The 107977-nt window shown below is 64.9% G+C and carries 100 protein-coding genes and 1 pseudogene (1 of these 101 running past the window's edge); 85 read left to right on the plus strand and 16 right to left on the minus strand.

Annotated features, from left to right (window positions below; translation table 11 throughout):
- The 6 genes from AC07RV_RS30215 to AC07RV_RS30240 form a co-directional block, all read left to right on the plus strand.
- On the plus strand, positions 1 to 194 hold the end of the coding sequence (locus AC07RV_RS30215; protein WP_093352100.1) for a winged helix-turn-helix transcriptional regulator. The gene continues 571 nt to the left of window position 1, outside the view; the window shows 194 of its 765 coding nt (coding positions 572-765); the start codon falls outside the window, past its left edge; it ends in the stop codon at positions 192 to 194.
- 150 nt (positions 195 to 344) lie between these two features.
- Entirely contained in the window at positions 345 to 1118 is a 774-nt protein-coding gene (locus tag AC07RV_RS30220) for a response regulator transcription factor (protein ID WP_296783139.1), read from the plus strand.
- A gap of 119 nt (positions 1119 to 1237) precedes the next feature.
- On the plus strand, positions 1238 to 1771 hold the full coding sequence (locus tag AC07RV_RS30225) for a fimbrial protein (protein WP_296783135.1): 534 nt from the start codon (positions 1238 to 1240) through the stop codon (positions 1769 to 1771).
- A gap of 123 nt (positions 1772 to 1894) precedes the next feature.
- On the plus strand, positions 1895 to 2722 hold the full coding sequence (locus AC07RV_RS30230) for a fimbrial biogenesis chaperone (protein ID WP_296783132.1): 828 nt from the start codon (positions 1895 to 1897) through the stop codon (positions 2720 to 2722).
- A 10-nt stretch (positions 2723 to 2732) separates the two neighbouring features.
- Positions 2733 to 5294, plus strand: a complete 2562-nt coding sequence (locus AC07RV_RS30235; protein WP_444813656.1) for a fimbria/pilus outer membrane usher protein — start codon at positions 2733 to 2735, stop codon at positions 5292 to 5294.
- Complete coding sequence (locus AC07RV_RS30240) at positions 5291 to 6298, plus strand: fimbrial protein (protein WP_296783126.1); 1008 nt, start codon at positions 5291 to 5293, stop codon at positions 6296 to 6298. Before AC07RV_RS30235 ends, AC07RV_RS30240 begins: the two co-directional genes overlap by 4 nt.
- 28 nt (positions 6299 to 6326) lie before the next feature.
- On the opposite strand, the gene AC07RV_RS30245 is transcribed toward AC07RV_RS30240, so the two are convergent.
- Positions 6327 to 7928, minus strand: coding sequence for a phospholipase D-like domain-containing protein (locus AC07RV_RS30245; RefSeq protein WP_296783121.1), 1602 nt, complete (start codon positions 7926 to 7928; stop codon positions 6327 to 6329).
- A 212-nt stretch (positions 7929 to 8140) separates the two neighbouring features.
- On the opposite strand from AC07RV_RS30245, the gene AC07RV_RS30250 reads away from it, so the two are divergent.
- The 4 genes from AC07RV_RS30250 (at position 8141) to AC07RV_RS30265 (ending at position 13933) form a co-directional block, all read left to right on the plus strand.
- Entirely contained in the window at positions 8141 to 10252 is a 2112-nt protein-coding gene (locus tag AC07RV_RS30250) for a TonB-dependent siderophore receptor (protein WP_296783117.1), read from the plus strand.
- Between the two features lie 52 nt (positions 10253 to 10304).
- The gene (locus AC07RV_RS30255) at positions 10305 to 11495 is read left to right on the plus strand and encodes a PepSY-associated TM helix domain-containing protein (RefSeq protein ID WP_296783235.1); all 1191 of its coding nucleotides are present in this window, start codon (positions 10305 to 10307) and stop codon (positions 11493 to 11495) included.
- Positions 11496 to 11499: 4 nt separating this feature from the next.
- On the plus strand, positions 11500 to 11709 hold the full coding sequence (locus AC07RV_RS30260; protein WP_296783115.1) for a hypothetical protein: 210 nt from the start codon (positions 11500 to 11502) through the stop codon (positions 11707 to 11709).
- Between the two features lie 85 nt (positions 11710 to 11794).
- Complete coding sequence (locus AC07RV_RS30265; protein WP_296783112.1) at positions 11795 to 13933, plus strand: TonB-dependent receptor domain-containing protein; 2139 nt, start codon at positions 11795 to 11797, stop codon at positions 13931 to 13933.
- Positions 13934 to 13996: 63 nt separating this feature from the next.
- On the opposite strand, the gene AC07RV_RS30270 is transcribed toward AC07RV_RS30265, so the two are convergent.
- Genes AC07RV_RS30270 through AC07RV_RS30280 form a run of 3 tightly spaced genes read right to left on the minus strand, consistent with a single transcriptional unit; the run spans position 13997 to position 16733 of the window.
- Positions 13997 to 14872 carry an ABC transporter permease gene (locus tag AC07RV_RS30270; RefSeq protein WP_093352075.1) on the minus strand — a complete coding sequence of 292 codons (876 nt, stop codon included), beginning with the start codon at positions 14870 to 14872 and terminating at the stop codon, positions 13997 to 13999.
- A gap of 29 nt (positions 14873 to 14901) precedes the next feature.
- The gene (locus tag AC07RV_RS30275) at positions 14902 to 15720 is read right to left on the minus strand and encodes an ABC transporter ATP-binding protein (RefSeq protein ID WP_296783107.1); all 819 of its coding nucleotides are present in this window, start codon (positions 15718 to 15720) and stop codon (positions 14902 to 14904) included.
- 2 nt (positions 15721 to 15722) lie between these two features.
- The gene (locus AC07RV_RS30280) at positions 15723 to 16733 is read right to left on the minus strand and encodes an ABC transporter substrate-binding protein (protein WP_296783104.1); all 1011 of its coding nucleotides are present in this window, start codon (positions 16731 to 16733) and stop codon (positions 15723 to 15725) included.
- A 161-nt stretch (positions 16734 to 16894) separates the two neighbouring features.
- On the opposite strand from AC07RV_RS30280, the gene AC07RV_RS30285 reads away from it, so the two are divergent.
- On the plus strand, positions 16895 to 17569 hold the full coding sequence (locus AC07RV_RS30285) for a response regulator transcription factor (RefSeq protein ID WP_057596005.1): 675 nt from the start codon (positions 16895 to 16897) through the stop codon (positions 17567 to 17569).
- Complete coding sequence (locus tag AC07RV_RS30290) at positions 17566 to 19002, plus strand: sensor histidine kinase (protein ID WP_296783100.1); 1437 nt, start codon at positions 17566 to 17568, stop codon at positions 19000 to 19002. Before AC07RV_RS30285 ends, AC07RV_RS30290 begins: the two co-directional genes overlap by 4 nt.
- A gap of 3 nt (positions 19003 to 19005) precedes the next feature.
- On the opposite strand, the gene metK is transcribed toward AC07RV_RS30290, so the two are convergent.
- Positions 19006 to 20187, minus strand: a complete 1182-nt coding sequence (gene metK / locus AC07RV_RS30295; RefSeq protein WP_093352062.1) for a methionine adenosyltransferase — start codon at positions 20185 to 20187, stop codon at positions 19006 to 19008.
- A 221-nt stretch (positions 20188 to 20408) separates the two neighbouring features.
- Here metK and AC07RV_RS30300 point away from each other — a divergent pair, with 221 nt between their 5' ends.
- Both AC07RV_RS30300 and AC07RV_RS30305 read left to right on the plus strand, forming a co-directional pair.
- The gene (locus AC07RV_RS30300; RefSeq protein WP_296783094.1) at positions 20409 to 21305 is read left to right on the plus strand and encodes a lysophospholipid acyltransferase family protein; all 897 of its coding nucleotides are present in this window, start codon (positions 20409 to 20411) and stop codon (positions 21303 to 21305) included.
- On the plus strand, positions 21302 to 22186 hold the full coding sequence (locus AC07RV_RS30305; RefSeq protein ID WP_296783089.1) for an LpxL/LpxP family acyltransferase: 885 nt from the start codon (positions 21302 to 21304) through the stop codon (positions 22184 to 22186). The genes AC07RV_RS30300 and AC07RV_RS30305 overlap by 4 nt, the downstream gene beginning before the upstream one ends.
- On the opposite strand, the gene AC07RV_RS30310 is transcribed toward AC07RV_RS30305, so the two are convergent.
- Together AC07RV_RS30310 and yihA are read right to left on the minus strand one after the other, a co-directional pair.
- The gene (locus AC07RV_RS30310; RefSeq protein ID WP_296783086.1) at positions 22176 to 23084 is read right to left on the minus strand and encodes an alpha/beta fold hydrolase; all 909 of its coding nucleotides are present in this window, start codon (positions 23082 to 23084) and stop codon (positions 22176 to 22178) included. The two genes, AC07RV_RS30305 and AC07RV_RS30310, sit on opposite strands and share 11 nt — an antisense overlap.
- Positions 23085 to 23161: 77 nt before the next feature.
- Positions 23162 to 23920, minus strand: coding sequence for a ribosome biogenesis GTP-binding protein YihA/YsxC (gene yihA, locus AC07RV_RS30315; RefSeq protein WP_093352050.1), 759 nt, complete (start codon positions 23918 to 23920; stop codon positions 23162 to 23164).
- A 71-nt stretch (positions 23921 to 23991) separates the two neighbouring features.
- Here yihA and AC07RV_RS30320 point away from each other — a divergent pair, with 71 nt between their 5' ends.
- The 5 genes from AC07RV_RS30320 to msrQ all read left to right on the plus strand — a co-directional run bounded on the left by AC07RV_RS30320 (position 23992) and on the right by msrQ (position 30121).
- The gene (locus AC07RV_RS30320; RefSeq protein ID WP_261209774.1) at positions 23992 to 24675 is read left to right on the plus strand and encodes a c-type cytochrome; all 684 of its coding nucleotides are present in this window, start codon (positions 23992 to 23994) and stop codon (positions 24673 to 24675) included.
- Between the two features lie 132 nt (positions 24676 to 24807).
- Entirely contained in the window at positions 24808 to 26982 is a 2175-nt protein-coding gene (locus AC07RV_RS30325; protein ID WP_296783082.1) for a cytochrome c biogenesis protein ResB, read from the plus strand.
- Positions 26979 to 28295 (plus strand): c-type cytochrome biogenesis protein CcsB, encoded by a 1317-nt coding sequence (gene ccsB, locus AC07RV_RS30330; protein ID WP_261209778.1) that lies wholly within the window; start codon positions 26979 to 26981, stop codon positions 28293 to 28295. Before AC07RV_RS30325 ends, ccsB begins: the two co-directional genes overlap by 4 nt.
- A 118-nt stretch (positions 28296 to 28413) precedes the next feature.
- Positions 28414 to 29424, plus strand: a complete 1011-nt coding sequence (gene msrP, locus AC07RV_RS30335; protein WP_261209780.1) for a protein-methionine-sulfoxide reductase catalytic subunit MsrP — start codon at positions 28414 to 28416, stop codon at positions 29422 to 29424.
- A 46-nt stretch (positions 29425 to 29470) separates the two neighbouring features.
- Positions 29471 to 30121, plus strand: a complete 651-nt coding sequence (msrQ, locus tag AC07RV_RS30340) for a protein-methionine-sulfoxide reductase heme-binding subunit MsrQ (RefSeq protein WP_296783079.1) — start codon at positions 29471 to 29473, stop codon at positions 30119 to 30121.
- A gap of 12 nt (positions 30122 to 30133) precedes the next feature.
- Here the strand turns inward: msrQ and lysA are convergent, their stop codons facing one another.
- Both lysA and lptM read right to left on the minus strand, forming a co-directional pair.
- On the minus strand, positions 30134 to 31417 hold the full coding sequence (gene lysA, locus AC07RV_RS30345; protein ID WP_296741181.1) for a diaminopimelate decarboxylase: 1284 nt from the start codon (positions 31415 to 31417) through the stop codon (positions 30134 to 30136).
- Positions 31414 to 31629, minus strand: coding sequence for an LPS translocon maturation chaperone LptM (gene lptM / locus AC07RV_RS30350; protein WP_366929015.1), 216 nt, complete (start codon positions 31627 to 31629; stop codon positions 31414 to 31416). The genes lysA and lptM overlap by 4 nt, the downstream gene beginning before the upstream one ends.
- Positions 31630 to 31692: 63 nt before the next feature.
- On the opposite strand from lptM, the gene cyaY reads away from it, so the two are divergent.
- Complete coding sequence (cyaY, locus tag AC07RV_RS30355; RefSeq protein ID WP_261209787.1) at positions 31693 to 32025, plus strand: iron donor protein CyaY; 333 nt, start codon at positions 31693 to 31695, stop codon at positions 32023 to 32025.
- Between the two features lie 16 nt (positions 32026 to 32041).
- Here cyaY and AC07RV_RS30360 read toward each other — a convergent pair whose 3' ends face one another.
- Complete coding sequence (locus AC07RV_RS30360) at positions 32042 to 34465, minus strand: penicillin-binding protein 1A (protein ID WP_261209789.1); 2424 nt, start codon at positions 34463 to 34465, stop codon at positions 32042 to 32044.
- Between the two features lie 238 nt (positions 34466 to 34703).
- Between AC07RV_RS30360 and AC07RV_RS30365 the strand changes: the two genes are divergently transcribed.
- From AC07RV_RS30365 to AC07RV_RS30415, 11 genes are all read left to right on the plus strand, one after another.
- The gene (locus AC07RV_RS30365; RefSeq protein WP_057596021.1) at positions 34704 to 35783 is read left to right on the plus strand and encodes a pilus assembly protein PilM; all 1080 of its coding nucleotides are present in this window, start codon (positions 34704 to 34706) and stop codon (positions 35781 to 35783) included.
- On the plus strand, positions 35780 to 36406 hold the full coding sequence (locus tag AC07RV_RS30370) for a PilN domain-containing protein (RefSeq protein WP_261209794.1): 627 nt from the start codon (positions 35780 to 35782) through the stop codon (positions 36404 to 36406). Before AC07RV_RS30365 ends, AC07RV_RS30370 begins: the two co-directional genes overlap by 4 nt.
- Positions 36407 to 36412: 6 nt before the next feature.
- A complete protein-coding gene (locus tag AC07RV_RS30375; protein ID WP_296783074.1) occupies positions 36413 to 37093 on the plus strand; it encodes a type IV pilus inner membrane component PilO in 681 nt (226 codons plus the stop codon).
- Positions 37090 to 37632 carry a pilus assembly protein PilP gene (locus tag AC07RV_RS30380; RefSeq protein WP_296783071.1) on the plus strand — a complete coding sequence of 181 codons (543 nt, stop codon included), beginning with the start codon at positions 37090 to 37092 and terminating at the stop codon, positions 37630 to 37632. Before AC07RV_RS30375 ends, AC07RV_RS30380 begins: the two co-directional genes overlap by 4 nt.
- Entirely contained in the window at positions 37629 to 39779 is a 2151-nt protein-coding gene (locus tag AC07RV_RS30385; RefSeq protein WP_296783231.1) for a type IV pilus secretin PilQ, read from the plus strand. Before AC07RV_RS30380 ends, AC07RV_RS30385 begins: the two co-directional genes overlap by 4 nt.
- 23 nt (positions 39780 to 39802) lie before the next feature.
- On the plus strand, positions 39803 to 40366 hold the full coding sequence (locus AC07RV_RS30390; protein ID WP_261209802.1) for a shikimate kinase: 564 nt from the start codon (positions 39803 to 39805) through the stop codon (positions 40364 to 40366).
- A gap of 94 nt (positions 40367 to 40460) precedes the next feature.
- Complete coding sequence (aroB, locus tag AC07RV_RS30395; RefSeq protein ID WP_296783065.1) at positions 40461 to 41582, plus strand: 3-dehydroquinate synthase; 1122 nt, start codon at positions 40461 to 40463, stop codon at positions 41580 to 41582.
- Positions 41583 to 41619: 37 nt separating this feature from the next.
- Positions 41620 to 42771, plus strand: coding sequence for a deoxyguanosinetriphosphate triphosphohydrolase (locus AC07RV_RS30400; protein WP_296783063.1), 1152 nt, complete (start codon positions 41620 to 41622; stop codon positions 42769 to 42771).
- Positions 42768 to 44033 carry an MFS transporter gene (locus tag AC07RV_RS30405; protein ID WP_296783060.1) on the plus strand — a complete coding sequence of 422 codons (1266 nt, stop codon included), beginning with the start codon at positions 42768 to 42770 and terminating at the stop codon, positions 44031 to 44033. The genes AC07RV_RS30400 and AC07RV_RS30405 overlap by 4 nt, the downstream gene beginning before the upstream one ends.
- On the plus strand, positions 44030 to 44605 hold the full coding sequence (locus AC07RV_RS30410) for a DUF1415 domain-containing protein (protein WP_296783056.1): 576 nt from the start codon (positions 44030 to 44032) through the stop codon (positions 44603 to 44605). The genes AC07RV_RS30405 and AC07RV_RS30410 overlap by 4 nt, the downstream gene beginning before the upstream one ends.
- 62 nt (positions 44606 to 44667) lie before the next feature.
- Positions 44668 to 45510 (plus strand): class I SAM-dependent methyltransferase, encoded by an 843-nt coding sequence (locus tag AC07RV_RS30415; protein WP_296783229.1) that lies wholly within the window; start codon positions 44668 to 44670, stop codon positions 45508 to 45510.
- A gap of 18 nt (positions 45511 to 45528) precedes the next feature.
- Here AC07RV_RS30415 and AC07RV_RS30420 read toward each other — a convergent pair whose 3' ends face one another.
- Entirely contained in the window at positions 45529 to 46236 is a 708-nt protein-coding gene (locus AC07RV_RS30420; RefSeq protein ID WP_296783053.1) for a DUF1266 domain-containing protein, read from the minus strand.
- Positions 46237 to 46320: 84 nt separating this feature from the next.
- On the opposite strand from AC07RV_RS30420, the gene AC07RV_RS30425 reads away from it, so the two are divergent.
- The 9 genes and pseudogenes from AC07RV_RS30425 to AC07RV_RS30465 all read left to right on the plus strand — a co-directional run.
- Positions 46321 to 47016 carry a transposase gene (locus tag AC07RV_RS30425; protein ID WP_261209812.1) on the plus strand — a complete coding sequence of 232 codons (696 nt, stop codon included), beginning with the start codon at positions 46321 to 46323 and terminating at the stop codon, positions 47014 to 47016.
- A 183-nt stretch (positions 47017 to 47199) separates the two neighbouring features.
- Positions 47200 to 51954 carry a glutamate synthase-related protein gene (locus AC07RV_RS30430; protein ID WP_296783047.1) on the plus strand — a complete coding sequence of 1585 codons (4755 nt, stop codon included), beginning with the start codon at positions 47200 to 47202 and terminating at the stop codon, positions 51952 to 51954.
- 39 nt (positions 51955 to 51993) lie between these two features.
- The gene (locus AC07RV_RS30435) at positions 51994 to 53472 is read left to right on the plus strand and encodes a glutamate synthase subunit beta (protein ID WP_296783044.1); all 1479 of its coding nucleotides are present in this window, start codon (positions 51994 to 51996) and stop codon (positions 53470 to 53472) included.
- 171 nt (positions 53473 to 53643) lie between these two features.
- Complete coding sequence (locus AC07RV_RS30440; protein ID WP_296783041.1) at positions 53644 to 54471, plus strand: ABC transporter ATP-binding protein; 828 nt, start codon at positions 53644 to 53646, stop codon at positions 54469 to 54471.
- Positions 54468 to 55250, plus strand: coding sequence for a lipid asymmetry maintenance ABC transporter permease subunit MlaE (gene mlaE, locus AC07RV_RS30445; RefSeq protein WP_296783038.1), 783 nt, complete (start codon positions 54468 to 54470; stop codon positions 55248 to 55250). The genes AC07RV_RS30440 and mlaE overlap by 4 nt, the downstream gene beginning before the upstream one ends.
- A 39-nt stretch (positions 55251 to 55289) precedes the next feature.
- Entirely contained in the window at positions 55290 to 55778 is a 489-nt protein-coding gene (mlaD, locus tag AC07RV_RS30450; protein WP_057596777.1) for an outer membrane lipid asymmetry maintenance protein MlaD, read from the plus strand.
- A 26-nt stretch (positions 55779 to 55804) separates the two neighbouring features.
- Positions 55805 to 56557, plus strand: coding sequence for an MlaA family lipoprotein (locus AC07RV_RS30455; protein WP_296783034.1), 753 nt, complete (start codon positions 55805 to 55807; stop codon positions 56555 to 56557).
- 194 nt (positions 56558 to 56751) lie between these two features.
- A complete protein-coding gene (locus tag AC07RV_RS30460; RefSeq protein WP_261209824.1) occupies positions 56752 to 57414 on the plus strand; it encodes an MlaC/ttg2D family ABC transporter substrate-binding protein in 663 nt (220 codons plus the stop codon).
- Positions 57415 to 57433: 19 nt separating this feature from the next.
- A pseudogene (locus tag AC07RV_RS30465) lies at positions 57434 to 57724 on the plus strand (STAS domain-containing protein); the annotation flags it as partial.
- A 15-nt stretch (positions 57725 to 57739) separates the two neighbouring features.
- Here AC07RV_RS30465 and AC07RV_RS30470 read toward each other — a convergent pair.
- Positions 57740 to 59320, minus strand: coding sequence for a serine hydrolase domain-containing protein (locus tag AC07RV_RS30470; protein WP_296783031.1), 1581 nt, complete (start codon positions 59318 to 59320; stop codon positions 57740 to 57742).
- Between the two features lie 159 nt (positions 59321 to 59479).
- Here AC07RV_RS30470 and AC07RV_RS30475 point away from each other — a divergent pair, with 159 nt between their 5' ends.
- From AC07RV_RS30475 to AC07RV_RS30535, 13 genes are all read left to right on the plus strand, one after another.
- Positions 59480 to 60427 (plus strand): ABC transporter ATP-binding protein, encoded by a 948-nt coding sequence (locus AC07RV_RS30475; RefSeq protein WP_057596772.1) that lies wholly within the window; start codon positions 59480 to 59482, stop codon positions 60425 to 60427.
- Positions 60424 to 61188 (plus strand): ABC transporter permease, encoded by a 765-nt coding sequence (locus AC07RV_RS30480; RefSeq protein ID WP_261209832.1) that lies wholly within the window; start codon positions 60424 to 60426, stop codon positions 61186 to 61188. Before AC07RV_RS30475 ends, AC07RV_RS30480 begins: the two co-directional genes overlap by 4 nt.
- Before the next feature lie 19 nt (positions 61189 to 61207).
- Positions 61208 to 61450 carry a BolA family protein gene (locus tag AC07RV_RS30485; protein ID WP_057596770.1) on the plus strand — a complete coding sequence of 81 codons (243 nt, stop codon included), beginning with the start codon at positions 61208 to 61210 and terminating at the stop codon, positions 61448 to 61450.
- Positions 61451 to 61496: 46 nt separating this feature from the next.
- Positions 61497 to 62780, plus strand: coding sequence for a UDP-N-acetylglucosamine 1-carboxyvinyltransferase (gene murA / locus AC07RV_RS30490; RefSeq protein WP_296741234.1), 1284 nt, complete (start codon positions 61497 to 61499; stop codon positions 62778 to 62780).
- On the plus strand, positions 62777 to 63418 hold the full coding sequence (gene hisG / locus AC07RV_RS30495; RefSeq protein WP_057596768.1) for an ATP phosphoribosyltransferase: 642 nt from the start codon (positions 62777 to 62779) through the stop codon (positions 63416 to 63418). Before murA ends, hisG begins: the two co-directional genes overlap by 4 nt.
- A 23-nt stretch (positions 63419 to 63441) precedes the next feature.
- Positions 63442 to 64812 carry a histidinol dehydrogenase gene (hisD, locus tag AC07RV_RS30500; protein WP_296783028.1) on the plus strand — a complete coding sequence of 457 codons (1371 nt, stop codon included), beginning with the start codon at positions 63442 to 63444 and terminating at the stop codon, positions 64810 to 64812.
- Between the two features lie 68 nt (positions 64813 to 64880).
- Positions 64881 to 65723 (plus strand): hypothetical protein, encoded by an 843-nt coding sequence (locus AC07RV_RS30505; RefSeq protein WP_296783025.1) that lies wholly within the window; start codon positions 64881 to 64883, stop codon positions 65721 to 65723.
- A gap of 8 nt (positions 65724 to 65731) precedes the next feature.
- On the plus strand, positions 65732 to 66091 hold the full coding sequence (locus AC07RV_RS30510) for a hypothetical protein (protein ID WP_057596766.1): 360 nt from the start codon (positions 65732 to 65734) through the stop codon (positions 66089 to 66091).
- A gap of 34 nt (positions 66092 to 66125) precedes the next feature.
- Positions 66126 to 67229: a histidinol-phosphate transaminase gene (gene hisC, locus AC07RV_RS30515; RefSeq protein WP_296783022.1), complete on the plus strand. Its 1104-nt coding sequence runs from the start codon at positions 66126 to 66128 to the stop codon at positions 67227 to 67229.
- Entirely contained in the window at positions 67226 to 67861 is a 636-nt protein-coding gene (gene hisB / locus AC07RV_RS30520; protein WP_296783020.1) for an imidazoleglycerol-phosphate dehydratase HisB, read from the plus strand. Before hisC ends, hisB begins: the two co-directional genes overlap by 4 nt.
- Before the next feature lie 51 nt (positions 67862 to 67912).
- Positions 67913 to 68578 (plus strand): imidazole glycerol phosphate synthase subunit HisH, encoded by a 666-nt coding sequence (gene hisH, locus AC07RV_RS30525; RefSeq protein WP_261209851.1) that lies wholly within the window; start codon positions 67913 to 67915, stop codon positions 68576 to 68578.
- A gap of 66 nt (positions 68579 to 68644) precedes the next feature.
- Positions 68645 to 69388: a 1-(5-phosphoribosyl)-5-[(5-phosphoribosylamino)methylideneamino]imidazole-4-carboxamide isomerase gene (gene hisA / locus AC07RV_RS30530; RefSeq protein WP_261209853.1), complete on the plus strand. Its 744-nt coding sequence runs from the start codon at positions 68645 to 68647 to the stop codon at positions 69386 to 69388.
- A 16-nt stretch (positions 69389 to 69404) separates the two neighbouring features.
- Positions 69405 to 70589: an AAA family ATPase gene (locus AC07RV_RS30535; protein WP_261209856.1), complete on the plus strand. Its 1185-nt coding sequence runs from the start codon at positions 69405 to 69407 to the stop codon at positions 70587 to 70589.
- Positions 70590 to 70601: 12 nt separating this feature from the next.
- Here the strand turns inward: AC07RV_RS30535 and AC07RV_RS30540 are convergent, their stop codons facing one another.
- The gene (locus tag AC07RV_RS30540) at positions 70602 to 71489 is read right to left on the minus strand and encodes an amino acid ABC transporter substrate-binding protein (protein WP_082322174.1); all 888 of its coding nucleotides are present in this window, start codon (positions 71487 to 71489) and stop codon (positions 70602 to 70604) included.
- A gap of 22 nt (positions 71490 to 71511) precedes the next feature.
- Positions 71512 to 72819 (minus strand): dicarboxylate/amino acid:cation symporter, encoded by a 1308-nt coding sequence (locus AC07RV_RS30545; RefSeq protein WP_057595260.1) that lies wholly within the window; start codon positions 72817 to 72819, stop codon positions 71512 to 71514.
- 181 nt (positions 72820 to 73000) lie between these two features.
- Between AC07RV_RS30545 and AC07RV_RS30550 the strand changes: the two genes are divergently transcribed.
- The 9 genes from AC07RV_RS30550 to tatC all read left to right on the plus strand — a co-directional run bounded on the left by AC07RV_RS30550 (position 73001) and on the right by tatC (position 77918).
- Positions 73001 to 73837, plus strand: coding sequence for a D-hexose-6-phosphate mutarotase (locus AC07RV_RS30550; protein WP_296783015.1), 837 nt, complete (start codon positions 73001 to 73003; stop codon positions 73835 to 73837).
- Positions 73838 to 73863: 26 nt separating this feature from the next.
- Positions 73864 to 74643: an imidazole glycerol phosphate synthase subunit HisF gene (gene hisF, locus AC07RV_RS30555; protein ID WP_093351941.1), complete on the plus strand. Its 780-nt coding sequence runs from the start codon at positions 73864 to 73866 to the stop codon at positions 74641 to 74643.
- A 40-nt stretch (positions 74644 to 74683) separates the two neighbouring features.
- Entirely contained in the window at positions 74684 to 75082 is a 399-nt protein-coding gene (gene hisI / locus AC07RV_RS30560; RefSeq protein ID WP_208513651.1) for a phosphoribosyl-AMP cyclohydrolase, read from the plus strand.
- Complete coding sequence (locus AC07RV_RS30565; protein ID WP_296783013.1) at positions 75079 to 75459, plus strand: phosphoribosyl-ATP diphosphatase; 381 nt, start codon at positions 75079 to 75081, stop codon at positions 75457 to 75459. Before hisI ends, AC07RV_RS30565 begins: the two co-directional genes overlap by 4 nt.
- A 47-nt stretch (positions 75460 to 75506) precedes the next feature.
- Positions 75507 to 75896, plus strand: coding sequence for a DUF4870 family protein (locus AC07RV_RS30570; RefSeq protein ID WP_296783012.1), 390 nt, complete (start codon positions 75507 to 75509; stop codon positions 75894 to 75896).
- Positions 75886 to 76245: a histidine triad nucleotide-binding protein gene (locus AC07RV_RS30575; RefSeq protein ID WP_093351930.1), complete on the plus strand. Its 360-nt coding sequence runs from the start codon at positions 75886 to 75888 to the stop codon at positions 76243 to 76245. The genes AC07RV_RS30570 and AC07RV_RS30575 overlap by 11 nt, the downstream gene beginning before the upstream one ends.
- Before the next feature lie 62 nt (positions 76246 to 76307).
- Positions 76308 to 76553 carry a Sec-independent protein translocase subunit TatA gene (tatA, locus tag AC07RV_RS30580; RefSeq protein WP_057595253.1) on the plus strand — a complete coding sequence of 82 codons (246 nt, stop codon included), beginning with the start codon at positions 76308 to 76310 and terminating at the stop codon, positions 76551 to 76553.
- Between the two features lie 12 nt (positions 76554 to 76565).
- The gene (gene tatB, locus AC07RV_RS30585; RefSeq protein WP_057595252.1) at positions 76566 to 77027 is read left to right on the plus strand and encodes a Sec-independent protein translocase protein TatB; all 462 of its coding nucleotides are present in this window, start codon (positions 76566 to 76568) and stop codon (positions 77025 to 77027) included.
- A gap of 81 nt (positions 77028 to 77108) precedes the next feature.
- Positions 77109 to 77918: a twin-arginine translocase subunit TatC gene (tatC, locus tag AC07RV_RS30590; protein WP_057595251.1), complete on the plus strand. Its 810-nt coding sequence runs from the start codon at positions 77109 to 77111 to the stop codon at positions 77916 to 77918.
- Between the two features lie 94 nt (positions 77919 to 78012).
- On the opposite strand, the gene AC07RV_RS30595 is transcribed toward tatC, so the two are convergent.
- Entirely contained in the window at positions 78013 to 79176 is a 1164-nt protein-coding gene (locus AC07RV_RS30595) for a S1C family serine protease (protein ID WP_057595250.1), read from the minus strand.
- Positions 79177 to 79484: 308 nt separating this feature from the next.
- Here AC07RV_RS30595 and AC07RV_RS30600 point away from each other — a divergent pair, with 308 nt between their 5' ends.
- The 3 genes from AC07RV_RS30600 to pdxA are packed head-to-tail and all read left to right on the plus strand — an operon-like array spanning position 79485 to position 82668.
- Positions 79485 to 80837: an MFS transporter gene (locus AC07RV_RS30600; protein WP_296783011.1), complete on the plus strand. Its 1353-nt coding sequence runs from the start codon at positions 79485 to 79487 to the stop codon at positions 80835 to 80837.
- Positions 80834 to 81607: a Nif3-like dinuclear metal center hexameric protein gene (locus AC07RV_RS30605; protein WP_296783010.1), complete on the plus strand. Its 774-nt coding sequence runs from the start codon at positions 80834 to 80836 to the stop codon at positions 81605 to 81607. The genes AC07RV_RS30600 and AC07RV_RS30605 overlap by 4 nt, the downstream gene beginning before the upstream one ends.
- Positions 81604 to 82668, plus strand: a complete 1065-nt coding sequence (pdxA, locus tag AC07RV_RS30610; protein WP_296783009.1) for a 4-hydroxythreonine-4-phosphate dehydrogenase PdxA — start codon at positions 81604 to 81606, stop codon at positions 82666 to 82668. Before AC07RV_RS30605 ends, pdxA begins: the two co-directional genes overlap by 4 nt.
- 34 nt (positions 82669 to 82702) lie before the next feature.
- Here pdxA and mscL read toward each other — a convergent pair whose 3' ends face one another.
- Positions 82703 to 83134 (minus strand): large conductance mechanosensitive channel protein MscL, encoded by a 432-nt coding sequence (mscL, locus tag AC07RV_RS30615; protein ID WP_208511627.1) that lies wholly within the window; start codon positions 83132 to 83134, stop codon positions 82703 to 82705.
- 824 nt (positions 83135 to 83958) lie between these two features.
- Here mscL and AC07RV_RS30620 point away from each other — a divergent pair.
- The 20 genes from AC07RV_RS30620 to AC07RV_RS30715 all read left to right on the plus strand — a co-directional run bounded on the left by AC07RV_RS30620 (position 83959) and on the right by AC07RV_RS30715 (position 107758).
- On the plus strand, positions 83959 to 85116 hold the full coding sequence (locus AC07RV_RS30620; RefSeq protein ID WP_296783008.1) for a polysaccharide biosynthesis/export family protein: 1158 nt from the start codon (positions 83959 to 83961) through the stop codon (positions 85114 to 85116).
- Between the two features lie 128 nt (positions 85117 to 85244).
- Complete coding sequence (locus AC07RV_RS30625) at positions 85245 to 86546, plus strand: nucleotide sugar dehydrogenase (protein ID WP_296783224.1); 1302 nt, start codon at positions 85245 to 85247, stop codon at positions 86544 to 86546.
- Between the two features lie 45 nt (positions 86547 to 86591).
- Positions 86592 to 87539, plus strand: coding sequence for a Gfo/Idh/MocA family protein (locus tag AC07RV_RS30630; RefSeq protein ID WP_296783007.1), 948 nt, complete (start codon positions 86592 to 86594; stop codon positions 87537 to 87539).
- 17 nt (positions 87540 to 87556) lie between these two features.
- Positions 87557 to 88147, plus strand: coding sequence for an acyltransferase (locus AC07RV_RS30635; protein ID WP_296783006.1), 591 nt, complete (start codon positions 87557 to 87559; stop codon positions 88145 to 88147).
- Positions 88144 to 89223, plus strand: coding sequence for a DegT/DnrJ/EryC1/StrS family aminotransferase (locus tag AC07RV_RS30640; RefSeq protein WP_296783005.1), 1080 nt, complete (start codon positions 88144 to 88146; stop codon positions 89221 to 89223). Before AC07RV_RS30635 ends, AC07RV_RS30640 begins: the two co-directional genes overlap by 4 nt.
- A 61-nt stretch (positions 89224 to 89284) precedes the next feature.
- Positions 89285 to 90625: a lipopolysaccharide biosynthesis protein gene (locus AC07RV_RS30645; RefSeq protein WP_492714784.1), complete on the plus strand. Its 1341-nt coding sequence runs from the start codon at positions 89285 to 89287 to the stop codon at positions 90623 to 90625.
- A gap of 133 nt (positions 90626 to 90758) precedes the next feature.
- The gene (locus tag AC07RV_RS30650; RefSeq protein WP_296783002.1) at positions 90759 to 92075 is read left to right on the plus strand and encodes a hypothetical protein; all 1317 of its coding nucleotides are present in this window, start codon (positions 90759 to 90761) and stop codon (positions 92073 to 92075) included.
- Positions 92076 to 92124: 49 nt separating this feature from the next.
- Positions 92125 to 93198 (plus strand): non-hydrolyzing UDP-N-acetylglucosamine 2-epimerase, encoded by a 1074-nt coding sequence (gene wecB, locus AC07RV_RS30655; protein WP_296783001.1) that lies wholly within the window; start codon positions 92125 to 92127, stop codon positions 93196 to 93198.
- 31 nt (positions 93199 to 93229) lie between these two features.
- Positions 93230 to 94327 (plus strand): glycosyltransferase family protein, encoded by a 1098-nt coding sequence (locus tag AC07RV_RS30660; protein ID WP_296783000.1) that lies wholly within the window; start codon positions 93230 to 93232, stop codon positions 94325 to 94327.
- Between the two features lie 79 nt (positions 94328 to 94406).
- Entirely contained in the window at positions 94407 to 95567 is a 1161-nt protein-coding gene (locus tag AC07RV_RS30665; protein ID WP_296782999.1) for a glycosyltransferase family 4 protein, read from the plus strand.
- Positions 95560 to 96603, plus strand: a complete 1044-nt coding sequence (locus AC07RV_RS30670; protein WP_296783222.1) for a polysaccharide biosynthesis protein — start codon at positions 95560 to 95562, stop codon at positions 96601 to 96603. Before AC07RV_RS30665 ends, AC07RV_RS30670 begins: the two co-directional genes overlap by 8 nt.
- A gap of 4 nt (positions 96604 to 96607) precedes the next feature.
- Positions 96608 to 97735 (plus strand): UDP-2-acetamido-2,6-beta-L-arabino-hexul-4-ose reductase, encoded by a 1128-nt coding sequence (gene wbjC, locus AC07RV_RS30675; RefSeq protein ID WP_296782998.1) that lies wholly within the window; start codon positions 96608 to 96610, stop codon positions 97733 to 97735.
- A 24-nt stretch (positions 97736 to 97759) separates the two neighbouring features.
- Positions 97760 to 98896 carry a non-hydrolyzing UDP-N-acetylglucosamine 2-epimerase gene (gene wecB / locus AC07RV_RS30680; RefSeq protein ID WP_296782997.1) on the plus strand — a complete coding sequence of 379 codons (1137 nt, stop codon included), beginning with the start codon at positions 97760 to 97762 and terminating at the stop codon, positions 98894 to 98896.
- Between the two features lie 3 nt (positions 98897 to 98899).
- Positions 98900 to 100135: a glycosyltransferase family 4 protein gene (locus tag AC07RV_RS30685; RefSeq protein WP_296782995.1), complete on the plus strand. Its 1236-nt coding sequence runs from the start codon at positions 98900 to 98902 to the stop codon at positions 100133 to 100135.
- Positions 100132 to 100737, plus strand: coding sequence for a sugar transferase (locus AC07RV_RS30690; protein ID WP_296782994.1), 606 nt, complete (start codon positions 100132 to 100134; stop codon positions 100735 to 100737). Before AC07RV_RS30685 ends, AC07RV_RS30690 begins: the two co-directional genes overlap by 4 nt.
- Positions 100734 to 101393 carry an acetyltransferase gene (locus AC07RV_RS30695; RefSeq protein ID WP_296782993.1) on the plus strand — a complete coding sequence of 220 codons (660 nt, stop codon included), beginning with the start codon at positions 100734 to 100736 and terminating at the stop codon, positions 101391 to 101393. Before AC07RV_RS30690 ends, AC07RV_RS30695 begins: the two co-directional genes overlap by 4 nt.
- Positions 101394 to 101398: 5 nt before the next feature.
- A complete protein-coding gene (locus AC07RV_RS30700) occupies positions 101399 to 102586 on the plus strand; it encodes a DegT/DnrJ/EryC1/StrS family aminotransferase (protein ID WP_296782992.1) in 1188 nt (395 codons plus the stop codon).
- Between the two features lie 271 nt (positions 102587 to 102857).
- The gene (locus tag AC07RV_RS30705; RefSeq protein WP_296782991.1) at positions 102858 to 103292 is read left to right on the plus strand and encodes a low molecular weight protein-tyrosine-phosphatase; all 435 of its coding nucleotides are present in this window, start codon (positions 102858 to 102860) and stop codon (positions 103290 to 103292) included.
- Positions 103289 to 105544, plus strand: a complete 2256-nt coding sequence (locus AC07RV_RS30710; RefSeq protein WP_296782990.1) for a polysaccharide biosynthesis tyrosine autokinase — start codon at positions 103289 to 103291, stop codon at positions 105542 to 105544. The genes AC07RV_RS30705 and AC07RV_RS30710 overlap by 4 nt, the downstream gene beginning before the upstream one ends.
- A 204-nt stretch (positions 105545 to 105748) precedes the next feature.
- Complete coding sequence (locus AC07RV_RS30715) at positions 105749 to 107758, plus strand: polysaccharide biosynthesis protein (protein ID WP_296782988.1); 2010 nt, start codon at positions 105749 to 105751, stop codon at positions 107756 to 107758.
- Positions 107759 to 107977 lie beyond the last annotated feature (219 nt).

Raw genomic sequence — 107977 nt, forward strand, 5'->3', positions numbered from 1 at the left:
GCCGCGCGGAGATCGAAGCGCAGCTCTTCGACCGGCCCGCCAGTCCCGGTTCGCGGGTGCTCGACGTGCACGTGACCCGCGTGCGAAGAAAGCTTTCGCTGGGGCCGGAGAAGGGGGTGAGGCTGTTGACGATCTATGGGGTCGGCTACCGCCTGGTGGCCCTGAATCCCCCCTCGGAAGCGCGGTCAGGGTGACGGTATTGGTGTTTTGCAGACGCAGGAGACAGTATGTTTTGGCAGGGTTCCATCTCTCGTGGCTTTCATGGCGGTCATGCGCGCGCGTTGTCGCGCAAAGCCGAAATGCCCCAGAGCGACGAATGGAGTGTTTCGAGGCACCGCATCGAGATGGACTCCGAAGAAGAGCGCTGCGCTGAGCAGCCATTGCAGATTGCGCTGCTGGGCGACGATACGGCACAGGCCGAGGCGCTCGCCAGCTTGCTCGTGGACCTCGGCTATTCGATTCGCACCATGGCGCTCGACGTTCATTCCGTCGAGAAGGACGACACGGGAAATGCCGGCCTGTTCGTCCTCGACCTGCACCGTTTCTCCGCCGAGAAGGCCTGCCTGTTGATCGAGCGTATCCGTGCGCGGGTCGGTGTCTTGCCTCCCGTTCTGCTTCTGAGCACGGAACTCCGTGAAGACGTCATCGCCACCCTGTATGCGGCCGGTGTCGACGATGTCCTGCCGAGGCCCGCGCATCGCTCCGTGTTCGCGGCGCGCATCCAGGCGCTGGCCCGGCGCGCCTATCCGCACCTCGAGCTCCCCAGCGATGTATTGCGCGTGGGTGTCTATGCCATCGACCTTCCCGCCCGTCATCTCTGCCTGTACGGCCAGCCGGTCAAGTTGTCGCGTCGGGAGTTCGATCTGGCGCTGTATCTGTTCCGCAATGTCGGCAAGCTCGTCACGCGAACCATGCTCGAAAAGGCCATCTGGGGCCGGGAACTCGGTATCGATTCCAAAACGCTCGACACGCATATCTACCGATTGCGCGTCAAGCTGAAATTGCAGCCTGAGAACGGGGCGCAATTGGCAAGCGTCTATGCGCAGGGATTCCGACTGGTGCGTGTCGTGACATCGAGTGGCGATCGATCGCAGTCCGAATTGCCAGTCATACCTTAGTTGCAATATTGAACAATTGTCAAAGTTCAATTTTTGACGTGTTTTTCCTGAATAGACTTCGCTCCGCCATCTCGGCACTGGTCTCTTAATCTATCAATCTAATTCCCTAGGAAATACAAATGAATCAATTCACGGTCGCAAAGATCGTCGCTGTCGCCGCGTTGGGTGTCGCCGCCCAGAGCGCTTTCGCGATCGATGGCACTGTCAACTTCAAAGGCAAGATCATCGAGGCGCCTTGCTCCATCGCTGGCGAGAGCAAGAACCAGAACGTGGAACTGGGCACCATTTCCACCGCCTACATGGCCACCGCGGACGGCACCAAGTCCACGCCGGTGCCCTTCGTGATCAAGCTGATGAACTGCGGCGAAACGGCCACCGGCGCCACGGTGACGTTCAGCGGACCGCCCCATGCCGACAACTCCGCGTATCTGGCCGTCGGCCTGGGCGAAACCGACCCGGCGGTCGGCGTCGGCATCGAAGTGCTCGACTCCGCCGGCAGCCAGATCGCGAACAACGCGGCGTCCGCCAACTACAGCCTGGGCAAGGGCGACTTCTCGCTGCAGTTCAAGGCTGGCTACGTGACGACCAAGAAGGACACCGTCAAGAGCGGTTCGGCCAACGCCGTCGCGAACTTCACGATCGCCTACAAGTAAATCCGGAACCCGTTCGGCGGCAGCCGGATGGGATGTTCCAACCGGATACGGCCCGCTCCTTCACGGGCCATTTTTCCCTCTTCTTCTTTCTTCTTCTTGGCGCCGGACCGGCTCGCCGCGCACATGAGGCGCGTCACGCTCCGCCTGGGCCGCGCATCGGGGAATTCCATGCTTTTCAAAAACGCGCTGCGCTCGGCAGGTGTCACATTGATGGTGGTCGGCTTGCTGGGTGCGCATATCGCGCCGGCCGATGCCGCCGTCATGCTCGGTGGTACCCGCGTCATCCTCCACGAGAAAGACCGCGAAGCATCGATCTCGATGAAGAACGAAAGCGGTTCGCCGTATGTCGTGCAAGCCTGGATCGATGCCGGCGAAGGCAAGAACAAGACACCTTTCCTGGTCACGCCGCCTCTTTCGCGGCTGGACCCCGGCGTGGAAAACATTCTGCGCGTACTGCGCACATCCAAGGATCTTCCCGCCGACCGCGAATCGGCGTTCTGGCTCAACGTGAAGGAGATTCCCGAGAAGGCGCAGGAAGACAACGTGCTGCAGATCGCGGTGCGCACGCGCATCAAGCTGTTCTATCGGCCCACGGCCCTGCGGGATAGCGATCCGGCGGCCGCCCGGAACCGGTTGAAGTGGGCCATCGTGGCGGGGCAGGACGGCAAGGGCGCCGCATTGAAGATCGTCAACCCGACGCCCTATCACGTCACCTTCACCTATCTCCATATCAATGGAAATCAGCAGGAGATCATTCCCGACATGTTGCCGCCGATGGAGGAGCGCATCTATCCGCTGAACAGCATCACGGAACCGCAGGCTGTTTCCGTGAAGTTCACCACGATCAACGACTTCGGAGGCCAGACCCCTCAGGAAAGCGTCCGCGTTCCCGCGGCGAACGAGCCCGTGGAACTCCAGCCTCAAGCCGCGGCAACCGACAAGCGGCCATGACGTCACGGAGATGAATGTCGTGAGTGCCTCCGTCCACCCTCGAAATGTTCGAAAGCACGCGCTTTCGGCCATTGCGCTCGCGCTCGTGACACACGCCGGCCATGCGCAGAAGCCGAAGGAAAGCATCTTCAACGAGAAATTCCTGACCATCAACGGCGATCAGGCGAACGCCGATCTTTCGATGTTCTCGTTCGGCAACCAGGTGATGCCCGGCGTCTACATGGTCGAAATCATCCGCAATGGCGCCCCGCTGAGCAAGGTGGAGGTCCGCTTCGATGCGGTGGAAGGCAAGCGCGATGCCGTGCCCTGCCTCACGGTGGACCTGCTGCGCAGCTCGGGCGTGAACGTGGAGGTCTTCTCCAGCCTGTCGACGCTGCCGCCCGAAAGCTGCGTCGACCTGAACGCCGCGGTGCCGGAGGCCACGGCCACCTACGACGCGGGCCAGCAGCGGCTGCTGCTGAGCATTCCCCAGGCGGCCCTGAAGCGCTCGGCTCGGGGCGCGGTCGAGCCGTCGAAATGGGACCATGGCATCAGTGCCGCCATGCTGGACTATCAGCTCAGCGTGTCGCGCAACCATGGATCGAACAGCCTCTCCTATCGAGGGCCGACCTCGACCGGCGCCTTCGGCGGCGAGAAGGTCGAGCGCAACACGTTCTACGCCTCGGTGCTGGGAGGGTTCAACCTCGGCGATTGGCGTTTTCGCCACCGCTCCAACTACGACCGCGGCTTCGATGCCAAAGGGCGCTGGCAGGCCGTCCAGACGTACGCGCAGCGCGATCTTCCTTCGATCGGCGGCCAGCTGCTGATCGGCGATGGCTTCACATCGGCCGAGCTGTTCGACGGCTTCCAGTTCCGAGGCGTGCAGGTGGCCTCGGACACCGCCATGCTGCCGGACAGCCTGCAAGGCTATGCGCCCACCATCCGGGGCGTGGCGCAGACCAATGCCCGCGTCACGGTGAAGCAGAACGGCTACATCATCTACAACACCTATGTCGCGCCCGGCCCGTTCGCGCTGGACGACCTGTACCCGACTTCATCGGGGGGTGACCTGGAGGTGACGATCACCGAGGCCGATGGTCGCGAGACGCGCTACATCCAGGCCTTCGCCGCCGTGCCCACGCTGCTGCGCGAAGGCACGTGGCGCTACAGCGCCACCGCGGGCCAGTTCCGCAGCGGTGACGAGCGCTACAGAGGCAACGCCGAGCGCCCCTATTTCGTCCAGGGCACGCTGGCGCGAGGCTTGCCGAAGGATTTCTCCGTCTATGGCGGCGCCACGCTGTCGCGCGGCTATCAGGCCGGGATGGTCGGCACGGGCAAGAACATGTATGGCTTCGGCGCGGTGTCACTGGACCTCACGCATGCGCGTACCGAGGGGCAGGGCGACCAGACCCTCAGCGGCCAGTCGCTGCGGGCCCTGTATTCCAAGACGATCGATGACACGGGCACCACGTTTCGCATGGCCGGCTACCGTTATTCGACGAGCGGCTTCCGGACCTTTTCCGAATCGGTCGAGATGCGCTATGCAGCGGAGAACCAGTTGCCCTTCTTCAATCGGCGCAGCGAGGTGCGGCTGGACCTGGCGCAGCCCTTGGGAGAGTGGGGCTCGTTCTACGCGTCGGCCCGGCAGCAGAGCTACTGGGGCAGCGACCGCAAGGACAAGCTCGTGCAGGTCGGCTATTCCGGCAGCTACGGGCGGGTGGGATACAACATCTTCTACAGCCAGGTCTCCAACCTCCGGGGACCGGCCAATCGCCAGGTCATGCTGACGCTGTCGATTCCGCTCGGATCGAACGTCAATGCGAGCTACGCCGTCTCGCGCAACAACCAGGGCCGTGTCACCCATCAGGCGGGGGTTTCCGGCAGCGCATGGGACGACTTCCGCCTGACCTACGGCCTGACGGTGGACCGCTCCAACGAGGACGGATCGAATGGCAGCGCGAACCTGAACTACAAGGGACGCAGCGGCCAGGTGAACCTGAGCCACAGCCAGGGCCAGGGCTATGGCCAGACCAATATCAGCGTGGCGGGCGGCCTGGTGGCGCATGGCGAAGGCGTGACCTTGTCGCAGCCCCTGGGCGAAACCATCGCGCTCGTGCGCGTTCCCAAGGCCTCGGGCGTGGGCATCGAGTCGCAGTCCGGCGTGAGCACCGACGGCTCGGGCCATGCCGTCGTGCCCAACCTCACGCCCTATAGAAACAACCGCCTTGCATTGCTGACGCAGGACCTGGACGACAAGGTCGAAGTCAAGCATGCCGCGCGCGAGGTCGTGCCCACGCGAGGCGCCGTGGTGCTGGCGCCGTACGAGACCTCGGTCGGCTATCGGCTGATGTTGACGCTGACCAATCCGCAAGGCCGGCCGCTCCCCTTCGGCGCGCGCATCGACAACGAGGCGGGGCAGGAAGTGGGCGTGGTCGGGCCCGAGGGCCAGGCCTACGTGACCGGCGCGGGTGAGACGGGCACCTTGAAAGTCATCTGGGGCGACCGTGCCGGCGCGCAATGTCAGGTCAGCTATCGCGTACCTGCTCAGGACGTTGCGGCGCCCATCCACGAAATGAAGGAGATCTGCCGATGAGCGCGCTTTATCGTTGCTTTCTCGGGTTCGGTGTTCTGGCGGGGTTGAGCATCGCGTCGGGCAGTGCGTTCGCGAACTGCGAATACAGCACCAACATGAACAAAGGCGCACGCACGTTCAATGTGTCAGGAACGACCACCGCATTGCGGACGGCAAAGGTCGGTGAGACCATTTTGAGCAGCAATGTCATCAAGTTTTCAAGCTATCCATTCTGGATTGGTCAGTGCAATAAAACGGCCGCGGGCGTTCGTGCCGTGCTTTCACCGCTTCGGGGCGCACTGGTGCCTGGACTGTCTCCCCCGACGTACTCGACCAATATCGACGGCATCGGCTACAGAGTGAAGATAGCGGGAAGCAATATCGATCTCAATGACACCTACACCGGAAATTGGCCGACCACTACGTCATCCGTTTATATCGGATGGACAGGAGTGATCATCGATTTGGTCAAGACGGCGCCAGTCGTCGGAAACGGGTTAATTGCTGCCGGCGAATATGCTCGTTTTCATACAAGGGGGGACTCTACGCAGCAGTGGTTCACCGCGAACATCGGCACCGTGAGGATCCTCGCGCCCACCTGCCAGATCACCACGGCGACGCAGAACCAGACGGTCTCGCTGGGGGATGTGCGAATGAATCGCTTCTCGGGCGTGGGCAGCACGGCGGCGGAAAAAACTTTCAATATCGGCGTGGCTTGCGATGTGTCGGAGCATCAGCAGGGCAATACCGTGTCTCTGATCCTCGAAGGGACGGCGGATCCGTCGGAAAAGCCTGGCGTGCTCCAGCTCTCTTCCGATGCCGACAAGGTCGCCGTCGGCGTGGGTATACAGATACTCGACGGCAAGACCAACACGCCGGTGAAATTCGGCGAGCCTGTCGCGATCGGCAATTCCGCGGCTGGCACGATCGATATGCCGTTCAAGGCGCGCTACTACCAGACGGCCAAGGACATCGTCCCCGGTCAGGCCGACGGCATGGTCACGTTGACGCTGGCCTACAAGTAAGCAGGGGCGGCCGGCTCGCGCGGCAACTTCACAGCTGATCCGTCGGCACGAACCACGAGAACAGCAGCAGCTGCAGCCGCGTCAGCATGCTCGAATCGGGCTCGCTGTCGAGCACCTCGTTGTTGACGTCCCCCGTGCCGATCCACTGCACGTTCTCGCCATCGGGCTTGAGCACGACGCGGTAGACGCCCTCGATGTCGTCGAGCTGATAGGCATAGAGCAGGGCCTGGGTCAGGTCGAAGCTGCGCACGCGCACGCCGAACTCGGTGTTGAGCAGGGCCGAGCGCGGGTCGAGGTTCATGGAGCCCAGCATCACCCATTCGCGGTCGATCAGCGCGAGCTTGGCATGCAGCCGGCCGCGCGCCTTCTTCAGCAGGTCGCGGAACTGGCCGCTGCGCTTGAGCTGCTGGGTGCTGACTTCGTAGAGCTCCACGCCGAGCTTGAGCATGTCGACGCGGTAGCGGTTGTAGTTGATGTTGACCAGCGGCTCGTCGCTGTCGGCCAGCGAGTTGGTGATCACGCTGACCTGCACGCCGCGCCGGCGGCCTTCGCGGATGCGTGCCATGCCTTCGTCGCCCGGGATGAAGTAGGGCGAGATCACGAGCACGCTCGAGCGCGCGGTGGCGGCCAGTTCGTGGAAGCGCTGCGCCACCGATTCGGTGGGGTGACGCATCACGCCCAGCGCCTTGTTCGGGCTGTCGGCGCTGGCGTGCGCATCGGCGCGCATCCATTGCAGGGTAGGGATGTTCAGCAGTTGCAGGCCCAGCGGCGGATCGCCGAGCACATCGCCGTCGCCCGGCGGATCGGGCCAGGGCGCGAAGCGCAACGAGGTGGCGGTTTCGAAATCGGCCTTCAACACGGCGGACGTGCGGTGGTTGATGGCCACGGTCTCGATCGGATAGACGACGTCGCTGTTCCAGTAGGTGTCGAAGACCGCGGCCGATTCGGCCACCACCGGGCCGGCCATCAGCAGTTCGAAGTCGATGAAGTTGGCGACTTCGCTGCGCAGGAAGTATTCGTCGGCGAGGTTGCGCCCGCCCGCGATGGCGATGGCGCCATCGGCCACGAACAGCTTGTTGTGCATGCGGTGGTTGAGCCGCCGGAAGTCGCCGAGGAACTCCATCCAGCGCGTGGCCGAGTGGTCGCGCGCATTCACGAAGGGGTTGAACAGCCGCACCGAGGCGTTCGACTCGGCCGCCAGGCCGAGCAGCAGCGGGTCCATGCCGGAGGTATAGAAGTCGTCGAGCAGGAGCCGCACGCGCACGCCGCGGCGCGCGGCATCGCGCAGTTCGCGCAGCAGCAGGCGGCCGGTCTTGTCGTTGCCGAGCTGGTAGGTCTGCACGTCGAGCGAGCTCTGCGCGCGGCGGATCAGTTCGAGCCGCGCATCGAGCGCGAACGAGGCCTCGATCAGCGGCCGCACGCTCGAGAGTCCATCGCGCGGCGCATCGAGATGGGCCGCGGCGCGGCCGAGCAGGGTGGCATTGGAGGCCGGGATGGCGAGCACCGGCGTGTCGGCGGCCCGCGGCGGCAGGCCGGCACAGCCCGCAAGCACGAAGGCGGTCGCCAGCGCGAGCAGCCATGCCGCGGCGCCGCGCAGGGCGAGGAACCGGGAGGCGAGGGTGGTGTGCATGACGGCGGACGCGCGAATGTTGCAGGGGCGGCGGACGAAGCTTGACGGGACTATCCCGCGCCTGGCGCGCGCCGATGCTAGCTGTGTTGCGCCGAAACCACGAGTCACAAGATAAAGCGGCACCCCTTGGACCCACCCGGATTTGGCGGAAATGTGAATTATTCCGTTTTAGAATGAGAATGGTTCTTAATATCTAGAGGAGTGGAGTCGGAATGGCGGTCTTGTTGACGCAGCGCAATGCCTTGGCGCTGATGGGGTGTCTGGCGATCTACGCGAACCAGCAGGTGCTGGCGCAAACGGCCGCCACGACGGCATTGCCCGAAATCCGGGTCGAGGCCCCGGCCGAAACGGCGACCACGCCGGTGAACGGCTACCGCGCGAGGAATGCGGCGACCGCCACCAAGACCGACACGCCGCTGGCCGAGACGCCGCAGTCGGTGACGGTGGTGACCCGCGACCAGATCCTGGACCAGGGCGCCACCAACCTGCAGGATGCGCTCACTTACGCGGCCGGCGTGCGCTCCGATGCCTACGGCCTGGACTCGCGCTCCGACAGCTTCCTGGTGCGCGGCAGCGATGCCTCGGTCTACCTCGACGGGCTGCAGCTCTTCTCCGCGGGCTGGTACACCGCGACCGCGCGGCCCGATCCCTACACGCTCGAGCGCCTCGAGGTGCTGCGCGGCCCGTCGGGCATGCTGTTCGGCGCCGGCACGGCCGGCGGCGTGATCAACATGGTCAGCAAGCGGCCGCAGACGCAGGCCGCGCGCGAAGTGGGCGTGCAGTTCGGCTCCTGGGGCCGCAAGCAGATCCAGGCCGACCTGACCGGCCCGCTGACGGCCGACGGCGACTGGTCGTACCGCCTGGTGGCGCTGCAGCGCAAGGCCGACACGCAGGTCGACTACGTGCCCGACGACCGCACGCTGGTCATGCCCTCGCTGACCTGGCGCCCGAGCGCCGCCACCTCGCTGACCCTGCAGGGCCTCTATCAGAAGGACAAGACCGGCAGCACCTCGCAGTTCCTGCCGTGGCAGGGCACGATCCTGCCGAACGTCAACGGCAAGCTGCCCGTGAGCCGCTTCATCGGCGAGCCCGGCGACGGCTACGACACCGAGCGCAAGACCTTCGGCTGGCTGTTCGAGCACCAGTTCAACGACCACTGGTCCTTCCGGCAGAACTTCCGGATGTCGCGCACCTACAACGACTCGCACTACCACTATGCGGACTTCTTCTCCATCCCCGGCGGCTGGGGCATGGACCCGATCGGCCAGCGCGTGATCGGCCGCATCAACGACAAGTCGCTGACCTGGACCCGCATGACGGGCATCGACAACCACGTCGAGGGCCACTTCGACACCGGCGCGCTGCGCCACACGCTGCTGGTGGGCGCCGAATATTCGCGCCAGCGCCAGGACAAGTACGAAGGCTCGGCCTACAGCGCCATCGACGCCTACACCCCGGTCTACGGCCTGGGCTACGTGCCGGTGACCGACCTGAGCTGGAAGCCCCGTACCACGCAGCGCAATGCCGGCGTGTACCTGCAGGACCAGATGAAGCTCGACAACTGGATCTTCGTCGCGGGCCTGCGCTACGACCGCAGCACGGCCGGCACCGAAGGCAGTGCCTCGGAGACCACCACCGCCACCTCGCGCCGGCTCGGCGTGATGTACACGCTGCCCTCGGGCTGGGCGCCCTACCTGAGCTACACCGAGTCGTTCACGCCGCAGGCCGGCACCGACGTCAACGGCCGGCTGTTCAAGCCGCTGCGCGGCGAGCAGGTCGAGGCCGGCGTCAAGTACCAGCCCGCAGGTTCGCCGACCAGCTTCACGGCCTCGGTCTTTTCGCTCAAGGAAAAGAACCGCACCGTCTCCGACAGCACCAACCCGAACTACGGCCGCCAGGTCGATTCGAGCAAGAACAAGGGCCTCGAGCTCGAGCTCAAGACCACGCTCGCGCGCGACCTCGACCTGATCGCCAACTACACCTACATCGAGGTCGATCCCAAGCTCACCGACACGCCGCGCAACCAGCTCTCGGTGTGGGGCAAGTACCGCTTTGCCGTCGGCGGCATCACGGGCTTCTCGGCCGGCGCCGGCGTGCGCTACATGAGCGGCTTCCGCGACATCGAAAGCACGGGCGCGGGCCCGCGCGTGCCGTCGGTCGCGCTGCTCGACCTGATGCTGGCCTACGAGTCGGACAAGTGGCGCTATGCGCTGAACATCAACAACGTGACCGACAAGATCTACTTCAGCACCTGTCTGGCCCGCGGCGACTGCTGGTACGGCACGCGCCGCAACGTGGTCGCCACCGCGACCTACAAGTTCTGAGGTTTTTCGAGCCGCCGCCACACCGAGCCTCGGGGACAATTCCGCCATGTCGATGAACAGCCGAAAGATCAAGACCTGGGCCTGGGTGCACAAGTGGAGCAGCCTCGTGTGCACGGTCTTCATGCTGCTGCTGTGCCTGACGGGATTGCCGCTGATCTTCCACCACGAGATCGGCCACCTGCTGGGCACCGAGGTCGAGGCGCCGAAGATGCCCGCGGGCACGCCGCGCGTGAGCCTCGACCGCGTGCTCGAGGTGGCGCGCGCGCAGCACCCCGACCGCGTGGTGCAGTTCGCCTCGCAGCCCGAGGACGACGACGGCCTGTGGTTCGTCACGCTCACGCCCACGCCCGCGCCCACCGACGACTTCAAGTCGGTCGCGGTCGATGCGCGCACCGGGGTCATCCTCGCGCAGCCGAAGTTCGACGAGGGCTTCATGTACGTGATGTTCAAGCTGCACGTCGACCTGTTCGCGGGCCTGCCGGGCAAGCTGTTCCTCGGCTTCATGGGCTTCCTGCTGCTGGTGGCGATCGTCTCGGGCGTGGTGCTGTATTCGCCGTTCATGCGCAAGCTCGACTTCGGCACGGTGCGCCGCGAGAAGCGGCCGCGCCTCAAGTGGCTCGACCTGCACAACCTGCTGGGCATCGTCACGCTGGTGTGGCTGTTCGTGGTCGGCGCCACCGGCATGATCAACACCTGGGCCGACCTGGTGATCAAGTACTGGCAGTACGACCAGCTCACCACGCTGCTGGCGCCCTACAAGAACGAGCCCGTGGTCGCCGTGAGCGAGCGCGGCTCGGTGCAGCGCTCCTACGAGGCGGCGATGCAGCAGGCGCCCGGCAACCGGCTGTCGTTCATCGCCTTCCCGGGCACCTCGTTCTCGAGCCCGCACCACACCACCTTCTTCCTGCAGGGCAAGGAGCCTTTCACCTCGAAGCTGCTGCAGCCGGTGCTGGTCGATGCGAAGACCGCGCAGGTCACGGCGGCGCCGAAGCTGCCCTGGTACCTCACGGCGCTGCTGGTGTCGCAGCCGCTGCACTTCGGCGACTACGGCGGCATGCCGATGCAGATCCTCTGGGCGCTGCTCGACATCGCGACCATCATCGTGCTGGGCAGCGGCCTGTACCTGTGGCTCAAGCGCGGGAACACCGTGCCCGCGGCGGCATCCAGGGCGGCCGCCGAACGTCCGCAGCGCGAGGAGGGCGGCGCACCGCAGGCCGATCCTGCGCCCGCATTGAAAGTCTGAGCCCATGACCGCAGCAAAGCATCCGCAGCACCACGGCTTCTGGCGTCTCTGGGGTTGGCCGATCGTCCTCGGCCTGCTCACGGCCTTCGGCCTGATCTCGGCGCTGTTCAGCGACGGCGGGCTCGGCGACGTCCTGGCCTGGATCACGCTCGGCATTCCGGTGGCGGTGGGCGCGTGGTACGGCTGGCGCCGTCCGCGCCCGGCCAGCGAGTAGCGCATCGCATCGGTGTGCGCATGGCGCGCGCCACGGTGAGAAACCCCGAGGCTCCGCGTCGGCGCGACACCGCAGAATCGGTGGCATGAAACCCGTTGCCGCCGCTGCCGTCGCCTGTCTCCTGCTCGATCTCTCCACGGCCTCGCGCGCACAGTCTGCGACCGAAACACCGTCGCCGTTCGCGGGCGCTTCGTTGCGCGAGATCACCGTCTCCACGCCGCGCGGCGAGGTCGCGCCCTTCAACGTGCCGGGCTCGGTCGATCGCGTCGACGGCGAGTCCATGCGCGACGGCCGCCTCGGCGTGAACCTGTCCGAGAGCCTGGGCGCGGTGCCCGGGCTGCAGGTGCAGAACCGGCTCAACTACGCGCAGGACCTGCAGCTGTCGATCCGCGGCTTCGGCGCGCGCTCGACCTTCGGCGTGCGCGGCGTGCGGCTCTACGTCGACGGCATTCCCGCCACCTTGCCCGACGGCCAGGGCCAGACCTCGAACATCGACATCGGCTCGCTCGACCGCATCGAGATCCTGCGCGGTCCGTTCTCGGCGCTCTATGGCAACTCCTCGGGCGGCGTGCTGCAGGCCTTCACCGCCTCGGGCGAGGGCCGGCCGAAGCTGTCCTACTCGGCGGCGGGAGGCAGCAACGGCACCTGGCGCCAGTCGCTGCAGGCCAGCGGTTCGCAGGGCGCCATCGACTACCTGCTCGGTGCCAGCCGCTTCCAGACCGACGGCTGGCGCGAGCACAGCGCCGCGCGGCGCGACATCGCCAACGGCAAGCTCGGCATCGCGCTCGACAACGGCGACCGGCTCACGCTGGTCGTCAACAGCGTGCGCATCGATGCGCAGGACCCGCTGGGCCTCACGGCCGACCAGTACGCGCTGGCGCCACGGCTCGCGCCGCTGGCCGTGCAGTACGACACCCGCAAGACCGTCGAGCAGACGCAGGCCGGGCTGCTCTACGAGCGCCGCCTGAGCCAGACGCAGCAACTGCGCCTGATGGTCTACGGCGGCGAGCGCAAGACCACGCAGTACCAGTCGATCCCGCCCTCGGCGCAGCAGAACCCGCTGCATGCGGGCGGCGTGATCGACCTCACGCGCCAGTACGGCGGCCTCGACCTGCGCTGGACCGGTGCCTTCACCCTGGCGGATCGTCCCTTCGAGCTGGTGGCGGGCCTGGGCTACGACAGCCTGCGCGAATGGCGGCGCGGCTACGAGAACTACCTCGGCAGCGGCGCGGCGCAGATCCTCGGCGTGCAGGGGCGGCTGCGGCGCTACGAGCGCAACGAGGTCTGGAACCTCGATCCCTATGCGCAGGCCAGCTGGCGCTTCGCCGAGCGCTGGACGCTCGAGGCCGGCCTGCGGCGCAGCAGCGTGCACTTCGATTCGGGCGACCGCTACATCGTCGGCAGCAACCGCGACGACAGCGGCAGCGCGCGCTATGCCAAGACCCTGCCCGTGGCCTCGCTGCGCTTCCAGGCCACACGCGACATCGCGCTCTACGGCTCCATCGGCCGCGGCTTCGAGACGCCGACGCTCAACGAGTTGTCGTACCGCGCGGGCGGCGCGAGCGGGCTCAACTTCGCGCTGCGACCCTCGGTCAACGACAGCCTCGAGCTCGGCGCCAAGGCGCGGCTCGGTGGCGGGCTGCTGACCGCGGCGCTGTTTCGCACCCGCACGCGCGACGAGATCGTGACCGACACCAACCTCGGCGGCCGCGCCACCTTCCAGAACGCGGGCCGCACGCGGCGCAACGGCTTCGAGCTGGCCTGGCAGCACGAGACCGAGAACCACTGGCGCACGCAACTGGCCTACACCTGGCTCGACGCCACCTACCGCGATGCCTTCTGCTCGCCCTCGCCGTGCGCGGCCGCCAACACGGTGGCCGCGGGCAACCGCATTCCGGGCATCGCGCGGCAGTCGCTGTTCGCCTCGTTGGGCTGGGTGCCGCCCGAAGGCTGGCGCGCGGGCGTGGAGATGCGCGCGCTGGGCCGCATCCAGGCCAACGACCTCAACAGCGCGAGCGCGCCCGGCTATGCGGTCGCGGCGGCCTATGCCGGCTACCTCAAGAAGTGGGAGCGCTGGGAGTTCAACGCCTTCGCGCGCGTGGACAACCTGTTCGACCGGCGCTATGCCGGCTCGGTCATCGTCAACGAAGGCAATGCGCGCTATTTCGAGCCCGCGCCGGGCCGCAACTGGACGGTGGGCATGAGCGGTTCGTACCGCTTCTGAGCCTGCGGGCCGCCATGAAAAACGGCGGGCACTGCCCGCCGTCGCGATGGATGGCCAAGCGCCTCAGAAGGCCGCGGGCCGCCATTTCAGCAGCCGCTTCTCGAGCGAGCTCAGCAGGAAGTCGGCCGCCAGCGCGACCACCGCGAGCACGATCATCGCCGCGAACACGCCGCTGGCATTGAAGGCGCCCTGCGCGGTCGAGATCAGGAGGCCGATGCCTTCCTTGGCGCCGAGGAACTCGCCGACCACCGCGCCGACCAGCGCGAAGCCGAAGCTCACGTGCAGGCTCGCGAGGATCCACGACATCGCCGACGGAATCACCACCGCCATCGTGAGCTGGCGCGGCGAGGCGCCGAGGATCTGCGCGTTCGCGATCATGTACTTGTCGGCCTCGCGCACGCCCTGGAAGGCATTGCCGAAGACCACGAAGAACACCATCACCACCGCGAGCGCCACCTTCGAGGCCATGCCCAGGCCGAGCGCGATCACGAAGATCGAGCCGAGCACCACGCGCGGGATCGAGTTGGCGATCTGGATGTAGAGGCTGAACACGTCCGACAGCAGCTTGTTGCGTCCGAGCACGATGCCGCAGATCACGCCGGCGATGGAGCCGATCAGGAAGCCGATCACCGTTTCCTCGAGCGTCACCGCGACCTGCATCCACAGCGACCCCTGGGCCGTGCCGTCGCGCATCCATTCCACGAGCTGGTCGTAGATCATGGTGGGCATCGAATAGAAGAAGGGGTCGATCCACTTCAGGCGCGCCGCGATCTCCCAGCCGCCGAGCGCGACCACCAGCACGACCAGCCGCAGCGCGATGATCATGCGGCGACGGCCGCGGATGGCCGCCTGCGCTATCTCGGATTCGCGCGCGAGCGCGGCGTCGCTGAGGGCCGAGGGAAGTTGCGCGGCGGCAGGTGTGTGGGTGGAGGAGCTCATGGCGGCGTGGGAGGGTGTGACAGCGTTGTTCATTGGATGACGACCTCTTCGCGCAGGTCGTCCCAGATGTGCTTGGACAGTTCGATGAACTGCGCGTCGTAGCGCACCTGCGCCATCACGCGCGGTCGCGGCAGGTCGATCTCGTAGACGCGCTTGAGCGTGGCGGGCCGCGCCGAGAGCACGAACACGCGGTCGGCCAGCGCGATCGCCTCCTCGAGGTCGTGGGTCACGAAGACCACGCTGCCGCCGTTGTTCGACCACAGCTGCAGCAGTTCGTCCTGCATCAGCGTGCGGGTCTGCATGTCGAGCGCGGAGAAGGGCTCGTCCATCAGCAGGATCTCGGGGTCGTTGATGAAGGTCTGGGCCAGCGCCACGCGCTTGCGCATGCCGCCCGAGAGCTGGTGCGGGTAGTGCTTGCCGAATTTGGCCAGGCCCACGCGGTGGATCCACTGTTGCGCGAGCTCCATCGCTTCCTTCTTCGGCTTGCCGCGGAAGATCGGGCCGGCCGCCACGTTGTCCTCCACGCTGCGCCACGGGAACACCGCGTCGGCCTGGAACACGAAGCCGATGCGCGGATCGACGCCGGTCACGGGCTGGCCCATCACGCGCACGTTGCCGACGGTGGGCTTGAGCAGCCCGGTGATCATGTTGAGCGTGGTCGACTTGCCGCAGCCCGTGGGCCCGACGATGGCGACGAACTCGCCGCGCGCCACCGACATGCTGAAGTTGCGCAGCGCGACCGTGGCGTTGCCGTCCTGCGAGATGAAGCGCAGCGACACGTCGTCGAAGTCGATCGCGGAGGTGGTCGCGACGTTGCCGCCGCCGGGAGAGGGAGTGCCGTGGCGCATGGTCATTTCGCCGCCGCGAGGTAGGCGTTGCTGTAGGTCTTCGACAGGTCGATGTTCTTGCTCTTCACGAGCGGCTTGTAGGTGGCCAGCACCTTGAGCACGGTCTCGGGGCCGCCCGCGGGCATCTTCGCGTCGGCCGTGAACATCGGCAGCGAGGCCTTGAGCGCCTGCACGTAGAGCGCCTTGTCGTTGCCGTAATAGTCGCGCGGCACCTTCTCGGCGATCTCCTCGGCGCTGTGCGACTGGATGTACTGCATGGTGCGCGCGAAGGCACGCGCCAGCTTGCCGGCCTCGGCCTTGTGCGACTCGGCCCAGGTGTTCTGCACGTAGAGGCTGGCGGCCGGATAGAGGCCGCCGAGCGCCTTCACCGTGTCGGCCTCGGTGCGCAGGTCGACCAGCACCTGCGCATCGCCGCTCTTGACCATCTGCGACACCGTGGGCTCGGTCGTCATGCCGGCCTGGATGCGGTCCTGCTTCATCGCGGCGATGAAGGTGTTGCCCGCGCCCACGGGCAGCAGCGAGTAGTCCTTCGAGGCCACGCCCGCGCGGTCGGCGAGGTAGCGCGTGAGGAAGTCGGTGGACGAGCCCAGGCCGGTCACGCCCAGGGTCTTGCCGCCCTTGGCGTCGGCCATGCTCTTGAAGCCGGCCGCGGCGGCCTTGGTGCTGACCAGCTCGACCTCGCCCGGCACCTTGCAGAAGACGGCGATCGCCTGGATCTCCTTGCCCTTGCTCTGCAGGTCGATGGTGTGGTCGTAGAAGCCGACCACGCCCTGCACGGCGCCGGCGATCAGCTGGTTCTCGGCGTCGACGCCCGCGGGCTGCGACTGCAGCTCGACGTTCAGGCCCTCGTCCTTGAAGTAGCCCAGCGCCTCGGTGAGCTTGGCCGGCAGGTAGATGATCTTGTTGATGCCGCCCACCATGATGGTGATGGGGGCGTCGCCGGCCTGGGCGAAAGGCGTGGCGAAGGCGGCGCAGAGGGCGGCGGCGAGCAGGGTGCGGCGGGTGGCGGACATGGGGTCGGGTGTCTCCGGTCGAGGTTGTTCGGTCGGGCCAGTCTAGGAATCGCCATCCTTCGGCCAGCTTTCAGCGCCGCGCGCGATTCCTCATGGTTATCCCTAGGCCCGTGCCCTGGCCGCCACCCTTCCTAGAATCCACGGCCACTCCCGCCGACCGCATGAAGCTGCTGCTGATCGAAGACAACCCGCAACTCGCGCACTGGCTTTCCAGCCTGCTGCGCGAACAGGACTTCGTGGTCGACCACGTCGCCAACGGCGAGGCCGCGGACCTGCAGCTGGCCCAGGCCGGCTACGACGTGGTGCTGCTCGACCTGAACATCCCGGGCCTGCCGGGCAAGGCCGTGCTGCGCCGGCTGCGCGAGCGCGGCGACACGGTGCCGGTGATCATCCTCACGGCCACCGCCTCGCTCGACCAGAAGGTGCTGTGCCTGGAGATCGGCGCCGACGACTACCTGGTGAAGCCCTTCGAGATCCGCGAGCTGGTGGCACGCATCAAGGTGCTGGTGCGCCGGCAGATGCCGGGCAAGGCCAACGACATCGCCTGCGGCGACCTGCGCTACGACCTGCGCACGCGTCAGTTCGCGCTGGCCGGCGAGGAGCTGGCGCTGCCGCCGCGCGAGCGCACGCTGCTCGAGACCCTGATGCTCAAGGCCGGCAGCACGGTGTCGAAGCAGGCGCTGATCGACGCCATCTTCGGCCTCGACGACGAGCCCAGCGCGGACGCGGTGGACATCTACATCCATCGCCTGCGCAAGAAGCTCGAGGCCAGCCAGGCCACCATCATCACGCTGCGCGGCGTGGGCTACCTGCTGCGCACGCGCCAGGAAGAATGAAGAAGCGCTCCAGCCTGCGCCTGCGCCTCGCGCTGTGGCTGCTGCTGCCGCTGTCGCTGTTCGTCGCGCTGTGCGGCTGGCTCAACTGGCGCAACGCCGCCGGCGTGGCCGACTACGTGCAGGACCATGACCTGCTGTCCTCGGCCAAGGTGCTGTCGGACCGGCTGATCTGGGAGGACGACGACGTGCAGGCCAGCGTGCCGCCGTCGGCGCTGAGCCTGTTCGTCTCGCCCGAGCACGACCGGGTTTTTCTCAGCGTGACGGGCGCCAACGGCGAGGTGCTGGCCGGCTCGGCCGACTTCCCGCTGCCCGCGCGGCGCAAGCCCGAGGGCGTCGACCGCGCCCAGTGGTACGACACGGAATTCGCGGGCCTGCCGCTGCGCGCGGTCGTCACCACGCGCTCGATGTACGAGGTCGGCGGCGCGCGCGACATCACCATCGCCGTCGGCAAGACCGAGCGCAGCCGCGACCACATGCTGCGCACGCTCTGGTGGCCGTCGATGGAGTACCTGCTGATCGCGCTGGCGCTGGCCATCGCGCTCGCCGTGGCGGCGTTGACGCTGGAGCTGCGGCCCATCGTGCGGTTGAGCCAGCAGCTCGCGCAGCGCGACCCGCTGCATCTGGACCTGGTGGTGGATCCCGGCGCGCTGCACTCCGAGCTGCGGCCGGTGGCCGACACCATCAACCGCTTCGTCGCGCAGCTGCGCGCGCACTCGGAGGCGCAGCGGCGCTTCATCGCCGACGCGGCGCACCAGCTGCGCACGCCGCTGGCGATGCAGGCCTCGCAGATCGAGTACGCGCGCTACACGCGCCAGCACCGCGGCGAGTGGGACACGCGCCGGGCCGACATGGACGCGATGTGGCTCGCGATGCAGACCAGCAACCGGCGGCTGGTCGACGTCACCAACAAGCTGCTGCTGCTCGCGCAGGCCGAGCATGGCGATGCGCACACGCGGCTCGAGCGGGTCGACCTGGCCGCGGTGGCGCTGCGTTGCGTCGAGCAGCTCGCGGCGCTGGCGGACCGGCGCCGCATCGACCTGGGGCTGGAGGCGTGGGGCACGGCCTTCGTGCGGGCGCAGCCGGCGCTGCTCGATGCGCTGGTCACGAACCTGCTCGACAACGCGCTGCGCTACACGCAGGAGGGCGGCCGGGTGACGCTAGGCGTGGGCGTAGACGAGGCCGCGGACGCGGTCGTGCTGAGCGTGGAGGACAACGGCCCCGGCATTCCCGCCGAGGCGCGCGAGCGCGTGTTCGAGCGCTTCTACCGGGTGGCGCAGGACAGCGAGGGAACGGGGCTGGGGCTGGCCATCGTGCGCGAGATCGCGCGGGCCTTCGATGCCGACGTGGACCTGGCAGCCAACCCGCGCGAGGCGAGCGGGCTGCTGGTCACGGTGCGTTTTTCGTCGGCTGGGCCGGCGGAAAACGCGGGGTAGGCCTCAGAGGCCGGCGGCTGCGCGCAGGGCCGCGGCCTGCGTGGTCGCTTCCCAGGTGAACTCGGGCTCCTCGCGGCCGAAGTGGCCGTAGGCGGCGGTCTTCTGGTAGATCGGGCGCAGCAGGTCGAGCATCTGGATGATGCCCTTCGGACGCAGGTCGAAGTGCTCGCGCACGAGCTCGGCGATCTTCTCGTCGGGGATCACGCCGGTGCCTTCGGTGTAGACCGTGATGTTCATCGGCTGGGCCACGCCGATGGCGTAGGCCACCTGGATCTGGCACTGGCGCGCCAGGCCGGCGGCCACGATGTTCTTCGCCACGTAGCGCGCGGCATAGGCGGCCGAGCGGTCGACCTTCGAGGGGTCCTTGCCCGAGAACGCGCCGCCGCCGTGCGGGCAGGCGCCGCCGTAGGTGTCGACGATGATCTTGCGGCCCGTGAGGCCGCAGTCGCCCTGCGGGCCGCCGATGACGAAGCGGCCGGTCGGGTTGATCAGGTAGCGCGTGTTCTGCAGCCATTCCTTGGGCAGCACGGGCTTGATGATCTCCTCGATGATGGCTTCGTTGAACGAGGCCTTCATCTTGGTCGGCGTCTCGCTCTGGTCGGGGCTGTGCTGGGTCGAGAGCACCACGGTGTCGATGCTGTGCGGCTTGCCGTCGACATAGCGCATCGTCACCTGGCTCTTGGCGTCGGGACGCAGGAAGGGCAGGCGGCCGTCCTTGCGCAGTTGCGCCTGGCGCTCGACCAGGCGGTGCGCGTAGTAGATCGGCGCGGGCATCAGCTCGGGCGTCTCGTCGCAGGCGTAGCCGAACATCAGGCCCTGGTCGCCGGCGCCGGTGTTCAGGTGGTCGTCCGATGCGTGGTCGACGCCCTGGGCGATGTCGTTGGACTGCTTGTCGTAGCAGACCATGACCGCGCAGCCCTTGTAGTCGATGCCGTAGTCGGTGTTGTCGTAGCCGATGCGCTTGATGGTGTCGCGCGCGACCTGGATGTAGTCGACGTGCGCGTTGGTCGTGATCTCGCCGGCGAGCACCACGAGGCCGGTGTTGGTCAGCGTCTCGGCGGCCACGCGGCTGCGCGGGTCCTGTTCGAAGATCGCATCCAGGATGGCGTCCGAGATCTGGTCGGCCACCTTGTCGGGGTGGCCTTCGGAGACGGATTCGGAAGTGAAGAGGAAGTCGTTCGCCATTTGTTCAAAGCTCCTTGAAGTGGTTTGGCGCGTTGCCAACTCTGCGGAGCCCTGGCGAACGCTTTAGCAGAATGCCGATGAGCCATCGGCGGGCACAATCGCCATGCGGCGCCCGTGCTTGTCGCCCTGCAAGTTGTTCCGTAACTCGGCGACAATTTCGATTCTATTCGAGCCGCGCCAAACCGTGCGCGCGCGTCCTTGACCCCATTCCCGACCTGTCCATGATCGCTCTCTTCCGATTGCTTGCCCGCGTACCGATGCCCGTGATGCATTGGTTCGGCGCCGGGCTCGGATGGCTGGTCTGGGCCCTGGCGCCCGACTACCGGAGGCGCTTCCGGGCCAATGCCCACAGCGCCGGCTTCGGCCCCGACGCCTACCGCCCGGCCATCGCCGCGGCCGGCAAGATGGCCTCCGAACTGCCCTGGCTCTGGCTGCGCCCCCATGGCGAGACGGTGCTGCCGCGCGTGCTGCGCTGGGAGGGCGTGGAAGCCTTCGAGGCCGCGCTGCAGGCGAAGAAGGGCGTGATCCTGGTCGCGCCCCACCTGGGCAGCTGGGAGATGTGCGGCCAGGCGATCGGCGAGCGTTTCCATGAACGCTATGGCCCGATCACCGCGCTGTTCCGTCCCGCGCGCAAGAAGTGGATGGCCGCGCTGATCGCCGCCGGCTCGCGCGACCGGCCCGGGCTGCAGACCCTGCCGACCAGCATCACCGGCGTGCGCGGCCTGATGCGCACGCTGCGCAACGGCGGCTACACCGGCATCCTGCCCGATCAGGTGCCGCCGCTGGGGCAGGGCGTGTGGGCGCCGTTCCTGGGCCGGCCCGCCTACACCATGAGCCTGCTGCCGCGGCTCGCGCAGCAGACCGGCGCGGCCTGCTTCCTCAGCGTCTGCGAACGGCTGCCGCGCGGCGCGGGCTACGTGATCCGCTTCGAGCCGATCGTGGGCACCGCGCTGACCGATCCCAAGGCCACGCTCGAGGACGCGGCCGCCGCGATGAACGAGGCCATCGGCCGGCTGATCCGCAGCCTGCCGGGCCAGTACGTGTGGGACTACGCGCGCTACAAGGAACCGCGCGGCGACGCGCCCGTGGTGGCCGAGGCCGGGGGGGCTGCACGATGAGTCTGGGTTCCCGTCTGGGCATCGGTTTCATGCGCGTGATCGCGCCGCTGCCGCTGCCGCTGGTGCGCGGCTTCGGCGCCTTCCTGGGCCGCGTGCTGCACACGATCGCGCTGCCGCGCCGGCGCGTGGTCGACACCAACCTCGCGGTCTGCTTCCCCGAGAAGTCCGAGGCCGAGCGGCGCGCGATTGCGAAGGAGAGCTTCGTCTACGTGGCGCAATCGTGGCTCGACCGCAGCTGGCTCTGGCATGCGCCCGAGAAGGTGGTGGCGAGCCGGCTGAAGATCGTGGGCGCGGCCGTGGAGATCCGCGAGATCGCCGAGGGCAGCGAGCCGATGATCCTGTTCGCGCCGCACTTCTACGGCCTCGACGCCGCGGCCACCGCGCTCACGATGCACACGGCGCGGCCTTCGGCCACCATCTACACGACCCAGCGCGACCCGATGGTCGATGCCTGGATCCGCGAGGGCCGCACGCGCTTCGGCGACGTGGCGGCGCTCAACCGGGTCGACGGCATCAAGCCGGTGCTCTCGGGGCTGCGCAAGGGCGGGCTGCTGTACCTGCTGCCCGACATGGACTTCGGCCGCGACCAGACCATCTTCGTGCCCTTCTATGGCGTGCAGGCGGCCACGGTGCCCTCGCTCTCGCGCTTCGCGCGGCTGGGCAAGGCGAAGGTGGTGCCGATCGTCGCGAAGCTCACGCGCGACGGCTACGAGATCGAGGTGCTCGAGACCTGGCGGAACTTCCCGACCGACGACGTCGAGGCCGACACCGCGCTGATGAACACGCGGCTGCAGGGCTACATCGATCCGATGCCGGCCCAGTACTACTGGGTGCACCGGCGCTTCAAGACGCGCCCCGAGGGAGATCCTCCTATTTATTGAGGAAGGCCTCGATCTCGCCCGCCACGAGCCGCGGCTGCTCGTGCACGATCCAGTGGGTGGCGTTCGGCACCTTCTTGACCACGAGATCGGGCACGTACTCGTCGAGCCCTTCGAGCAGGCCCGGCAACAGCGCGGCGTCGTCGAGCGCCCAGAACACGAAGGTCGGCACGTTGACCACCAGCCGCTCGCGCGGCAGCAGCGGGATGCCGTCGATGGTCTGGCCCGGCAGCGGCGGCTTCATCGGCGTCACACGGTAGAGGTTGCAGGCACCCGTGAGGCCCGCGCTCCAGACCTCGCGGTACTGCTGCTTCACTTCCTCGGTGAGCCAGCCGAAGCCATCGGGGCCGGCCTTCATCAGCAGGAAGAAGGGCCACATGCGCTTGAAGTCGTCGGCCGCGAGCAGGGCCTCGGCATCGGGCCGCGCGAGGAAGTTCATATAGGCGCTGGCCTGCTGCTGCGCCGCGCTGTTGCGCAGCTCGCGCGTGAAGGTGCCGGGGTGCGGCGAGTTGATGATCACCAGCTTGCCGACCTGCTGCGGGAACGCGTTGGCATAGCCCCAGCCGAAGGCGCCGCCCCAGTCGTGCGCAACCAGCGCGGCCATGGTGCCGTCCTTGCTCTCGGTGGCCACCAGTTGCTGGATGTCCTGGATCAGCAACTGCGCCTTGTACTCGGCCACCTCGGTGGGCGCGCTCGACTTCTCGAAGCCGCGCAGGTTGGGCGCCACGCAGCGGTAGCCGCCACGCGCGGGGTCGGCGAAGTAGGCGAGCAGTTCGTCCCAGATGAACGCGGCCTCGGGGAAGCCGTGCAGGAACACCATCAGCGGGCGGCCGGGCTCGCCGGCGGCGCGGCAGCTCAGGGTGATGCCGTTGGGCAGGCTGCGTTGGAAGGTCTCGATCATGCGTCTTGTCTCCTCTTGGTTGCTATCTTTTCGATAGTGAGTTCGGCAGATGGGACGGCCGCTGCAGCCGGTCGTGCTCAGGATTCCTCGGGCGGCTCCGCGGCGGGCCCGCCGGTGTCCTCGTCGGGCTGGGCCGAGGCATCCTCCGTGTGGACCCAGCGCGACAGCAGTTCGGCCGCCTCGCCCACGCCCTGTTTCTTCAGTGCCGAGAACAGTTTGACCTCGCCGCCGCCGGCCTGCAGTCGCACGATGGACAGCACCTTCGCGCCCTCGGAGCGCGTGAGCTTGTCGGACTTGGTCAGCAGCACCAGGAACTTGAGGCCCTGCTCGACGCGCGGGCGGATCACCTCGAGCAGGATCTCGTCGAGCTCGGTCAGGCCGTGGCGCGGATCGCACATCAGCACCACGCCGCGCAGGTTCTCGCGCGTCATCAGGTAGTTGCCCATCACGCGCTGCCAGCGCAGCTTGGCCTCGCGCGGCACGGCCGCGTAGCCGTAGCCGGGCAGGTCGGCGAGCACCGCGTCGTCGACCTTCTGCCGGCCGATGCCGAACAGGTTGATGTGCTGCGTGCGGCCCGGCGTCTTCGAGGCGAAGGCCAGCCGCGTCTGCTGCGTGAGCGTGTTGATGGCGGTGGACTTGCCGGCGTTGGAGCGGCCGACGAAGGCGATCTCGGGCAGGGCGAAGGGCGGCAGGTGCTCGAGCTGCGGGGCGCTGGTCAGGAAGTGCGCGGTGTGCAGCCAGCCCAGCGCGGCACGTTCGCGTTCGGCGGTCTCGGGGTCTTTGGCGGGGGCCGCGCGGGAAGGAAATGCGGTGCTCTTGCGCGACGGCGTGGTCATCAATGGGCTTTCGGAACGGGGCGCCATTGTAGAATCGCGGGGTTTTGCGCCAATAAATTCGAGCCCCCGATATGAAGTTGTTTGCCAATTTTCTGCTTGCGGCCCTCGTGGGGATCGCTGGTACCGCAGTCAGCACTGGTGCTTTTGCCGAGGAGACGGCAGCCGCACCGACCACACCGGTCAAGGCCAAGCCCGACCCGGCCAAGGGCGACACCATCTTCAATGCCACCCCGGCCAACAGCCAGAGCTGCGCCTCCTGCCACAACGCGGACGGCAACTCGGCGATCCCGGCCAACCCCAAGCTGGCGCAGCAGCACCCCGAATACATCCTCAAGCAGCTCGAGGACTTCAAGTCCGGCAAGCGCAAGAGCGCGATCATGAAGCCGCTGGCCTCGGCGCTGTCCGAGGAGGACATGCGCAACATCGCCTGGTTCGTCGGCTCCAAGAAGATCAAGCCCGGCTTCTCGAAGGACAAGGACACGATCGCGCTCGGCGAGCGGATCTACCGCGGCGGCATCGCCGACCGCCAGATCCCGGCCTGCGCCGGCTGCCACAGCCCGAACGGCGCCGGCATGCCCGCGCAGTACCCGCGCCTGGGCGGCCAGCACGCCGACTACACGGCGGCCCAGCTCACGGCCTTCCGCGGCGACGGCACCACGGTGCGTGCCAACAACGCCGTGATGACCGGCGTGGCCGCCAAGCTCAACGACCGCGAAATCAAGGCCGTGGCCGACTACATCGCCGGTCTGCGTTGATCCCGCACGCGCGAGCGTGAACTAACCGCCGACAACAACCCCAAAACAGGGCGGGCCGATCCAGCAGGATGGCCCGCCCTTTTGCGTTTCGCTTCTTCCGGACGCCTTTTCTTCTCTCTTCTCTAGCAACCGATGTCAGTTTCCACTCACGGCCTTCGCGTCCATCGCGGCCCGCAAGCGCTTCGCGCGGCGGTGGAACTGCTGTCGTCGATGCGCTTCGCGATCGCGCTGCTCACGATCATCTGCATCGCCTCGATCATCGGCACCGTGCTCAAGCAGCACGAGCCGATCAACAACTACATCAACCAGTTCGGGCCGTTCTGGGCCGAGGTGTTCCGCGCCGCGCGGCTCGACTCGATCTACAGCGCCTGGTGGTTCCTGCTGATCCTGCTGTTCCTGGTGATCAGCACCACGCTGTGCATCGTGCGCAACACGCCGCGCATCGTGGTCGAGCTGCGCACCTTCAAGGAAGACATCCGCACCCAGAGCCTCAAGGCCTTCGGCCAGCGCGCGCAGACGCAGCTCGGCGAAACGCCCGACATGGCGGCCAACCGCATCGGCCAGCTGCTCGTGAGCGGCGGCTGGAAGGTCAAGCTGCAGCAGCGCGAAGCCACGGGCGACGGCAAGACGCCGGCCGGCTGGATGGTCGCCGCGCGTGCCGGCGGCGCCCACAAGCTCGGCTACATCGCGGCGCACAGCGCGATCGTGCTGGTGTGCATCGGCGGCCTGCTCGACGGCGACCTGGTGGTGCGCGCGCAGACCTGGTTCAACGGCAAGAGCGTGTTCACCGGCGGCGGCATGATCGCCGACGTGCCGCCGCAGCACCGGCTATCGGCCAGCAACCCGACCTTCCGCGGCAACATCCTGGTGCCCGAGGGCGGGCAGGGCAGCGTGGCGATCCTCAACCAGGCCGACGGCGTGCTGCTGCAGGAGCTGCCGTTCTCGATCGAGCTCAAGAAATTCATCGTCGACTACTACTCGACCGGCATGCCCAAGCTGTTCGCGAGCGAGGTGGTGCTGCACGACCGCGAGACCGGCGAGCAGGTGCCCGCGCGCATCGAGGTCAACCACCCGGCCAGCTACAAGGGCGTGGAGATCTACCAGTCGAGCTTCGACGACGGCGGCTCGACGGTGAAGCTCAAGGCGGTGCCGATGGCGGCCGCGGCCAAGCCCTTCGAGGTCGAGGGCGTGATCGGCGGACCGAGCAGCGAGATCACCAACGGCAAGGAGAAGCTGACGCTGGAGTTCGCCGCGCTGCGCGTGATCAACGTCGAGAACTTCGCCGACGGCGGCGCCATGGGCAGCGGCGCCGACGTGCGCAAGGTCGACCTGCGCCACGACATCGAGTCGCGCCTGGGCGCGGCCAACAAGACCAACAAGCCCAAGGTGCTGCGCAACATCGGCCCGAGCATCGGCTACAAGCTGCGCGACGCGGCCGGCCAGGCGCGCGAGTACCAGAACTACATGGTGCCGGTCGACACCGGCGACGGCCAGCCGGTGTTCCTGCTGGGCATGCGCGAGAAGCCCGAGGAGCCGTTCCGCTACCTGCGCGTGCCGGCCGACGAGCAGGGCTCGATGGACAGCTTCGTGCGCATGCGCGCCGCGCTCGAGGACCCGGCCACGCGCGCGCGCGCCATCGAGCGCTACATCGCCAAGGCCAGCGATCCGAAGCGCCCCGAGATGGCCGACCAGCTGCGGGTGTCGGCCACGCGCGCGCTGGCGCTGTTCGCGGGCAGCGAGCCCGCGCGCGCCGATGCCGCTTCCGCGGGCGGCTGGCAGGCGATCGCCGAGTTCATGGAGAGCAACGTGCCCGAGGCCGAGCGCGAGCGCGCGGGCGCGGTGCTGGTGCGCATCCTCAACGACGTGCTGTACGAGGTGCTGAACCTCAGCCGCGAAGGCGCGGGCCTCGCGGCGCTGCCGGGCGACGAGAAGTCGCAGGCCTTCCTCACGCAGGCGGTGATCGCGCTGAGCGACGCCCACTTCTACCCGGCCCCGGTCGCGATGATGATGACCGACTTCACCCAGGTGCAGGCCAGCGTGTTCCAGGTGGCGCGCGCCCCTGGCAAGAACGTCGTCTATCTGGGCTGTCTGTTGCTGATCGTCGGGATTTTTGCCATGCTGTACGTGCGCGAGCGTCGGCTCTGGGTGTGGCTGACACCCGCCGGCGCCGCCGGAGACAACACCACCGAGACCGCCGCGACGATGGCGTTCTCGGTCAATCGCAAGACCATCGACAGCGATCGGGAGTTCGAGCACCTCAAGCACAAGCTGCTCGCCCTGAAGAAAGAAGAGCCAGCCTCACCATGAACACCACCACCCTCACGCTCAACGAAAGCTGGCTCTCGCGGCGCAACCTGTTCGACTGGGTGTTCGCGGCGCTGGTGCTCGCGGGCGGCCTGTTCGCCTTCGCGCGCCACGCGGGCTCGATGGACTCCTACGAGAAGCCGATCCTGGTGGGCGCGCTGCTGTGCGTGATCGCCATGGGCTGGTTCTGGCGCCCGCTGCGGGTGCTGGCGATCGTGGTCGCGGCAGCCTCGCTGCTGGCCATCGCGTCCTACCAGGGCGACCTGGCGCGGGCCGACACCGTGTTCTGGCTCAAGTACTTCCTCTCGAGCCAGTCGGCCATCCTCTGGATGAGCGTGCTGTTCTTCATGAGCACGCTGTTCTACTGGCTGGGCTTCTTCGGCGGCAAGCAGGGCGACGCGCTCGAGGCGATCGGCTCGCGGCTGGCCTGGGCCGCCATCACCATGGCGCTGATCGGCACCATGGTGCGCTGGTACGAAAGCCACCAGCTCGGCCCCGACATCGGCCACATCCCGGTCAGCAACCTCTACGAGGTGTTCGTGCTGTTCTGCTGGCTCACGGCCGCGTTCTACCTCTACTACGAAGAGCACTACCGCACGCGCGCCCTCGGCGCCTTCGTGATGCTGGTGGTGAGCGCGGCGGTCGGTTTCCTGCTCTGGTACACGCTGGTGCGCCAGGCGCACGAGATCCAGCCGCTGGTGCCCGCGTTGCAGAGCTGGTGGATGAAGCTGCACGTGCCCGCCAACTTCATCGGCTACGGCACCTTCTCGCTCGCGGCCATGGTGGCCTTCGCCTACCTGGTGAAGGAGCAGGCGGGCGAGACCCGCTGGTACAAGCTCACGCCGATCTGGCTGCTGGGCATGGCGCTGTGCTTCGTGCCGGTGGCGTTCCGCCAGCGCGTGCAGGAAGCCGGCGGCAGCTACTGGGTGGCCTATGCGGCGATCTCGGCGCTGATCGCAGCCGGCATCCTGCTGGGGCGCAAGCGCATCGCGGCGCGCCTGCCGGCCAACGAGGTGCTCGACGACGTCATGTACAAGTCGATCGCGGTCGGCTTCGCCTTCTTCACCATCGCCACCGTGCTGGGCGCGCTGTGGGCCGCCGATGCCTGGGGCGGCTACTGGAGCTGGGACCCGAAGGAGACCTGGGCGCTGATCGTCTGGCTCAACTACGCGGCCTGGCTGCACATGCGCCTGGTCAAGGGCCTGCGCGGCACCGTGGCGGCCTGGTGGGCGCTCGCGGGGCTGGCGGTCACGACCTTCGCCTTCCTCGGCGTCAACATGTTCCTGAGCGGCCTGCACAGTTACGGCACGCTGTAGACACGCGCGAACGGGCTTTCGCGAAGAATTGAAACCGCGCGCCCCGCGTGCGCGTAACCGAATCGGGGGTGGCCACGAACTACCTTCCGAACACAACGATTCCAGCGAAAGGCCCGTCATGTCGTTCCATTCCCGTCCGTCGCGCCGCAACAGCGGCTTCATCCATCCGCGCTCCAGCGAGATCACGCCGCGCGCCCTCTACGAAGGGCGGCGCGACCTGCTCAAGCTGATGGCGGGCGGCGCGGCCGGTGCCGCGCTGGCCTCCTTCGCGGGCCGCGAGGCGCTGGCGCAGACGGCGCGGCCGAACAAGCTTGAGGCGCTGCCGGGCGCGAAATCCGCGGTGCCCGGTGCGCAGACGATGGAGAAGCTCACCGACTACAAGGACGCGACGAGCTACAACAACTTCTACGAGTTCGGCACCGACAAGGGCGATCCGGTCAAGAACGCCGGCACGCTCAAGACCCGGCCCTGGAGCGTCGAGGTCGAGGGGCTGGTGAAGAAGCCCGGCAAGTACACGATCGAGGACCTGCTCAAGCTCAGCGCGCAGGAAGAACGCATCTACCGGCTGCGCTGCGTCGAGGGCTGGTCGATGGTGATCCCGTGGGTCGGCTATTCGCTGGCCGAACTCATCAAGAAGGTCGAGCCGCAGGGCAACGCCAGGTTCATCGAGTTCGTGACCCTGGCCGATCCCAAGACCATGCCCTTCGTCGGCTCGCGCGTGCTCGACTGGCCCTACACCGAGGGCCTGCGCATGGACGAGGCGATGCACCCGCTCACGCTGCTGGCCTTCGGCATGTACGGCGAGGTGCTGCCGAACCAGAACGGCGCGCCGGTGCGGCTCGTGGTGCCGTGGAAGTACGGCTTCAAGTCGGCCAAGTCGATCGTGAAGATCCGCTTCGTCGAGAAGGAGCCGAGCACGGCCTGGAACAAGGCGGCGGCGCAGGAGTACGGCTTCTATTCGAACGTGAACCCGAACGTCGACCATCCGCGCTGGAGCCAGGCGACCGAGCGCCGCATCGGCGACGGCGGCGGCCTGTTCGCCAAGCGCAACAAGACGCTGCTGTTCAACGGCTACGAAGCGCAGGTCGGCCAGCTCTATGCGGGCATGGACCTGAAGAAGAACTACTGAGGCGGGCGCGCACCCCCGCAACCCGCGGGGGCGCGACCCGGACGCCATGAACAAGCTGCTGCTGCATCCCGCCGCCAAGCCCCTCGTCTTCGTGCTGTGCCTGCTGCCGTTCGCGTGGCTGGCCTACGGCGTGGTGGTCGACCAGCTGGGCCCCAATCCCCAGGAGTACCTGATCCGCGCGACCGGCGACTGGACCCTGCGCTTCCTGTGCATCGTGCTGGCGGTCACGCCGCTGCGCGTGACGACCAAGTGGAACGGCCTCGCGCGCTTGCGCCGCATGCTGGGTCTCTACGCCTACTTCTACGTCGTGCTGCACCTGCTGTGCTACGCGTGGTTCGACATGGGGTTCGACTGGGGCGAGATCGCGAAGGACATCGCCAAGCGGCCGTTCATCCTCGTGGGCTTCTCGGCCTTCGTGCTGCTGACGCCGCTGGCGCTGACCTCGTTCAACCGCGCGATCAAGGCCATGGGCGCGAAGCGCTGGCAGCTGCTGCACAAGCTGGTCTACCTGATCGCGGGGCTGGGCCTGCTGCACTTCTTCTGGATGCGCGCGGGCAAGAACAACTTCGCCGAGGTGTTCGTCTACGCGGCGATCATCGGCGTGCTGCTGGCCTGGCGCGCCTGGCGCTGGCTGCGCGGCCGCAAGGCCGGCGTGCCTGCGGCGCAAGCCGGCACGCGGGCGCGGCCGTCGAACTAGCCGCGGCCCGGCTCAGCCCCTGGCAGCCTGCAGCTCGGCCTGCAGCTGGTCTTCCATCGTCTCGCGCCGGCGGATCAGCGTGGCCGCCGCGCCGCTCACGAGCACCTCGGCCGCGCGCGCGCGGGTGTTGTAGTTGCTCGCCATGCTCATGCAATAGGCGCCGGCCGAGAGCACGCCCAGCAGGTCGCCGGCCACCACGTTGAGCTCGCGGTCGCGGCCGATCCAGTCGCCGCTTTCGCAGACCGGGCCCACCACGTCGTAGGTGGCGCCCGCGCCGGCGCGCTCGCGCAGCGGCACGATGCGGTGGAAGGCCTGGTACATCGCGGGACGCGGCAGGTCGTTCATGGCCGCGTCGACGATGCAGAAGTTCTTGTCCTCGCCGGGCTTGGTGTAGAGCACCTCGGTCAGGCACACGCCCGCATTGCCGACCAGCGAGCGGCCCGGCTCGATCACCAGCTTGCGCTGGCCGAAGCCGCGCGCGTCGAGCCGTGCGAGCAGCTGCTGCCACAGCGCATCGGCCTGCGGCGGCGTGTCGCCGTTGTAGTCGATGCCCAGGCCGCCGCCGAAGTCCAGGTGATGGATGGGAATGCCCGCGGCCTCGATCGCCTCGACCAGGTCGAGCACGCGCTCGACGGCGTCGAAGTAGGGCGAGGCGTCGGTGATCTGCGAGCCGATGTGGCAGTCGATGCCGACCACCTCGAGACCCGGCAGGCTGGCCGCATGGCGATAGGCCTGCACCGCGCGGTCGTGCGCGATGCCGAACTTGTTGCCCTTGAGGCCGGTGGAGATGTAGGGATGGGTCTTGGGGTCGACGTTGGGATTGATGCGGATGCTGATCGGCGCGCGCGCCTTCTCGGCCAGCGCGACCTCGTTGAGCACGTCGAGCTCGGCTTCGCTCTCGACGTTGAAGCAGGCGATGCCGGCCGCGAGCGCCTGGCGCATCTCGGCGCGGGTCTTGCCGACGCCCGAGAAGATGATCTTCTCCGGATCGGCGCCGACCGCGAGCACGCGCGCGAGTTCGCCGCCCGAGACGATGTCGAAGCCGCAGCCGGCCTCGGCGAACACGCGCAGCACGCCGAGCGAGGAGTTGGCCTTCATCGCGTAGCAGACCAGCGCGTCGCGGCCCTCGAAGCCGCGCTGGTAGGCGGCCAGGGCGTCGAGCATCCACTGCTTCGAGTAGACGAACAAGGGCGTGCCATGCTCGCGCGCGAGCGCGTCGAGCGACACGCCTTCGACCTGGAGCGCGCCGTCGCGCTGCGCGATGTGGGGATGGCCGGGCAGGGGAAGGGTGCTCATCGGGCGGCTCCGCTGCTGGCGGTGGCGGGCTTCGGCGCGGCCTGGCCGGCGCCGGAAGACGGCGTGGCATTGCTGGTGCCGCCGGGCATGCTGGGCGTCAGCAGGTCGGGCAGCGTGGCGCGTTGCGAGGCGGCCGGATCGGTCGGCAGATAGAGGGCACCGCGCTGTCCGCAGGCGGCCAGGCCGAGGGTGGCGGCGGCGAGGCAGACCATGAGCGCAGTGCGGCCGCGGGCGCTCACTAGAATTTGGTGGACATTCAACATAACGAAATTGTAATGACGGACTCCGAATACATGGACCGCGCCGAAGCCGCGCTGGCAGCGATCGAGCAGGGCTGCGATCGCATCAACGACGCCACGGACGCCGACATCGACAACCAGCGCGTGGGCGGCATGATCACGATTTCGTTTCCCAACGGCAGCCAGCTGATCGTGAACCTGCAGAAGCCGCTGCAGGAGATCTGGCTCGCGGCGCGCTCGGGCGGCTACCACTACCGCTTCGACGGCCGGGCCTGGATCGACACCAAGAGCGGCGAGGAGTTCTTCGGCAACCTCTCGCGCGAGGCGACGCTGCAGGCGGGACAGTCGCTGAGCTTCGCCGCGGGCTGAGGCCCGCGGCTCGGACTCAGTTGCGGAACAGGTCGAGGATGCGGCTGCGCTCCTCGGGCGGTGCCGGCGGACTCACCGGCGCGCCGCTCAGCGATTCGGCCGGCGCCGCCGGTGCCGTATCGACACCCAGGCTGGCCACGCCGCGGCCCGGCGCATAGTCGTCGTAGTACCACTCGCCGCCCACGTTCACCACGCCGGAAGGCGGCGCCGTCGAGAGGTCGGTGACCGGCGTGCCCTTGATGGCCGTTTCCATGAAGTTGATCCAGATCGGCAGGCTCAGGCCGCCGCCGGTCTCGCGGTCGCCGAGGTTGCGCGGCGTGTCGTAGCCGATCCACGAGATCGCGGTCATGGTCGGCTGGAAGCCCGCGAACCAGGCATCGAGCGAGTCGTTGGTGGTGCCGGTCTTGCCGTAGAGGTCGGGCCGCTTGAGCATCGCCTGGGCCTTGGCCGCGGTGCCGGCGCGCGCCACCGACTGCAGCAGGCTGTCCATGATGAAGGCGTTGCGCTGCGGGATGGCGCGCAGCGCCTCGTTGAGCAGCGGCGGCTGCTTGTCGACCAGCAGCTTGTCCTTGTGGTCGGTGATGCGCGTCACGAGGTAGGGATTGACGCGGTAGCCGCCGTTGGCGAACACCGAGTAGCCCACCGCCATCTGCATCGGCGTGACCGAGCCCGCGCCGAGCGCCATCGGCAGGTAGGCCGGGTGCTTCTCGCGCTCGAAGCCGAAGTTGGTGATCCAGTCCTGCGCGTAGCGCGTGCCGATCGACTGCAGGATGCGGATCGAGACCAGGTTCTTCGACTTCATCAGCGCGGTGCGCATCGACATCGGGCCGTCGTAGCCGCCGCCGTAGTTCTTGGGCTCCCAGGGCTGGCCGCCGGTGGTGCCGGCATCGAAGAACAGCGGGCCGTCGTTGATCACGGTGGCGGGCGTGAAGCCCTTCTCGAGCGCGGCCGAGTAGATGAAGGGCTTGAAGCTCGAACCGGGCTGGCGCCAGGCCTGGGTGACGTGGTTGAACTTGTTCTTGCCGAAGTCGAAGCCGCCGACCAGCGCCTTGATCGCGCCGTCGCGCGGGTCCATGGCGACGAAGGCGCCCTCGACCTCGGGCAGCTGGGTGATCTCCCAGGTGTTCTTGGGCGTCTTCACCACGCGGATCACCGCGCCGCGGCGGATCTTGATGTTGGGCGGTGCCTTGTCGGAAAGGCCCGACTGCGCGGGCTTGAGGCCTTCGCCCGTGATCTGCACCGCGTCGCCGTTGCCGCGCACCGCGTCGATCTGCTTGGCCGTGGCCTTGAGCACCACGGCGGCCATCACGTCGCCGTTGTCGGGATGGTCGCTGAGCGCGTCGTCCACCGCTTCGTCGAGATCCTTGGCGTCGTTCGGCAGCTCGACGAACTTCTCGGGGCCGCGGTAGATCTGGCGGCGCTCGTAATCCATGATGCCCTTGCGCAGCGCCTTGTAGGCGGCGGCCTGGTCGGCCGCCACGAGCGAGGTGTAGACCTTGAGGCCGCGCGTGTAGGTGCTGTCGCCGTACTGCGCGTACATCAGCTGGCGCACCGTCTCGGCCACGTACTCGGCATGCAGCCGGTTCGGGTCGGCGGCATCGCGCAGGTGCAGTTCTTCCTTCTTGGCGGCCGCGGCCTGCTCGGCGGTGATGAAGCCGGCTTCCTGCATGCGGTCGATCACGTAGAACTGCCGGCCGCGCGCGCGCTGCGGGTTGTTCACCGGGTTGTTCGCGCCGGGGGCCTTGGGCAGGCCGGCCAGCATCGCGGCCTGGGCGATGGTGAGCTCGGACAGCGGCTTGCCGAAGTAGGCCTCGGAGGCGGCGGCGAAGCCGTAGGCGCGGTTGCCGAGGTAGATCTGGTTCAGGTAGATCTCGAAGATCTGGTCCTTGCTCAGCAGGTGCTCGAGCTTGAAGGTCAGCAACACCTCGTAGATCTTGCGCGTGAGCGTCTTCTCGGAACTCAGGTAGACGTTGCGCGCCACCTGCATGGTGATGGTGGAGGCGCCCTGGCTCTTCACGCGGTTCATGTTCGCGAGGCCGGCGCGAATCATGCCCTTGTAGTCGACGCCGCCATGGTCGTAGAAGCGCGCGTCCTCGGCCGCCAGCACGGCGTCCTTCACCACCTTGGGAATGGCGGAGATCGGCGTCAGGTTGCGGCGCTCCTCGCCGAATTCGCCGATCTGGATGCCTTCGGCCGAGAACACGCGCAGCGGCAGCTTGGGCCGGTAGTCGGAGAGCTCGGAGATGTCGGGTAGGTTCGGATAGGCGACCGCCAGCGCCACCGCGACCACGCAGATCACCGACAGCACGCCGGCCGCGGCGATGCCCAGGCCCCAGAACACGAAGCGCAGCAGCCATTTGAGCCAGGCGGGCCGGGTGGAGGCGGGTGGGGTGTTGGCTGGGCGCTTGGAGTTTGGCGTTGGCCGTGTGTTTTCTTGCATGGAGGGCCCGAGAGTCACCGCGCATTATAAAAAGCCACCCCCTCGGCGGGCCCTCTTGTTTGCCAGGGTCCCAAGTCCTAATCCGAAAGTTACAAAGCGAGGCTTTAACGTCAGGTTTTGGCAACGATCGGACCTGCCGTCCCGATGAGCCCCTTGGATGGCGTCGGGCGTGCTGCTAGCATGCAACCGAATTCAATTTTTTCCATTGGTTACAAATGCAGGGGAAGAGGGACAGAACTTGGCTGCTCTTGGAACATTGTTTCGTCGTCAGAACGCCCCCCTGCTCGGGCTGGATGTCAGTTCGTCCAGCGTCAAGCTGGTCGAGCTCGGCCGTGAAGCCAGCGGCAAGCTGATCCTGGAACGCTGCGCCATCGAGCCGCTCGAGCGCGGCTGGATCACCGATGGCAACGTCGAGAAGTTCGACGAAGTCGCCGAGGCCGTGCGCCGCGTGGTGCGCAAGAGCGGCACCCGCACCCGCAATGTGGCGCTGGCGCTGCCGCCCTCGGCGGTGATCACCAAGAAGATCATTCTTCCGGGCGGCATGAGCGAGCAGGAGCTCGAGATCCAGGTCGAATCGGAAGCAAATCAATACATTCCTTTCTCGCTCGACGAAGTGAGTCTCGATTTCTGCGTGACCGGGCCGAGCCTGAGCTCGGCGGGCGACGTCGAAGTGCTGATCGCCGCCTCGCGCAAGGAAAAGGTGCAGGACCGCGAAGGCTTGGCCGAAGCGGCGGGCCTCAAGGCCATGATCCTGGACGTCGAGTCCTATGCCTCGCGCCTCGCCACCGCGCGCCTGATCGAGCAGTTGCCGGGCAAGGGCCAGGATGCGATCGTCGCCCTGTTCGAGGTCGGCGCCTTCACCACCAGCATGCAGGTGCTGCGCAACCAGGAAGTGCTGTACGACCGCGACCAGGCCTTCGGCGGCGCCCAGCTGACCCAGATGATCGTGCGCCAGTACGGGTTCTCGGCCGAGGAGGCCGAGGCCAAGAAGCGCAGCGGCGACCTGCCCGACGACTATGGCTCGGGCGTCCTCAAGCCCTTCGTCGAGAGCATTGCCCAGGAAATCGCGCGCGCGCTGCAGTTCTTCTTCACCAGCACGCCGCACAACCGCGTCGACTACGTGATGCTGGCCGGCGGCTCGGCCTCGCTGCCGGGCCTGAGCAATGCGGTGACGCGGCAGACCTCCTTCGCCTGTTCGCTCGTGAATCCCTTCGACGGCATGGAGCTCGGTTCGAACATCCGCGAGAAGAAGGTCCGGCGCGAAGCGCCTTCCTACCTGACCTCCTGCGGCCTGGCCATGCGGAGGTTCCTGCAGTGATCCTGATCAATCTGCTCCCTCACCGCGAGGCCGCGCGCAAGCGCCGGCGCGAGGCCTTCTTCGGCACCCTGGCCGGCGCCGCGCTACTCGGCGGCCTGATCGCCTGCCTGGGCTACCTCTGGTTCGAGGCCCAGATCTCGGCCCAGCAGTCGAAGAACCGCTTCCTGCAGGGCGAGATCAAGAAGCTCGAGGTCGAGATCAAGGAGATCTCGACCCTGCAGGACGAGATCGCGGCGCTGCGCGCGCGCCAGCAGGCTGTCGAGGACCTGCAGGGCGACCGCAACCTGCCGGTGCATTTGCTCAACGAGTTGGTGCGGCAACTGCCCGACGGCGTCTACCTGTCGAACATGAAGCAGGACAACCAGACCGTCACGCTGCAGGGCATGGCGCAATCGAACGAGCGCGTGTCGGAGCTGCTGCGCAACCTCGGCAACAACAGCCCCTGGCTGGTGAAGCCGGAGCTGGTCGAGATCACTTCCGCCACCGTGAGCCTGAGCGCGAACCAGCGCGACCAGCGTCGGGTGGCGAACTTCACCATGCGCATCGGCCTCAAGCGGCCGACCGACGCGCAGAAGGCGGCGGCCGACAAGGCGCTGGCCGCCGCGGCGCAGTCCAAGGGCTAGGCGATCATGGCAAGCACCCGCTCCTCTCCCAAGGTCGATGTCGGCGCCGCGATGCGCCGCTTCGGCGACCAGTTCCGTGGCCTGAACACCAACGACCCCGCGAGCTGGCCTTCCGTGCCGCGCTATGCGCTGTGCCTGGGGCTGACCGTCGTCGTGGTGGTGGCCCTGTGGTTCGTCTGGCTCACGAATTCGAACGACGAGCTCGAATCGGAGCGCGGCAAGGAAGTCGCGCTCAAGGCCGACTACCAGAAGAAGGTGGCCCAGGCGGCCAACCTCGACCTGCTGAAGAAGCAGCGCGAGCAGGTGCAGCAGTACGTCACGCTGCTCGAGAAGCAGTTGCCGAGCAAGGCCGAGATGGATGCGCTGCTGTCGGACATCAACCAGGCCGGGCTCGGTCGCAGCCTGCAGTTCGAGCTGTTCCGTCCGGGCCAGGTCGTGGTGAAGGACTACTACGCCGAATTGCCGATCGCTGTGCGCGTCACCGGCCGCTATCACGACATGGGTGCGTTCGCCGCCGATATCGCGAGCCTCTCGCGCATCGTCACGCTCAACAACCTGAGCGTGACGCCGCAGAAGGACAAGGACGTGCTGACGATGGATGCGACCGCGCGCACCTATCGCTATCTTGATGAAGAAGAGCGCCTGGCCCAGAAGCGTGCCGCGGCGCCGAAGGGCAAGAAGAAATGAAGACGGCCACCCATCTGCTGTGGCTCTTGCCCGCCGTGATCGGCCTGAGTGGCTGCGGCGACTCCGAACAGGAAGATCTCCAGCGCTGGATGGTGGAGCAGCGTGCCCAGGTCAAGCCCAGCATCGCCCCGATCGCGGAGCCGAAGCGGTTCACGCCGCAGGCCTACACGGAAGCCTCGTCGTTCGAGCCCTTCAACAAGCTCAAGCTCACGCAGGCGCTGCGTCGAGAGTCGAACCAGCAAGGCAGTTCCGACCTGATCGCTCCCGAGCTGGCGCGCCGCAAGGAGGCCCTCGAGGCCTTCCCGCTCGATTCGATGGCGATGGTCGGCACCATGAACCGCAACGGGCAGCCCGTGGCCCTGCTGAAGGTCGACAAGCTGCTCTACAAGGTGCGCGTCGGCGAGTACCTCGGCCTCAATTACGGTCGCATCACCCGAATCAACGAAAGCGAAGTCGCCCTGCGTGAGATCGTGCAGGACGCGGCTGGCGAATGGATCGAACGCGCAGCATCGCTGCAGTTGCAAGAGAGTGCGAAATGAACCTAGAAAAATCGAAGATGGCGCGGCGGCTGCGAAGCGTCGCCCTGGGACTGTTGGCATGTGGCGCGTTCGCCGTGGCCCAGGCGCAGAACGCCATCGAGGCGGTGACCAGTTCGACGCAGTCGGGTGCGGAGGTGGTCCGCATCGATCTGGCGCAACCGCTCACCGCGGTGCCCAATGGGTTCGCAGTCCAGACGCCCGCGCGCATCGCGCTCGATTTTCCCGGTGTCACGAATGCCATCGGGCGCTCCGCGATCGAGATGAATCAGGGCAACCTGCGTTCGGTCAACGTGGTGCAGGCCGGTGAGCGCAGCCGCGTGGTGCTCAACCTCAAGCAGGCCACCGCGTACAAGACCGAGATCCAGGGCAAGTCGCTGCTGGTGACGCTCGAGCCCGTGGCCGGCGTCGCGCTCGCGGCATCCGCCTCCGCGGCCTTCGCCGAGAACCGCAACCGCGACATGCTGCCGTTGCGCGACGTCGATTTCCGCCTGGGCCCCGACAACACGGGCCGCGTGATCATCGACCTGGCCAACAACCAGGTGGGCGTCGATCTGCGGCAGCAGGGCAAGACCCTGGTGGCGGAGTTCACCAAATCCACCTTGCCCGAGGGGCTGCGCCGTCGCCTCGACGTCGCCGACTTCAATACGCCGGTGCAATCGATCACGGCCCAGCAGGCCGGCGATCGCGTCCGCATGACGATCGAGGCCAAGGGCGACTGGGAGCACAGTGCCTACCAGAGCGACAACCAGTTCGTGGTGGAAGTCCGCGCACGCAAGGTGGACCCGACCAAGCTGACGCAGGGCGTGGGCTACACGGGCGAGAAACTGTCGCTGAATTTCCAGAACATCGAGATCCGCTCGCTGCTGCAGGTGATCGCCGACTTCACGAATTTCAATATCGTGACCTCCGACTCGGTGACCGGCGCGCTGACCCTGCGGCTCAAGGACGTGCCTTGGGACCAGGCGCTCGACATCATCATGCAGGCCAAGAACCTCGGCATGCGCAAGAACGGCAGCGTGCTGTGGATCGCGCCCAAGGACGAGATCAATGCCAAGGAAAAGCTCGAGTTCGAGGCCAAGGCCGCGATAGAGAACCTCGAGCCGCTGCGGACGCAGTCGTTCCAGTTGAACTACACCAAGGCCATCACGATCGCCCAGGGGTTGACGGGAACGGGAACCTCGGCCGGGGGCGGAGGCGGTTCCGGCTCGGCCACGCGCATCCTGAGCCCGCGCGGCAGCGTGATCGCGGAAGCGCGCACCAACCAGCTCTTCGTTTCGGACATTCCCTCCCGCCTTGCCCAGGTGTCGGAACTGATCCAGAAACTGGACGTGCCCGTGCGCCAGGTGCTGATCGAGGCCCGCATCGTCGAAGCGACCGATACCTTCGGCAAGTCGCTGGGCGCGCGCCTGGGGGGCGGTATTGCGGGCGAACGCGTGGCGTCGGCCAACGGCAATCGGGCATTCGGAAACATCGGCGTGATGCCGGTCGTGACCCAGGGCACCAACGGCAGCGGAAGCACGGCCACCACCACCTGGACCAACTCGAACTTCGTCAACATGCCGGCGTCGGACCCCACCGGCAACGGCGTCGCGGCGGGCACCTTCGCCATCTCGCTGTTCAACTCCAGCTTCTCCCGCATGCTGAACCTCGAGATCTCGGCGCTCGAAGCCGACGGCAAGGGCAAGCTGGTCTCCAGCCCCCGCGTCATCACGGCCGACCAGACGAAGGCCCTGATCGAGCAGGGCGAGGAAATCCCCTACCAGCAGGCGACCTCGAGCGGCGCCACCTCGATCTCGTTCCGCAAGGCCGTGCTCAAGCTCGAAGTCACGCCCCAGATCACACCCGAGGGCAACATCATTCTGACGCTCGACGTGAGCAAGGATGCCCGGGGTATCAACACCACGGCCGGTCCGGCCATCAACACCAAGCACGTCCAGACCGAGGTGCTGGTCGAAAACGGCGGCACGGTCGTCATCGGTGGTATCTTCGAGCTCAACGAATCCAATGACGAGTCGCGCGTGCCGGTGCTGGGTGAAGTGCCCTATCTGGGGGCGCTGTTCCGCACACGCACTCGCATTGCGAACAAGACCGAAATGCTCGTCTTTATCACCCCGAAGATGATTACCGACCGCAACGCCGCGCGCTGACGCGCGGGCGTAGCAGCCACGGCGTGGCCGTCGCACTCGTCGGATTGCCCGGCGCCGGAAAGTCCGCGGTGGGCCGGCGGCTGGGGCAGCGTCTCGACCTTCCCTTCGTCGACACCGACCACGAGATCGAGCAGCGCATCGGCTGCTCGATCCGCGACTACTTCGAGCGCGAAGGCGAAGCCGCCTTCCGTGACCTCGAGCAGCAGGTGATCGCCGAGCTGGCTGCTGGCGCGCACGGCGTGCTGGCCACCGGAGGAGGCGCGGTGCTGCGCGAGGCCAACCGCCGGCAACTGCGCGGCCATTTCCACGTGATCTACCTGCGGTCCTCGCCCGAGGACCTGTTCCGGCGGCTGCGCCACGACGTCAAGCGCCCGCTGTTGCAGGTGGCCGATCCGCTGGGCCGGCTGCGCGAGCTGCACGACGCGCGCGATCCCTTCTACCGCGAGACGGCCCACGACGTGGTCGACACCGGTCGTCCCACGGTCGCGACGCTCGTGAACATCATCGTGATGCAGCTCGAGCTGGCGGGCATCGTGTCGCCCGGCGCGCATCCCGAGGGGCCCGAGCCGACCGTGTCTTCGGACTGAGCCCGCGCGACCCGAGGCGCATCGACCCTCGCGCGCCCAGGCGCTTGGCGCCGGCGTTCCGGCCCGTCGGCGCCGCACCGCCTAAACTCCCGCCATGCCATCGCCCGCCGCCTCCGTTTCCCCGCCCCCCCTCGAACGCGTCGACATCCCGCTCGGCGACCGCCGCTATCCCATCCTCATCGGCGCCGGCCTGTTCGACGATCCCCGGACCTACGGCGTCGTGCCGCAGGCGGCCAGCGCGCTGATCGTCAGCAACACCACGGTCGCGCCGCTCTACGCCCAGGCGCTTCGCGAGGCGCTGGCCGGCCGGTTCCGGCAGGTGCATCTGCTCGAGCTGCCCGATGGCGAGGCCTACAAGAACCTCGAGACCCTGAACCTGATCTTCGATGCGCTGTTGGGCCACGGCAGCGACCGCAAGACCGTACTGTTCGCGCTCGGCGGCGGCGTGGTGGGCGACATGACCGGCTTCGCGGCCGCCAGCTACATGCGCGGCGTGCCCTTCGTCCAGGTGCCGACCACGCTGCTGGCGCAGGTCGACTCCTCGGTCGGCGGCAAGACGGCCATCAACCATCCGCTGGGCAAGAACATGATCGGCGCGTTCTACCAGCCGCAGCTGGTGGTCTGCGACCTCGGTACCCTGCAGACCCTGCCGCCACGCGAACTCAGCGCCGGCCTGGCCGAGGTCATCAAGTACGGGCCGATCCATGACATGGCTTTCCTCGACTGGATCGAAGCCAACATCGAGGCCCTGGTGGCGCGCGATCCCGCCGCGCTCGCGCATGCGGTCAAGCGCAGCTGCGAGATCAAGGCGCTGGTGGTCGGCCAGGACGAGCGCGAAACCGGCCTGCGCGCCATCCTCAATTTCGGCCACACCTTCGGCCATGCGATCGAATCGGGCCTGGGCTATGGCGAATGGCTGCACGGCGAGGCCGTGGGCTGCGGCATGGTGATGGCGGCGCGGCTGTCGCAGCGCCTCGGCGGCGTGGATGCGGCCTTCGTCGAGCGCCTGACCCGCCTGATCCAGCGCGCCGGCCTGCCCACGGTCGGTCCCGACCTCGGCGCCGACCGCTACCTGGAACTGATGCGCGTCGACAAGAAATCCGAGGGCGGCGAGATCCGCTTCGTCGTGATCGACAAGCCGGGTTCCGCGATCATGCGCGGCGCGCCCGACGCGCTGGTGCGCGAGGTGCTCGCGCAATCCTGCGCGGCGGCCTGAACCCCCTTCCGATGGCCGGCATCGCCCCCGCGGATCCATGAGCCTCGCGCCCTACGCCTCGCATCCCGCGCGTTCGCGCGGCCGACGCCATCCCGAGCCGCCCGCGCCCACGCGCGATGCCTTCCAGCGCGACCGCGACCGCATCGTGCATTCGACGGCGTTCCGGCGGCTGGTCTACAAGACCCAGGTGTTCCTCAATCACGAGGGCGACCTGTTCCGCACGCGGCTCACGCATTCGCTCGAGGTGGCGCAGCTCGGCCGTTCCATCGCGCGCGCGCTGCGGCTCAACGAGGACCTGGTAGAAGCCATCGCGCTGGCCCATGACCTGGGCCACACGCCCTTCGGCCATGCGGGGCAGGACGCGCTCAATGCCTGCATGGCCGAGCACGGCGGCTTCGAGCACAACCTGCAGAGCCTGCGCGTGGTCGATGCGCTCGAGCATCGCTATCCGCAGTACGACGGCCTCAACCTCGGCTTCGAGACGCGCGAGGGCATCCTCAAGCACTGCTCGCGCGCCAATGCCGAGAAGCTCGAGGCGGCCGAGCCCGGCGGCGTGGCGCGCCGCTTCATCGACCGGACCCAGCCCGGCCTCGAGGCGCAGCTGTGCAACCTGGCCGATGCGATCGCCTACAACGCCCACGACATCGACGACGGCGTGCGCTCCGGCCTGATCGCGGTCGAGCAACTGGCCGAGGTCGAGCTGTTCGAGCGCTACCGGCGCGAGGCGCTGGCCGAGTACCCGGCGCTCAGCGGCCGCCGCGTGCTCTACGAGACCATCCGCCGCATGCTCAGCGCCCAGGTCTACGACGTGATCGACGCCACCCGCGCCACGCTCGAGGCGCTCGCACCCGGCGACGCCGATGCGGTGCGCCGCGCGCCGCCGGTGGTCGCGTTCAGCGAGGGCATGCGCGCGCAGTCGGAGACGCTGCAGCGCTTCCTGTTCCGCAATCTCTACCGCCACCCGCAGGTGGTGCAGACCACCGACCAGGCGCGCGAGGTGGTGCGCGAACTGTTCGATGCCTACCTCGAGCGCGGCGCCGAGATGCCCGAGTCCTTCGCCGAGCGCGCCGACCGCCCGCGTGCCGTGGCCGACTACATCGCGGGCATGACCGACCGCTTCGCGATGCGCGAGCACGAACGGCTGACCGGCCGGCGCGGCATTGCGCGCGCCGACGGGCCGACGGCATGACATCGCCCGGCGCGCGCCCGCGCATCCCCGCGGCCGCCTTCGCGGTCGTGGTCGCGGGCGTCAGCGCCGCGCTGCACCTGGGCAAGCTGCCGCCCGCGGTGCCGGCGCTGCAGGCTTCGCTGGGCATCGGCCTGGTCGAGGCCGGCTTCCTGCTCTCGCTGGTCCAGGTCGCGAGCATGACGCTGGGCCTGCTCGCGGGCCTGGCGGCCGACACCATCGGCCTGCGCCGCAGCATGCTGGGCGGACTGGCGGTGCTGACCCTGGCCAGCCTCGCGGGCGGCGCGGTCGGCAGCCATCTGCCGGCCGAGCAGGCCGTGCCCTGGCTGCTGGTGCTGCGCGCCGTCGAGGGCGTCGGCTTCCTGCTGGCGGTGATGCCAGGCCCGGGCCTGATCCGCGCCCTCACGCCCGCGGGCGCCGACAAGGCCGCACTGGGGCTCTGGGGCGCCTACATGCCCCTCGGCGTGGCGCTGGCCCTGTTGCTCGGCCCGGTATTGATCGGCTGGAACGGCTGGCCCGGCTGGTGGTGGGCGCTGTCGCTGGTGTCGGCGCTGGCGGCGGCCTGGCTGTTCGTCGCGGTGCCGGCCGACCGGCAACGCGCGCCGATCGCCGCCGCCGTGCCCGAGAGCGGCTGGTCGCGCCTGCGCACCACGGTCGGCGCGCGCGGCCCCTGGCTTACGGCGCTGAGCTTCGCCGTCTACTCGGCGCAGTGGATGGCAGTGATCGGCTTCCTGCCCGCGATCTATGCCGGCGCGGGCGTGCCGGCCGGCTGGAACGCGGTGCTCACGGCGCTGGCGGCCGCGATGAACATCGTCGGCAACATCATGGGCGGGCGCTGGCTGCAGCGCGGCATCGCGCCCGAGCGGCTGCTGCAGTGGGGCTTCCTGATCATGGCGCTGGGCGGCATCGCGGCCTTCGCGGAACTGCGCGGGCCGGGCGCCGATGCCATCGGGCTGCCCGCCTCGCTGCGCTTCGTGGCCGTCTGCGCCTTCTCGCTCGCGGGCGGCATGGTGCCGGCCACGCTGTTCCTGCTCGGCGTGCGCTTCGCGCCCGGGCCGGCCACCGTCTCGACCACCGTCGGACTGATGCAGCAGGCCTCGTCGCTGGGCCAGTTCCTGGCGCCGCCGACTGTTGCCTGGGTGGCGCACCGCGTTGGCGGATGGCACTGGACCTGGGTCGCGACGCTGGCCTGCTCGCTGACCGGCATCGCGATCGCACGCCGGCTCGGCCGTGCGCGGCTGGCGCTGGAGACGGCGACGCCATGAGCAGCGGTGCCTTCGTCACGGCCGAGCAGGCCGTCGCCGACACGCGCCGCTGGCTCGAGCGCGCGGTGATCGGCCTCAACCTGTGCCCGTTCGCGAAGGCCGTGCACGTCAAGGGCCGGATCCACTACGCCACCTACCTGCCCGCCGAGCATGACGACCTGCTCGACGCATTGCTCGCCGAGGCCCGGCAACTCGTCGCGCTCGATGCCACCGAGCGCGACACCACCTTGCTGATCGCGCCGAGCGCGCTTTCGGATTTCCTCGATTTCAACGACTTCACGGCACGCGCCGAGCGCAGGCTTGCCAAGGCCGGCTTCGACGGCGTGCTGCAGCTCGCGAGCTTCCATCCGCAATTCCAGTTCGGCGGCACCGAGCCCGACGACATCGGCAACGCCACCAACCGCGCGCCCTATCCCACGCTGCACCTGCTGCGCGAAGAGAGCGTGGACCGCGCGGTCGAGGCCTTTCCCGATGCCGAGGAGATCTTCGGCCGCAACATCGACACCCTCGAGACCCTCGGGCCCGAAGGCTGGGCCGCGCTCGATGTCGGCCCCGGGAGCACCCCCACATGAATGCCCACGCTTTGAAAAAGATCCGCGACGACCATTCCGCCAAGGGCGGCAAGACCGCCAAGATGGCGAAGGCCGATGCCGAGCTCGCCGAGGCCTTGCGCCCGGGCCAGTCGGTCGAGCTGCTCAAGGAGCTGCACATCCTCACGCGCGAGGGCCGGCTCAACCAGGACTCGCGCCGCAAGCTCAAGCAGGTCTACCACCTGTTCCAGTTCATCGAGCAGCTGCTGCGCGAGCTGCCCGAGGGCGGCGCCAACGCCACGCTGGCCGACCATGGCGCGGGCAAGTCGTACCTGGGCTTCATCGTCTACGACCTGTTCTTCCGCACGGGGCAGGGCGGTCATGTCTACGGCATCGAGACGCGCGCCGAGCTGGTCAAGAAGTCGCGCGAACTCGCGCAGCGGCTGGGCTTCGACCGCATGTCCTTCCTCAACCTCACGGTGGCCGAATCGGCCACCGCGGGCGAGCTGCCGCCGCGGATCGACGTGGTGACCGCGCTGCATGCCTGCGACACCGCCACCGACGACGCGATCGCCTTCGGCCTCGCGAAGAAGGCGCGCTGCATGGTGTTGGTGCCGTGCTGCCAGGCGGAGGTGGCGGCCTGCCTGCGCGAGACCAAGGCGCTCGCGCTCTCGCGCACGCCGCTGGCCGAGCTCTGGCGCCATCCGCTGCACACGCGCGAGATCGGCAGCCAGCTCACCAACGTGCTGCGCTGCCTGTACCTCGAGGCCAACGGCTACAGCGTCACCGTGACCGAGCTCGTGGGCTGGGAGCACAGCATGAAGAACGAACTGATCCTCGCGCGCCATACCGGCCAGCGCAAGGCGAGCGCGGCGGCGCGGCTGCGCGAACTGCTGGCGCAGTTCGGGCTCGATGCGTTGGGCGATACGCGCTTTAGTCTCGACTGAGCCTGACGCCGCACCGGCTCAGCGCGAGGCGAGCAGCGCAGGCAGCGCGTCGCGCGTGGGCCAGGCCAGCGTCTTCCACGGGCTGCGCTCGTCTTCCAGCAGCCGTTCGGTCACCGAAGCCAGCACCTTGCGGCCCATGAAGTTGCTGCCCGCGGCATCGCGCTCGCCCTCGAGGAAGCTGCGGCCGTAGCTCTCCCAGCCATCGAAGCGCTCGACCGCCAGCGCCACCGCCGGCTCGAGCGCGTCCAGCGCCTCGCGCGCTTCCAGGTAGCCGACCGCCGCCGAGCCGGTCGCGAGGTGCGCGAAGCGGGCGATCCACACGGCCAGTTCGCCATCCGTGCTCCGGGCCATCGCCTCGGCCGCGTCGTGGGTGTCGGCGATGGCTTCGCGTGCCTGCGCCTCGCCGTCCGCGTCGAAGTCGCGTGCCAGCAGCTTCTTCCACGGCCCGACTTCCTCGTCGGGGATCGGCACGCACAGCAGGTGCACCGCGCCGCGGTTCGCTTCCCTGGCGGCCTTGAGCTCGGGGGCGAAGGTCTCGCGGTAGATCGCGGCCAGCGCCACGGCCATGTTCTCGTAGCGCGACGAGGCAGCGAGCCGGGCCTCGAGCGCCGCGCCGTCCTGCTGCGCCTTGGCCTCGCGCTCGGCGGTTTCCTGCGCCAGCTCGGCGCGTCCCTCCGCCATGCCTTCCTTGACCGTATCGAGCATTTCCTTGAAGAACTTGAACATCGAATGGCTCCTCCCCCGCCAGGATGGGATGGTTCGGCGGGCGGCTTAGGATACAAGTCCCGCGCGTCAACCCCTTCCTGGCCCATGGCCCGCCTTCCCCGCCTCACCCTTGCCGGCCTGCCGCACCATGCGATCCAGCGCGGCAACAACCGCCAGCCGATCTTCGTGGACCGTGCCGACCACGAGAAGCTGCTCGCCCTGCTGGCCGACAGCGCCACGCGCTTCGGCGTCGCGGTGCACGCCTACGTGCTGATGGACAACCACTTCCACCTGCTGGCCACGCCCGACACCGCCACGGGGCTGCCGCAGCTCATGCAGTCGGTCGGGCGCAGCTACGTGCGCTACTTCAACGACCGCCATGGCCGCAGCGGCACCCTGTGGGAAGGGCGCTACAGGTCGACCCTGATCCAGACCGAGCGCTACCTGCTGACCTGCATGGCCTACATCGACCTCAACCCGGTGCGCGCGGGGCTGGTGATCGATCCGCGCGACTTCGCGTGGTCCAGTCATGCGCACTACGCGGGGTTGCGGCACGACCGGCTGCTCACGCCCCATCCGCTGTACTGGGAGCTCGGCAACACCCCGTTCGCGCGCGAGGCGGCGTATGTCGAACTGGTGCGCGCGGGGGTCCGGGCGGCCGACCAGTCGGCGCTGACCGAGGCCACGCTGCGTGGCTGGGCGGCCGGCGACGCCGATTTCCTGGAAGCGTTGCAGAAGAACACCGAGCGCCGAGTGCTGCCGGCCAAGGCCGGGCGGCCGCCTTCCGACATCAAGAGTTGAGCTAAAGAGGGCGGAAACCGCCGTCCAGTGGCTGTCTTTCGCTATCTAATTTGATGTGTCCCCAATTAAATTCTGACAAGAAAACTCAAGATTTAATCGGAATCTGACCCTTATTAAAGTGTTTGGCATTCTTTGTGCATCGCAATATGCTCCCAATCCCTGCGAAAACTGAAGGAGTGCGCCATGACGACGGCTGCCGAGATTCAACATCTCCAACAACACGGTCTGTATTCCGGTGCCGACGAGCACGATGCCTGCGGCGTCGGCTTCGTGGCCCACATCAAGGGCGAGAAGAGCCACGCCATCGTGCTGCAGGGCTTGAAGATCCTCGAGAACCTCGACCATCGCGGCGCGGTGGGCGCGGACAAGCTGATGGGCGACGGCGCCGGCATCCTGATCCAGCTGCCCGACCACCTGTACCGCGACGAGATGGCCAAGCAGGGCGTCACGCTGCCCCCACCGGGCGAGTACGGCGTCGGCATGATCTTCCTGCCGAAGGAACACGCCTCGCGCCAGGCCTGCGAGCAGGAAATGGAACGCGCGATCAAGGCCGAAGGCCAGGTGCTGCTGGGCTGGCGCGACGTGCCGGTCAACCGCGACATGCCGATGTCGCCCACCGTGCGCGAAAAGGAACCGCTGCTGCGCCAGGTCTTCATCGGCCGCGGCAACGACGTGATCGTGCAGGACGCGCTGGAACGCAAGCTCTACGTGATCCGCAAGACCGCGAGCGCCAACATCCAGCGCCTGAAGCTCAAGCACAGCAAGGAATACTACGTTCCGAGCATGTCGAGCCGCACCGTGGTCTACAAGGGCCTGCTGCTCGCCGACCAGGTCGGCACCTACTACCTCGACCTGCAGGACAAGCGCTGCGTCTCGGCCCTGGGCCTGGTGCACCAGCGCTTCTCGACCAACACCTTCCCCGAGTGGCCGCTGGCCCACCCGTACCGCTACGTCGCGCACAACGGCGAAATCAACACCGTCAAGGGCAACTACAACTGGATGAAGGCGCGCGAGGGCGTGATGTCCTCGCCCGTGCTGGGCCCCGACCTGCAGAAGCTCTACCCGATCAGCTTCGCCGGCCAGTCCGACACCGCCACCTTCGACAACTGCCTCGAGCTGCTGACGATGGCCGGCTACCCGATCAGCCAGGCCGTGATGATGATGATTCCCGAGCCCTGGGAACAGCACAGCACCATGGACCCGCGCCGCCGCGCGTTCTATGAGTACCACGCCGCCATGCTCGAGCCCTGGGACGGCCCGGCCTCGATCGTGTTCACCGACGGCCGCCAGATCGGCGCCACGCTCGACCGCAATGGCCTGCGTCCCTCGCGCTACTGCGTGACCGACGACGACCTGGTCATCATGGCCTCCGAGTCGGGCGTGCTGCCCGTGCCCGAGCAGAAGATCGTGCGCAAGTGGCGCCTGCAGCCCGGCAAGATGTTCCTGATCGACCTCGAGCAGGGCCGCATGATCGACGACGAGGAGGTCAAGGCCACCCTCGCCAACAGCAAGCCCTACAAGCAGTGGATCGAGAACCTGCGCATCAAGCTCGACAGCGTGCAGGCCGAGCCGGTGGCCGCGCCGATCTCGCAGGTCGCGCTGCTCGACCGCCAGCAGGCCTTCGGCTACACCCAGGAAGACATCAAGTTCCTAATGAGCCCGATGGCGCAGGCCGGCGAAGAGGGCATCGGCTCGATGGGCAACGACAGCCCGCTGGCCGTGCTCTCGAGCAAGAACAAGCCGCTGTACAACTACTTCAAGCAGCTGTTCGCCCAGGTCACGAACCCGCCGATCGACCCGATCCGCGAAGCCATCGTGATGTCGCTGGTGTCCTTCATCGGCCCGAAGCCCAACCTGCTCGACATCAACCAGGTCAACCCGCCGATGCGGCTCGAGGTGAGCCAGCCGATCCTCGACTTCGCCGACATGGCGAAGCTGCGCGACATCGGCAAGTACACGCAGGGCAAGTTCAAGAGCTACGTGCTCGACATCACCTACCCGCTCGCCTGGGGCGACGAAGGCGTCGAAGCCAAGCTGGCCTCGCTGTGCGCCGAAGCCGTCGATGCCATCAAGGGCGGCCACAACATCCTGATCGTGAGCGACCGCGGCGTCGGCCCGACGCAGGTCGCGATCCCCGCCGTGCTGGCGCTGTCGGCCGTGCACCAGTACCTGGTGCGCGAGGGCCTGCGCACCACGGCCGGCCTGGTGGTGGAGACCGGCTCGGCGCGCGAGGTGCACCACTTCGCCGTGCTCGCGGGCTACGGCGCCGAGGCGGTTCATCCCTACCTCGCGATGGACACCCTGGCCGGCATGCATGCCGACCTGCCGGGCGCGCTGAGCGCCGAGAAGGCGATCTACAACTACGTGAAGGCGATCGGCAAGGGTCTGTCGAAGATCATGTCGAAGATGGGCGTCAGCACCTACATGAGCTACTGCGGCGCCCAGCTGTTCGAGGCCATCGGCCTGAACAGCGAGACCGTCAGCAAGTACTTCACCGGCACGGCCAGCCGCGTGGAAGGCATCGGCGTGTTCGAGATCGCCGAGGAAGCCATCCGCATGCACAAGGCCGCCTTCGGCGACGACCCGGTGCTCTCGAACATGCTCGACGCCGGCGGCGAATACGCCTGGCGCACGCGCGGCGAGGAGCACATGTGGACGCCCGACGCGATCGCCAAGCTGCAGCACAGCACGCGCGCCAACAACTGGAACACGTACAAGGAATACGCCCAACTCATCAACGACCAGAACCGCCGCCACCTCACGCTGCGCGGCCTGTTCGAGTTCAGGATCGATCCGGCGAAGGCGATTCCGGTCGACGAGGTCGAGTCGGCTGCCGAGATCGTCAAGCGCTTCGCCACCGGCGCGATGTCGCTGGGCTCGATCAGCACCGAGGCGCACTCGGTGCTGGCCGTGGCCATGAACCGCATCGGCGGCAAGAGCAACACCGGCGAAGGCGGCGAGGACCCCGCGCGCTACCGCAACGAACTCAAGGGCATCCCGATCAAGCAGGGCGACACGCTGCGCAGCGTGATCGGTGCCGAGAACGTCGAGGTCGACCTGCCGTTGAAGGACGGCGACTCGCTGCGCTCGCGCATCAAGCAGGTGGCCTCGGGCCGCTTCGGCGTCACGGCCGAGTACCTGCATTCGGCCGACCAGATCCAGATCAAGATGGCCCAGGGCGCGAAGCCGGGCGAGGGCGGCCAGCTGCCGGGCGGCAAGGTCACCGAGTACATCGGCAAGCAGCGCTACGCGGTGCCGGGCGTGGGCCTGATCTCGCCACCGCCGCACCACGACATCTATTCGATCGAGGACCTGGCCCAGCTGATCCACGACCTGAAGAACACCGCGCCGCACGCCAGCATCAGCGTGAAGCTGGTCAGCGAGATCGGCGTCGGCACCATCGCCGCGGGCGTGGCCAAGTGCAAGAGCGACCACGTCGTGATCGCCGGCCATGACGGCGGCACGGGCGCCTCGCCCTGGTCGTCGATCAAGCATGCGGGCAGCCCGTGGGAAATCGGCCTGGCCGAGACCCAGCAGACGCTGGTGCTCAACCGCCTGCGCAGCCGCATCCGCGTGCAGGCCGACGGCCAGATGAAGACCGGCCGCGACGTCGCCATCGGCGCGCTGCTGGGCGCCGACGAGTTCGGCTTCGCCACCGCGCCGCTGGTGGTCGAGGGCTGCATCATGATGCGCAAGTGCCACCTCAACACCTGCCCGGTGGGCGTGGCCACGCAGGACCCGGTGCTGCGCAAGAAGTTCTCGGGCAAGCCCGAGCACGTCGTCAACTACTTCTTCTTCGTCGCGGAGGAAGTGCGCCAGATCATGGCCCAGCTCGGCATCCGCAAGTTCGACGACATGATCGGCCGCGCCGACCTGCTCGACATGCGCAAGGGCATCGAGCACTGGAAGGCCTCGGGCCTCGACTTCAGCCGCCTGTTCGCGCTGCCGAACGTGCCGGCCGACGTCTCGCGCTTCCATGTCGAGAACCAGGACCACGGCCTCGACAAGGCGCTCGACGTCCGGCTGATCGAGAAGTCGCGTCCCGCGATCGACAAGGGCGAGAAGGTGCAGTTCATCGAGGTGGCGCGCAACGTCAACCGCTCGGTGGGCGCGATGCTCTCGGGCGCGCTGACCAAGGTGCATCCGCAGGGCCTGCCCGACGACTCGATCCGCATCCAGCTCGAGGGCACGGGCGGCCAGTCGTTCGGTGCCTTCCTGGCGCGCGGCATCACGCTGTACCTGATCGGCGACGCCAACGACTACACCGGCAAGGGCCTGTCGGGCGGCCGCGTGGTGGTGCGCCCCAGCCTCGACTTCCGCGGCGAGGCCGCGCGCAACACCATCGTCGGCAACACCGCGCTGTACGGCGCGACCACCGGCGAGGCCTACCTGTGCGGCGTGGCCGGCGAGCGCTTCGCGGTGCGCCTGTCGGGCGCCACGGCGGTCATCGAAGGCACGGGCGACCATGGCTGCGAGTACATGACCGGCGGCACGGTGGCCGTGCTCGGCAAGACCGGGCGCAACTTCGCGGCCGGCATGAGCGGCGGCGTGGCCTTCGTCTACGACGAGGATGGCCAGTTCGCCTCGCGCTGCAACATGGCGATGGTCTCGCTCGACAAGGTGCTGACCTCGGCCGAGCAGACCGCCAGCGTGCACCGCAAGATCTGGCACGGCGGCGAGACCGACGAGGCCCAGCTGAAGAAGCTGCTCGAGGACCACCACCGCTGGACCGGCAGCAAGCGCGCGCGCGAGCTGCTCGACACCTGGGCCGTGTCGCGCACCAAGTTCGTCAAGGTCTTCCCCAACGAGTACAAGCGCGCCCTGGCCGAGCTGCACGACCGCAAGGTCGAGCTCACCAGCACCGGCAACAACGCGCATGTCGGGCTCGAGCCGCATGCGATCGCCGCCGCGTCCAAGACGGTGCCGGCCGCCGCCTGAAGGCGCGGGTGAACGAAGACACAACGAAGGAACAGCACGATGGGAAAGATCACCGGTTTTCTGGAGCATGAGCGCATCGAGGAGGGCTATCGCCCGGTCGAGGAGCGGCTCAAGCACTACAAGGAATTCGTCGTCGGCCTGGACACCGACCAGGCGAAGGTGCAGGGCGCGCGCTGCATGGACTGCGGCACGCCGTTCTGCAACAGCGGCTGCCCGGTCAACAACATCATTCCGGACTTCAACGACCTGGTGTACCGCAACGATTGGCGCAACGCCTTCGCGGTGCTCGACTCGACCAACAACTTCCCCGAGTTCACCGGCCGCATCTGCCCCGCGCCCTGCGAGGCGGCCTGCGTGCTCAACGTGAACGACGACGCGGTCGGCATCAAGTCGCTCGAGCACGCCATCATCGACCGCGCCTGGGACGAAGGCTGGGTCGCGCCGCGCGCGGCCAAGCACAAGACCGGCAAGAAGGTCGCCGTGGTGGGCGCGGGCCCGGCCGGCATGGCCGCTGCCCAGCAGCTCGCGCGCGCGGGCCACGACGTGACGCTGTTCGAGAAGAACGACCGCATCGGCGGCCTGTTGCGCTACGGCATCCCCGACTTCAAGATGGAGAAGTCGCACATCGATCGCCGCGTCGAGCAGATGAAGGCCGAGGGCGTGGTGTTCCGCACCGGCGTGGTCGTCGGCGCCGCCAAGGATCCGCTGGGCAAGGGCTCGAAGGTCATCAACCTGGCCAAGGAAAGTGTCACGCCCGAGCAGCTGCAGAAGGACTTCGACGCCGTGCTGCTGACCGGCGGCGCCGAGCAGTCGCGTGACCTGCCCGTGCCCGGCCGCGACCTCGACGGCATCCATTTCGCGATGGAGTTCCTGCCGCAGCAGAACCGCGTCAACGCGGGCGACAAGGTCAAGGGCCAGCTGCGCGCCGATGGCAAGCACGTGATCGTGATCGGCGGTGGCGACACCGGCTCCGACTGCGTGGGCACCAGCAACCGCCATGGCGCCGTGAGCGTCACGCAGTTCGAGCTGATGCCGCAGCCGCCCGAGGAAGAGAACCGCCCGCTGACCTGGCCGTACTGGCCGATCAAGCTGCGCACCAGCTCCAGCCACGACGAGGGCTGCGAGCGCGAGTTCGCGATCTCCACGAAGGAGTTCATCGGCGAGAAGGGCAAGATCACCGGCCTGAAGACCGTTCGCGTCGAATGGAAGGACGGCAAGATGCAGGAAGTGGCCGGCAGCGAGCAGGTGCTCAAGGCCGACCTCGTGCTGCTCGCGATGGGCTTCGTGAGCCCCGTGGCGACCGTGCTCGATGCCTTCGGCGTCGAGAAGGATGCGCGCGGGAATGCGAAGGCCAGCGTCGACTTCATCGGTGGCTATGCCACCAACGTGCCGAAGGTCTTTGCCGCCGGCGACATGCGCCGTGGCCAGTCGCTGGTGGTCTGGGCGATCCGCGAGGGCCGCCAGGCCGCGCGCTCGGTCGACGAGTTCCTGATGGGCTTCAGCGACCTGCCGCGCTGATTCCGGGCACCGCGCCCGCCGTCTCCGGGGCGGCGGGCTTCTCCTCCAAACGGAGCAGGCTGCCACGGCTGAAATTTGTTTCAATTCGGCGGGGCTTCTCGCGGCTCCTTTATCATCCGCGGAAACCGCATGCCGGGATGCCTCCTCAGGGCGCCCGGCTTTTTTATTGAGATGGACCCAGCCGCACAGCCACAGCCCTTCGTAGAGTTTCGCGACGTTCGCTTCGGTTATGGCGCGCGCGCGATCCTCGATGGCGTCTCGTTCTCGCTGCCGCGCGGCAAGGTCACGGCACTCATGGGCGCCTCGGGCGGCGGCAAGACCACCGTGCTGCGCCTGATCGGCGGCCAGCAGCGCGCCCAGCGCGGCGAGGTGCTGTTCGACGGCCAGGACGTCGGCCGCATGGACTCCGCCGCGCTCTATGCCGCGCGGCGCCGCATGGGCATGCTGTTCCAGTTCGGCGCGTTGTTCACCGACATGAGCGTGCTCGACAACGTGGCCTTTCCGCTGCGCGAACACACCGAACTGCCCGAAGCGCTGGTGCGCGACATCGTGCTGATGAAGCTCGACGCCGTCGGCCTGCGCGGCGCGCGCGACCTGCTGCCCAGCGAAGTCTCGGGCGGCATGGCGCGGCGCGTGGCGCTGGCGCGCGCGATCGCGCTCGACCCCGACTTCGTGATGTACGACGAACCCTTCGCCGGCCTCGACCCGATCTCGCTCGGCACCGCGGCGCGGCTGATCCGCCAGCTCAACGACACGCTGGGGCTCACCAGCATCATCGTGTCGCACGACGTGGAGGAAACCTTCCGCATCGCCGACCAGGTGATCGTGCTCGCCAACGGCGGCATCGCCGCGCAGGGCACGCCCGACGAGGTGCGCAACAGCAGCGATCCGCTGGTGCACCAGTTCGTGCATGCGCTGCCCGACGGTCCGGTGCGCTTCCACTATCCGGGCGTCGGCATCGAGGAAGACTTCGGCCCCGCGCACGGAGGCCATCCATGAGCTGGTTGAATCCGCGCGACGTCGGCTTCGCCGTGCGCAGCAAGCTGTCCGACCTCGGCTATGGCGCCAAGCTGTTCATGCGGCTGGCCTTCCAGGGCTCGCGCAGCCTGCGCCGCTTCGCGCTGGTGCGCGACCAGATCCATTTCCTCGGCAACTACTCGCTCGCGATCATCGCGGTGTCGGGGCTGTTCGTGGGCTTCGTGCTCGGCCTGCAGATGTACTACGCGCTGCAGCGCTACGGTTCTTCCGAGGCGCTCGGCCTGCTGGTCACGCTGAGCCTGGTGCGCGAGCTCGGGCCGGTGGTGGCGGCGCTGCTGTTCGCGGGCCGCGCCGGTACTTCGCTCACGGCCGAGATCGGCCTCATGAAGGCCGGCGAGCAGCTCAGCGCCATGGAGATGATGGCGGTCGACCCGGTGCAGCGCATCCTCGCGCCGCGCTTCTGGGCCGGCGTGATCACCATGCCGCTGCTGGCGGCCGTGTTCAGCGCGGTCGGCATCCTCGGCGGCTACGTGGTGGGCGTGCTGATGCTCGGCGTCGATCCCGGCGCGTTCTGGGGCCAGATGCAGGCGGGCGTCGATGTCTGGCGCGATGTCGGCAACGGCGTCATCAAGAGCATCGTGTTCGGCTTCACCGTGACTTTCATTGCGTTGCTGCAGGGCTACGAGGCGCAGCCCACGCCCGAGGGCGTGTCGCGCGCCACCACCCGCACCGTGGTGGCGGCCTCGCTGTCGGTGCTGGGGCTCGATTTCCTGCTCACCGCCATGATGTTCAGTATCTGAAGGGGCTCGCCCCGATCGTTCTAGATAGAGAGTGCAACCATGCAACGTTCCAACAACGACATCTGGGTCGGCCTGTTCGTGCTGCTCGGGGCGGCCGGGCTGCTGTTCCTCGCGCTGCAGTCGGCCAATCTGCTGAGCCTGAACTTCCAGAAGACCTATACCGTCACCGCGCGCTTCGACAACATCGGCGGCCTCAAGCCGCAGACGGCCGTCAAGAGCGCCGGCGTGGTGATCGGCCGCGTGCAATCGATCTCGTTCAACGACAAGACATTTCAGGCCGACGTGACGCTGGCTTTGCAAAACCGTTACAGTTTTCCCAAGGACAGTTCGCTGAAGATCCTCACCAGTGGCCTGCTCGGCGAGCAGTACATCGGGATCGAGGCGGGTGTCGAGGAGAAGAACCTGCAGGCCGGCGACACGATCACCGCCACCCAATCGGCGGTGGTGCTCGAGAACCTGATCAGCCAGTTCCTCTACAGCAAGGCCGCCGAGGGGAGTTCCACGCCGGCCAACACCAACAAGAAATGAAAAACCGTCACCCCATGTCGAATGCTATGAAGAACATAGCGACCTATGCCCGCTGGATGGGCATTTCTGCTCTTCTGTCGGTGCTCGCCGCATGCGCCACCGGCCCGCAGGCCAATCCGCTCGACCCGTTCGAGCCCTTCAACCGAGGCGTGACCCGCTTCAACGACACCGTCGACGAGAACGTGCTCGTGCCGGTGGCCACCACCTATACCCGCGTGCTGCCTTCGCTGGTGCGCACCGGTGTCACCAACTTCTTCAACAACGTGGGCGACGTCTGGAACCTCGCCAACAACGTCGCGCAGGGCAAGGTGCAGAACAGCGCCCAGACCTTCATGCGTTTGAACGTCAACACGATCTTCGGTCTCGGCGGCCTGCTCGACATCGCCACCGAGGCGGGCATCGACCGCCACGACGAGGATTTCGGCCAGACGCTCGGCTACTGGGGCGTGGGTTCGGGTCCGTACCTCGTGCTGCCGCTGCTCGGCCCCTCGACCGTGCGCGATGCCGCGGCGCTGCCGGTGGACCGCTGGGGCGATCCGATCTCGCACATGAACGACGTGGCGTGGCGCAATTCGCTCAACGTGTTGAACCTGGTCGACACCCGTGCCAAGTACCTGCGCGCCGGCCGCCTGCTCGACGATGCGGCGCTCGACAAGTACACCTTCACGCGCGACGCGTACCTGCAGCACCGCCGCAGCGACATCTACGACGGCAACCCGCCCGACGAGCGCGAGGACATCGACCCCAAGGACGGCGCCAAGGGCGGCGACGGCAAGTAGGCCTTTGCCGCTGCCCGGAGCGCGGCTTTTCGAGGTCAGGAGGCCACGGCCTTCGCTTGCATCCGGTTGCAGGCTTCATCCGACGTTCAGGAACCCGGTAGGCCGGTAGCCTGTCGAAACCGTTCCAGACTTGGCGCGGCTGCTCTCTTTTTCGAAGGGCCGCGCGGCAGATTCAACCAGAGGGACTCACGATCATGACAAAAACCCAGACCTTGATTCAACGACGCAGCCTCGGCCGCCTGGTGCTGGCCGGCGCGCTGCTGATCGGCGCCGGCGTCGCCTTCGTGCGCCCCGCGCAGGCCGCGGACGAAGCGCCCGACGCGCTGGTCAAGCGGCTGTCGACCGACGTGCTCGAGACCATCAAGGCCGACACCTCGATCAAGGCCGGCGACGTCAACAAGATCATGCTGCTGGTCGACAGCAAGATCATGCCGAACGTCAACTTCCAGCGCATGACCGCCTCGGCCGTCGGCCCGGCCTGGCGCCAGGCCACGCCCGAGCAGCAGAAGCGCCTGCAGGAAGAGTTCAAGACCCTGCTGGTGCGCACCTATGCCGGCGCGCTCGACCAGGTGAGCGACCAGACCGTCACGGTGCGCCCGTACCGCGGTTCGCCCGACGACAAGGAAGTGCTGGTGCGCACCGAGGTCCGCGGCCGCGGCGACCCGGTCCAGCTCGACTACCGCCTCGAGAAGACGCCCGGCCAGGGCGGCGGCTGGAAGGTCTACAACCTCAATGTGCTCGGCGTGTGGCTGGTCGATACCTACCGCACCCAGTTCTCGCAGGAGATCAACGCCCGCGGCATCGACGGCCTGATCACCGCGCTGGCGGCCCGCAACAAGGGCGGCGGCAAGGGCTGAGCCCGGCCGGGCCCATCGAGAAGGAGCCGAGGCCATGCTGGTCCTGCCGACGAAGCTCACGCACGACGAGGCGCCCGCCTGCATGCGCATGCTGCAGAAGGGCCTCGCCGGTCAGGGCGACGCCTCCGCCACCGTGGTCGACGCCAGCGCGCTGGTGCAGTTCGACTCGTCGGCGCTGGCGGTGCTGCTCGAATGCCGCCGCGAGGCCAGCGCGCTCGGGCGCGGCTTCGCGGTGAAGGGCCTGTCGCCGCGGCTGCGCGAGCTGGCGGCGCTCTACGGCATCGCCGGACTGCTGCCGGCCGCGCCCTGAGGGCGCTCCTCATCCTCAGGAGGCGGGAATCGCCTCCATCAGCAGCTTCAACGCATCGTTCAGCGGCCGGCCATAGGCCGGCGCGCCCTTCGAGTGCCCGATGCGCACCACCACCAGGTCGTGCGAGGGCACGATCAGCACCACCTGTCCGTCCGCGCCCAGCATGTAGTAGGCCGAGGTCGGCACCGGGAACGCTGTGGTGTTGTTCATCGTCCCGTTGAGCCAGAAGAAGCCGCCGTAGATCGGTCGCTTGTCGGCCGCCCAGCCTGGCGCCACGGTGCGCACGAAATTCACGAAACCCTCGGGCAGGATGCGCTCGCCGTTCCAGACGCCGTCCTGCAGGTACAGGTTGGCCAGCCGCGCCCAGTCGCGGCCCGACATGAAGTCGTAGCCCTGTGCCAGGAAGTTGCCGTAGGGATCGGTCTCCAGCACCATCGAGCGGATGCCGATCCGGTCGAACAGCTCGCGCTGCGGGAACGAGAGGTACTCCTCGCCGCGCTTCTCGACCGCGAGGCGCACCAGGTAGCTGGCCAGCACGGGATCGGTGTTGCGGTAGCGGCCCACGAGGTTGGGCTGCCACTGCTGGGGCCGCGTGGCGGCGTAGTTGAAGGCGTTGATGCGCCCCGTGTAGAAGTAGATGTGGTCGGGGTAGGTGCCGTTCGGGTCGAAGTCCGGATCGTCGGGTGCCTTGATGCGCAGCCCGCTCGACATGTGCAGCAGGTCCGAGATGCGGATCTTCTGGCGGCCGTCGCCTTCGCCCTGCCACTCGGGGATCGGTGCCGGCTGGTCGAGGGTGTAGACGCCCTGCCGGATCAGCACGCCCATCATGGTGGCCACCACGCTCTTGCCCATGGACCACGACTCCAGCGGCGTCGTCGGGCCGATGCCCGGCATGTAGCGCTCGGCGAGGATCCGCCCCTTGTGCGTGACCACGAAGGCCGAGGTGTAGGCCTCGGGCACGCCGAAGGCGGCGCTCACGGCCTGGTTCACCTTGGTCATGTTCACGTTGGGCGGGAACGGGGTGCTCGGCAGCACGTCGCCCATCGGCCAGGGCTGGGTGGACGGGTCGGGCAGCGCGCTCTTGACCTCCAGCGGGGTGAAGAAGACGTCGTCGCGCCCTGGCGGCAGCGTCACGCAGCCTTGCGAACCGAACTGGCGCGCGGTCAGCGTGGGCCCGCCCGGGATGGCGATGCGCACTTCGCGCTTCGCGCGGTCGACCACCGGCTTGCCGACCTTCTTGCGCTCCGAATAGGGCCCGACGAAGTAGCCGACGGTCTCGGCGGCGACGTCCGGGTCGAGCCCGGTGATGAAGACCGCCGAGCACATCGCCTTGGCATAGCCCGAGGTGTTGTGCTCGAGCACATTGCCGGGCGGCGGCACGTAGGGGGTGGCGAGTTCCAGCGACCGGGCGCGCGCGATCAGCGCCTCGCGCGAGGGCAGTTCGGCCGTGGTGTTGGTCGGCGGGTTGCCCCCGACGATGGGCAGGCCGCCGCCCCCACCACCGCCGCCTCCACCGCCGCAGGCGGACAGCAGGCTTGCAAGAACCAGGACTCCGGCGGCCAGCCAGGGCCGGGGAGGACGGTGCAACGATCGCATCACGAGGGCTCCTTGCGACGGCCGGCGGTGGCGGTGCCCCGCCCGGCGTCGGGCGCGATTCTGACCCCAACCGGCCTCGCGGTCCTTAAGGGTCCGCCGGGCTTGCATTCCCGCACGAACTGCGCTGGAGGACCCGCGCCCTTAAAATCCCGGCCTCCCATGCCCGCGATCTCATTCCAATCGGTCTCCAAGACCTATCCTCCCTCACGACAGCAGCGGGCCCAGGGCAAGACCGGGCTGCGGGCGGTCGACGAGGTCAGCTTCGACATCGAGCCCGGCGAGTTCTTCGGCCTGCTCGGTCCCAACGGGGCCGGCAAGACCACGCTGATCAGCATGCTCGCGGGCCTGTCGCGGCCCACCGCCGGGTCGATCCGCGTGCATGGCTTCGACGTGCAGCGCGACTACGCCCAGGCCCGCCGCCAGCTCGGCATCGTGCCGCAGGAGCTGGTGTTCGACCCCTTCTTCAACGTGCGCGAGTCGCTGCGCATCCAGTCGGGCTACTTCGGCATCACCAACAACGAGGCCTGGATCGACGAGCTGCTGCAGAGCCTGGGCCTGGCCGACAAGGCCACCGCCAACATGCGCCAGCTCTCGGGCGGCATGAAGCGCCGCGTGCTGGTGGCGCAGGCGCTGGTGCACAAGCCGCCGGTGATCGTGCTCGACGAGCCCACCGCGGGCGTCGACGTCGAGCTGCGCCAGACGCTGTGGCAGTTCGTCGCGCGGCTCAACAAGCAGGGCAGCACGGTGTTGCTGACCACCCATTACCTCGAGGAAGCCGAGGCGCTGTGCAGCCGCATCGCGATGCTCAAGCTCGGGCGCGTGATCGCGCTGGACCGCACCAGCGAGCTGCTGAAGTCGGCCGCGAGCAACGTGCTGCGCTTCAAGACCGATGCGATGCTGCCCTGGGAAATCGCCCAGCATGCGCGCATCACGGGCCGCATCGTGCAGCTGCCGGCGCAGAACGCGCACGAGGTCGAACAACTGCTGGCCGCCATCCGGCAGGCCGGCGTGGCGGTGGAAGACGTGGAAATGCGCAAGGCCGACCTGGAAGACGTGTTCATCGACCTGATGGCGGGCGAGCAGACGCCGCTGGAGGTCGCGCGATGATGGCTGTCACGGGTTGGCGCGCGCTGCTCTACAAGGAGACGCTGCGCTTCTGGAAGGTCGGCTTCCAGACCGTCGGCGCGCCGGTGCTCACCGCGCTGCTCTATCTGATGGTGTTCGGCCATGTGCTCGAGGACCACGTGAAGGTCTACGGCACCGTCGGCTACACCGCCTTCCTGATCCCGGGCCTGGTGATGATGAGCGTGCTGCAGAACGCGTTCGCCAACAGCTCGTCCTCGATCATCCAGAGCAAGATCATGGGCAACCTCGTGTTCGTGCTGCTCACGCCGCTGTCGCACTGGGGCTGGTTCCTGGCCTACGTGGGCTCGTCGGTGATCCGCGGGCTGGCGGTGGGACTCGGCGTGTTCCTGGTCACGATCTTCTTCGCCATGCCGGATTTCGCGGCGCCGGTCTGGATCCTGGTGTTCGCGCTGCTCGGCTCGGCCATGCTCGGCACCTTGGGCCTGATCGCCGGTCTCTGGGCCGAGAAGTTCGACCAGATGGCCGTGTTCCAGAATTTCCTGATCATGCCCATGACCTTCCTGTCGGGCGTGTTCTATTCGATCGGCTCGCTGCCGCCGTTCTGGCAGTCGGTGAGCCACCTGAACCCCTTCTTCTACATGATCGACGGCTTCCGCTACGGCTTCTTCGGCGTCAGCGACGCCTCGCCATGGCTGAGCTTCGGGATCGTCGGCAGCGCCTGGCTCGTGGTCAGCGCGATCGCCGTCCACCTGCTGAAGATCGGCTACAAAATCCGAGGCTGAACGGCCCACCCCACACTCCATGACCGCAGACCAACTCAAGGCCATCATCCAGTCCCACCTGCCGTGCGAGCACATCGCGCTCGAGGGCGACGGCCGACATTGGTACGCCACCATCGTCTCGGCCGAATTCGAGGGCAAGCGCTCGATCCAGCGCCATCAGCGGGTCTACGCCACCCTCGGTGCGAAAATGCACACCGACGAGGTGCATGCGCTCTCGATGAAGACCTACACGCCGTCCGAATGGGCGGCGGCTGAAAAATAACTCTCCGGGCCTGCGGGCCCTTTGCGAGCCACTCGCTGGACCTTCGATGGACAAACTCCTGATTCGCGGCGGGCGCCAGCTCCGCGGCGAAGTACTCATTTCCGGCGCCAAGAACGCCGCGCTGCCCGAGCTCTGCGCGGCCCTGCTGACCGACCAGCCCGTGGTGCTGCACAACGTGCCGCGGCTGCAGGACGTGTCGACCATGCTCAAGCTGGTGCGCAACATGGGCGTGTCGGCCGAGCGCGACGACAACGGCACCGTGCGCCTGAACGCCGGCGACCTGACCCGCCCCGAGGCCCCGTACGAACTCGTGAAGACCATGCGCGCCTCGGTGCTGGCGCTGGGCCCGCTGCTGGCGCGCTTCGGCCACGCCAAGGTGTCGCTGCCGGGCGGCTGCGCCATCGGCTCGCGGCCGGTCGACCAGCACATCAAGGGCCTGCAGGCCATGGGTGCCGAGATCGTGGTCGAGCACGGCTACATGGTCGCGCGCCTGCCGGCCGGCCGCACGCGCCTGAAGGGCGCGCGGATCCTGACCGACATGGTGACCGTCACCGGTACCGAGAACTTCCTGATGGCCGCCGCGCTGGCCGAGGGCGAGACGCTGCTCGAGAACGCCGCGCAGGAGCCCGAGATCGTCGACCTGGCCGAGATGCTGATCCGCATGGGCGCGAAGATCGAGGGCCACGGCACCAGCCACATCCGCATCCAGGGCGTGGAGAAGCTGCACGGTTGCGAGCACGCCGTGGTGGCCGATCGCATCGAGGCCGGCACCTTCCTGTGCGCCGTGGCGGTCGCGGGCGGCGAGGCCTTGCTGCGCCATGCGCGCGGCGACCACCTCGACGCGGTGATCGACAAGCTGCGCGACGCCGGCTGCGAAGTGGGCTGCGAGCAGGACGGCATCCGCATCGCCTCGAAGGGGGCCGAACAGCTCGAGGCCCAGAGCTTCAGCACCACCGAATACCCGGGCTTCCCGACCGACATGCAGGCGCAGTTCATGGCGCTCAACGTGATCGCGCACGGCGCCTCGATGGTCACCGAGACCATCTTCGAGAACCGCTTCATGCACGTGAACGAGATGGTGCGCCTGGGCGCGCGCATCCACGTCGAGGGCAAGGTGGCGATGGTCGAGGGCGTGCAGCAGCTCTCTGGCGCCACCGTGATGGCGACCGACCTGCGCGCCTCGGCCAGCCTGGTCATCGCCGGCCTGGTGGCCGAGGGCGAGACCCTGGTCGACCGCATCTACCACCTGGACCGCGGCTACGACCGCATGGAAGCCAAGCTGCGCGGCCTGGGTGCCGACATCGAACGCGTGACCGGAGCCATCGCATGATCACCCTGGCGCTTTCCAAAGGCCGCATCTTCGAAGAGACCATGCCGCTGCTGGCCGCCGCCGGCATCGAGGTCACGGAAGACCCCGAGAAGTCGCGGAAGCTGATTCTCGGCACCACCCGCCCCGACGTGCGCGTGGTGCTGGTGCGTGCCTCCGACGTGCCGACCTACGTGCAGTACGGCGGCGCCGACCTCGGCGTGACCGGCCTCGACGTGCTGCTCGAGCACGGCAACCAGGGCCTGTACCAGCCGCTCGACCTGCGCATCGCCGCCTGCCGCCTCAGCGTGGCCGTGCGCGCCGACTACGACTACGCCTCGGCCGTGCGCCAGGGTTCGCGCCTCAAGGTCGCGACCAAGTACGTGGGCCTGGCGCGCGACTTCTTCGCCAGCAAGGGCGTGCACGTCGACCTGATCAAGCTCTACGGCAGCATGGAGCTCGCGCCGCTGACCGGCCTGGCCGACGCCATCGTCGATCTGGTCTCGACCGGCAACACGCTCAAGGCCAACCAGCTGGTCGAGGTCGAGCGCATCATGGACATCAGCGCGCGCCTGGTCGTCAACCAGGCCGCGCTCAAGCTCAAGCGCGAACCCATCCGCCGCATCATCGACGCCTTCGCGTCGGCCATTCCCTCCGCCTGATCCCTCGAACCGCACTTCGCCAAATGACCCTGCAAGCAGCCCCCGCCCGACTGTCCACGACTTCAGCCAGCTTCGATGCTGAATTCAAGGCGCGGCTGCATTGGTCCGCGGATGCCGATGCCGCGATCGAGAAGACGGTGGCCGACATCCTGGCCGACGTGCAGGGGCGCGGCGACGCGGCCGTGCTCGAGTACACGCGCCGCTTCGATGGCCTGGGTGCCACCGCCGTGAGCGAGCTCGAGCTGACGCAGGCCGACTTCAAGCAGGCCTTCGACTCGCTGCCCGCCGTGCAACGCGAGGCACTGCAGGCCGCGGCCGACCGCGTGCGCAGCTACCACGAGGCGCAGAAGAAGGCCTCGGGCGAGAGCTGGAGCTACCGCGACGCCGACGGCACGCTGCTGGGCCAGAAGGTCACGCCGCTCGATCGCGTCGGCATCTACGTGCCCGGCGGCAAGGCGGCCTATCCGTCGAGCCTGCTGATGAACGCGATTCCGGCCCACGTGGCCGGCGTGGGCGAGATCATCATGGTCGTGCCGACTCCAGTGAAGGGCAGCGTGGCCACCGGCGGCGCCGGCGGCGAATCGTCCGGCAAGGGCGAGCGCAACGTGCTGGTGCTGGCGGCCGCCTACGTGGCCGGCGTCACGCGCGCCTTCACCATCGGCGGCGCGCAGGCCGTGGCCGCGCTGGCCTACGGCACCGCGACCATTCCCGCGGTCGACAAGATCACCGGTCCCGGCAATGCCTACGTGGCCGCCGCCAAGCGCCGCGTGTTCGGCACCGTGGGCATCGACATGATCGCGGGCCCGAGCGAGATCCTGGTGCTGGCCGACGGCAGCACGCCGCCCGACTGGGTGGCGATGGACCTGTTCAGCCAGGCCGAGCACGACGAGCTCGCGCAGAGCATCCTGCTGTGCCCCGACGCCGCCTACATCGACCGCGTGCAGGCCGAGATCGACCGCCTGCTGCCGGCCATGCCGCGCGCGGCGATCATCGCCGCCTCACTGAACGGCCGCGGCGCGCTGATCCACACGAAGAGCATGGAAGAGGCCTGCGAGATCAGCAACCGCATCGCGCCCGAACACCTCGAGGTCAGCAGCAGCGAGCCGCAGCGCTGGGAGCCGCTCTTGCGCCACGCCGGCGCGATCTTCCTCGGCGCCTTCACCAGCGAGAGCCTCGGCGACTACTGCGCCGGCCCGAACCACGTGCTGCCCACCAGCGGCACCGCGCGTTTCTCGAGCCCGCTGGGCGTGTACGACTTCCAGAAGCGCTCGAGCCTGATCGAGGTCAGCGAGGCCGGGGCCCAGGTGCTCGGGCCGATCGCCGTCACGCTGGCCGAGGGCGAGGGCCTGCAGGGCCACGCCGAGGCCGCGCGCATGCGGCTGCGCAAGGTTTGAGGGGCGCGCCCGCGCGTCCGGTCCGGATTCCGTTTCCGTCCACAACCCGCTCGGGAGGAGCAAGCCTGATGATGAATCAACGTCTGCGTCGTTCGCGCCTGTTCAAGTTCGCCCTCGGCCTGCTGGCCGGTGCCGCGCTGCTCGTGGCCTGCACCCCGATGCCGCGCACCCAGACCCAGAGCCAGGCCGAGGCGGTGCCGAGCACGGCCGCCGCCGCCGCACCGGCGCCGCGCCTCGGCACCCAGTGGGGCGAGGGCCGTGAATCGAACACGCGCAGCGTGCAGGTCCAGCGCTACACGCCCGACCAGCCCGACGAGGTCGCCTCCATCGGCTACAACGACGCCGCCAGCGTGCGCCGCGGCGTCGGCGCCAACCCCGAGCGCCGGCTCAACCTGCAGCTGGCGCAGGGCGACGTCGAATGGTCGGTGATCGACGAATCGGGCCGCGCGATCCCGCTGCAGCGCGCGCGCCGCGGCAGCGGTGGCGACGAGAACTTCCGCCTCGCGGGCGCCGAGGGCGCGCGCTACACGCTGCGCTTTCGCAACCTCAGCGACCGCAGCTACGAGGTGATCGCCACGGTCGACGGCCTCGACGTGCTCAACGGCAAGCCCGGCAGCCTGCGCAACGGCGGCTACGTGCTGCGGCCGCTGCAGGTGATCGACATCGAGGGCTTCCGCAAGAGCCAGTCCGAGGTCGCGGCCTTCCGCTTCGCCACGCCGGGCCGCGCCTATGCCGCCAACACCGAGGCCGGCGACGCGCGCAACATCGGCATCCTCGGCGCCGCGCTGTTCGAGATCACGCAGCCCGACGCCCCGCGCCGTCCGCGCCGTGGCTCCGATGCCGCGCAGCCCAATGCCTTCCCGGCCGACGGCGCGACCGGCTACGCGCCGCCGCCGCGCTACGCGAAGTGAGGTCCGCCATGCAGCGCACGCGTCTCCTGCTGCTGCCGCTCGCGCTGGCCGCGGCCAGCCTGGGCGCGCAGGCCATGAGCATCCGCGAGTTCCACACCCTCGAGGTGAAGGAGAAGAAGCAGGGCAAGGCCTACGCCAGCTACTACCTCGTGGGCGTGCTCGAGGGCCTGCGCGAGGCTGGCGATGCCGCGCGCCGCGCGGGCCAGAAGCCGCTGTTCTGCGTCGACGGCCGCCGGCTCGAGCCCTCGATGGCACGCTCGCTGTTCGAGGCCGAGCTCAAGCGCAATGCCGAGCTCTACGAGGCCGACATGCCGGTGCAGCTGGTGCTGTCGGCCGCGCTGCAGAACAGCTTCCGCTGCGCTTCCTGATTTTTTCCATCGACCGTTTTCCCCGAGTCCCCCGATGTCCGACACCACCGCCTCCGTTCCCGCGCTCCAGCGCATCCGCGCCGACGTGCGCGCCATGCATGCCTATGCCGTGCAGGACGCGCGCGGCCTGGTCAAGCTCGACGCGATGGAGAACCCCTTCGGCCTGCCGCCCGCGCTGCAGGCCGAACTCGGCGCGCGGCTCGGCGCGCTGGCGCTCAACCGCTACCCGGGCGAGCGCGGCGCCGACCTGCAGCGCGCGCTGGCCGCGCAGGCGCGCCTGCCCGAGGGCTTCTCGCTGGTGCTGGGCAACGGCTCGGACGAGCTGATCTCGCTGCTCGCGATCGCCTGCGACCTGCCGGGTGCCAGCGTGCTGGCACCGCTGCCGGGCTTCGTCATGTACGCCATGAGCGCCCAGCTCCAGGGCCTGCGCTTCGTGGGCGTGCCGCTCACGGCCGACTTCGAGCTCGACGAGGCCGCCATGCTGGCCGCGATCGCGCGCGAGAAGCCGGCCATCGTCTACCTGGCGTACCCGAACAACCCGACCGCCAACCTCTGGGACGACGCGGTGCTCGAGAGGATCGTCGAGGCCCAGGGGGCGCAGGGCGGCCTGGTGGTGATCGACGAGGCCTACCAGCCCTTCGCCGCGCGCAGCTACATCGACCGCCTCGCGAAGCACCGCCACGTGCTGCTGATGCGCACCCTCAGCAAGTTCGGCCTGGCCGGCATCCGGCTGGGCTACCTGATGGGCCCGGCCGCGCTGATCGCCGAGATCGACAAGGTGCGCCCGCCCTACAACGTCAGCGTACTGAACTGCGAGTGCGCGCTGTTCGCGCTCGAGCATGCCGAGGTGTTCGAGGCCCAGGCGAAGCAGATCCGCGAGGAGCGCGAGCGGCTGATGATGGGGCTCGGCCGGCTGCCGGGCGTCAAGGTCTGGCCCAGCGACGCCAACATGATCCTGCTGCGCGTACTGGGAGAGGGAGATCGGGCCGCCCGCACCTTCGACGGCATGAAGGCGCGCGGGGTGCTGGTGAAGAACGTTTCTAAAATGCACGAACTGCTCGCGAACTGCCTGCGCCTGACCGTCGGAACGGCCGACGAGAATGCCAGGATGCTCGCGGCGCTCGAAGCCTCACTATGACCACCCCCCAAGCCGCTCCCGCGGCCACCCCCGACGCCTTCGCCGCGCGCACCGCCACGGTCGCGCGCAATACCGCCGAGACGAAGATCACCGTCAGCGTCAACCTCGACGGCACCGGCCGCGCCAAGCTGGCCACCGGCATCGGCTTCTTCGACCACATGCTCGACCAGATCGCCCGCCACGGGCTGATCGACCTCGAGATCGACTGCCAGGGCGACCTGCACATCGACGGCCATCACACGGTGGAAGACGTGGGCATCACGCTGGGCCAGGCCGTGGCCAAGGCCGTGGGCGACAAGAAGGGCATCCGCCGCTACGGCCATGCCTACGTGCCGCTCGACGAGGCGCTCAGCCGCGTGGTCATCGACTTCTCGGGCCGGCCCGGCCTCGAGATGCACGTGCCCTTCACCAGCGGGATGATCGGCGCCTTCGACAGCCAGCTCACCTACGAGTTCTTCCAGGGCTTCGTGAACCACGCCTTCGTCACGCTGCACATCGACAACCTCAAGGGCGTCAACGCGCACCACCAGTGCGAGACCGTGTTCAAGGCCTTCGCCCGCGCCCTGCGCGCCGCGCTCGAGCTCGATCCGCGTTCGGCCGGCGTCATTCCCTCGACCAAGGGCTCGCTCTGATCCTGCAAGCGGAACAGCGTGCCATCGCACGCTCCGCCTGTCATTGAAGCTATGAAAACTGTAGCAAACAACGCCAACACCGTCGCCGTGGTGGACTACGGCATGGGCAATCTGCATTCCGTCGCGCAGGCGGTGCGCCATGCCGCCGACCAGGTCGGCGTCGAGGTGTTCGTGACTTCCGATCCCGAGGTGGTGCGCAAGGCCACGCGCGTGGTGCTGCCGGGGCAGGGCGCCATGCCCGACTGCATGCGCGAGCTGCGCGATTCGGGGCTGCTCGAATCGGTGCTCGAGGCCGCGGCGACGAAGCCGCTGTTCGGCGTCTGCGTGGGCATGCAGATGCTGCTGTCGCGCAGCGACGAGGGACCGACCGACGGGCTCGGCCTGATTCCGGGCGAGGTGGTCCGCTTCGAGCTCGAAGGTCGGTTGCAGCCCGACGGCAGCCGCTTCAAGGTGCCGCAGATGGGCTGGAACCAGGTGCGCCAGGCGCAGCCGCACGCGGTGTGGGCCGGGGTGCCCGACGGCAGCCACTTCTATTTCGTGCACAGCTTCTACGCGCGGCCGGTCGATGCGCGGCACAGCGTGGGCGAAGCCGAATACGGGGCATGCTTTACCGCCGCCATCGCACGCGATAACATTTTTGCCACCCAGTTCCACCCGGAGAAGAGTGCGGACCACGGGTTGCAGCTCTACCGAAACTTCCTCCACTGGAATCCCTGAACACCTCGTTCCCCTGACCGGGCGCCGCCGGCCGGCGTCCTTTCGTTGCACTCTCGCGTCACTTTCATGCTCCTCATCCCAGCGATCGACCTCAAAGACGGCCATTGCGTACGCCTGAAACAAGGCGACATGGAACAGTCCACCATCTTCAGCGAAGACCCCGCGGCCATGGCGCGCAAGTGGGTCGAGGCGGGCGCCCGGCGCCTGCACCTGGTCGACCTGAACGGGGCTTTCGCGGGCAAGCCGCAGAACCACGCGGCGATCAAGGCGATCCTGAAGGAGGTCGGCGACGACATCCCGGTGCAGCTCGGCGGCGGCATCCGCGACCTCGACACCATCGAGCGCTACATCGACGACGGCCTGCGCTACGTGATCATCGGCACCGCCGCCGTGAAAAACCCGGGCTTCCTCAAGGACGCCTGCAGCGCCTTCGGCGGCCACATCATCGTGGGCCTCGACGCCAAGGACGGCAAGGTCGCCACCGACGGCTGGAGCAAGCTCACGGGCCACGAGGTGGCCGACCTGGGCAAGAAGTTCGAGGACTACGGCGTCGAGTCGATCATCTACACCGACATCGGCCGCGACGGCATGCTGTCGGGCATCAACATCGACGCCACGGTCAAGCTCGCGCGCGCGCTGAGCATCCCCGTCATCGCCTCGGGCGGCCTGTCGAACATGGCCGACATCGACCAGCTCTGCGCGGTCGAGTCCGAAGGCGTCGAGGGCGTGATCTGCGGCCGCGCCATCTATTCGGGCGACCTCGACTTCGGACAGGCGCAGGCGCGCGCCGACGAACTGGCCGGCGCCTGAGAGGGCCTGGCGGCGCGTGCTGTCCGCGCTCGCCATCGCCAACTACCGCTCGCTGCGCCAGCTCACGGTGCCGCTCGCGCGGCTCACCGTGGTCACCGGGCCCAACGGCAGCGGCAAATCGAGCGTCTACCGCGCCATGCGCCTCTTGGCCGAGATCGCCAACGGCGGCGCGATCCGTTCGCTGGTGCGCGAGGGCGGGCTGTCCTCCACGCTGTGGGCCGGCCCCGAGCGCTTCTCGGCCGCCATGCTGCGCGGCGAGATGCCGGTGCAGGGCACCACGCGCAGCGAACCGGTCGCGCTGAAGCTGGGCTTCGCTGGCGCCAGCGCCGAGGACTTCGGCTACGCGATCGACATCGGCCTGCCGCCGCCGATTCCCTCGACCGCCTTCTCGCGCGATCCCGAGATCAAGCACGAGGCCATCTGGGCCGGTCCGCTGCTGCGGCCGTCCACGCAGCTGGTCGACCGCAAGGGCGCCTCGCTGCGCTTGCGCGACGGGCGCGGCTGGCAGCCGGTGGGCCGGCCGATCCCGTCCTTCGCGAGCATGATGACCGAGCATGCCGACCCGCGCGATGCGCCCGAGATGCTCACCTTGCGCGAGCAGATGCGCTCCTGGCGCTTCTACGACCACTTCCGCTCGGACGCCGAGGCGCCGGCGCGCCAGCCGCAGCTCGGCACCCGCACGCCGGTGCTGGCCAACGATGGTGCCGACCTCGCGGCCGCGCTGCAGACCATCCGCGAGATCGGCGACGGCGAAGCGCTCGATCGCGCCGTGGACGACGCCTTTCCGGGCGCGCGCATCGAGATCGACGCCGCGGGCGACCGCTTCCAGACTCTGATGCACCAGCACGGCCTGCTGCGCGCGCTGACCGCCGCCGAGCTGTCCGACGGCACCTTGCGCTACCTGCTGTGGATCGCGGCGCTGCTCACGCCGCGGCCGCCCGCGTTGCTGGTGCTCAACGAACCCGAGACCAGCCTGCATCCCGACCTGCTGCCCGCGCTCGGCCGGCTGATCGCGCATGCGGCGCGCGAGTCGCAGGTGATCGTGGTGTCGCATGCCTCGCGGCTGATCGCCGCGCTCGAGGAGGCGGCCGCGGGCGGCGTGGAGTTGCAGTCGGTGGTGCTCGAGAAGCGCCTGGGCGAGACCCGCATCGCGAACCTCGACATGAGCGAGATCCCGCGCTGGGAGTGGCCGGCGCGCTGAAGCCGGCCCCGGCTACTCGGCCTTCACCGACATCGTCTTGATGATCGTCTCGAGCTGCGCGCTCATCGGCAGGTCGAGGCTGGCACCCGTGGGCAGCTTGCGCAGGAACCAGCGCTTGTACTGGCGTTCGATCTCGCCGTCCTCTGCCAGCACCTGGAAGCTGTCGTTGATCACCTTCGCGAGCTGCGGGTCGCCCTTGCGGTACATGATCCCATAGGGGTCGTAGGAGAGGAAGTCGCCGACCACGCGGTAGTCGGCCTGGGCGTTCTCCTGCGCGATCAGGCCGTAGAGCAGCACGTCGTCGGTCGCGAAGGCATCGGCCTGGCCGCTCTTCACGAGCGCGAAGGACTCGGCATGGTCGCGCGCCACCTGCAGCTGGATGCCGAGCTTGAACTTCTCGGAGAGATCGCGAAGCGTCTTCTCGTTGGTGGTGCCGGCTGTCACCGCCACCTTGCGGCCCGCGAGGTCGCGGAACGAGGCGATCGGCGTGCCCTTCTTCACCAGCACCTTGGTGCCCGAGACGAAGATCGTCGGCGAGAAGCTCACGCGCTTCTGGCGTTCGAGGTTGCTGGTGGTCGAGCCGCATTCGAGGTCGACCTTGCCGCTCGTGACCGCGTCGAAGCGCGAGTCGGAGGTGACCGGCTCCCACCGGATCGCGAGCGTGCGGTCGACCGCGTTGCCGATCGCCGTGACCAGCTCGCGGCACAGTTCGATCGAATAGCCGACCGGTTCCTTGCGCGTGTTGAGGAAGGAGAAGGGCACCGAGGATTCGCGGTAGCCGATGGTGATGGCGCCGCTGGCGCGCGCCTTGGCGAGCGTGCCGGTGAGAAGCTCCTGGGCTTGCACCGCGCCGGCCGCGAGCAGCAGGGCCGCGCAGGCCAGGGCGGTCCTGCCAGGCATCGTTGTCATGCCGTGCATCGCCTCAGCCATGCGCCGGATGCGCGAGCGTCGCGGCCGCTTCCTCGTCGAGCCGGGCCGCGTTGAGCTCGGCCTCGCTCTCCGGCAGCAGCTCGCCTTCCCACTTGGCGACCACCGCGGTGGCGATCGAGTTGCCCACCGCGTTGGTGGCCGAGCGGCCCATGTCGAGGAAGGTGTCCACGCCCAGGATCAGCAGCAGGCCGGCCTCGGGAATGTCGAAGTGGTTGAGCGTGGCGGCGATCACCACCAGCGAGGCGCGCGGCACGCCGGCCATGCCCTTGGAGGTGAGCATCAGGATCAGCAGCATCGTGATCTGCGTGCTGATCGGCATGTGGATGTTGTAGGCCTGCGCGATGAACAGCACGGCGAAGGTGCAGTACATCATCGAGCCGTCGAGGTTGAACGAGTAGCCCATCGGCATCACGAAGCTCGAGATCTTGCGCTTGACGCCGAAGCGGTCGAGCGCCTGCAGGATCTTCGGGTATGCGGCCTCGGAACTGGCGGTGGCGAACGAGAGCAGGAAGGCTTCCTTGATCAGCACCAGCAGCTTGAATACGCGTGGTCCGAGGAAGGTGAAGCCCGCGAGGATCAGCACGCCCCACAGCACGAACAGGCCGAGGTAGAAGTCGCGCATGAACACCGCGAACTTGATCAGGATGCCCAGCCCGTTGACCGCCACCGTGGCGGCCATGGCGGCCAGCACCGCCAGCGGCGCGAGCTTCATCACGTAGCCCGTGATCTTCAGCATCGCGTGCGAGAGCTCCTCGGTGGCGGCGACCAGCGTCTTCGCCTTGTCGCCGAGCGAGGCCAGCGCCACGCCGAAGAACATCGAGAACACCACGATCTGCAGGATCTCGTTGTTGGCCATGGCCTCGACGAAGGACTTCGGCACCGTGTGGCTCACGAAGTCCTTGAAGGTGAACTTGGAGGTCGCGAGGTTCGCCGAGGCGCCGATGTCGGGCAGCGGCAGGCCCAGGTTGGCGCCGGGCTCGAGCAGGTTGGCCATCACCAGGCCGATCACCAGCGAGATCAGCGAGGCCGTGAGGAACCAGCCGATGGCCTTGCCGAACACCCGGCCCACCGACTTGGCGTCGCCCATGTGCGCGATGCCCACCACCAGCGTGGAGAACACCAGTGGCCCGATCAGCATCTTGATCAGGCGCAGGAACACGTCCGAGACGATCGAGACGTAGCCCGCGATCTCCTTGGCGGTTCCCTTGTCCGGGAAGCTCGCGAAGATCATGTAGCCGAGGATGATGCCGAGCACCATGGCAATCAGGATCCACGCCGCCATCGGCAACTTCTTCTTCATTCGATTCCCCTTGTCCTTGGTTGTGTGAGCGTTTTTTTGGGCAGGCACAGGGTATCCAAGAAGGCCCCGGGCTTGCAATCGGGGCCTGACCATGCAGTCTTTAGGCCCCATGGCCGCGCCGCGCGAGGCGCCGATGTTGCGCGAAGCCGGAGCGATCGGAGCGCTGCCTACAATTCCTCACATGCACACCAGCTCGATCGAGTTCCGCGGCCAGCCCGCGCTGCGCGCTTCCGGTGCCGACGGCAGCACCCTCACCGTGGCCCTGCACGGGGCCCACCTGCTCTCCTGGACCACGGCCGACGGCAGGGAAAGGCTCTACCTGAGCCCGCGCGCCGTGTTCGACGGCAAGACCGCGATCCGCGGCGGCGTGCCCATCTGCTGCCCGCAGTTCAACCAGCGCGGCATGCTCCCCAAACATGGCTTCATGCGCAATCTGCCTTGGGAGAGCCAGGGCGTGGATCCCGAATCGGGCGAGCTGACCCTGCGGCTGCGCGACGACGACGCCACCCGGGCCCTGTGGCCGCATGCCTTCGAGGCGCGGGTCGCCTTCACGCTCGAGGCCGGGCAGCTGCGCACCGCGCTGAGCCTGCGCAATCTCGGCGGCGGGCCCTTCGCATTCACGGCCGCGCTGCACACCTACCTGGCGGTGGACGACATCGCCGAGGCCCGGCTCGAAGGCCTGCAGGGCGCCAACCGCTGGGATGCGGTGCGCGACGACCGTCACGTGGAAACCGCGCCGGCGCTGCGCTTCGAATCCGAGTTCGACAGCGTCTATGCCGCGCCGGCCCAGCCGCTGCGGCTGGTGCAGCCCGGCGGCACGCTCGAGATTTCCCAGGGCGCCACCTGCACCGAAACCGTGGTCTGGAACCCGGGCGCCGTGCTCGGTGCGAAACTCGCCGACATGCCCGAGGACGGCTTTCGCCACATGCTCTGCGTCGAGGCCGCGCGCATCGACGAGCCCGTGCAGCTCGCGCCCGGCGCCGAGTGGCAGGGCTGGCAGCAGCTGCGCGTCCTCTGATTCCTTCTTTTCCCCCTTACCCCACCATGCTCGCCAAACGCATCATTCCCTGCCTCGACGTCACCGGCGGCCGCGTCGTCAAGGGCGTCAACTTCCTCGAACTGCGCGACGCGGGCGACCCGGTCGAGATCGCCGCGCGCTACAACGCGCAGGGCGCCGACGAGCTGACCTTCCTCGACATCACCGCCACCAGCGACGGCCGCGACCTGATCCTGCCGATCATCGAGTCGGTCGCCTCGCAGGTGTTCATCCCGCTGACCGTGGGCGGCGGCGTGCGCACCGTCGAGGACGTGCGCCGGCTGCTCAATGCCGGCGCCGACAAGACCAGCTTCAACTCGGCCGCCATCGCCAATCCGCAGGTGATCAGCGACGCCTCGGCCAAGTACGGCGCCCAGTGCATCGTGGTCGCCATCGACGCCAAGCGCCGCACGCCCGAGGAAGCGGCCAGCCGCGGTCCGGGCTGGGACGTCTACAGCCACGGCGGGCGCAAGAACACCGGCCTCGACGCCGTCGAATGGGCCACCGAGATGGCGCGCCGCGGCGCCGGCGAGATCCTGCTGACCAGCATGGACCGCGACGGCACCAAGAGCGGCTTCGACCTGGCACTGACCCGCGCGGTCAGCGACGCCGTCAACGTGCCGGTGATCGCCTCGGGCGGCGTGGGCAACCTCGACGACCTGGCCGACGGCATCCAGAAGGGCGGCGCCGACGCCGTGCTGGCGGCGAGCATCTTCCACTACGGGGAGCACACTGTGGGCGAAGCCAAGGCGCGGATGGCCGAGCGCGGCATCCCGGTGCGGATTTAATGACCCTTCGGCGCCGGTCGCGGCCGGCCGATCGCCGACAATCCCGCCCATGATCTGGCTCGATGAAGTGAAATGGGACGCCAACGGCCTCGTGCCGGTGATCGCCCAGGAACAAGGCACCAACGACGTGCTGATGTTCGCGTGGATGAACCGTGAGGCGCTCGAGAAGACCGCCGAACTCGGCCGCGCGGTGTATTTCAGCCGCTCGCGCGGCAAGCTCTGGTTCAAGGGCGAGGAATCGGGCCATGTGCAGACCGTGCACGAGATCCGCCTCGACTGCGACAACGACGTGGTGCTGCTCAAGGTCACCCAGCTGGGCCACGAGCCAGGCATCGCCTGCCACACCGGCCGCCACAGCTGCTTCTTCAACAAGTACGAGAACGGCCAGTGGACCGTGACCGAGCCGGTCTTGAAAGACCCGGAGTCGATCTACAAATGAGCGGCACCGTGAACACCAACGACGCCCTCGCACGCCTGGCCGCGATCATCGAAAGCCGCCTGCCGGTCAATGGCGGCGATCCCGAGAAGAGCTACGTCGCGCGGCTGCTGCACAAGGGCCCCGACGCCTTCCTCAAGAAGATCGGCGAGGAAGCCACCGAAGTGGTGATGGCAGCCAAGGACGCCGACCACGGCGGCGACCGCACGAAGGTGGTCTACGAGGTGGCCGACCTCTGGTTCCACACCATGGTGGCGCTCGCGCACTACGGCCTGTCGCCCGCCGAGGTGGTGGCCGAGCTCGAGCGGCGCGAAGGCACCAGCGGCATCGAGGAAAAGGCGCTGCGCAAGGTGCAGGCCCGCGAAGCCGCCAGCGAGTGACCGCCTGATTGCCGAGGGATGACTCTGACGACCGAAAGGACATCGCCATGCCCAACGACATCGTGAACCTTCAGCCCGACGACTCGCTCAAGACCTGGGGCTGGGTCAGCTACATCCTGCACCTGATCGTCGCCATCGGCGCCGTGGTGCCGGGTGCCCAGGCCTCGGTGCTGCTGCTGCTGGTGGCGCTGGTGATCGATTTCGTGAAGCGCGACGACGCGGCCGGCACCTGGCAGGCCTCGCACTTCAGCTGGCGCATCCGCTCGGTGCTCTGGGCCGGGCTGCTGTACATCGTCACCTCGTGGCTCTGGCTGCTGCTCTTCGTCCCGGGCTGGATCGCCTGGAGCCTGATTTCGCTGTGGTTCCTCTACCGGATCGTGAAAGGCATGATCCGGATGAACGACGGCCGTCCCATGGAACCCAACGATGTCATCTGATCCGAACTGCATCTTCTGCAAAATCGTCGAGGGCAAGATCCCGTCGCGCAAGGTCTACGAGGACGAGGACGTCTTCGGCTTCCACGACATCGCGCCCTGGGCGCCGGTGCATTTCATGCTGGTGCCCAAGAAGCACATCGCCTCGATGGCCCAGTTGACGCCCGACGACGCGGCGCTGATGGGCAAGATCATGACCCTGGCGCCCAGGCTGGCGCTGGAGCAAGGGTGCAACCCCTACCCGGAAGGCGGCTACCGGGTGGTGGTCAATACGGGGACCGAAGGGGGGCAGGAGGTGCATCATCTCCATGTCCATGTCATGGGCGGTCCGCGCCCCTGGCTTCGCGGCTGAGCCGTTAAGTAAATTTGTCACATTCGCCGCGACTAAAATCGGCACATTCTTAGGAGTCTTCCATGGGTTCTTTTTCCATCTGGCACTGGCTGATCGTGCTGCTCGTCGTCGTCATGATCTTCGGTACCAAGAAGCTTCGGAACATGGGTTCCGACCTCGGCGGTGCCGTCAAGGGCTTCAAGGACGGCATGAAGGACGGCGCTTCTTCCGACGCACCGACCGCCACCGGCCCGGCTGCCCAGGTCACGAGCCAGTCGGCCGCGACCGACAAGCCGACGATCGACGTCGAAGCACGCCACAAGTCCTGATCCGGGCGACACGTGCTGGACCTCGGCATTGAGAAGATGGCGCTGATCGGCGTCGTGGCGCTGATCGTCATCGGACCCGAAAAGCTGCCGCGCGTGGCGCGCACCGTCGGCACGCTGCTCGGCAAGGCGCAACGCTACGTCAACGACGTCAAGGCAGAGGTCAACCGCTCGATGGAGCTCGACGAGCTCCGCAAGATGAAGAGCACCGTCGAGGACGCGGCGCGCGACGTGGAGCAGAACATCCACTCGGGCGTGAGCGACCTCGAGAAGCAGTTCTCCACCCCCGCGGGCGAAACCCTCTCGGCGCTGGCCGAACCGGAACCGGTGATGCCGGTCTACAAGCATCCGCGCAAGAACTGGCGCCTCAAGCAGGGCGCCACGCCGCAGTGGTACAAGTCCCGCAACGGCGTGCGCACCAAGGCACTGTCGGGCGCGGCGCGCGTCGCGCGCTACCGGCCGCACAAGGTCAGCTAGCAGCGGCGCGGCGCGTTTTCCCCTCCACCCAGCGTTCCCACGCGCGCCGCCCGTCGGCAGCCCACGCTTTCCATCTCCTCAATGGCTGATTCCGACTCCAAGAACAAAGAAGACGAGCTCGCCGGCACCGAGCAGCCTTTCGTCGCGCACCTGATGGAGCTGCGCGACCGGCTGCTCTATTGCGTCTACGGCATGGCGATCGCCGGCATCCTGCTGGCGATCTGGCCCGGCCCGGGGGGGCTGATCGACATCATCGCGATGCCGATCCGTGCCCACATGCCGCCCGACGCCAAGCTGATCGCCGTGGGCGTGTTTTCGCCCTTCTTCGTGCCGCTCAAGGTACTGATGATGGCCGCCGTACTGCTCGCGCTGCCATGGCTCATGTACCAGGCCTGGATGTTCGTGGCGCCCGGCCTCTACACCCACGAGAAGCGCTTCGCGCTGCCGCTGATCATCTTCGGCAGCCTGCTGGCCTATGCGGGCATCGCCTTCGTGCAGCTGTTCGTGCTCGACAAGATGTTCGGCTTCATCCAGAAGTTCACGCCGGCCGCGGTCGCGGCCACGCCCGACATCTCCTCGTACGTCGAGGCCATCCTGTCGCTGTACCTCGCCTTCGGCGTCGCCTTCCAGGTGCCGATCGTCGTGATGCTGCTGGTGCGTTTCGAGATGGTGACCATCGAGAAGCTGCGCTCCTTCCGCGGCTACTTCATCGTCGTGGCCTTCATCGTGGCCGCCGTGCTGACGCCGCCGGACGTGGTGTCGCAGCTCGCGCTGGCGATCCCGATGTGCGTGCTGTACGAGGTGGGGATCATCGGGGCCAAGTACTTCTCGCGCGTCTCGAAGGCGCCGGAGGACGAGGAAGCGGATTCCTCGTCGACCACGCCGCCCTGAGCGGCTGGGATCTTCCGGATCCGGCAAAGAAAAAGCGGCCTGTCGGCCGCTTTTTTCATGGCGCCGCGGACCCAGGGCCCGCGCGTCTCGTTCGTCACTCCTGCTGGTTCGGCACCTGCCGCACCGGGCTCTTCGGCCGCAGGCCCGGCATCACGTCCAGTTCCATCTTGTCGCTGCCGCGCTGCAGCGCGAAGCGCGCGGTGCTGCCGGGCTTGAGACCGGCCACCGCCGTCAGCAGCGCCTGCACGCTGTCGGTCTTCTTGTCGCCCACCGCGGTGATCACGTCGCCGGGGCGGATGCCGGCCTTGGCGGCCGGGCCGTTCTGCAGCACGCCGGTGATGATCACGCCCGCGTCGGCCTTCACGCCGAAGGTCTCGGCCAGTTCGGGCGACAGCTCGTTCGGCTCGACGCCGATCCAGCCGCGGCGCACCTGGCCTTCCTTCACGATGCCCTCGAGCACGATCTTGGCCATCGACACGGGAATGGCGAAGCCGATGCCCATGCTGCCGCCCGAGCGCGAGTAGATCGCGGTGTTGATGCCCAGCAGGTTGCCGTTGACGTCGATCAGCGCGCCGCCCGAGTTGCCGGGGTTGATGGCCGCGTCGGTCTGGATGAAGTTCTCGAAGTTGTTGATGCCGAGCTGGTTGCGGCCCAGCGCCGAGACGATGCCGCTGGTCACGGTCTGGCCGACGCCGAAGGGATTGCCGATGGCCAGCACCTGGTCGCCCACCTGCAGTTCGTCGGAGCTGCCCAGCACGATCACTGGCAGCTTGTCGAGCTCGATCTTGAGCACGGCCAGGTCGGTGTCGGGATCGGTGCCGATCACCTTGCCGCGCGCATGGCGGCTGTCGTTGAGCGTGACCTCGATCTCGTCGGCGCCCTCGACCACGTGGTTGTTGGTGAGGATGTAGCCGTCGGTGCTCACGATCACGCCGCTGCCCAGGCCGACCTGGGGCTGGTCGTCCTGGTCGCCGAAGAAGAAACGGAACCAGGGGTCGTTGCTGCGCGGATGGCGCTGTGCCGCCTTGCTGGTGTTGATGCTCACCACCGCCGGCGAGGCCTTCTTGGCCGCGGCGCTCAGGCTGCCGGGCGCGGGCACGCCGGGCGTCGAGCTCGCGGGCGCCTCGATGATCGACACCACGCCGCCCAGCGAGGTCGTGCGCCGGTTGATCCATTCGGGCTTGAGCGTGGCGACCACGAAATAGGCCGCCAGCAGGACGGTCACGGCTTGGGCGAAGAGCAGCCAGGTGCGTTTCATGAAAACTTGGTGAAAAGGCGCGAAGGCGAGGGCGCTGAGGGGAAAAAGGCCGCGGAGCGCGGCATCGTCGACGATTGTCTCTCAACGGCAGGAGGCGAAGACCGCGCCGGCCGGTCGAGATTCACGGAAGGTCGAGGCGCCAATAAGGGATAACCCCTAGCATCGTGGCCCCGAGCCTACCGGCCCGGCTCTCTCTCGCCCCCGCCCCGCCCATCCGGTGGACGCGGCCGGGCATTTCGTCGGCGCACCGCTTTCGCTTCCCATCCGGCCCCGCGGCCCCGGTGCGCGGCCACGACCTTCCGCCCGCCATGACTTCACACGCAACCACCCCGGACGGCGCAGCGCCGGCCCCGGCCCGCGCGCTCGATGCCCGCGACTACAAGACGCTCGCCCTCTCCGCCCTCGGCGGCACGCTCGAGTTCTACGACTTCGTCATCTACGTCTTCTTCGCCACCGTGCTGGGCGCGCTCTTCTTCCCGGCCGACATGCCCGACTGGCTGCGCCAACTGCAGACCTTCGGCATCTTCGCGGCCGGCTACCTGGCCCGCCCGGTCGGCGGCATCGTGATCGCGCATTTCGGCGACCTGCTCGGCCGCAAGCGCATGTTTACGCTGTCGATCTTCCTGATGGCCGCGCCCACGCTGGTGATCGGCCTGCTGCCCACCTACGCCAGCATCGGCGTGGCGGCGCCCCTGCTGCTGCTGGCCATGCGCGTGCTGCAGGGCGCGGCCATCGGCGGCGAGATGCCCGGTGCCTGGGTGTTCGTCGGCGAGCACGTGCCCGCGCAGCGCTACGGCTTCGGCGTCGGCACGCTGACCTCGGGCATCACCGGCGGCATCCTGCTGGGCTCGCTGGTGGCCGTGGCCATCAACCGGCACTACGCGCCCGAGCAGGTGCACGACTTCGCCTGGCGCATCCCCTTCATCCTCGGCGGCGTGTTCGGACTGGTGTCGGTGTACCTGCGCCGCTTCCTGCACGAGACCCCCGTGTTCCGCGAGCTGGCCGACCGCCGCAGCGTGGCGCGCGAGCTGCCGCTGCGCACCGTGCTGCGCGAGCACCGCGGCGCCAGCGTGTTCGTCGCGCTGCAGACCTGGGTGCTGTCGGCCGCGATCGTGGTGGTGGTGCTCTACACGCCCACCTACCTGCAGAAGGTGCACCACATCCCGGCCGCGCTGGCGCTCGAGGCCAATGCGCTGGCCACCCTCACGCTGACCATCGGCTGCGTGATCGTCGACTGGGCCAGCGACCGCATCGGCACGCGTGCCGTCATGCTGATCGGCTGGGGTGGCCTGTTCGCGACCGCCTATCTCTTCTACACCGGCCTGCCCGGCACGCCGGCCACGCTGTTCTGGCACTACGGATTGGTGGGGCTGTTCGTGGGCACCATCGCCACGGTGCCGATCGCCGGCGTGCGCGCCTTTCCGGCGCCGGTGCGCTTCACGGGGCTTTCGTTCGCCTACAACATGTCGTATGCCGTCTTCGGCGGGCTCACGCCGGTGATCCTCACGCTCTGGCTGCAGCACGATCCCATGGCGCCCGCGCACTACGTGGCGGTGCTGGCCGCGCTGGGCTTCGTGCTCGCGCTCTGGCCCCTGGCCGCCCGCGGCCACCCCATGCGGGCTGGCGTCGCGTCGGCCGGGGGCGCGACAATGTCGCGATGAGCACCACCCGCCACGAACTGCTGCACGCATTCGACCTGCTGCTCGCTCCCGAGCGCTTCAAGGACTACGGACCGAACGGCCTGCAGGTCGAGGGCCGCACCACCGTGCGCAAGATCGTCTCGGGCGTGACCGCGAGCCGCGCGCTGATCGAGGCGGCCATTCGCGCCGAGGCCGATGCGATCTTCGTCCACCACGGATTGTTCTGGCGCGGCCAGGACGGCCGCGTCACCGGCTGGATGAAGCAGCGGCTGGCGCTTCTGCTGAAGTACGACATCAACCTCTTCGCCTACCACCTGCCGCTCGACGCGCATCCCGAGCTCGGCAACAACGCGCAGCTCGGCGAGCAACTCGGCCTGCTGGCCCATCCCGGATCGGCCGGTCGCTTCGGTGAGCAGGAGTTGGGCTTTCTCGGTGGCTTCGAGGATGGCGAGACCCTCGCCAACGCGAAAGCGCTCGCGGTCCATGTCGAGAAGGTGCTCAAGCGGCCGGTGACGCTGGTCGACACCGCCCATCGCCCGATCAAGACCATCGCCTGGTGCACCGGCGGCGCGCAAGGCTACTTCGAGGCCGCGATCGCGGCCGGCGCCGACGCCTTCATCACCGGCGAGATCTCGGAGCCGCAGGCGCACTATGCGCGCGAGATGGGCGTGGCCTTCCTGGCCTGCGGGCACCACGCCACCGAGCGCTACGGCGCGCCCGCCGTGGCCGAACACGTGGCCGCGCAGCTCGGGCTGCAGCACGAGTTCATCGACATCGACAACCCGGCATGACGGGCGCCGCTTCCGCAAGTGGCAAGTCCGTTGCCATCACGCTCGGCGATCCGGCCGGCATCGGGCCGGAGATCATCGGCAAGGCCTTTCGCGATACGCCCGAGGCCACGCGCGGTGCCTTCGTGGCGGGCGACGTGGCGACGATGCGAGCGGCGCTGCAGGCCCTGTCGGTGCCGGGCAATCCGGCGCGGCCCGTGGTCGAGATTGCTTCGCCGGCCGAGGCGCTCGAGGTTCCGCCCGGTTGCGTGCCTGTGCTGCAAGTGATCGCACCGCCGGTGGGCGTGGTGCATGGCCGCATCAGCGCAGAGGCCGGGCGCGCGGCGGGTGACGCGGTGGTCTGGGCGGCTCGGGCCGCGCTGCGGGGCGAGATCGCCGCCATCGTTACCGCGCCCTTGCACAAGGAGGCGCTGTCCGCGGCGGGATTTCCCTTTCCGGGCCATACCGAATTGCTGCAGGCCGAAGCCGCGGCGCACCTGGGCCGCGGAGTGCCCGAGGTGCCCGTGCGCATGATGCTGGCCAACGACGAGCTGCGCACCGTGCTCGTCAGCATCCACATGTCGCTGCGCCAGGCGATCGAGGCCGTCACCTTCGACGGCGTGCTCGAGACCTTGCGCATCACCCATCACGCACTCTCGCGCACCCTGGGCCGCGCGCCGCGCATCGGTGTCGCGGGGCTCAATCCGCATGCCGGGGAGGGCGGACTCTTCGGCTCGGAGGAGCAGGAGATCATCGTGCCCGCCATTGCCGCGGCGCGCGCCGAAGGCATCGCCGCCGATGGGCCGCATGCGCCCGATACCGTCTTCATGCGCGCGCGGGCGAAGCAGCCCGGCGTGGCCGATAGCGGCGAGTTCGACGTCGTGGTGGCGATGTACCACGACCAGGGACTGATCCCGGTGAAGTACCTGGGCGTAGAGAAGGGCGTGAACGTGACGCTCGGGCTGCCGCTGGTGCGGACCAGCCCCGATCACGGGACGGCGTTCGATATCGCGGGCACGGGCCGGGCGGATGCGTCGAGCCTGATCGAGGCGCTGCGCATGGCGCGCGCGCTGGCCGGTATTTGAGGGATGCGTGGCCCGCAACGGGCCGCGCTGCGCGTCAGGAGCGCTTGAGGCTGTCGCGGATCTCGCGCAGAAGCACGATGTCTTCGGGCGGTGCGGCGGGCGCGGCCGGCGCGGCTTCTTCCGTGCGGCGCAGGCGGTTGATCTGCTTGACCATCATGAAGATGATGAAGGCAAGGATCACGAAGTTGACCACGATGGTGATGAAGTTGCCGTACGCCAGCACCGGCACGCCGGCCTTCTTGAGGTCCGCCAGGGTATTGGCGACACCCGCCGGCGCGGTGCCCAGCACCACGTAGAGGTTCGAGAAGTCCAGCTTGCCGAACACCAGCCCGACGATGGGCATGATGATGTCGGCCACCAGCGAATCGACGATCTTGCCGAAGGCCGCGCCGATGATCACGCCGACCGCCAGGTCGACGACATTGCCCTTGACGGCAAACTCCTTGAATTCGCTGAGGATGGTCATGGTTGGGAGGGTGCTGGAGCACTGGGGTTGAGGGAGGCGCCAGTATGCACGGGGCGGCCGGGGTCTTCGGCGTGGCGTGGTGCCTGAGCCCCATGAAGTCTTTCACAAAGCTGAGCCAAATCTGGATCGCTGCCGGCGCGATGGATTGGCGCCGATCCAGCGCGGGCGGGATCCAATTTGTCGCTAATTGTTTCGAGTTTTGTCCGGTCGGAGCGAGCCCTCACGACCCCGTGCTCCCTCAAGCGGGTGATGCGCGAACTTTTTCGCAACTTTACATTCGCGGGAAAGGCGTTCTTTCGCAGCTTTTTCGTGGGAGTTCAGCAACATGGCCTACGGAAAACGGTGCTGACACAAGGATCGCTAACACTTTGGCAATGCTACGAAGGTTATAAAAAAGTCTTCTTCTTCGAGTAGATTGGTTTGCTGGGCAGGGGGTGTTGAAACGAGGGAAGCCAAGGGGACTCGCCTATGATCGGCCTGCCGAGCAAGGTTGGACACAATCTTTTGCAACTTACAAGCCGGGATAGCAGTCGTCACGTGCAGCGACAATGCCGGGTTGGCCTGGGGAGGGAAATCCCGCAGGTCTCTTGACCAACAGCCAAACAGGGAGGCTGCTGACCACCGCGTCAGAGGCCAGGCGCAGATGCGCCTGGGGGTCTGGGTTGTTCAACAATCAATCAGTCTTGCGACGAGGATCGTTTTGAGAAGACGCTATGTGCACCCCATTGGGCCAGCCAATCATTTGGTTCGGGTTTTGTTGAGGTAGGGCTTGTCCCGAATTCGAAATTGACGATGGCGAAAATTGATTTTCCGTGGGGGTTGAAATGAAAAAAGAAACGAATTTTCTGAAATGGGCTTTGCTGGCGTCTGTGGTGGCGTTGCAGGCTTGTGCGATTGCGCCAGGGATGGGGAACGTCGAGCCCTACGACGCTGGCGGGCCGTTGCCGAACGACTTCCGCTATCTGCCGGATGGGGCGCCCGAGGGCGAGATCACGCCTATTTCCCTGGCGCTGGTTCGTACGTTGGCCGAGGCTGCTCCGAAGGGCGTGCCGGCGGAGGTGCAAGCTTTGTTTGGCAAGGGTCCAAGGTACACGATCGGGCCGGGAGACGTGGTCGGTGTCATCGTTTACGACCATCCCGAACTGCTGCCGAATGCTGGCGCGGTCATTTCGCAATCTGCGGACCCGACTGGCGTGCAGGTCGCGCCGGGCTTCATTGTCGACGCGGATGGCGAGGTCGCGTTTCCCTATATCGGTCGCGTTCGCATCGCAGGCCTGAGCGAAGGCGATGCCTCTGACTTGATGGTCAAGCTATTGAGGCCTCACATCCGCGATCCGCAGGTGACCGTTCGCATCCAATCGTTCAGAAGCCGCCGCGCGTATGTCGAAGGCGAGGTGCGCACGCCAGGTTCGCAGATTTTCACCGATGTGCCGATGACTTTGAGCGAGGCGATCAATCGCGCTGGAGGAATTACCGCGGCGGGCAATCGCTCGGCGGTCACGCTGATTCGTGATGGAGTATCGATTCCGATTAACCTGACAACTCTGCGTGAAGCTGGCTACGACGGCAACAGCATCCCATTGAAGAACGGCGATACGGTTCGCGTCGCTAATCGGGAGGACACGAAGGTGTTTCTGATGGGCGAAGTGCTCGCGCCGCTGGCCTTGCCCATGCGCAGCAACGGCCGCCTCAGTCTGAGCGAAGCGCTGGGCGAAGCCGGTGGACCAATGAATGCGACTGCGAGTGCTGGTCAGATCTATGTGATCCGCCAAGGCGCGACCGGCGCGCCTGCCATCTTCAATCTCAATGCCAAAAACCCCGCAGCATTGGCCATTGCCAGCCAATTCCGGCTGCAGTCGCAGGATGTTGTCTATATCGACCCTGTGCCGCTGGTCAAGTGGAATCGCGTGGTCAACCTGATCCTGCCGTCGGCTTCAGTGGCCAATACCGCCAGCGAGATTTACGTCAGGCATAACAACTGACGCTAGGAGTCCATTTCCAGCCTGGATGACGAGTGCCGTGACCAGGTTCTAGAGAGAAGATCGATCGGGCGCGATGGGGCATGGTTCTCATCAGGGTGGCGCTGCCAAAATTTTCCCGTGTTCCCAATATGCAAATCATTCATTCGAATCAACCCATTGCAATCATCGGTCTCGGTTATGTGGGGCTTCCTCTTGCTGTGGAGTTTGGCAAGAAGCGTCCCGTAGTTGGCTTCGATATCAACGTCAAGCGCATCTCCGAGCTCCAGAGTGGTCACGATCACACGCTCGAGACCACATCGGAGGAGTTGAAGGCGGCCGTCCAGTTGACCTTCTCTTCTCACCTTGATGATTTGCGCGACTGCAGCATTTTCATCGTCACTGTGCCCACACCCATCGATGACGCCAATCGGCCTGATCTCAGGCCATTGATCAGGGCCAGCGAAACCGTTGGCAAGGTCATGCGTCAGGGCGCGATCGTGATCTTCGAGTCCACCGTATATCCGGGCGCGACGGAGGAGGTTTGCGTGCCTGTGCTGGAAAAGCACAGCGGAAAGAAATTCAACGTCGATTTCTTCTGCGGCTACAGCCCGGAGCGTATCAATCCGGGGGACAAGGTCAACACGCTCACCAAGATCAAGAAGATCACCAGCGGCAGCACCCCTGCTGTGGCCGACATGGTCGATGGTCTCTATAACGAGATCATCACCGCTGGTACGCACAAAGCAACAAGTCTCAAAGTGGCCGAGGCCGCCAAGGTGATTGAGAACACGCAGCGCGACCTCAATATCGCGCTGGTCAATGAGCTCTCCGTGATCTTTGAACGTCTGGGCATCGATACGCTCGATGTGCTTGAAGCCGCCGGCAGCAAATGGAACTTTCTGCCTTTTCGTCCAGGCTTGGTGGGCGGGCACTGCATTGGCGTGGACCCTTACTACCTCACGCACAAGGCAGAGCAGGTTGGCTATCACCCGCAGGTGATTTTGGCCGGACGCCGCATCAACGACAACATGGCTCGCTATGTGGCACGCAACACCATCAAGTTGATGTTGAAGAACGGCATGGACGTGCCGCGCTGCCGCATCGGCGTGCTGGGCATCACCTTCAAGGAGAACTGCCCGGACATCCGCAACAGCAAGATCGTGGACATGGTGCGTGAGTTCGAGGCTTGGGGGGCGCGCGTCGAAATCGTGGACCCGTGGGCGGACGCCGAAGAGGTTGCGCATGAGTACGGTCTGCAGTTCGGCCAGGTCGATTCGGAGCACCCGGTCGATGCGCTCGTCGTTGCCGTGGGCCACAACGAGTACCGCGGCGCGACGATGGCCGAGTTGCGCGCCTTGTGCCGTGGCGAGGAGCCCGTGCTCGTCGACGTCAAGAGCCTCTTCAGCGCGCAGGAGGCGCGTGAGAGCGGCTTCTCCGTGTTCCGACTCTAAGTCATTTTCCGTTCGCTCATTCGCTCGTTCGCTTCTCCTTCCGACATGAAAAACTTTGCACTGATCGGCGCCGCCGGATACATCGCTCCGCGCCACATGCGCGCCATCAAGGACACGGGTAACCATCTGGCGGTGGCCTACGACATCAACGATTCGGTCGGCATCATCGACAGCATCTCGCCGCAGAGCGAGTTCTTCACCGAGTTCGAGCGCTTCTACGAGTATGCGCAACAGCTCAAGCGCAGCCCCGCCACGGCGTTGGACTACGTGGCAATTTGCAGCCCCAACTATCTGCACCATCCGCACATTGCCGCCGGCCTGCGCCTGGGTTGCGACGTCATTTGCGAGAAACCGCTGGTGCCCACGCCCGACCTAGTCGATGAACTCGAGCGTGTTGAAAAAGAAACCGGCAAGCGGGTCTTCAACATCCTGCAACTGCGCCACCACGACGCCATCCTGAAGCTGCGCGACAAGGTGGCCGCCGCGCCCGCCGATACCAAGTTCGATGTGGAGCTGACCTACATCACCTCGCGCGGCAAGTGGTACATGGAAAGCTGGAAGGGAGACAACCGCAAGTCGTTTGGCGTGGCGACCAACATCGGTGTTCACTTCTACGACATGCTGCACTTCATCTTCGGCAAGCTGCAGCGCAACGTGGTGCACTACAGCGGCACCGCCAAGGCGGCCGGCTACCTCGAATACGAACGCGCTCGCGTGCGCTGGTTCCTGTCGATCGACGCCAACGACCTGCCAGCCGACGTGAAGGGCAAGAAGACCACTTTCCGCAACATCGACATCAGCGGCGAGAAGCTCGAGTTCTCCGAAGGCTTCACCGATTTACACAACGTGAGCTATCAGGAGATTCTGGCGGGCCGAGGGTATGGCCTTGAGGACGCGCGCCACTGCATCGAGACCGTCAACTTGATCCGCGGCGCCACGCCCATACAGGGAGAGCAAGGCGAAGTGCACCCGTTCGTGCGCAGCCTGGCCTGACGTATCGGAAGGTCGGTATGGCATACAAAGCCCACCCCACTGCGATCGTCGATGCAGGGGCCCGCATTGGCGATGGCACCCGCATCTGGCATTGGGTACACGTCAGCGCGCAGGCGTCCATTGGCGAGGGTTGCTCGCTGGGTCAGAACGTGTACGTCGGCAACGACGTGACCATTGGCCACAACGTCAAGATCCAGAACAACGTCAGCGTCTACGACGCGGTCACGTTGGAGGACGACGTGTTCTGCGGACCGAGCATGGTCTTCACCAACGTCTACAACCCGCGCTCGGCCGTCACGCGCAAGGGCGAGTACCGCCGCACCCTGGTGAAGCGCGGCGCCACCTTGGGCGCCAACTGCACCATCGTCTGCGGCAACACCGTGGGCGAATACGCATTTGTGGGCGCCGGTGCCGTGATTAACAAGAACGTGCCGGCCTATGCGCTCATGATTGGCGTGCCCGCCAGGCAGATCGGCTGGATGAGCGAGTTCGGCGAACAACTCGCATTGCCGCTGCAAGGCACGGCAGAAGCCATTTGCGCGCACACCGGCGCTCGTTATGTACTCGACGGCAAGGCCGTGACCAAGTTGGAAGCCAGCACCCCATGATCGAATTCATCGACCTCAAGACCCAGCAGGCCCGCATCAAGGACCAGATCGACGCGGCCATTCAGCGCGTGTTGGCGCATGGCCAATACATCCTTGGCCCTGAAGTCGCCGAGCTGGAAGAGAAGCTGGCGGCCTATACGGGCGCTAAGCACTGCATTACCGTGGCCAACGGCACAGACGCTTTGCAAATTGCACAAATGGCGCTTGGTATTGGGCCTGGTGATGAAGTAATCACGCCAGGCTTTACGTACATTGCCACCGCGGAGAGCGCGGCCTTGCTTGGCGCCAAGCCGGTGTACGTTGACATTGACCCGCGCACCTACAATCTTGACCCCGCACTGCTGGAAGCCGCGATCACGCCGCGGACCAAGGCGATTATCCCGGTAAGCCTTTATGGGCAGTGCGCTGACTTCGATGTCATCAATGCAATTGCGGCGCGGCATGAAATTCCAGTGATAGAGGATGCCGCACAGAGTTTTGGGGCTACCTATAAAGGGCGTAAGAGTTGCAATCTCAGCACTATTGCGTGTGCCAGCTTCTTCCCAAGTAAGCCACTTGGGTGTTATGGGGACGGTGGAGCGATCTTTACCAATGATGACGAACTCGCAAAGGCGATGCGACAGATCGCGAGGCATGGGCAAGATCGGCGGTATCACCATGTCCGGGTGGGTGTGAATAGTAGATTAGACACGTTGCAGGCAGCTGTGTTGCTAGTCAAGCTCGATATATTCGATGAAGAAATTGCGAGTCGGCAGAGTGTTGCGGATAACTATGGTCGGTTACTGAGGAAAGCTGGCATTACTACAATGCCGGTCATCGAGCCGCATAATCAAAGTGTCTGGGCACAATATACGATACGCGCTTCAGACCGAGAAGCGTTACAGGCAAGGATGAAACTCGCCGGAATTCCAACGGTTGTTCATTATCCAATTCCTCTAAATCTGCAGCCGGCAGTTGCGGACGGGCAAGTGAGTTTAGCTGTCGGAAATGCGGCGGCTCGGGAGGTTCTAAGCCTTCCAATGCATCCGTACATGACTCTGACTGAAACTCTGAAAGTTGCCCGCGCGTTTGCCTAGGGTCGCGCGGCTAATGCAAATAAAGTCATTCATGTCAGCCGCTTGCTCCGGATTCAGATCTGTGAAACAAAGCGGATTTATGCGTTCAGTCGGCGTTTTAGTAGGTGGAACAGCCCTCGCCCAAGCTATTATGGTCTTGGCACTCCCGTTGCTTTCAAGGCTGTATACACCTTCTGATTTTAATTTTGTTGCAGTATTTTCTTCAGTCCTTGCGATTCTGTCGGTGGCAGCTTGTTTACGGCTGGAGATTGCGATTCCGATACCTGAGCTTGATGAGGAGGCCGCCAATCTGCTAGTGCTCGCGCTGTCTGCTTGCTTTGTTGTGGCAGTAACAGTCGGATTGTGTGTATGGTGGTTTCCAACGCAGATCGTTGATCTTCTAAAACAGCCCGCATTTCTCCCATATCTGTGGTTATTGCCCCTGGGTGTATGGATGACCAGTTCCTATACTGCCCTCCAATTCTGGGCTACACGAAAGAAAAGATTTTCCGCAATTGCTAAAACTCGTATGACGCAAGCGATTGGCGGAGTCGGAACGCAAGTCGGGATGGGTTGGGGAGGCGTTACGCCGTTCGGACTACTTCTGGGGCAAGTTGTAAGTAGTGGGGCGGGCTTGGTTGGTCTCGGACTTGCAGCATTCCGCGATGCAGTTTTTAAGAATATCAATTGCGAGACTATGCGCCGCATGCTTAGGCAATACGATCGTTTTCCTAAGTACTCCGCTGCAGAGGCGCTAGCCAACAGCGCTGGCATCCAGTTCCCGATTCTAGTGATTGCTGCGCTAGCGGTCGGGCCCGAAGCCGGTTATTTGATGCTAGCGACTCGCACTATGGCCGTTCCCATGGGACTGATAGGAGGAGCAGTTTCCCAAGTTTATTTGTCGCGTGCATCAGAAGAGATGCGGGATGGACGTCTTGGGGTCTTTACTTCTAAAGTGATCGGCGGTTTGGCTAAAACTGGCGCGGGCCCTTTGATTTTTGCAGGAGTGATAGCGCCAGTAGTTTTTCCATTGGTATTTGGAGAAAAATGGCAGCGTGCAGGTGATTTGGTCGCATGGATGACGCCTTGGTTTGTAATGCAATTTTTATCATCTCCGGTTTCGATGGCATTGCATGTGACACAAAGTCAGCGCGCAGCATTAATTCTTCAACTATTTGGACTCATTTTTCGCATAGGCGCAGTCGTAATGGCTGGGAGGTTGGCTCCAACGCGCATAGTGGAGGTTTATGCGATTTCTGGTTTTGTTTTCTATTCCATCTATTTGTATGTTGTAATACGGCTTTCTGATATTAAAGTCATTGAGCTTTTAGGTGAGTTGAAAAAAAGCTTTTTTATTGTCTGCGGCTGGGCTCTTTTTGGTATTTTTTTTGCTGCATGCTTGTTTGGGCTGATGAATCTGTGACTGAAGATTCATCGGTGCGAGACCGGCCTATTATTTTAATAAATGCAATTCTCCATCTTAACTGAATGCATCAGCCGTGCAAAATATTTTACATGAATGCTCGAAGATGATGGTAGTCCAGGTTAAGTGATTCATGCGGTTTACCTTAATAATCTTATGTGCGACAGCATTGCTGTTTCTATTGCTCTCCGGATTCCGTGGCACCATTTTCGAGGTGTCTTTGGCACGACGCACTGTGGGAGGATTTCTTATCCTGCGAGAGATATTTCTCTTGATAGTTTTAGGCGTCCTCATTTTTGAGGCCATAGGATATGAGAGCTTCGTTACCTTTTATATTACGAATGAATCGTTAGAAGAGACTTCGATAGTTATCCTAATTTGCTTGGGATTGCTCATTGGAACAATCGCCTTTACTTCGCGGACTATCTTTCGTGGAAAATTGATGTGGAGTCGCTCTGATCGCCAGAATACCAGCACTTCAGATGCCGGTCTCCAATTGATCTTTGCGTCCACAGTCATGTTGCTATTTTTACTGGTAGCGGGGCATGCCGCCGGGATGAAGCCGGCATTCTTGGAGTCTATTAGTTCTGGAACAGATCTGATGCAGCTGAGATTGGCAAATAAAAATGAAGTTACTGGTCCTCCTCATATAGTTGCCTACATTCGTTATCTGTTTCAGCTGACGGCGTTACTTGTTGGCCTTTATTCTGCCTCGATGTCGAGAACTAGGGTTATTTTGACCATGGCTATCGTTGTCTATGCCGCAGCTCTTCCGGGGGACAAGGCGCCAATAATTCAGGTCTTAATATTATTTTTTTTGGGAAAATTAAGAAACATTCGCTCTTCCCCGTATTTGATACTTCGGCGCGCTTTGATGCTTGGTGCGATGAGTTTTTTTGCTATTTACTTCGTGACTCGAGTGCAGTATCCCGAGATGCAGTTTTCTGAGTTTATAAGATTTGTATTTGAGCGGCTGGGAATCGGTCAAATCCAAGGCGTATACGAGCAGTTTGCTGTCAAGCTTCATGATCCTGCTTACGTTTTAAGCGAAATACCTCTTTCCGGGCTCTTTGGGGAATCGAAGGCATTCTCCAAAGATTTGATGGGGGTTACATATGGATTTTATTTGGATCCCACCGAATTCGGCGTGATGAACTCATTCTTCATTGGGGAGGCATTTGCTATTGGGGGGTGGCTTTTGGTATGGTTTTCTCCAATATTCGTGGGCCTGAATTTTTGCTCTATTGTGTATATGGTCGTAAGAATCTTAAATGAAAAATTCAAGTTACCAATCGCAGAAGCGAAATACGTGGCTGCACTATTTATTTCGGCTTCGGTTACGTTCACAGGCGACTTGGGAGGCTTGCTTTTTGGAAAGCGAATTTTAGTGCTTGCTATTTTATTCTTTGCGCTTTTTATTTTTTATAAAGCTGGGAAAATTAGAATCTAAAGTATTGTGACTCTTCCGTGCGTGATTGCGCCTGGGGAAATTTCTAATAATGAAGATACTTACTATTATTGGTGCACGACCGCAGTTTATCAAAGCCGCTGTTGTGTCGCGCGAATTAAAAAAATTTGGCAAAGATATTGCCGAGGTAATCGTGCATACGGGGCAGCATTATGATGCAAATATGTCGGAGGTCTTTTTTAAAGACCTTGACATTCCCATTCCGAATTACAATCTCTCAATTGGGGGGGGGACGCATGGCCAGAATACCGGGCGCATGCTTGAGGCGATTGAGGACGTATGCGTTAAGGAGCAGCCACAAGTTGTTTTGGTTTATGGCGATACTGATAGCACTCTAGCTGGCGCGCTAGCCGCGGCGAAATTGTGTATTCCTGTCGTGCATGTAGAAGCTGGACTCCGATCGTTTAATCGTGCGATGCCAGAAGAGATTAATCGAATACTAACTGATCATGTTTCAGATCTTCTTCTGGCGCCTACGGCAGTCGCAAAGGTCAATTTAGAACGAGAAGGGGTTCGAGGCGCGCAGATTTTCGTGGTCGGAGATGTAATGCTTGATGCGTCAAATTTTTATGCAGATAGAGCAGTTAAGCCAGCTTGGATTGAGTCGCGCGACAACGTATTTTCCGAGTTTGTTCTATGCACTATTCATCGTGCTGAAAATACAGACAAAGAGCTTTATCTGAGGCAAATTCTTGACGGCTTACGTCAATGTGGGCATCTTGTGATATTGCCACTCCATCCGCGCACACGCTCCAGAATTCAAGCGTATGGCATCAAGCTACCCGACAATATTATGGTGGCTGAGCCAGTTGGGTACTTAGAAATGGCGTGGCTGGAGGCTAACTGCATTGCAATTGCTACGGATTCAGGTGGAGTTCAGAAGGAAGCTTACTTTCACAAAAAGCCCTGTGTGACGTTGCGTTCGGAAACGGAGTGGACCGAATTGGTTGACGTAGGAGCCAATGTTTTAGTTGGCGCCGACGCGATGTTGATTGCACATGCGTTACAAGCGCCCAAATTTTCCATTAAAGAGCGCGATCTCTTGTACGGGGATGGGCGGGCCGGTGAAAAGATTGTTTCGATTATTGACGAAACCTTTAAATAAGCGAATGGCCTGGGGCAGAGAAATCAGAATCATGAGTGCAAGAAAAAATGGTCGAATATTTATCTTTACTCGCTCGGGTTGGAATGAGCAACCTCGATTGAGGCATCAGGTAGCCAAATTGCTGGCTGAGGCCGGCGAGGAAGTGCACTTCTTTCAGGGCTCGCGCTATGTCTGGAAAAAGATTTCGCCGCTTGATGACTTTAAGATTTCAGATGGACTTTACGTCCATCGCTCTGCACAGTTGCTTCATCTTCAATTGAGAGTGAACTCTATTCTAGGATTTATCAACGAAGTTGTAGAAAAGAAGTCAATCAAAAAATCGATTCCAGGGGGGGTGCAATCGAGCGATGTGGTTATTAATTTCAATTATGACTTTGGTTTTTTAAGAAAATTATTTGTCAATAACAAAATAATTACAATAATAAATGATGATTTCGTCGCGCAAGCAAAATTTTTTAAAGGCAGCCACGTTCGTGCAAGTTTGAGAAGGACATGCGAGATTAGCAATGAGGTACTTGCAGTTTCTTATCCGCTGATCGAACAGCTTAAAAAATGGTGCAAGCCAAAGTTGTTTCTTCCGTGGGCTGATGTTCCCTATATAGCCCCTGCATTGTCGGCTCCCTCCAAGAGGGCAGTGTTGTTGTGGGCATATATTGATGTGAGAATAGACTTCAATTTGTTGCGTGAAGTTGCAAAAGCTCTTCCAGACTCCGAACTCCACATTTACGGCGATCATTTTTGGAAAATCGAGCCGGAAATTAAAAAGGCAATGGCCATTCCTAATATTTTTTTTAGGCCCGCGTCTCGTTTGGATGATATTGACCTGTCAGTTTATTATGCCGCAGTGATACCTTACAAATCAGGGGTTGCAGATATTGAGGCTGTCACGCTTTCTAATAAGTCGTTTCAACTCCTCGCTAGAGGACTTCCACTGGTTACTTCGGGCATGCCAAGTTTTCTTCAACACCCTTCAATTCGAAACACGGCTACGACCGATTCTTTTATAGCTGCACTGAATAAGTTTCGCGAAGAGTTTTTTGATGTTCAGCCGTCAATAGCAAATCTTGTGCAGGAGAATCAATCTTCCGCCCGCTATGAGCAACTGAAAAAAATGTGGATATCGGCTTAGTTGAACCTATGCAGTTTCCGAAGCCGTGAAAATTCTAATACTTACTACAAAATTCACTCACGCGGATGGATCGCCTTGGTTGATCAGCGAACTAGCTAATGAATTTTGTGCCCAAGGACATCAAGTTACCGTCTTAAATGTTGATTGGGAGAATTCTTCACCGGATTTGAATAAATCATCCCTCTTGCCGGGCTTGAAATTAATTTCCTTTGGGGCATTCAAGTCTCGCGGAGGGGCGTTGGGGCGTTTGCTAAAGTGGTTGATATCGTCACTCCTCCCTACGCCTTTTCTTTTGAAGGAGTTGTTGCTCGGTCGCCGTTACAATTTGATGATCGGGTTGTCTCCTTGCTCTGCGCTTTGGGCGACGCTGCCGCTGGCTGCTTTAATGTGTCGTTCTAAGTTTTTGATTTATTGGGATTTTTTTCCTGTTCATAATTTTGAAATATTCTCAGCTGTTCCTGCTGTCGTTAAAAAGTTTGCTAAGTGTCTGGAGCGCTGGCTAATTGGAAGGTTTGATCATGTGGGTCTAATGAGTAAGCGCGGGGTGGATTTTTTTGAGAAATATTTCAAATTTTTGGCGCGAAAATCTAGTGATTCTGTTCCTCGGCCTATGATTTTGCCAATATGGACCTCGATATTATCGGTGCCGCCAAGTGGAAATTTAGCGCAGCCTCTTTTATCTTTTGATTCTGATTGCGTATTATTTGTTTTTGGAGGTCAAATTACTTACGGTAGAGGTGTTCGCGAACTTTGCGATGCTGCTATTGCTGCACATCAGGTTGACAAGAGAGTGGCTCTAATCGTATGCGGTAGTGGGAGTATGTCTGGAGTAGTAGCTGAATATGCCGCGAAAAATCCAACATGCATCAGATATTTGGGGAGTCTACCTCGAGGGGAGTATTTAAAGGTATTGTCTACGGCAAATGTTGGCGTGGTGGCAACAGTTCCCGGGATAAGTGCCCCAGCCTATCCTTCAAAGAGTCTGGACTATATGGCTTGTGGTATTCCGGTAATGGCTGCTGTTGAGGATGCTACTGACTTTGGTGAGATTGTTGAGTGCAATGGATTTGGTTACGCTTGCAAAGCGGGAGATACGGAGTCAATGAAAAATTGCTTTCTGTCTTTTACTGCCAATCTCGATCTTCACCACATAATGGGATATCGAGGCAAGAGTTTCTTGGCAGCTCAGCATTCTGTATCTCATGCCAGTTCAATAATTCTTGGAGTTGTTCGTGATTAAAAATGGTACTCTTTTGATTACTGGTGGGACTGGATCTTTCGGTAATGCGGTTTTGAAAAAATTCTTGCATTCGGATTTGGAAAGTATTCGAATATTCAGCCGCGACGAAAAAAAGCAGGATGACATGCGCAAGCGCTATAACCATCCAAAGCTCAAGTTCTACATAGGCGACGTACGCGATTCCCGCAGCGTCAGCGGAGCAATGCGCGGCGTCGATTACGTGTTCCACGCAGCTGCCTTAAAGCAGGTGCCCTCCTGCGAATTCCACCCCATGCAGGCCGTCCGTACCAATGTCCTCGGCACCGAAAACGTTCTAGAAGCTGCAATTGCCGCAGGTGTCAAGCGCGTGGTCTGCCTTAGCACCGACAAGGCCGTGTACCCGATTAACGCCATGGGCATCAGCAAAGCCATGATGGAAAAGGTCATGGTGGCAGCTAGCCGCAACCTCGAGAGCACCAAGACCGTCATTTGCGGGACTCGGTACGGCAACGTGATGGCCTCTCGCGGTTCGGTTATCCCGTTGTTTGTGGAGCAGGTGCTCGCAGGCAAGCCCATCACCGTGACCGACCCGTCAATGACACGGTTCATGATGACCTTGGAAGACGCTGTCGAACTGGTGTTGCATGCCTTCGAACACGGTAACAACGGCGACATCTTTGTGCAGAAGGCTCCAGCAGCCACGGTGCAAGTGCTGACTCAAGCCATCCTTCAGGTGATGGGCAAGCCTGGTCACGAAGTACGCGAAATCGGAACGCGCCACGGTGAAAAGCTTTATGAAGCCTTGCTCAGTCGCGAGGAGATGGCCTGCGCCGAAGACCAGGGTGACTACTACCGCGTGCCACCCGATGGGCGCGATCTGAACTACGCCAAGTTCGTGGAGGAGGGCGAAAAGCGTATCACCCAGAGCACACATGGCGAAGACTACAACTCGCATAACACGACCCGCCTTGATGTTGAGGGCATGGTGAAGCTATTGTTAAAGCTTGAATTCATGCAGCTCATCGCGCGGGGCGAAGCCACTGTGATACAGGACTGATGCCATGAAGGTGTTAATTACCGGCGCCCGGGGCTTTGTGGGCAAGAACCTCCAGCTCCATCTGGCGGAGCGCAAAAACGTCGAGGTGGTACGCTTTACCCGCGACGACCACGTGGAGCAACTGCCTGCGCTGCTGGAGGACGTAGACTTTGTCTTCCACTTGGCCGGTGTCAACCGCCCGCAGGACCCGCAAGAGTTCGCCATCGGCAACGCAGAACTTACGTTGAACCTGTGTCACGCCGTAGGCGCTGTAGCTGAGTCCACCGGCAAAAAAGTGCCGATCGTCTATACCTCGTCCACCCAAGCGGGGCGCGACAACCCCTACGGCCACAGCAAGCGCAGAGCGGAACAGACGCTGCAGGCAGCTGCCTTCGGCCACGGCATTCCGGTGCACATCTTTCGGTTGCCCAATGTGTTCGGCAAGTGGTGCAAGCCCAACTACAACTCTGCCGTTGCCACTTTTTGCCACAACATCGCACGCGACTTGCCCATCCAGGTCAACGACCCGGCTGCGCCGGTCACGCTGGTGTACGTGGATGATGTCATCGAGCGCTTTGTTCAGCTTATGGATGGCGTCGATGCTGCGGTGGATACCGAGGGCTTCGCGACTGTCGCGCCGCAATACACGACCACGGTGGGCGAGGTGGCCCAGCAGATCCAGTCTTTCAAGGACAGCCGCAGCACGCTCATGACCGACCGCGTGGGCACAGGGCTGGTCCGGGCGCTTTACTCGACCTATGTGAGCTACCTGCCGCCTGAGTCCTTCGCCTACCCGGTGCAGCAGCACGGAGACGCGCGCGGTGTGTTCGTCGAGATGCTCAAGACGCCGGATGCAGGCCAGTTCTCGTTCTTCACCGCGCACCCTGGCATCACCCGAGGTGGCCATTACCACCACAGCAAGACCGAGAAATTCTTGGTCATCAAGGGTCAGGCGCGCTTCAAGTTCCGGCACATGCAGACTGGCGAAACCCATGAGTTGGTCACGGCCGGCGACAAGTCTGCAATCGTCGAGACCGTGCCCGGCTGGACGCACGACATCACCAACATCGGCACCGAAGAAATGGTCGTCATGCTTTGGGCCAACGAGGTGTTCGACCGAGCGCGGCCCGACACCTTCGCTTGCCCGTTGTAGACCCTTGGACCTTCGATCTTTCCCATGAAAAAACTCAAGGTCATGACCGTGGTCGGCACCCGACCCGAAATTATCCGTTTGTCGCGAGTGCTGGCCCAGCTGGACGAGCACTGCGAACATGTGCTGGTGCATACCGGCCAGAACTACGACTACGAACTCAACCAGGTCTTCTTCGACGATCTGGGCGTGCGCAAGCCCGACCATTTCCTGAACAGCGCGGCCAATGCCACCAGCGCGGCGCACACCATCGGCAACCTCATCATCGCGGTCGACCAAGTGCTGGGCGAAGTGCAGCCCGAGGCAATGCTTGTGCTGGGCGACACCAACAGTTGCCTCTCGGTGATTCCGGCCAAGCGCCGCAAGATCCCGATTTTTCACATGGAAGCCGGCAACCGTTGCTTCGACCAGCGCGTGCCCGAAGAGACCAACCGGCGCATCGTGGACCACACGGCGGATGTGAACCTGACGTACAGCACCATCGCGCGCGACTATCTCCTGCGCGAAGGGCTGCCGCCCGATCTGGTCATCAAGACCGGCAGCCCGATGTTCGAGGTGCTGACGCACTACCGCCCGCGCATCGAGGCATCGGACGTGCTCGCGCGCCTGGGCCTGCAGGCCACGCAGTACTTTGTGGTGAGTGCCCATCGTGAAGAGAACATCGAGTCTGCACAGTCATTCACAAAGCTGGTGGCCGTGTTGAATGCGGTTGCTGAAGATCATGGCCTGCCAGTCGTCGTCTCGACGCATCCGCGCACGCAGAAGCGCATCGACGCAACGGGCGCGCGCTTTCATCCGCAGGTGCGGCTGCTGAAGCCGCTGGGTTTTCACGACTACGTGAAGCTGCAACTGTCCGCGCGCGTCACCTTGTCCGATAGTGGCACGATCAACGAGGAGTCCTCGATCCTCAACTTTCCGGCGCTCAACCTGCGCGAGGCGCACGAGCGGCCCGAAGGCATGGAAGAAGCGGCCGTGATGATGGTGGGCTTGGAGGTGGAGCGCGTGCGCCAAGGTCTGGCCATTCTGGAGAGCCAGCCGCGCGGCGATGTGCGCGGCCTGCGCCAAGTGGCTGACTACAGCATGCCCAACGTGTCGGATAAGGTGCTGCGCATCGTCCACAGCTATACCGACTACGTAAATCGCGTGGTGTGGAAAAAGTACTGACTCATGTCAACTCGCGTATTGCTGCTGACGCAATGGTTCGATCCGGAACCCACTTTCAAGGGCATCGTGTTCGCCCGTGAGTTGGTGCGTCAGGGCTTCGAGGTCGAGGTGCTGACGGGCTTCCCCAACTACCCCGGCGGCAAAGTGTATCCCGGCTACCGGATCAAGCTGCTCCAGCGCGAGGTGATCGACGGTGTGCACGTCACTCGCGTACCGCTCTACCCCAATCACGATCAGTCGGCTCTCAAGCGTGTGTTGAATTACGCCAGTTTTGCCGCGTCTTCGTTGGTCTACGGTTTGTTCATGGCGCGGCGACCCGATGTGATCTATGCCTATCATCCACCGCTCACGGTGGGCGTCACAGCCGGCCTGCTCCGGCTGCTGCGCGGGGTTCGGGTGGTCTACGACATTCAGGATATGTGGCCCGATACCTTGCGTGCAACGGGCATGGTCAGCAATACTCGAGCTTTGAGTATAGTGGCCGCCGTATGCCGGTGGGTCTATCGCCGTGCGGACCACATCGCAGTGCTTTCGCCGGGCTTCAAGCGTTTGTTGCTGGAGCGCGGGGTACAGCAGTCTAAGGTCGAGGTGATCTACAACTGGGCCGATGAAGTTTCGCTGGGTGCCCAGCAAGGGCAGGTACCGGTCAGCTTCCCAGGGCAGGAGCGGTTCCGCGTCCTTTTTGCGGGCAATATGGGAAAGGCGCAGGCACTCGACGCAGTGCTCGATGCAGCTGCATTGTTGCAGGCGCGAAATTCGCGGGTGTGCTTCGTGTTGCTGGGTGGCGGGGTCGAGGTGGCGCGGCTCAAACAACGGACGGCAGATCTGCAATTGAGAAACGTGGTCTTTCTGCCTTCGGTGCCGATGTCAGAAGTCGGTGTGTTGCTGAACGCGGCGGATGCCTTGCTGGTCCATCTGCGCAAGGACCCGCTGTTCGAGATCACCATTCCTTCCAAGACACAGGCCTACATGGCCGTGGGTAAGCCGCTGTTGATGGCTGTCGATGGCGATGCGGCCGAGTTGGTGGCCCAATCGGGGGGGGGCGTGGTGGTGGAATCCGAAAACGGCAATGCCTTGGCCGAGGCTGTAGAGGCAATGTCCGCTATGCCGGTTGATGCACTTTCAGCCATAGGGCATCGGGCTCAACACTACTACCGCGAACAGCTGGCCTTGAAGGTCGGTGCAGCCAAGTTTGGTGCGATTTTCACGCGGCTCGCCAACGACTCGAAATCGAAATGAAGCGTCTGTTTGACATCGTGGCCTCCTGCCTAGCGCTACTGCTCTTCAGCTTTCCCCTCCTGTTTTTAACGTGGCAGGTGCGCCGCAAGCTCGGTAACCCCGCTTTCTTCCGTCAGATGCGGCCGGGTCTGAACGGTCTCCCGTTCAACATGATCAAGTTCCGCACGATGACGGATGCGCGTGGTGTCGACGGCCAGTTGCTGCCCGATGCGGACCGGCTGACATCGTTCGGCCGCTTCCTGCGTGCCAGCAGCCTGGATGAGCTGCCAGAGCTCTGGAATGTGCTGAAGGGTGACATGAGCCTGGTTGGCCCGCGTCCCTTACTGATGGACTATCTGCCGCTGTATTCCGCCGAACAATCGAGGCGTCATGAAGTCCGCCCCGGCATCACGGGCTGGGCTCAGATCAACGGGCGCAATGCGTTGAGCTGGGAGGAGAAGTTCAAGCTCGATGTCTGGTATGTGGACAACCGGTCGATGCTGCTCGATATCAAGATCCTTTGGCTCACGGTGCGCAAGGTAATGGTGCGTGATGGCATTAGTGCGGCGGGCGAGGCAACGATGTCGCGATTCACAGGCTCTCTCCCGGAGCCCAAGCAATGACGCTGCCACTCTTTGCCGTATTCGGCGCCAGCGGATGTGGTCGCGGCATCATGCCGTTGGCGCGCTCGCAACTGGAGCGCGAGGACATCGCTGCAGAGCGGCTGGTATTCGTGGACGATCAGCCAGGGGACGGCTTGGTCAATGGGCATCCGGTATTGCGGTATGAAGAGTTTCTGCAGATCCCGGCGAGCAGCAGACATATCGTCGTGGCAATTGCCAATAGCGCAGTGCGCGAACAAATTGCCACTCGCTGCCTGGTTGATGGTGTGCAGCAATGGACGGTCGCAGCTTCCAACGTGGTCGTCATGGACGATGTGAAGGTGGGTGACGGAGCCGCCCTCAGCCCGTTCGTGACGCTCACTTCCAACATCCGCATCGGCAAATGCTTTCATGCCAACCTGTACAGCTACGTCGAGCACGACTGCGTGATCGGCGACTTCGTCACGTTCGCGCCGGGCGTCAAGTGCAACGGCAACGTGCACATTGAAGACCATGCCTACATCGGTGCCGGCGCTGTCATCAAGCAGGGAAAGCCGGGTCAGCCACGCGTCATTGGCCGCGGTGCGCTGGTCGGTATGGGGGCGGTCGTTACCCGCGACGTACCCCCAGGCACCACGGTTGTTGGCAATCCCGCCAAAACATTTCTCAAAGGTTGATCGTTGTGTTGAACACTCCTTTTTCTCCTTGGCCCAGCTTCACAACAGAAGAAGCCGACGCTGTTCAGCGCGTGATCTTGTCAAACAAAGTCAACTACTGGACTGGTCAGGAATGCCGCGAGTTCGAAAAGGAATTCGCTGCCTGGACGGGCACTTCGCACGCGCTGGCGTTGGCCAATGGCACATTGGCATTGGATGTGATTCTCAAGGGAATGAGCATCGGCCCGGGCGATGAGGTCATTGTCACGCCGCGGACCTTCATCGCCAGCGTGTCGTGTGTGGTGAATGCAGGAGCCACGCCAGTGTTTGCGGATGTCGATGCGCAAAGCGGCAACCTTTCGGCTGAGACCATCTCGCGCGTGATCACACCACGCACCAAGGCCGTCATCTGCGTGCATCTTGGTGGTTGGCCCTGCGATATGGACCCGATCATGGCGCTGGCCAGCAAGCACGGCTTCAAGGTGATTGAAGACTGCGCGCAGGCACATGGTGCGCGCTACAAGGGCCGAGCCGTTGGCTCCATCGGTCACGCGGGTGCCTGGTCCTTCTGCCAGGACAAGATCATGACAACGGGTGGCGAAGGCGGCATGGTCACGACCAACGATGAGGCGCTGTGGCGCGCCATGTGGGAGTTCAAGGACCACGGCAAGAGCTATGAGGCCGTGTACGAGCGCAAGCACCCGCCAGGGTTCCGCTGGCTTCACGAAAGCTTCGGCACCAACTGGCGCATGCTCGAGATCCAGGCTGTCATTGGCAGGATCCAGCTACAGAGAATGGCAGATTGGACGGCTGTTCGCACGCGTCATGCGAAAGCATTGTGGGATGCTGCTCGCCCCCATACTACAGTGCGTGTTCCAGAATTCGAGAACCATGAGGAAGCAGGCAGCGTTCATGCGCATTACAAGTGCTATCTGTATGTGCGACCGGAGCGCTTGACACAAGGTTGGACGCGTGACCGCATCATCGATGCCATCCAAGATGGCGGCGTTCCTTGTTACCAGGGATCCTGTTCGGAGGTGTATCTAGAACGCGCGTTCGATGGCACAGGTTGGCGTCCACCGCAGCCATTGCCCGAGGCGCGTGCGCTTGGCGAAACAAGCCTGATGTTCCTGGTGCATCCAACGCTGACGCCGCGTGAGATCGACGGGAGCTGCAAAGTGATATCGCAGGTACTGGCGCAGGCGGGAGCTTGAGCGCCTATGTTGTTCAACACGTTATGACCCGCGATAGTCAGCAGCGAAGTACCCGCTGGTGTTTCAATGCTCCCGTAGCCGTTGAAGGTGGCTTGGATATAGCTCTGCACGGGCGGGCGACGTGTTTGTCGAGGCTCTTGGATGCCTCGGTTTCGCGAGGTCAGCACGGAGCTGTAAGCAAGTAAAATTGTGAAAAAGGGAGAAAAACTAACGTGATCAATTTTTCAGAAGGGCTGCAAGCCAATTTTCACTCTATGGGTTGTCGCACTCCATGAGATCTGTATTAGTCGTTTGCATTGGCAATATTTGTCGAAGCCCTATGGGGGAAGCACTGATTGCCGCGGCATTACCGAATTTGAACGTGTCATCTGCTGGCGTTGGCGCTCTTGTAGGTCATGCTGCAGATCCTTTGGCGTGCGCGCTGATGGCTGAGCGCGGACTAAATATCGAGGCGCACCGGGCGCGACAGTTAACAAACAGCATGTGTCAAGAGGCTGATTTGATCTTGGTCATGGATGAGGAGCAGCGCCTGCATGTCAGCCAGCGCCACCCTTTCACCCGTGGCAAGTTGTTCCGTTTGGGCGAGGTCGCCCGCGTGGATATTCCCGACCCCTATCGTTTGGGCCGATCGGCCTTCGATCAAGCCTTGCAGCTCATCGACGCTGGTGCTACAGCATGGGCCGAGCGCATTAAAAAACTCTCATGAACGCTTTTGCCAACTCCTCTGCTTCGCCCATTAGTGTGGCGACGCCAATGCGCGACGACGACGATGCTATTCGCCTGTCGGAGTATTTGGATATTTTGATAGATCGTAGATGGCTGGTTGCAAGCATCACCTTTCTTGCTGTGGCTTTCGGAGTGGCATACGCGCTGTTTTCTACGCCAATCTATCAATCTAATCTTTTGATTCAAGTCGAAGATTCTGCTCCCGATGCAAAAAATTTCCTTGGCGATACAGCCAACTTGTTCGATGTAAAAACGCCGGCATCGGGCGAGATTCAGATTATTCGTTCGCGCATGATTATCGGCGGCGCAGTTGACGCCACTCGACTTTACATAGATGCACGGCCCCATTACATACCTGTCATTGGAGCGTGGCTGTCGCGTCGTGCCAAAGGGCTTTCCGAGCCCGGCTTTCTTGGATTTGGTGGATATGTTTCAGGAACTGAGGCCATTGACATCGCTAAGTTCGATGTGCCATCTTCGTTCGAAGATCAAAAGCCGTTCACAATTACGGCGCAGGCTGACGGTAAATACGTTCTCACGCATCCCGATCTTGATGATTCAATAACGGGAACTGTCGGTCAATTGTTGACCCAACAAGTGAGTGGCGGAACTCTTGCGTTGATCGTATCCCGACTCGACGGAAAGCCTGGTGCGCAATTCATCGTATCACGAGCCTCTTTGCTTGCCACGACAGAAGATTTGCAAAAGAGAGTTCAGCTCAGTGAGCAAGGCAAGCAATCTAATGTGATTAGTGCAACGCTGGAGGATGCGGACCGTGACAGACTGCGCCGAACTTTAAATGAAATTGGTCTTCAATATGTGCGTCAAAATGTTGACCGCAAGGCCGCCGAGGCGGAAAAGACTCTTCAATTTCTTGATGGCCAATTGCCTGACTTCAAAAAACAGCTCGAAAATTCGGAGGACGCTTACGCGGATTTTAGAAATAAAAATGGAACAATTGCTTTTGATGAAGAAGCTAAGGCAATTTTAGGTCAGGCAGTACAGTTGCAGAGCAAGTTACTTGAATCGGAGCAGCTTCGTCGCGACCTTCTCTCTCGTTTCACTGAAACGAATCCTAAGGTTCGTGTTGTCGATGGCCAAATAGCAGCTTTTCGTCATGAGTTGGATGGCGTGGATCGCAGAGTAAGTGCGATGCCGGTGCTTCAGCGTGATGCGTTGCGCCTCGAGAGGGACGTGCGCGTCAATGGAGAGCTTTATAAGTCGCTATTGAACAGTTCACTCCAACTGCGCCTCGTGAAAGAAGGTAAAGTGGGCAATGTGCGCCTACTTGATAAGGCTACTGAGCCTAAGCGACCTGTAAAGCCCCAAAAAGCCCTGGTTGTTGCATTGTCCTTGGTGTTGGGATTGCTGGCTGGTATCGCGTTAGCAATAGTCCGTAGCAAGATGAGCAGCGGCATTCATAATCCGCAAGAAATCGAAGATCGTTTGGGATTGAGCGTGTATTCCGTGGTTCCGCAGGCGCTTGAACAAGATGCTCTTCTACAGCTGATCGCGACCGGTGCTGGAGGCGCCCAGGTTCTTGCTGTTACCGCGCCTGAAAGTCTTGCGATCGAGAGTCTCAGAAATTTGCGGATCTCCCTCCAATTGGCCTTGATGGAGTCTGGAAGCAACAAGGTCTTGGTGACCGGTGCAACGCCGGGCGTTGGCAAGAGTTTCGTGTCAAGCAACTATGCGGTCATCATGGCGCAGGCCGGCAAACGGGTGCTGTTGATCGATGCCGACTTGCGTAAGGGTCATATCAATAAGTCCTTTGGTCTTCCTCGCCAAGGAGGCCTCGCAGATGTATTAGCTGGCGATATGGCTTGCGAGCAGGCGATTCATTCGCAAGTGCTTCCGAATCTCGACGTTCTTACGACCGGAAATTATCCATTCAACCCGGCAAACATGATGTTGTCGTCTGCGCTAGGAGATATTTTAAATGAAGCGTCGCAGCGATATGACTTGGTCGTGATTGACAGTCCCCCTGTTCTTGTCGCTGCAGATGCTGCAGCAGTGTCGGCTCATGTTGGCGCGATCTTGTTGGTAGCGCGTGATGGGCTGACCCAGATCGGCGAGCTTAGTGAAAGTGTCAAGCGGCTGGCACATGCTAATCAGCGTGTCAGTGGAGTGGTGTTCAATGGAATGGATCTCTCGCGCAGGCATTATGGCAGTTATGGCTACAAGTACGGTGGTTATCGTTACACCGAATACAAGTACAAGCAGGCCGACTGACAAATTACGTACGCGCTTGTAGCTGAGTTAATTACTTATGAAAGCCAGTGATTCCAACTTGCTATGCCTTTTGAAAGATGGTCTACAAACGTAGCAGCTTGTACACTTTCTAACAATCCAAAGTCTTTAGAGCGAGAGATGGCCCGAAGCATGGGGGCAAAATCTTTCGAAATGTCCGGGCGCGGCTCGGGTAGGAGTTCCTGCGTGATCAATCGTCTGGCAGAGCAGTTGCTCGGATTGCCTAGGCCTGCCAAACGGTTACTGGCATTGTGCGTGGACGCGCTCGTGTGCGTGCTGTGCGTATGTTTTGCGTTGAGCTTGCGTTTCGAGCAGTGGATGCTTCCTCGCGGGTTGCAATGGTGGGCAGCAGCAGTGGCGGTGTTGATTGCTCTTCCACTTTTCACCGTCTTTGGCCTGTATCGTGCCATCTTTCGCTACGCGGGTGCACCTGCGGTCCTGGCTATCTTGCGGGCATGTGCATTGTTCGGACTAGCCTATGCCGCGCTCTTTACGATCGTCGGCGTCAGTTCCGTGCCAAGAACAGTCGGGCTGCTGGTCCCGCTGCTGCTCTTCATGTGTATCGGCGGACTGCGCATGCTCGCGCGCTATTGGCTCGGTGGCATGTACATGAGTGCGGTCCAGCGCAAGTCATTGCCGCAGGTGGTCATCTACGGCGCTGGCGGTGCGGGGCTGCAGCTTGCGGCTGCGCTGGCGCAGAGTCGCGACATGCTGGTGCGAGCCTTTATCGATGATGCAAAGCATCTTCATGGCAGTACTCTCAACGGCATCAGGATTCAACCGCCAAGCTGGTTGCAAGAAAACGCCGCGATGCTCGGGATTTCGGACGTCTTGCTGGCGATGCCCTCTACCAGCAGGGCACGGCGAGCCGAAATCCTGCATGATTTGCTTCCGCTTCATCTGCATGTGCGTACGCTGCCCGCGCTCGCCGATTTGGCCAATGGCCGCGTTCAAGTTCATGACTTGGTCGAAGTTGATATCGAGGATTTGCTGGGCCGTGATCCCGTCGCGCCGGTCGACGATCTGCTGCACAAGCACATACGGCACCAGGTGGTGTTGGTCACGGGCGCCGGCGGCTCGATCGGCAGTGAGCTCTGCCGGCAGATCGTCAAACTTGCGCCGTCGAAGCTGCTGTTGGTGGAACTGACGGAGTTTGCGCTTTACGCAATCCACCAAGAACTGGAGGCAATGAGTCCGGAGGTCCAGATCATTCCTCTCTTGGCCTCGGTGCGCGACCCGGCACGCCTGCGTGAAATCATGCGGACCTGGCGGCCCGATACCGTCTACCACGCGGCTGCCTATAAGCACGTGCCGCTCGTCGAGCACAATCCCGTCGAAGGCGTACGGAACAATTCGCTAGGTACGCTCTTGGCGGCGCAGATCGCAATGGAATGCCAGGTTCGCCGATTCGTGCTGGTGAGTACCGACAAGGCGGTACGGCCGACCAACATCATGGGCGCCAGCAAGCGTTTGGCCGAACTCGCCTTGCAAGGTTTGGCACAGCAGCCTTCAGGAACCTGCTTTTCGATGGTGCGCTTCGGTAATGTCCTCGGCTCTAGCGGCTCGGTGGTTCCGTTGTTTCGCCGGCAGATCGAGGCTGGTGGCCCGATTACTTTGACGCACGCCGATATCACCCGTTACTTCATGACGATCCCGGAGGCGGCGCAACTCGTCATCCAGGCTGGCGCCATGGCGCAAGGTGGAGACGTCTTCGTTCTCGACATGGGCGAACCGGTTCGAATCATCGATCTGGCCCGGAGGCTGGTGGAGCTCTCGGGGCGAACCGTTCGTGACGAGAGTGCCCCTGATGGAGACATCGAACTTCGCATTACAGGTTTGCGACCGGGTGAAAAGCTCTACGAAGAGCTTCTCATCGGGGACAACGCGATGCAGACCACGCACTCTCGGGTGATGAAGGCTCACGAGCCTTGCCCGCCGGCCGAGGAACTATGGCGGCAGTTCGCAATGTTGGGGGCCATCCTCGATCGCAACGATGTGCCGGCGCTCAAGCATGCACTGGCGCAGATGCTGTCTGGATACCAGCCGCACGCGGAGGTGGTCGACTGGGTGCATTTGGAAAGAAACTCTGCGAACGCAGTGCTGTTGCGTGACGTCGATCCGGATTCGAACGTCATTGGCGGTGAGGTCCTGCTGGACACCTCTCCTCGGGTTGCCGGCGCTGCTCTTGTCGCTTGATCGGATTGCTTGACTCGCGCCCCTAGGACGACTGACAACAAACGACAAGGCGGCCCGTTGCTTTTAGCAACGGGCCGCCTTGTTTTTGATGTGAGTGCATTCGAACGCAGTGCGGAGGGGACTGGAGTTCTCGACCCGTTCCGTAAGCACGCAGTGAAGTCATCTTGATAGCCTGAGAGTCGGCAGGCATCGTGTCCGCGATGAATGATGTGGACGCAA

This window comes from Variovorax sp. GW821-FHT09B01, from assembly GCF_059418345.1.

Excerpts from the sequence above, each read along its gene's own strand:
- lysA (WP_296741181.1), bottom strand. The coding sequence starts at position 31,417 with ATGAGCACCCTTCCCCTGCCCGGCCATCCCCACATCGCGCAGCGCGAC.
- AC07RV_RS30595 (WP_057595250.1), bottom strand. The coding sequence starts at position 79,176 with ATGAAACGCACCTGGCTGCTCTTCGCCCAAGCCGTGACCGTCCTGCTG.
- AC07RV_RS30275 (WP_296783107.1), bottom strand. The coding sequence starts at position 15,720 with ATGCGCCACGGCACTCCCTCTCCCGGCGGCGGCAACGTCGCGACCACC.
- AC07RV_RS30405 (WP_296783060.1), top strand. The coding sequence starts at position 42,768 with ATGACATCGCCCGGCGCGCGCCCGCGCATCCCCGCGGCCGCCTTCGCG.
- hisA (WP_261209853.1), top strand. The coding sequence starts at position 68,645 with ATGCTCCTCATCCCAGCGATCGACCTCAAAGACGGCCATTGCGTACGC.
- cyaY (WP_261209787.1), top strand. The coding sequence starts at position 31,693 with ATGACGGACTCCGAATACATGGACCGCGCCGAAGCCGCGCTGGCAGCG.
- AC07RV_RS30480 (WP_261209832.1), top strand. The coding sequence starts at position 60,424 with ATGATGGCTGTCACGGGTTGGCGCGCGCTGCTCTACAAGGAGACGCTG.
- metK (WP_093352062.1), bottom strand. The coding sequence starts at position 20,187 with ATGGCGAACGACTTCCTCTTCACTTCCGAATCCGTCTCCGAAGGCCAC.
- hisB (WP_296783020.1), top strand. The coding sequence starts at position 67,226 with ATGACCACCCCCCAAGCCGCTCCCGCGGCCACCCCCGACGCCTTCGCC.
- AC07RV_RS30235 (WP_444813656.1), top strand. The coding sequence starts at position 2,733 with ATGAATGTCGTGAGTGCCTCCGTCCACCCTCGAAATGTTCGAAAGCAC.
- AC07RV_RS30320 (WP_261209774.1), top strand. The coding sequence starts at position 23,992 with ATGAAGTTGTTTGCCAATTTTCTGCTTGCGGCCCTCGTGGGGATCGCT.
- hisF (WP_093351941.1), top strand. The coding sequence starts at position 73,864 with ATGCTCGCCAAACGCATCATTCCCTGCCTCGACGTCACCGGCGGCCGC.
- hisC (WP_296783022.1), top strand. The coding sequence starts at position 66,126 with ATGTCCGACACCACCGCCTCCGTTCCCGCGCTCCAGCGCATCCGCGCC.
- AC07RV_RS30260 (WP_296783115.1), top strand. The coding sequence starts at position 11,500 with ATGACCGCAGCAAAGCATCCGCAGCACCACGGCTTCTGGCGTCTCTGG.
- AC07RV_RS30550 (WP_296783015.1), top strand. The coding sequence starts at position 73,001 with ATGCACACCAGCTCGATCGAGTTCCGCGGCCAGCCCGCGCTGCGCGCT.
- AC07RV_RS30475 (WP_057596772.1), top strand. The coding sequence starts at position 59,480 with ATGCCCGCGATCTCATTCCAATCGGTCTCCAAGACCTATCCTCCCTCA.
- AC07RV_RS30230 (WP_296783132.1), top strand. The coding sequence starts at position 1,895 with ATGAGGCGCGTCACGCTCCGCCTGGGCCGCGCATCGGGGAATTCCATG.
- AC07RV_RS30265 (WP_296783112.1), top strand. The coding sequence starts at position 11,795 with ATGAAACCCGTTGCCGCCGCTGCCGTCGCCTGTCTCCTGCTCGATCTC.
- hisG (WP_057596768.1), top strand. The coding sequence starts at position 62,777 with ATGATCACCCTGGCGCTTTCCAAAGGCCGCATCTTCGAAGAGACCATG.
- AC07RV_RS30430 (WP_296783047.1), top strand. The coding sequence starts at position 47,200 with ATGACGACGGCTGCCGAGATTCAACATCTCCAACAACACGGTCTGTAT.
- AC07RV_RS30510 (WP_057596766.1), top strand. The coding sequence starts at position 65,732 with ATGCAGCGCACGCGTCTCCTGCTGCTGCCGCTCGCGCTGGCCGCGGCC.
- AC07RV_RS30690 (WP_296782994.1), top strand. The coding sequence starts at position 100,132 with ATGAAGCGTCTGTTTGACATCGTGGCCTCCTGCCTAGCGCTACTGCTC.
- lptM (WP_366929015.1), bottom strand. The coding sequence starts at position 31,629 with ATGGTCTGCCTCGCCGCCGCCACCCTCGGCCTGGCCGCCTGCGGACAG.
- AC07RV_RS30620 (WP_296783008.1), top strand. The coding sequence starts at position 83,959 with ATGAAAAAAGAAACGAATTTTCTGAAATGGGCTTTGCTGGCGTCTGTG.
- AC07RV_RS30425 (WP_261209812.1), top strand. The coding sequence starts at position 46,321 with ATGGCCCGCCTTCCCCGCCTCACCCTTGCCGGCCTGCCGCACCATGCG.
- AC07RV_RS30325 (WP_296783082.1), top strand. The coding sequence starts at position 24,808 with ATGTCAGTTTCCACTCACGGCCTTCGCGTCCATCGCGGCCCGCAAGCG.
- AC07RV_RS30470 (WP_296783031.1), bottom strand. The coding sequence starts at position 59,320 with ATGCGATCGTTGCACCGTCCTCCCCGGCCCTGGCTGGCCGCCGGAGTC.
- AC07RV_RS30685 (WP_296782995.1), top strand. The coding sequence starts at position 98,900 with ATGTCAACTCGCGTATTGCTGCTGACGCAATGGTTCGATCCGGAACCC.
- hisH (WP_261209851.1), top strand. The coding sequence starts at position 67,913 with ATGAAAACTGTAGCAAACAACGCCAACACCGTCGCCGTGGTGGACTAC.
- AC07RV_RS30605 (WP_296783010.1), top strand. The coding sequence starts at position 80,834 with ATGAGCACCACCCGCCACGAACTGCTGCACGCATTCGACCTGCTGCTC.
- AC07RV_RS30710 (WP_296782990.1), top strand. The coding sequence starts at position 103,289 with ATGAACGCTTTTGCCAACTCCTCTGCTTCGCCCATTAGTGTGGCGACG.
- AC07RV_RS30415 (WP_296783229.1), top strand. The coding sequence starts at position 44,668 with ATGGCGAAGGCCGATGCCGAGCTCGCCGAGGCCTTGCGCCCGGGCCAG.
- wbjC (WP_296782998.1), top strand. The coding sequence starts at position 96,608 with ATGAAGGTGTTAATTACCGGCGCCCGGGGCTTTGTGGGCAAGAACCTC.
- AC07RV_RS30705 (WP_296782991.1), top strand. The coding sequence starts at position 102,858 with ATGAGATCTGTATTAGTCGTTTGCATTGGCAATATTTGTCGAAGCCCT.
- AC07RV_RS30695 (WP_296782993.1), top strand. The coding sequence starts at position 100,734 with ATGACGCTGCCACTCTTTGCCGTATTCGGCGCCAGCGGATGTGGTCGC.
- AC07RV_RS30380 (WP_296783071.1), top strand. The coding sequence starts at position 37,090 with ATGAAGACGGCCACCCATCTGCTGTGGCTCTTGCCCGCCGTGATCGGC.
- AC07RV_RS30640 (WP_296783005.1), top strand. The coding sequence starts at position 88,144 with ATGATCGAATTCATCGACCTCAAGACCCAGCAGGCCCGCATCAAGGAC.
- AC07RV_RS30485 (WP_057596770.1), top strand. The coding sequence starts at position 61,208 with ATGACCGCAGACCAACTCAAGGCCATCATCCAGTCCCACCTGCCGTGC.
- AC07RV_RS30250 (WP_296783117.1), top strand. The coding sequence starts at position 8,141 with ATGGCGGTCTTGTTGACGCAGCGCAATGCCTTGGCGCTGATGGGGTGT.
- AC07RV_RS30385 (WP_296783231.1), top strand. The coding sequence starts at position 37,629 with ATGAACCTAGAAAAATCGAAGATGGCGCGGCGGCTGCGAAGCGTCGCC.
- AC07RV_RS30540 (WP_082322174.1), bottom strand. The coding sequence starts at position 71,489 with ATGCCTGGCAGGACCGCCCTGGCCTGCGCGGCCCTGCTGCTCGCGGCC.
- AC07RV_RS30460 (WP_261209824.1), top strand. The coding sequence starts at position 56,752 with ATGACAAAAACCCAGACCTTGATTCAACGACGCAGCCTCGGCCGCCTG.
- AC07RV_RS30570 (WP_296783012.1), top strand. The coding sequence starts at position 75,507 with ATGCCCAACGACATCGTGAACCTTCAGCCCGACGACTCGCTCAAGACC.
- AC07RV_RS30410 (WP_296783056.1), top strand. The coding sequence starts at position 44,030 with ATGAGCAGCGGTGCCTTCGTCACGGCCGAGCAGGCCGTCGCCGACACG.
- AC07RV_RS30225 (WP_296783135.1), top strand. The coding sequence starts at position 1,238 with ATGAATCAATTCACGGTCGCAAAGATCGTCGCTGTCGCCGCGTTGGGT.
- AC07RV_RS30300 (WP_296783094.1), top strand. The coding sequence starts at position 20,409 with ATGATCGCTCTCTTCCGATTGCTTGCCCGCGTACCGATGCCCGTGATG.
- mscL (WP_208511627.1), bottom strand. The coding sequence starts at position 83,134 with ATGACCATCCTCAGCGAATTCAAGGAGTTTGCCGTCAAGGGCAATGTC.
- mlaD (WP_057596777.1), top strand. The coding sequence starts at position 55,290 with ATGCAACGTTCCAACAACGACATCTGGGTCGGCCTGTTCGTGCTGCTC.
- AC07RV_RS30565 (WP_296783013.1), top strand. The coding sequence starts at position 75,079 with ATGAGCGGCACCGTGAACACCAACGACGCCCTCGCACGCCTGGCCGCG.
- mlaE (WP_296783038.1), top strand. The coding sequence starts at position 54,468 with ATGAGCTGGTTGAATCCGCGCGACGTCGGCTTCGCCGTGCGCAGCAAG.
- AC07RV_RS30290 (WP_296783100.1), top strand. The coding sequence starts at position 17,566 with ATGAAGAAGCGCTCCAGCCTGCGCCTGCGCCTCGCGCTGTGGCTGCTG.
- AC07RV_RS30420 (WP_296783053.1), bottom strand. The coding sequence starts at position 46,236 with ATGTTCAAGTTCTTCAAGGAAATGCTCGATACGGTCAAGGAAGGCATG.
- yihA (WP_093352050.1), bottom strand. The coding sequence starts at position 23,920 with ATGACCACGCCGTCGCGCAAGAGCACCGCATTTCCTTCCCGCGCGGCC.
- AC07RV_RS30240 (WP_296783126.1), top strand. The coding sequence starts at position 5,291 with ATGAGCGCGCTTTATCGTTGCTTTCTCGGGTTCGGTGTTCTGGCGGGG.
- msrQ (WP_296783079.1), top strand. The coding sequence starts at position 29,471 with ATGAACAAGCTGCTGCTGCATCCCGCCGCCAAGCCCCTCGTCTTCGTG.
- AC07RV_RS30650 (WP_296783002.1), top strand. The coding sequence starts at position 90,759 with ATGCGGTTTACCTTAATAATCTTATGTGCGACAGCATTGCTGTTTCTA.
- AC07RV_RS30280 (WP_296783104.1), bottom strand. The coding sequence starts at position 16,733 with ATGTCCGCCACCCGCCGCACCCTGCTCGCCGCCGCCCTCTGCGCCGCC.
- AC07RV_RS30660 (WP_296783000.1), top strand. The coding sequence starts at position 93,230 with ATGAGTGCAAGAAAAAATGGTCGAATATTTATCTTTACTCGCTCGGGT.
- AC07RV_RS30255 (WP_296783235.1), top strand. The coding sequence starts at position 10,305 with ATGAACAGCCGAAAGATCAAGACCTGGGCCTGGGTGCACAAGTGGAGC.
- AC07RV_RS30220 (WP_296783139.1), top strand. The coding sequence starts at position 345 with ATGGACTCCGAAGAAGAGCGCTGCGCTGAGCAGCCATTGCAGATTGCG.
- wecB (WP_296783001.1), top strand. The coding sequence starts at position 92,125 with ATGAAGATACTTACTATTATTGGTGCACGACCGCAGTTTATCAAAGCC.
- AC07RV_RS30285 (WP_057596005.1), top strand. The coding sequence starts at position 16,895 with ATGAAGCTGCTGCTGATCGAAGACAACCCGCAACTCGCGCACTGGCTT.
- AC07RV_RS30400 (WP_296783063.1), top strand. The coding sequence starts at position 41,620 with ATGAGCCTCGCGCCCTACGCCTCGCATCCCGCGCGTTCGCGCGGCCGA.
- AC07RV_RS30270 (WP_093352075.1), bottom strand. The coding sequence starts at position 14,872 with ATGAGCTCCTCCACCCACACACCTGCCGCCGCGCAACTTCCCTCGGCC.
- AC07RV_RS30305 (WP_296783089.1), top strand. The coding sequence starts at position 21,302 with ATGAGTCTGGGTTCCCGTCTGGGCATCGGTTTCATGCGCGTGATCGCG.
- AC07RV_RS30635 (WP_296783006.1), top strand. The coding sequence starts at position 87,557 with ATGGCATACAAAGCCCACCCCACTGCGATCGTCGATGCAGGGGCCCGC.
- AC07RV_RS30375 (WP_296783074.1), top strand. The coding sequence starts at position 36,413 with ATGGCAAGCACCCGCTCCTCTCCCAAGGTCGATGTCGGCGCCGCGATG.
- AC07RV_RS30625 (WP_296783224.1), top strand. The coding sequence starts at position 85,245 with ATGCAAATCATTCATTCGAATCAACCCATTGCAATCATCGGTCTCGGT.
- pdxA (WP_296783009.1), top strand. The coding sequence starts at position 81,604 with ATGACGGGCGCCGCTTCCGCAAGTGGCAAGTCCGTTGCCATCACGCTC.
- msrP (WP_261209780.1), top strand. The coding sequence starts at position 28,414 with ATGTCGTTCCATTCCCGTCCGTCGCGCCGCAACAGCGGCTTCATCCAT.
- aroB (WP_296783065.1), top strand. The coding sequence starts at position 40,461 with ATGCCATCGCCCGCCGCCTCCGTTTCCCCGCCCCCCCTCGAACGCGTC.
- AC07RV_RS30435 (WP_296783044.1), top strand. The coding sequence starts at position 51,994 with ATGGGAAAGATCACCGGTTTTCTGGAGCATGAGCGCATCGAGGAGGGC.
- AC07RV_RS30630 (WP_296783007.1), top strand. The coding sequence starts at position 86,592 with ATGAAAAACTTTGCACTGATCGGCGCCGCCGGATACATCGCTCCGCGC.
- AC07RV_RS30310 (WP_296783086.1), bottom strand. The coding sequence starts at position 23,084 with ATGATCGAGACCTTCCAACGCAGCCTGCCCAACGGCATCACCCTGAGC.
- AC07RV_RS30455 (WP_296783034.1), top strand. The coding sequence starts at position 55,805 with ATGAAGAACATAGCGACCTATGCCCGCTGGATGGGCATTTCTGCTCTT.
- murA (WP_296741234.1), top strand. The coding sequence starts at position 61,497 with ATGGACAAACTCCTGATTCGCGGCGGGCGCCAGCTCCGCGGCGAAGTA.
- AC07RV_RS30440 (WP_296783041.1), top strand. The coding sequence starts at position 53,644 with ATGGACCCAGCCGCACAGCCACAGCCCTTCGTAGAGTTTCGCGACGTT.
- ccsB (WP_261209778.1), top strand. The coding sequence starts at position 26,979 with ATGAACACCACCACCCTCACGCTCAACGAAAGCTGGCTCTCGCGGCGC.
- AC07RV_RS30505 (WP_296783025.1), top strand. The coding sequence starts at position 64,881 with ATGATGAATCAACGTCTGCGTCGTTCGCGCCTGTTCAAGTTCGCCCTC.
- hisD (WP_296783028.1), top strand. The coding sequence starts at position 63,442 with ATGACCCTGCAAGCAGCCCCCGCCCGACTGTCCACGACTTCAGCCAGC.
- AC07RV_RS30600 (WP_296783011.1), top strand. The coding sequence starts at position 79,485 with ATGACTTCACACGCAACCACCCCGGACGGCGCAGCGCCGGCCCCGGCC.
- tatA (WP_057595253.1), top strand. The coding sequence starts at position 76,308 with ATGGGTTCTTTTTCCATCTGGCACTGGCTGATCGTGCTGCTCGTCGTC.
- tatC (WP_057595251.1), top strand. The coding sequence starts at position 77,109 with ATGGCTGATTCCGACTCCAAGAACAAAGAAGACGAGCTCGCCGGCACC.
- wecB (WP_296782997.1), top strand. The coding sequence starts at position 97,760 with ATGAAAAAACTCAAGGTCATGACCGTGGTCGGCACCCGACCCGAAATT.
- AC07RV_RS30545 (WP_057595260.1), bottom strand. The coding sequence starts at position 72,819 with ATGAAGAAGAAGTTGCCGATGGCGGCGTGGATCCTGATTGCCATGGTG.
- AC07RV_RS30245 (WP_296783121.1), bottom strand. The coding sequence starts at position 7,928 with ATGCACACCACCCTCGCCTCCCGGTTCCTCGCCCTGCGCGGCGCCGCG.
- AC07RV_RS30575 (WP_093351930.1), top strand. The coding sequence starts at position 75,886 with ATGTCATCTGATCCGAACTGCATCTTCTGCAAAATCGTCGAGGGCAAG.
- AC07RV_RS30360 (WP_261209789.1), bottom strand. The coding sequence starts at position 34,465 with ATGCAAGAAAACACACGGCCAACGCCAAACTCCAAGCGCCCAGCCAAC.